The 83,132-nt window shown below is 74.4% G+C and carries 83 protein-coding genes and 1 pseudogene (1 of these 84 cut by a window edge); 40 read left to right on the top strand and 44 right to left on the bottom strand.

What is annotated here, in order from left to right; all coding sequences use genetic code 11:
* Window positions 1–573: hypothetical protein (locus ABT014_RS01525; RefSeq protein ID WP_350635605.1), on the top strand; the 573-nt coding region annotated here is incomplete at its 5' end.
* Between the two features lie 72 nt (window positions 574–645).
* Here ABT014_RS01525 and ABT014_RS01520 read toward each other — a convergent pair.
* Window positions 646–1,071: a nucleoside deaminase gene (locus ABT014_RS01520; RefSeq protein WP_350635989.1), complete on the bottom strand. Its 426-nt coding sequence runs from the start codon at window positions 1,069–1,071 to the stop codon at window positions 646–648.
* Between the two features lie 157 nt (window positions 1,072–1,228).
* Between ABT014_RS01520 and ABT014_RS01515 the strand changes: the two genes are divergently transcribed.
* From ABT014_RS01515 to ABT014_RS01505, 3 genes are all read left to right on the top strand, one after another.
* Window positions 1,229–2,047 (top strand): EI24 domain-containing protein, encoded by an 819-nt coding sequence (locus ABT014_RS01515; protein WP_350635603.1) that lies wholly within the window; start codon window positions 1,229–1,231, stop codon window positions 2,045–2,047.
* Between the two features lie 82 nt (window positions 2,048–2,129).
* Complete coding sequence (locus ABT014_RS01510) at window positions 2,130–3,377, top strand: cytochrome P450 (protein ID WP_350635601.1); 1,248 nt, start codon at window positions 2,130–2,132, stop codon at window positions 3,375–3,377.
* 113 nt (window positions 3,378–3,490) lie between these two features.
* Complete coding sequence (locus tag ABT014_RS01505; RefSeq protein WP_350635599.1) at window positions 3,491–4,777, top strand: ATP-binding protein; 1,287 nt, start codon at window positions 3,491–3,493, stop codon at window positions 4,775–4,777.
* A 19-nt stretch (window positions 4,778–4,796) separates the two neighbouring features.
* Here the strand turns inward: ABT014_RS01505 and ABT014_RS01500 are convergent, their stop codons facing one another.
* Window positions 4,797–5,057: a metallothionein gene (locus ABT014_RS01500; RefSeq protein ID WP_350635597.1), complete on the bottom strand. Its 261-nt coding sequence runs from the start codon at window positions 5,055–5,057 to the stop codon at window positions 4,797–4,799.
* 187 nt (window positions 5,058–5,244) lie between these two features.
* Here ABT014_RS01500 and ABT014_RS01495 point away from each other — a divergent pair, with 187 nt between their 5' ends.
* Window positions 5,245–5,547 carry an antibiotic biosynthesis monooxygenase family protein gene (locus ABT014_RS01495; RefSeq protein WP_350635596.1) on the top strand — a complete coding sequence of 101 codons (303 nt, stop codon included), beginning with the start codon at window positions 5,245–5,247 and terminating at the stop codon, window positions 5,545–5,547.
* A 22-nt stretch (window positions 5,548–5,569) separates the two neighbouring features.
* Here ABT014_RS01495 and ABT014_RS01490 read toward each other — a convergent pair whose 3' ends face one another.
* Entirely contained in the window at window positions 5,570–6,154 is a 585-nt protein-coding gene (locus ABT014_RS01490) for an HdeD family acid-resistance protein (protein WP_350635594.1), read from the bottom strand.
* Between the two features lie 188 nt (window positions 6,155–6,342).
* Between ABT014_RS01490 and ABT014_RS01485 the strand changes: the two genes are divergently transcribed.
* Window positions 6,343–8,136 (top strand): NAD-binding protein, encoded by a 1,794-nt coding sequence (locus ABT014_RS01485; protein ID WP_350635592.1) that lies wholly within the window; start codon window positions 6,343–6,345, stop codon window positions 8,134–8,136.
* Between the two features lie 39 nt (window positions 8,137–8,175).
* Here ABT014_RS01485 and ABT014_RS01480 read toward each other — a convergent pair whose 3' ends face one another.
* The 7 genes from ABT014_RS01480 to ABT014_RS01450 all read right to left on the bottom strand — a co-directional run bounded on the left by ABT014_RS01480 (window position 8,176) and on the right by ABT014_RS01450 (window position 16,158).
* Window positions 8,176–8,952 (bottom strand): enoyl-CoA hydratase, encoded by a 777-nt coding sequence (locus tag ABT014_RS01480; protein WP_350635590.1) that lies wholly within the window; start codon window positions 8,950–8,952, stop codon window positions 8,176–8,178.
* Window positions 8,953–9,055: 103 nt separating this feature from the next.
* Complete coding sequence (locus tag ABT014_RS01475; RefSeq protein ID WP_350635589.1) at window positions 9,056–10,084, bottom strand: enoyl-CoA hydratase/isomerase family protein; 1,029 nt, start codon at window positions 10,082–10,084, stop codon at window positions 9,056–9,058.
* A 113-nt stretch (window positions 10,085–10,197) separates the two neighbouring features.
* Window positions 10,198–11,415 (bottom strand): fumarylacetoacetase, encoded by a 1,218-nt coding sequence (fahA, locus tag ABT014_RS01470; protein WP_350635587.1) that lies wholly within the window; start codon window positions 11,413–11,415, stop codon window positions 10,198–10,200.
* Window positions 11,412–12,236, bottom strand: coding sequence for a hypothetical protein (locus tag ABT014_RS01465; protein WP_350635586.1), 825 nt, complete (start codon window positions 12,234–12,236; stop codon window positions 11,412–11,414). Before ABT014_RS01465 ends, fahA begins: the two co-directional genes overlap by 4 nt.
* Entirely contained in the window at window positions 12,233–13,432 is a 1,200-nt protein-coding gene (locus ABT014_RS01460; protein ID WP_350635584.1) for a homogentisate 1,2-dioxygenase, read from the bottom strand. The genes ABT014_RS01465 and ABT014_RS01460 overlap by 4 nt, the downstream gene beginning before the upstream one ends.
* Before the next feature lie 20 nt (window positions 13,433–13,452).
* Window positions 13,453–14,661, bottom strand: a complete 1,209-nt coding sequence (gene hppD / locus ABT014_RS01455; protein WP_350635582.1) for a 4-hydroxyphenylpyruvate dioxygenase — start codon at window positions 14,659–14,661, stop codon at window positions 13,453–13,455.
* A 207-nt stretch (window positions 14,662–14,868) separates the two neighbouring features.
* Window positions 14,869–16,158, bottom strand: coding sequence for a phosphoribosyltransferase family protein (locus tag ABT014_RS01450; RefSeq protein WP_350635580.1), 1,290 nt, complete (start codon window positions 16,156–16,158; stop codon window positions 14,869–14,871).
* Between the two features lie 129 nt (window positions 16,159–16,287).
* On the opposite strand from ABT014_RS01450, the gene ABT014_RS01445 reads away from it, so the two are divergent.
* Window positions 16,288–17,145, top strand: coding sequence for a sulfurtransferase (locus ABT014_RS01445; RefSeq protein ID WP_350635579.1), 858 nt, complete (start codon window positions 16,288–16,290; stop codon window positions 17,143–17,145).
* 19 nt (window positions 17,146–17,164) lie between these two features.
* On the opposite strand, the gene ABT014_RS01440 is transcribed toward ABT014_RS01445, so the two are convergent.
* From ABT014_RS01440 to ABT014_RS01430, 3 genes are all read right to left on the bottom strand, one after another.
* A complete protein-coding gene (locus ABT014_RS01440) occupies window positions 17,165–17,788 on the bottom strand; it encodes a hypothetical protein (protein ID WP_350635578.1) in 624 nt (207 codons plus the stop codon).
* Window positions 17,789–17,866: 78 nt separating this feature from the next.
* Complete coding sequence (locus ABT014_RS01435) at window positions 17,867–18,802, bottom strand: ornithine cyclodeaminase family protein (RefSeq protein WP_350635576.1); 936 nt, start codon at window positions 18,800–18,802, stop codon at window positions 17,867–17,869.
* Between the two features lie 65 nt (window positions 18,803–18,867).
* Window positions 18,868–19,632, bottom strand: a complete 765-nt coding sequence (locus tag ABT014_RS01430; RefSeq protein WP_350635574.1) for an IclR family transcriptional regulator — start codon at window positions 19,630–19,632, stop codon at window positions 18,868–18,870.
* A 113-nt stretch (window positions 19,633–19,745) separates the two neighbouring features.
* On the opposite strand from ABT014_RS01430, the gene ABT014_RS01425 reads away from it, so the two are divergent.
* Together ABT014_RS01425 and ABT014_RS01420 are read left to right on the top strand one after the other, a co-directional pair.
* Window positions 19,746–21,119 carry an amidohydrolase family protein gene (locus ABT014_RS01425; protein ID WP_350635572.1) on the top strand — a complete coding sequence of 458 codons (1,374 nt, stop codon included), beginning with the start codon at window positions 19,746–19,748 and terminating at the stop codon, window positions 21,117–21,119.
* On the top strand, window positions 21,116–22,189 hold the full coding sequence (locus ABT014_RS01420) for a dipeptidase (RefSeq protein WP_350635570.1): 1,074 nt from the start codon (window positions 21,116–21,118) through the stop codon (window positions 22,187–22,189). The genes ABT014_RS01425 and ABT014_RS01420 overlap by 4 nt, the downstream gene beginning before the upstream one ends.
* 66 nt (window positions 22,190–22,255) lie before the next feature.
* On the opposite strand, the gene ABT014_RS01415 is transcribed toward ABT014_RS01420, so the two are convergent.
* Entirely contained in the window at window positions 22,256–23,194 is a 939-nt protein-coding gene (locus ABT014_RS01415) for a hypothetical protein (protein ID WP_350635568.1), read from the bottom strand.
* A 278-nt stretch (window positions 23,195–23,472) separates the two neighbouring features.
* Between ABT014_RS01415 and ABT014_RS01410 the strand changes: the two genes are divergently transcribed.
* On the top strand, window positions 23,473–24,852 hold the full coding sequence (locus tag ABT014_RS01410; protein WP_350635566.1) for a M28 family metallopeptidase: 1,380 nt from the start codon (window positions 23,473–23,475) through the stop codon (window positions 24,850–24,852).
* 60 nt (window positions 24,853–24,912) lie between these two features.
* On the opposite strand, the gene ABT014_RS01405 is transcribed toward ABT014_RS01410, so the two are convergent.
* Window positions 24,913–26,628, bottom strand: coding sequence for an acyl-CoA dehydrogenase family protein (locus tag ABT014_RS01405; RefSeq protein ID WP_350635564.1), 1,716 nt, complete (start codon window positions 26,626–26,628; stop codon window positions 24,913–24,915).
* A gap of 57 nt (window positions 26,629–26,685) precedes the next feature.
* A complete protein-coding gene (locus ABT014_RS01400) occupies window positions 26,686–27,240 on the bottom strand; it encodes a PadR family transcriptional regulator (protein ID WP_350635562.1) in 555 nt (184 codons plus the stop codon).
* A gap of 127 nt (window positions 27,241–27,367) precedes the next feature.
* Between ABT014_RS01400 and ABT014_RS01395 the strand changes: the two genes are divergently transcribed.
* From ABT014_RS01395 to ABT014_RS01370, 6 genes are all read left to right on the top strand, one after another.
* Window positions 27,368–27,715: a PadR family transcriptional regulator gene (locus ABT014_RS01395; RefSeq protein ID WP_350635560.1), complete on the top strand. Its 348-nt coding sequence runs from the start codon at window positions 27,368–27,370 to the stop codon at window positions 27,713–27,715.
* A complete protein-coding gene (locus ABT014_RS01390) occupies window positions 27,712–28,668 on the top strand; it encodes a hypothetical protein (RefSeq protein ID WP_350635558.1) in 957 nt (318 codons plus the stop codon). Before ABT014_RS01395 ends, ABT014_RS01390 begins: the two co-directional genes overlap by 4 nt.
* 42 nt (window positions 28,669–28,710) lie before the next feature.
* Window positions 28,711–29,058, top strand: coding sequence for a PadR family transcriptional regulator (locus ABT014_RS01385; protein WP_350635556.1), 348 nt, complete (start codon window positions 28,711–28,713; stop codon window positions 29,056–29,058).
* Window positions 29,055–29,990 carry a hypothetical protein gene (locus tag ABT014_RS01380; protein ID WP_350635555.1) on the top strand — a complete coding sequence of 312 codons (936 nt, stop codon included), beginning with the start codon at window positions 29,055–29,057 and terminating at the stop codon, window positions 29,988–29,990. The genes ABT014_RS01385 and ABT014_RS01380 overlap by 4 nt, the downstream gene beginning before the upstream one ends.
* A gap of 35 nt (window positions 29,991–30,025) precedes the next feature.
* Complete coding sequence (locus ABT014_RS01375; RefSeq protein ID WP_350635553.1) at window positions 30,026–31,060, top strand: DNA glycosylase AlkZ-like family protein; 1,035 nt, start codon at window positions 30,026–30,028, stop codon at window positions 31,058–31,060.
* A 95-nt stretch (window positions 31,061–31,155) separates the two neighbouring features.
* Complete coding sequence (locus ABT014_RS01370) at window positions 31,156–31,602, top strand: SPW repeat protein (protein ID WP_350635551.1); 447 nt, start codon at window positions 31,156–31,158, stop codon at window positions 31,600–31,602.
* 73 nt (window positions 31,603–31,675) lie between these two features.
* On the opposite strand, the gene ABT014_RS01365 is transcribed toward ABT014_RS01370, so the two are convergent.
* Window positions 31,676–33,070, bottom strand: coding sequence for a class II fumarate hydratase (locus ABT014_RS01365; RefSeq protein WP_350635549.1), 1,395 nt, complete (start codon window positions 33,068–33,070; stop codon window positions 31,676–31,678).
* Between the two features lie 159 nt (window positions 33,071–33,229).
* Between ABT014_RS01365 and ABT014_RS01360 the strand changes: the two genes are divergently transcribed.
* The gene (locus ABT014_RS01360) at window positions 33,230–33,643 is read left to right on the top strand and encodes a hypothetical protein (protein ID WP_350635548.1); all 414 of its coding nucleotides are present in this window, start codon (window positions 33,230–33,232) and stop codon (window positions 33,641–33,643) included.
* Window positions 33,644–33,830: 187 nt separating this feature from the next.
* Window positions 33,831–35,630, top strand: coding sequence for a cholesterol oxidase substrate-binding domain-containing protein (locus ABT014_RS01355; RefSeq protein WP_350635546.1), 1,800 nt, complete (start codon window positions 33,831–33,833; stop codon window positions 35,628–35,630).
* A 28-nt stretch (window positions 35,631–35,658) separates the two neighbouring features.
* Here the strand turns inward: ABT014_RS01355 and ABT014_RS01350 are convergent, their stop codons facing one another.
* Window positions 35,659–37,116, bottom strand: coding sequence for an MFS transporter (locus tag ABT014_RS01350; protein WP_350635544.1), 1,458 nt, complete (start codon window positions 37,114–37,116; stop codon window positions 35,659–35,661).
* Between the two features lie 103 nt (window positions 37,117–37,219).
* Between ABT014_RS01350 and ABT014_RS01345 the strand changes: the two genes are divergently transcribed.
* Window positions 37,220–37,957 (top strand): TetR/AcrR family transcriptional regulator C-terminal domain-containing protein, encoded by a 738-nt coding sequence (locus tag ABT014_RS01345; RefSeq protein ID WP_350635542.1) that lies wholly within the window; start codon window positions 37,220–37,222, stop codon window positions 37,955–37,957.
* Window positions 37,950–38,282, top strand: coding sequence for a DUF6204 family protein (locus ABT014_RS01340; protein WP_350635541.1), 333 nt, complete (start codon window positions 37,950–37,952; stop codon window positions 38,280–38,282). The genes ABT014_RS01345 and ABT014_RS01340 overlap by 8 nt, the downstream gene beginning before the upstream one ends.
* A gap of 23 nt (window positions 38,283–38,305) precedes the next feature.
* Here the strand turns inward: ABT014_RS01340 and ABT014_RS01335 are convergent, their stop codons facing one another.
* Entirely contained in the window at window positions 38,306–38,890 is a 585-nt protein-coding gene (locus ABT014_RS01335; protein WP_350635539.1) for a GNAT family N-acetyltransferase, read from the bottom strand.
* 122 nt (window positions 38,891–39,012) lie between these two features.
* On the opposite strand from ABT014_RS01335, the gene ABT014_RS01330 reads away from it, so the two are divergent.
* A complete protein-coding gene (locus tag ABT014_RS01330; protein ID WP_350635537.1) occupies window positions 39,013–40,194 on the top strand; it encodes an acyl-CoA dehydrogenase family protein in 1,182 nt (393 codons plus the stop codon).
* A 142-nt stretch (window positions 40,195–40,336) separates the two neighbouring features.
* Window positions 40,337–41,629, top strand: coding sequence for a multidrug effflux MFS transporter (locus tag ABT014_RS01325; RefSeq protein ID WP_350635535.1), 1,293 nt, complete (start codon window positions 40,337–40,339; stop codon window positions 41,627–41,629).
* A gap of 57 nt (window positions 41,630–41,686) precedes the next feature.
* Here ABT014_RS01325 and ABT014_RS01320 read toward each other — a convergent pair whose 3' ends face one another.
* The 12 genes from ABT014_RS01320 to ABT014_RS01265 form a co-directional block, all read right to left on the bottom strand.
* Window positions 41,687–43,735 carry a glycosyl hydrolase family 18 protein gene (locus tag ABT014_RS01320; RefSeq protein ID WP_350635533.1) on the bottom strand — a complete coding sequence of 683 codons (2,049 nt, stop codon included), beginning with the start codon at window positions 43,733–43,735 and terminating at the stop codon, window positions 41,687–41,689.
* Window positions 43,736–44,077: 342 nt separating this feature from the next.
* On the bottom strand, window positions 44,078–44,995 hold the full coding sequence (locus tag ABT014_RS01315; protein ID WP_350635531.1) for an ABC transporter substrate-binding protein: 918 nt from the start codon (window positions 44,993–44,995) through the stop codon (window positions 44,078–44,080).
* Window positions 44,992–45,687 (bottom strand): ABC transporter permease, encoded by a 696-nt coding sequence (locus ABT014_RS01310; RefSeq protein WP_350635530.1) that lies wholly within the window; start codon window positions 45,685–45,687, stop codon window positions 44,992–44,994. Before ABT014_RS01310 ends, ABT014_RS01315 begins: the two co-directional genes overlap by 4 nt.
* Window positions 45,684–46,352: an ABC transporter permease gene (locus tag ABT014_RS01305; protein WP_350635528.1), complete on the bottom strand. Its 669-nt coding sequence runs from the start codon at window positions 46,350–46,352 to the stop codon at window positions 45,684–45,686. The genes ABT014_RS01310 and ABT014_RS01305 overlap by 4 nt, the downstream gene beginning before the upstream one ends.
* Entirely contained in the window at window positions 46,342–47,517 is a 1,176-nt protein-coding gene (locus tag ABT014_RS01300; protein ID WP_350635526.1) for an ABC transporter ATP-binding protein, read from the bottom strand. The genes ABT014_RS01305 and ABT014_RS01300 overlap by 11 nt, the downstream gene beginning before the upstream one ends.
* Before the next feature lie 133 nt (window positions 47,518–47,650).
* Window positions 47,651–48,046, bottom strand: coding sequence for a rhodanese-like domain-containing protein (locus ABT014_RS01295; RefSeq protein WP_350635524.1), 396 nt, complete (start codon window positions 48,044–48,046; stop codon window positions 47,651–47,653).
* Entirely contained in the window at window positions 48,043–48,540 is a 498-nt protein-coding gene (locus tag ABT014_RS01290; RefSeq protein ID WP_350635522.1) for a cysteine dioxygenase, read from the bottom strand. The genes ABT014_RS01295 and ABT014_RS01290 overlap by 4 nt, the downstream gene beginning before the upstream one ends.
* 247 nt (window positions 48,541–48,787) lie before the next feature.
* A complete protein-coding gene (locus ABT014_RS01285; RefSeq protein ID WP_350635520.1) occupies window positions 48,788–49,618 on the bottom strand; it encodes a glycosyltransferase family 2 protein in 831 nt (276 codons plus the stop codon).
* A gap of 183 nt (window positions 49,619–49,801) precedes the next feature.
* Entirely contained in the window at window positions 49,802–50,008 is a 207-nt protein-coding gene (locus tag ABT014_RS01280) for a hypothetical protein (RefSeq protein ID WP_350635518.1), read from the bottom strand.
* Window positions 50,005–50,385, bottom strand: coding sequence for a hypothetical protein (locus ABT014_RS01275; RefSeq protein ID WP_350635516.1), 381 nt, complete (start codon window positions 50,383–50,385; stop codon window positions 50,005–50,007). Before ABT014_RS01275 ends, ABT014_RS01280 begins: the two co-directional genes overlap by 4 nt.
* 145 nt (window positions 50,386–50,530) lie before the next feature.
* Window positions 50,531–52,015: a sensor histidine kinase gene (locus ABT014_RS01270; protein WP_350635514.1), complete on the bottom strand. Its 1,485-nt coding sequence runs from the start codon at window positions 52,013–52,015 to the stop codon at window positions 50,531–50,533.
* Window positions 52,012–52,833 (bottom strand): response regulator transcription factor, encoded by an 822-nt coding sequence (locus tag ABT014_RS01265; protein ID WP_350635512.1) that lies wholly within the window; start codon window positions 52,831–52,833, stop codon window positions 52,012–52,014. Before ABT014_RS01265 ends, ABT014_RS01270 begins: the two co-directional genes overlap by 4 nt.
* Window positions 52,834–53,077: 244 nt before the next feature.
* Between ABT014_RS01265 and ABT014_RS01260 the strand changes: the two genes are divergently transcribed.
* Window positions 53,078–53,344 carry a GlsB/YeaQ/YmgE family stress response membrane protein gene (locus ABT014_RS01260; RefSeq protein ID WP_350635510.1) on the top strand — a complete coding sequence of 89 codons (267 nt, stop codon included), beginning with the start codon at window positions 53,078–53,080 and terminating at the stop codon, window positions 53,342–53,344.
* A gap of 160 nt (window positions 53,345–53,504) precedes the next feature.
* Complete coding sequence (locus ABT014_RS01255; protein WP_350635508.1) at window positions 53,505–54,914, top strand: DUF4419 domain-containing protein; 1,410 nt, start codon at window positions 53,505–53,507, stop codon at window positions 54,912–54,914.
* Window positions 54,915–54,976: 62 nt separating this feature from the next.
* On the opposite strand, the gene ABT014_RS01250 is transcribed toward ABT014_RS01255, so the two are convergent.
* Window positions 54,977–55,564 carry a TetR/AcrR family transcriptional regulator gene (locus ABT014_RS01250; protein ID WP_350635506.1) on the bottom strand — a complete coding sequence of 196 codons (588 nt, stop codon included), beginning with the start codon at window positions 55,562–55,564 and terminating at the stop codon, window positions 54,977–54,979.
* 130 nt (window positions 55,565–55,694) lie between these two features.
* The gene (locus ABT014_RS01245; RefSeq protein WP_350635505.1) at window positions 55,695–56,729 is read right to left on the bottom strand and encodes an aldo/keto reductase; all 1,035 of its coding nucleotides are present in this window, start codon (window positions 56,727–56,729) and stop codon (window positions 55,695–55,697) included.
* A gap of 574 nt (window positions 56,730–57,303) precedes the next feature.
* On the opposite strand from ABT014_RS01245, the gene ABT014_RS01240 reads away from it, so the two are divergent.
* The 7 genes from ABT014_RS01240 (at window position 57,304) to ABT014_RS01210 (ending at window position 63,452) form a co-directional block, all read left to right on the top strand.
* A complete protein-coding gene (locus ABT014_RS01240; RefSeq protein WP_350635503.1) occupies window positions 57,304–58,800 on the top strand; it encodes a M20 family metallopeptidase in 1,497 nt (498 codons plus the stop codon).
* A gap of 218 nt (window positions 58,801–59,018) precedes the next feature.
* Window positions 59,019–59,990: a 1,2-phenylacetyl-CoA epoxidase subunit PaaA gene (gene paaA / locus ABT014_RS01235; protein ID WP_350635501.1), complete on the top strand. Its 972-nt coding sequence runs from the start codon at window positions 59,019–59,021 to the stop codon at window positions 59,988–59,990.
* Window positions 59,983–60,276 carry a 1,2-phenylacetyl-CoA epoxidase subunit PaaB gene (gene paaB / locus ABT014_RS01230; RefSeq protein ID WP_350635499.1) on the top strand — a complete coding sequence of 98 codons (294 nt, stop codon included), beginning with the start codon at window positions 59,983–59,985 and terminating at the stop codon, window positions 60,274–60,276. Before paaA ends, paaB begins: the two co-directional genes overlap by 8 nt.
* 16 nt (window positions 60,277–60,292) lie before the next feature.
* The gene (gene paaC / locus ABT014_RS01225) at window positions 60,293–61,174 is read left to right on the top strand and encodes a 1,2-phenylacetyl-CoA epoxidase subunit PaaC (RefSeq protein ID WP_350635496.1); all 882 of its coding nucleotides are present in this window, start codon (window positions 60,293–60,295) and stop codon (window positions 61,172–61,174) included.
* A complete protein-coding gene (gene paaD / locus ABT014_RS01220) occupies window positions 61,168–61,662 on the top strand; it encodes a 1,2-phenylacetyl-CoA epoxidase subunit PaaD (RefSeq protein ID WP_350635494.1) in 495 nt (164 codons plus the stop codon). The genes paaC and paaD overlap by 7 nt, the downstream gene beginning before the upstream one ends.
* A complete protein-coding gene (gene paaE / locus ABT014_RS01215; protein WP_350635492.1) occupies window positions 61,663–62,727 on the top strand; it encodes a 1,2-phenylacetyl-CoA epoxidase subunit PaaE in 1,065 nt (354 codons plus the stop codon).
* A 122-nt stretch (window positions 62,728–62,849) separates the two neighbouring features.
* On the top strand, window positions 62,850–63,452 hold the full coding sequence (locus ABT014_RS01210) for a hypothetical protein (protein ID WP_350635490.1): 603 nt from the start codon (window positions 62,850–62,852) through the stop codon (window positions 63,450–63,452).
* Here the strand turns inward: ABT014_RS01210 and ABT014_RS01205 are convergent.
* The 4 genes from ABT014_RS01205 to ABT014_RS01190 all read right to left on the bottom strand — a co-directional run bounded on the left by ABT014_RS01205 (window position 63,442) and on the right by ABT014_RS01190 (window position 67,014).
* The gene (locus ABT014_RS01205) at window positions 63,442–64,542 is read right to left on the bottom strand and encodes an FAD-dependent oxidoreductase (protein WP_350635488.1); all 1,101 of its coding nucleotides are present in this window, start codon (window positions 64,540–64,542) and stop codon (window positions 63,442–63,444) included. The two genes, ABT014_RS01210 and ABT014_RS01205, sit on opposite strands and share 11 nt — an antisense overlap.
* A 362-nt stretch (window positions 64,543–64,904) precedes the next feature.
* Complete coding sequence (locus ABT014_RS01200) at window positions 64,905–65,426, bottom strand: hypothetical protein (RefSeq protein WP_350635487.1); 522 nt, start codon at window positions 65,424–65,426, stop codon at window positions 64,905–64,907.
* 36 nt (window positions 65,427–65,462) lie between these two features.
* Complete coding sequence (locus tag ABT014_RS01195) at window positions 65,463–66,515, bottom strand: Scr1 family TA system antitoxin-like transcriptional regulator (RefSeq protein WP_350635485.1); 1,053 nt, start codon at window positions 66,513–66,515, stop codon at window positions 65,463–65,465.
* Between the two features lie 61 nt (window positions 66,516–66,576).
* Window positions 66,577–67,014, bottom strand: a complete 438-nt coding sequence (locus ABT014_RS01190; protein ID WP_350635483.1) for a hypothetical protein — start codon at window positions 67,012–67,014, stop codon at window positions 66,577–66,579.
* 60 nt (window positions 67,015–67,074) lie between these two features.
* Between ABT014_RS01190 and ABT014_RS01185 the strand changes: the two genes are divergently transcribed.
* The gene (locus tag ABT014_RS01185; RefSeq protein ID WP_350635481.1) at window positions 67,075–67,521 is read left to right on the top strand and encodes a MarR family winged helix-turn-helix transcriptional regulator; all 447 of its coding nucleotides are present in this window, start codon (window positions 67,075–67,077) and stop codon (window positions 67,519–67,521) included.
* Window positions 67,522–67,540: 19 nt separating this feature from the next.
* On the opposite strand, the gene ABT014_RS01180 is transcribed toward ABT014_RS01185, so the two are convergent.
* The 3 genes and pseudogenes from ABT014_RS01180 to ABT014_RS01170 form a co-directional block, all read right to left on the bottom strand.
* A complete protein-coding gene (locus ABT014_RS01180) occupies window positions 67,541–68,512 on the bottom strand; it encodes a YrhB domain-containing protein (RefSeq protein WP_350635480.1) in 972 nt (323 codons plus the stop codon).
* A gap of 180 nt (window positions 68,513–68,692) precedes the next feature.
* A pseudogene (locus tag ABT014_RS01175) lies at window positions 68,693–68,806 on the bottom strand (heavy metal-binding domain-containing protein); the annotation flags it as partial.
* Window positions 68,802–69,173 carry a YbjQ family protein gene (locus ABT014_RS01170; RefSeq protein WP_350635478.1) on the bottom strand — a complete coding sequence of 124 codons (372 nt, stop codon included), beginning with the start codon at window positions 69,171–69,173 and terminating at the stop codon, window positions 68,802–68,804. The pseudogene ABT014_RS01175 and the gene ABT014_RS01170, both read right to left, overlap by 5 nt.
* Window positions 69,174–69,311: 138 nt before the next feature.
* On the opposite strand from ABT014_RS01170, the gene ABT014_RS01165 reads away from it, so the two are divergent.
* Together ABT014_RS01165 and ABT014_RS01160 are read left to right on the top strand one after the other, a co-directional pair.
* Entirely contained in the window at window positions 69,312–70,232 is a 921-nt protein-coding gene (locus ABT014_RS01165; RefSeq protein ID WP_350635476.1) for a hypothetical protein, read from the top strand.
* A 28-nt stretch (window positions 70,233–70,260) separates the two neighbouring features.
* Window positions 70,261–70,980 carry an aminoacyl-tRNA hydrolase gene (locus ABT014_RS01160; protein ID WP_350635474.1) on the top strand — a complete coding sequence of 240 codons (720 nt, stop codon included), beginning with the start codon at window positions 70,261–70,263 and terminating at the stop codon, window positions 70,978–70,980.
* 51 nt (window positions 70,981–71,031) lie between these two features.
* Here ABT014_RS01160 and ABT014_RS01155 read toward each other — a convergent pair whose 3' ends face one another.
* Window positions 71,032–72,012, bottom strand: a complete 981-nt coding sequence (locus ABT014_RS01155) for a DMT family transporter (RefSeq protein WP_350635472.1) — start codon at window positions 72,010–72,012, stop codon at window positions 71,032–71,034.
* A 406-nt stretch (window positions 72,013–72,418) separates the two neighbouring features.
* On the opposite strand from ABT014_RS01155, the gene ABT014_RS01150 reads away from it, so the two are divergent.
* From ABT014_RS01150 to ABT014_RS01125, 6 genes are all read left to right on the top strand, one after another.
* A complete protein-coding gene (locus ABT014_RS01150; protein WP_350635471.1) occupies window positions 72,419–75,355 on the top strand; it encodes a LuxR C-terminal-related transcriptional regulator in 2,937 nt (978 codons plus the stop codon).
* Window positions 75,356–75,636: 281 nt separating this feature from the next.
* The gene (locus ABT014_RS01145) at window positions 75,637–76,110 is read left to right on the top strand and encodes a nuclear transport factor 2 family protein (protein WP_350635469.1); all 474 of its coding nucleotides are present in this window, start codon (window positions 75,637–75,639) and stop codon (window positions 76,108–76,110) included.
* 25 nt (window positions 76,111–76,135) lie between these two features.
* The gene (locus ABT014_RS01140; protein ID WP_350635468.1) at window positions 76,136–76,684 is read left to right on the top strand and encodes a TetR/AcrR family transcriptional regulator; all 549 of its coding nucleotides are present in this window, start codon (window positions 76,136–76,138) and stop codon (window positions 76,682–76,684) included.
* A 655-nt stretch (window positions 76,685–77,339) separates the two neighbouring features.
* Entirely contained in the window at window positions 77,340–77,933 is a 594-nt protein-coding gene (locus ABT014_RS01135) for a DUF6426 family protein (RefSeq protein ID WP_350635466.1), read from the top strand.
* Window positions 77,934–78,037: 104 nt separating this feature from the next.
* Window positions 78,038–79,024: a Fic family protein gene (locus ABT014_RS01130; RefSeq protein WP_350635464.1), complete on the top strand. Its 987-nt coding sequence runs from the start codon at window positions 78,038–78,040 to the stop codon at window positions 79,022–79,024.
* A gap of 138 nt (window positions 79,025–79,162) precedes the next feature.
* The gene (locus tag ABT014_RS01125; RefSeq protein ID WP_350635462.1) at window positions 79,163–80,305 is read left to right on the top strand and encodes a Fic family protein; all 1,143 of its coding nucleotides are present in this window, start codon (window positions 79,163–79,165) and stop codon (window positions 80,303–80,305) included.
* Window positions 80,306–80,407: 102 nt separating this feature from the next.
* Here ABT014_RS01125 and ABT014_RS01120 read toward each other — a convergent pair whose 3' ends face one another.
* The 3 genes from ABT014_RS01120 to modA form a co-directional block, all read right to left on the bottom strand.
* Complete coding sequence (locus tag ABT014_RS01120; protein WP_350635460.1) at window positions 80,408–81,472, bottom strand: ABC transporter ATP-binding protein; 1,065 nt, start codon at window positions 81,470–81,472, stop codon at window positions 80,408–80,410.
* Between the two features lie 88 nt (window positions 81,473–81,560).
* Window positions 81,561–82,397 carry an ABC transporter permease gene (locus ABT014_RS01115; protein WP_502894802.1) on the bottom strand — a complete coding sequence of 279 codons (837 nt, stop codon included), beginning with the start codon at window positions 82,395–82,397 and terminating at the stop codon, window positions 81,561–81,563.
* On the bottom strand, window positions 82,394–83,132 hold the 3' portion of the coding sequence (gene modA, locus ABT014_RS01110) for a molybdate ABC transporter substrate-binding protein (protein ID WP_350635458.1). Its footprint extends 77 nt past the window's final position; only the last 739 of its 816 coding nucleotides appear in the window; its start codon lies beyond the right edge, outside the window — the gene reads right to left on this strand; it ends in the stop codon at window positions 82,394–82,396. The genes ABT014_RS01115 and modA overlap by 4 nt, the downstream gene beginning before the upstream one ends.

Below are 83,132 nucleotides of genomic sequence, written 5' to 3'. Positions count from 1 at the left end.
CCCGAGGCGGAGCCGGTCGCTGAGGTCGAGCCGGTCGTTGAGGCCGAGCCCGAGGTTGAGCCCGTCGCCGAGGTCGAGCCGGTTGTCGAGGCCGTTGCCGAGGCTGAGCCCGAGGCAGAGCCGGTTGCTCAGGTCGACCCGGTCGTGGAGGCCGAGCCCGAGCCCGTCGCCGAGGTTGAGCCGGTTGTCGAGGCGGAGCCCGTCGCCGAGGTTGAGCCCGAGGTTGAGCCCGTCGCCGAGGTCGAGCCGGTTGCCGAGGTCGAGCCGGTTGCCGAGGTCGAGCCGGTCGTTGAGGCCGAGCCCGTCGCCGTCGCCGTCGCCGTCGTCGAGGCCGAGGTCGACGCGCCCAAGAAGGCCTGGCGGGCGAAGAAGCCCGAGCTGACGCCCGGGCGTCCGGTCACCGCGTACTCGGCCGCCGAGCTGACCGCGCTGGTCCGGTGGATCGACGGTGACGGGGTGGAGCGTTCCGAGGACGAGCTGCTCCGCGCCGCGATGAAGGAGCTGGGCTTCGGCCGGCTCGGTCCGCGGATCAAGGAGGCGCTGGGCGCCGCCGTCGCCGAGGCCCGTAGCTGACCCTGGCGGTACCCGACCGTGCCCGTCCGAGCGTTCCGCCCGGGCGGGCACGGTGCTGTCCGGGGACGGCCGCTACTCGCCGATGTCCTCGAACCAGAGCTCGGGGCGCGCCGCGACGAACCCCGTCATCAGCCGCACGCAGGCCGGGTCGTCCAGCACCGTGACGGCCACGCCGTGCTCGGCCAGCCACGCGTGGCCGCCGCTGAACGTCCGCGCCTCGCCGATCACCACCCGCCCGATCCCGAACTGCCGCACCAGCCCGGAGCAGTACCAGCACGGCGACAGCGTGGTCACCATGGTGGTCCGCCCGTAGCCGCGCAGCCGGCCGGCCGCCCGGAAGGCGGCGGTCTCGGCGTGCATCGACGGATCGCCGTCCTGGACCCGCCGGTTGTGGCCGCGCCCGAGCAGCTCCCCGTCCGCCCCGAACAGCGCGGCCCCGATCGGGATCCCGCCCTCGGCGAGCCCGGCCCTGGCCTCCTCGACCGCCACCGCCAGCATCCGTTCGACGTCCACCTTCGGCCACCGCCCTCTCCGCCCGGCCCCCGCAGCCCATCATCGGTCACCGGCCCGGATCCGTGACCCCCGCCGCACCGCCCGGTTCCCGCGCCCGGACCCGGGCCGGTCCGGCCGCGGCCGGCCCCCGTAGGCTGCCGGTATGCGAGATTTTGCGGCGGGGGTCGGCTATCTGTTCCAGGGACAGCGCTGGGTGGCGAGACACGGCCGGTGGTGGGGGTTCGGGATGATTCCCGCGCTGATCACCCTGGTCGGCTACCTGGCGGCGCTGGCCGCGCTGGTGGTGTGGTCGGACCAGGTCGCCGACTGGGCGACGCCGTTCGCCGACCACTGGAGCTCCCCGTGGCAGGGCCTGCTGCGCGGTCTGGTGGTGGCGGTGGTGCTGGCCGGTGGCGGGCTGCTCGCGCTGGTCACGTTCACCGCCGTCACGCTGCTGGTCGGTCAGCCGTTCTACGAGTCGCTGTGCGAGAAGGTGGACGACACCGAGGGCGGCGCCCCGCCCGCGCCGCACCTCGGGCTCTGGCGCGAGCTGCTGGTCTCGGCCCGGGACAGCCTGGCCGTGCTGGTCCGGGTGGTCGGGTTCGGGCTGCTGCTGTTCGTGGGCGGATTCATCCCGGTGATCGGCCAGACCGTGGTGCCGGTGCTGGGGGTCTGCGTCTCCGGCTACTACCTGACCGCGGAACTCTCGGCGGTGGCGCTCCAGCGCCGGGGGATCGCCCAGCGGGACCGGCTGCGGCTGCTGCGCGGCCGGCTGCCGCTGACGCTCGGCTTCGGGGTGGGCGTGACCCTGCTGTTCCTGGTGCCGTTCGTGACCGTCCTGGCGATGCCGGGGGCGGTGGCCGGGGCCACCCTGCTGGCCCGCGACCTCGCGCCGGTCACCGACGAGCCGGACGATGCCGAGGAGCAGCAGGAGCAGCAGGAGCGGGATTCGCAGAGCCCGATCGACCTTTTCAAGGAATAGCACGGAGCATTCGAAGGCATTCAAGTATTCGAATTCCCGGGCAATTTGACAGTGCGTCCGCCGGTGCCCCATAAATTCATCCATGAGTGCACCGGCGCGCGCCGACCTCCGGTCCGGGACCGATCCGGGCGACCCGGCCTTCTGGCGGCTGCCGGCCGCCGAGCGGGCCGCCGCCTTCGCCGAGCTGCGCGAGCTGGACCGGCCGGTGGTCCTCACCGACCGCGCCACCGGCCGCCCCTTCCACGCGCTGGTGCGGCACGCGGACGTGGTGGCGGCGAGCCGCACCCCGGAGGTGTTCCTCAGCGGTCCGGGCGTCACCACCCCGGAGCCGGCCCGCTGGGTGCGCACGCTGTTCGGCGACTCGATGGTGAACCTGGACGACCCGCACCACGCCGACCTGCGCCGGATCGTCTCCCGGGCCTTCACCCCCCGGCTGGTCTCCAAGGTCGAGGAGGACATCCGGGCGGTGGCCGCCCGGATCGTGGACGAGGTCCTGGAGCACCGCCCGGCGGACTTCGTCACGGCCGTCGCCGCCGAGCTGCCGTACCAGGTGATCTGCAACATGATGGGCATCCCCGGGCCGCAGCGCCGGGAGATCCTGGCGCAGATCAACCACGCCTCCGAGCACACCGGGGTGGCCCGCAGCCGGCTGCGGATCCCGGGGCGCGGGCTGCGCGCGCTGGCCCGGATGCAGGGCGTCATCGCCGCGCTCGGCCGTGAACGCCGCCGCCGGCCGGCCGACGACCTGATCTCCGCGCTGGTCACCGCCGACGTGGACGGCCGCCGCCTCAACTCCCGGGAGCTGGGCGCCTTCTTCTCGCTGCTGCTGGTGGCCGGGGTGGAGACCACCCGCAACGCGCTCGCCCACGGCCTGCACCTGCTGACCACGCACCCGGAGCAACGCGCGCTGCTGGCCGCCGACTTCGACGCCCGGATCGGCGGCGCGGTGGAGGAGATCGTCCGGTACAGCACGCCGATCATCCAGTTCCGCCGCACCCTGGCCACCGACCATGAGCTGAACGGCGCACCGCTGGCCCGCGGCGACAAGGTGGTGCTGTTCTTCGAATCGGCCAACCGGGACGGGGCCGTCTTCACCGACCCGGACGCCTTCGACATCACCCGCTCGCCCAATCCGCACCTCGGCTTCGGCGGCGGCGGCCCGCACTTCTGCCTGGGCGCCTACCTGGCCCGGCAGGAGATGAAGGTGCTCCTGGGGGAGCTGTTCACCCGGCTGCCCGACATCCGGTCGGCCGGCGCGCCCGACCTGATCCCCTCCAGCTTCGACCACCGGGTCAGGTCGCTGGCCTTCACCTTCACACCGCCCGCCTGAGCGGCCATCCCCGCTTCGTACGGTTCTGCCGCTCCGGTTGTCCGGACCGGCGCGCGCCGCCGCCCCGCGCGTCGCCCTACCGTTCCGGGACCACGTACGAGGAGGCGGTCCCGGTGTCCCGTTCCGTTCACGACTGGCTGGTCCACGACTACCGCGAGGAGGACCTCGCGGCCGTCGTCCATCTGATCGACACCACCGCCGGGCTCGGCCAGGAGTCGGTCTTCTCGCTGGCCGAGTGCATCACCGCGCTCACCTCCCGGCAGCCGGCCGTGGTCGCGGTCAGCCGGGGCGTGCCGATCGGTGCCGCGCTGGCCCACCTGGCCGGCGACCGGGCCTGGGTGATGCGGATCGCGATCGCCCCGGCCTGGCGCGGCCGGGGCCTGGCCAGCGCCCTGCTGCGCGAGCTGGAGCGGCGGCTGGTCGCGCAGCACGTCCGCCGGATCGCGTACGTGCTGCCGGAGGAGGAGCTGCTCGGCGAGGGGCTGCGCAACGCCGGCTACGGCCGCCGCCCGGCGGTGGCGTACTTCGAGAAGGCCGAGCCGGCGGCCGGCCCGGCCGCCGACCTGCTGGCGGAGCTCGGCGGGCGGCTGCTGCCGGGCGACCTCTGGGAGAAGGTCGCCGGGATGGAGGCGGAGAAGGACCTGATCGAGCGGCGGGTGGTGCTGCCGCTGGCCGAGCCCGAGCGGGCCGCCCGGCACGGGGTCCGGCCGCCGCGCGCGATCGCCCTGTTCGGGCCGCCGGGCACCGGCAAGACCACCTTCGCCCGCGCGGTCGCCTCCCGGCTCGGCTGGCCGTTCGTCGAGCTGCTGCCGTCCCGGCTGGCGGACGAGGGCAACCTCGCGGCGGCGCTGCGGGCGGCGTTCGCCCGGATCGCGCAGCTGGAGCGGGTGCTGGTCTTCATCGACGAGGTGGAGGAGATCGCCCCGGTCCGCGCCGAGGGCGCCGCGGGCGGCATGCACGGGGTGACCAACGAGCTGCTCAAGCTGATCCCGGGCTTCCGCGAGGGCGAGGAGCGGCTGCTGGTCTGCGCGACCAACTCGGTCCGCTCGCTCGACCCCGCCTTCCTGCGTCCCGGCCGGTTCGACTACCTGATCCCGATCGGCACCCCGGACGCCGCCGCCCGGTCCGCCATCTGGTCGCGCTACGCCACCGCCAGGGACGACGTCGACCTGCCGGTGCTGGTCGGGGCGAGCGAGCAGTTCACCCCGGCCGACATCGAGCACGCCGCCCGGATCGCGGCCCAGGCGGCCTTCGAGCGCGACCTCGGCGGTGCGGGCGGCGGACCGGCGGGCGCCGGCACCGAGGACTACCTGGCCGCCGTCGCCCAGTGCCGCCCGACGGTCACCCCCGCCATGATCGAGGAGTTCGCCGCCGACATCGGCTCGCACGCCAGGACCTGACCGGGGGCCGGTCGGGGGCCTACGCGCCCGGGTGGACCCCGACCGCGTCCCGGATCTGCTCGCCCAGCCCGCCGTCCCGCCGGGCGCAGTTGGCGCAGCAGAAGAACCGGCCGGAGACCTCGACACCGTGCCCGACGATCCGCACCTGGCAGTACTCGCAGCGCGGGGCGAGCTTCTCCATCGCGCACTCGAAGCTGTCGAAGGTGTAGGTGTCCCCGGTCACCGTCTTGATCTCGAAGGCCAGCCAGTAGTCGTTCTTGCACACCACACAGACCGCCATGCCGTGACTCCCTTTCGGTGCTCGGACCCGGCCGCGGCCGGCCGGCACGTCTCCGAGTCTTCGGCCGCCGGACGGACCCGGCAAATCGGACGCCGCGCCCGGCCGCACCACCCACACCGCACCGCCGCGCGGGGCCGCCGCCGAACGGATACTGGAGAGCGGGGGCGCCACGGCCGAGGAGGTCCTGATGATCGTCCGCATCTGGGAGGCGCACGTCGCGCCCCGACACGCCGCCGGGTTCCGCGCCCAGCTGGCCGAGGAGGTGCTGCCGCAGATCCTGCGGACCGACGGCTGCGTGGGCGGCGAGCTGATGACCGCCGTGGTCGAGGGCGACCACCGGGTGCTGATGATCACCCGGTGGACGGACGAGGAGTCGCTGCTCGCCTACGCCGGGCCGATGTGGCGGATCCGGCCGGTGTGGGCCGAAGGGGAGCTGAACTACCTGGAGCACCCGCCCAAGGTGGCGCACTACCAGCCGTTCGGCGCCTGAGCGCCGGCCCGCGGCCCGGGCCTCAGACGCCGGCCGGCAGGTCCTTGGCCGCCTGGCGGATCCGGAACGCGGTGACCACCTCGACCAGGCCCAGCACCACCAGGCCGCAGCCGGCCAGGATCGCCAGCGCGGTGACCGAGTGGACCGGCCACACCATCAGCAGCACACCGGCCAGGACGTTCAGCAGGCCGACGAAGACCTGCCAGCCGCGGGCCTGCATGGTCGGGTCCGAGCCGGCCGCGGCGACCAGGGTGATGCCGCGGAACAGCCAGCCGATCCCGATCCAGATCCCCAGCAGGGCGATCGACTGCACCGCGCTGCGGAAGCACAGCAGCCCGAGCAGCACGCACAGCGCGCCGCTGATGAAGGCCATCACCCGCAGGGCGGTCTGGGCGTGCGTGCCGAAGGCGGCCATCAGCTGGAAGACGCCGATCACCACCAGGTAGATCCCGAACAGCACGCCCACCACCCACAGGGTCTGCTTCGGCCAGACGAAGATGACCACCCCGAGGGCCAGCGAGGCCAGCCCGGCCGCCAGCACCACCTGCCAGGCGGCCCGGGCCAGCCGCTGGTACGGACCGTCGGTCGGGAACGAGGGATCGGCCATGGTTGCGACTCCTGACGGGCGGAGGTGGGGCCCTCCCACGCACCCGGCCCCTCCACTCTCCCGGGCCGCCCGGGGGCCCGCGCGGGCCGTTGCGCCGTTCGGATGATCCGTCAGGACCGCTGATGATGGTCCGTCAGTCACCCGCAGGACAGCCGTTGATCCGTTCGGGGGACATAGAATCGGACCTTATGACGGATGATGGGCAGGGGGACCCTCAGACCGGGCCGATCACGGGCCACTACATCGTCTGCGGCGGCAACGCGCTGGCGCACCGGCTGATCGTGGAGCTGACCGAGCACTACGAGGTGCCGGTGATCGCCCTGGTGCCGGACCGGACCAGGGATCACGGTCCGCGGATCGAACTCCTGGCCGGGGTCGCCGAGGTGCTGGAGTCCAGCACGGTCTCCGAGGAGGCGCTGCGCGCGGCCGGGGTGGACGGCGCCCGCGGGGTCGCCCTGATGGACGGCACCGACCAGGAGAACATCCACGCCGCGCTGGCCGCCCAGGGCCGCAACCCCGGGATCCGGATCGTGCTGCGGATGTTCAACCTGCGCCTCGGCGAGCACATCCGGCAGCTGCTGCCCAACTCCGCGGCCCTGTCCGGCTCGGCCACCGCCGCGCCGGCCTTCGCCAACGGCGCGCTCGGCCGGCCCGGCTCGGTCCAGGTCGGCGACCGCTTCCTGTACGTGGCGTACGGCGACGAGATCGAGGGCAACCAGATCTGCCTGGTGGCGGACCGGATCGACCGGCAGGACCTCACCCGGCTGCGGCTGCTGCCGGACACCGGCGGCCGGGCGGCCGAGTTCATCGCGCTGGCCCGGCGGCTCGGCTCCGAGGGGCCGATCGAGCTCGGCCGGACGCCCGGCACGGAGGTGGCCGGCCCCGACCGCGGCTCGATCGCCGTGCTCCAGACGCTGACCAGCGAGCCGCCCGTGCCGATCGCCTGGTGGAAGCGGGCCCGCTGGTGGCTCCAGGACGCGCTGCGCCACTTCACCAGCGTCCGGCTCCGGCTGGTGCTGACCACCGCCCTGATTGCGGTGCTCGTCGGCGGCTGGGTGATCTGGCACTACAACGGCAGCCTCGGCTGGGCGGCCTACCTGACGCTGCTCGACCTGGCGGGCGCCGCGCAGCCGGACCAGCCGGGCGTGGCGGTGCCGGGCGGGCCGTGGACCCGGCTGGCCCAGGTGGTGGTGACCTTCTGCGGGATCACCTTCGTGCCGGTGGCCACCGCGATCGTGGTGGACCTGCTGGCCACCGGGCGGCGCGGCCAGCCGAGGGCGCCGGGCTCCCGGACCAGGGACCACGTGGTGGTGGTCGGGCTCGGGAACGTCGGCACCCGGGTGGCCGCCCTGGTGCACTCCACCGGGGTCCCGGTGGTCTGCATCGAGCGCGACCCGCAGGCCCGCGGCATCGCGGCGGTACGGGCGCTCGGCCTGCCCGTCCTGGTCGGTGACGCCCCGCTGGAGAGCCAGCTGCGGCGGGCCCGGGTCCGCTACAGCCGGGCCCTGGTCGCCGTCACCACCGACGACGCGGCCAACCTGGAGGCGGCGCTGGAGGCCCGCGCGGTGCGCCCCGAGGTCCGCATCGTGGTCCGGCTGTTCGACGACGACTTCGCCCACCACGTGTACGCCACCATGGGCAACGTGGCCTCCCGCTCGGTGTCCTACCTGTCCGCGCCGGCGTTCGCGGCCGCCCTGATGGGCCGTGAGGTGCTGGGCACGCTCTCGGTCTACCGGCACGTCCTGCTGATCGCCGAGCTGGCGGCGGAGCCGGGCAGCGGCCTGCTCGGCCGGGACACCCACGAGATCGAGGGCGACGGCGGGGTCCGGGTGATCGCGGTCCGGCTGGCCCGGCGCCCGCAGGAGTACCAGTGGAACTTCGCCGACCGGGCCCGCCGCCTCGAACCGGGTGACCGGATCGTGGTGGCGGCCACCCGGAGCGGCCTGGCCCGGCTCAACACCCTCGATCCGGAAGGGAGTTGACCGGGCCGGGCGGTGGGTTCGGCCCGGCGGGCGGCCGGGTCAGCGGTGCTTGAAGTCGGCCGGCCGCTTCTCGGCGAAGGCGGCCATGCCCTCCTTCTGGTCCTCGGTGGCGAACGCGGCGTGGAAGAGCCGGCGTTCGAACCGGACGCCCTCGGCGAGCGTGGTCTCGAAGGCGCGGTTGACGCTCTCCTTCATCATCACGGCGGCCGGCGCGGACATCGCGGCGACCGTCTCCGCCACCGCCATCGCCTCCGCCAGCAGCCGGTCGGCCGGGACGATCCGGGAGACCAGGCCGGCCCGCTCGGCCTCCTCGGCGCCCATCATCCGGCCGGTCAGGCACAGCTCCATGGCCTTGGCCTTGCCGACCGCCCTGGTCAGCCGCTGCGAGCCGCCGATGCCGGGGATCACCCCGAGCTTGATCTCCGGCTGCCCGAACCTCGCGGTGTCGGCGGCCAGCAGGATGTCGCACAGCATCGCCAACTCGCAGCCCCCGCCCAGCGCGTAGCCCGCGACCGCGGCGATCACCGGCTTGCGCAGCCGGCCCAGCTCGTCCCACGGGCCCAGCCAGTCGTCCAGGTAGACGTCCGGGAAGTGGTTGTCCTGCATCTCCTTGATGTCGGCGCCGGCCGCGAAGGCCTTCTCCGAACCGGTGATCACCAGGGCGCCGATCTCCGGGTCCCGGTCGAACGCCCGGGCGGCGGCCACCACCTCGTTCATCAGCCGGCTGTTCAGCGCGTTGAGCGCCTTCGGCCGGTTGAGCGTGATCAGCCCGACCCGGCCCTTGCGGTCGACCAGGATCGTCTCGTAGTCGGTCATCGTCGTTGACTCCCTCTGCGCTGTGACGGTGGCTCCGCCGTGCCCGTCCATACCTTCGCGGACGCACCGGCCGGTGCGCCAGTCTCGACTGCTGAGACGGTGGTCACCCGATCCCGAGCGCGCCGGTGGGCGCCGGGGCGAAGAACCGGCGGACCTCCTCGGGGCCCACCTCGGCCGGCGTGGCCGGCCGCCAGTGCGGGTCGCGGTCCTTGTCGACCACCTGCGCCCGGATGCCCTCCACCAGGTCATGGCTGTCCAGCGCCGCGCAGGAGATCCGGTACTCCTGCTCCAGTGTCTCGGCCAGCGAGCGGTGGCCGCGGGCCAGCCGCAGCGCGGCCAGCGTCACCTTCAGCGCGGTCGGGGACTTGCCGAGGATCTCCTCGGCGGCCTGCTTGGCCTCCGGCACGCCGCTGTCCGCCAGCCGGGTCAGGATCTCCTCCACCTCGTCGGCGGCGTAGCAGGTGTCGATCCACCCCCGCTGCGCGGCCAGCTCCGAGGCGGGCGCCGCGGTCGCGTGGGCGGCGACGGCCTCCGCGGCCGGCCGGTGGGCCAGCTCGGCGAGCAGGCCGGGCAGCGCGGCGGCCGGCACGAAGTGGTCGGCGAAGCCGCAGAGCAGTGCGTCGGCGGCGGTCATCGAACCGGCCGTCAGTGCGAGGTGGGTGCCCAGCTCGCCGGGCGCGTGCGCGAGCAGGTGGCTGCCGCCGACGTCCGGCACCAGGCCGATCCTGGTCTCCGGCATCGCCACCGTGGACCGCTCGGTGACGATCCGCAGGCTGCCGTGCGCGGAGACGCCGACACCGCCGCCCATCGTGATGCCGTCCATCACCGCGACGTACGGCTTCGGGTAGCGCGCGATCAGCTCGTTCAGCAGGTACTCGTCCCGGAAGAACTCCCGGAAGCCCGCGCCGCCCGCCTTGGCGTCGTCGTGCATGGCCCGGATGTCGGCCCCGGCGCACAGCCCGCGCTCGCCGGCGCCGGTCAGCACCACGGTGGCCACCGAGTCGTCACCGGCCCAGGCGTCCAGCGCGGTCCGCAGCGCGCGCAGCATGTCGTGGGTGAGCGAGTTGAGCGCCTTCGGCCGGTTCAGCGTGAGGCGGCCGGCCAGGCCGTCCCGCTCGACGAGCACGTCCATCGCAGGTCCTCCGGATCATGGGGGTCGGTGCCCCCGACAGCCTAGGTGCTGCCCCCGAAGCCGCGGGGCCCGCCACCTCGGGAGGTGGCGGGCCCCGGCGGGGTGGGCGGGAGTTACGGGACGATCCGGCCGTAGACCTCGCCGAAGCCGATCCGGGTGCCGTCGGGGCCCGGGGCGGTGGCGGTGACGGTGACCTCGTCGCCGTCCTCCAGGAAGGTGCGGGTGGTGCCGTCGGGGAGCTTGACCGGGTTCTCGCCGTTCCAGGTGAGCTCGATCAGCGCGCCGCGGCTGTCCGCCTCGGGGCCGCTCACGGTGCCGGAGGCGTAGAGGTCGCCGGTGCGCAGCGAGGCGCCGTTGACCGTCAGGTGCGCCAGCTGCTGGGCGGCCGTCCAGTACATCGCCGCGAACGGCGGCCGGGAGATCGGATGGCCGTTGAGCTCGACCTCCATCGCCAGGTCCAGGCCCCACGGCTCGGCCGCCCGGTCGTCCAGGTACGCCAGCGGCTCCACGTCGCGGGCCGGCGGGGCGACCCGGGCGTGCTCCAGGGCGGCCAGTGGCACCACCCAGGGCGAGACCGAGGTGGCGAAGGACTTGCCGAGGAACGGGCCGAGCGGCACGTACTCCCAGGCCTGGATGTCGCGCGCGGACCAGTCGTTGAGCAGCAGCACGCCGAAGACGTGCTCGGCGAAGTCGGCGAGCGCGACCCGGCTGCCGAGCTCGGTCGGGGTGCCGACGACGAAGCCGACCTCGGCCTCGATGTCGAGCCGGCGGGAGGGCCCGAAGCCGGGCACCGGGTCGGTCGGCGCCTTGCGCTGGCCGTGCGGGCGGACCACCGGCGTGCCGGAGACCACCACCGTGCCGGCCCGGCCGTGGTAGCCGATCGGCAGGTGCTTCCAGTTCGGGGTGAGCGGCTCGGTGCCGGGGCGGAACAGCTTGCCCAGGTTGGTCGCGTGGTGCTCGGAGGCGTAGAAGTCGACGTAGTCGGCGACCTCGAACGGAAGGTGCAGCTCGGCGTCGGCCAGCTCCACCAGGTTGGGCGCCACCACGGGCCGGTACGCCTCGTCGGTCAGCCACTCGGTGATCGCCGCCCGGACCGCGGTCCAGGTGGAACGGCCCGCCGCCATCAGCGGGTTGAGGCTGTCCGCGTCCAGCAGCACGGACGGCGCCCCGGCCGCGCGGGCGGTCGCGCCGAGGTCGAGGACCTGCTCGCCGATCCGCACGCCGATCCGCCGCCGGCCCGGCCGGTCGGGGGCGGTGAAGACGCCGTACGGCAGGTTGTGGATGCCGAACGGGGACTCGGCCGGGACGGCGAGCCAGGTGGTGGCGGTCAACGGTCCTCCTGTGGTGCGGGTGCGGTGAGCAGGCCGAGCGCGGCCAGGTCCTCGAGCGGCTCGACGATGCTGCAGGTGCCGAACGCGGTGAAGCGCTCGCGCGCCTGCCGGACCTGATCATCCGTCAGATCGTGGGCGGCGGCGGCCAGCAGCGCGCCGGAGCGCTCGGCCAGCGCCTCGGCGGCGAGTTTCTCGTCCGGCCCGGCCACGGCGGCCAGCAGCACGTTCAGGAAGCCGTGGTGCTCGAACCCGGTGGCCGGATCGGTGTGCCGGACGGCGTGGTGCAGGCCGGCCGTGCACTTGTACGGCAGGGCGCGTTCGGCGCAGCCCGCCAGGAAGCCGGCCAGCTCCGTCTCGGTGGGGAAGGCCCCGGCGGCCAGGCCGCCGGTGCGGAACTTGGCCCGGTACGGCGTGCCGGCGAGCACGTCCAGCGCGGCCGGCAGGCCGTCGCCGCGGGGGAGTTCCACGGCCGCCTGCACGCCGGCCGGCAGCTGCCCGTCCAGCGCGGTGACCGCCGCCCGCACGTCCGGGTCGGCGAGTTCCACGCCGGCCACGGACAGCGCGCCGGCGTCCGCGAGCGCGGGCGCCAGCTGTCCGGCGCCGTCGGGCAGCACCAGGGCCACCCGCAGCGGCGCGCCCGCCAGGACGGCGGTCAGCTCGGCCAGCCGACCCGCGCCGACCAGGAACGGGCCGACCGCCTCGGCGTACCAGGCGGTGCGGTGCACGGCGTGGGCCGGCACCGCCTCGGGCAGCGGCAGGTCACCCGGCGGGAAGAGCGCGGCGTCGTCGAACAGCCCCCGGTAGAGGGCGGGGACGGTCACCGGTTCGGCCCGCGGCCGGACCACGTCCAGGCGTAGCCCGGGTCCTCGCTGGCCGTGCCGGCCTCGCCGAGCTCCAGCGGGCGGAAGGTGTCCACCATGACCGCCAGCTCGTCGAAGAACTCGGCGCCGATCGAGCGCTCGTAGGCGCCCGGCTGCGGCCCGTGGGTGTGGCCGCCGGGGTGCAGCGAGATCGAGCCCTGGGCGATGCCCGAGCCCTTGCGGGCCTCGTAGTCGCCGCCGCAGTAGAACATCACCTCGTCGCTGTCCACGTTGGCGTGGTAGTACGGCACCGGGATGGACAGCGGGTGGTAGTCCACCTTGCGCGGCACGAAGTTGCAGATCACGAAGTTGTGGCCCTCGAAGACCTGGTGGGCCGGCGGCGGCTGGTGGATCCGCCCGGTGATCGGCTCGAAGTCGGCGATGTTGAAGGCGTACGGGTACAGGCAGCCGTCCCAGCCGACCACGTCGAACGGGTGGTGCGGCACGGTGTAGCGGGTGCCCACCACGCCGTGGCTGCCGCGGTGCTTGACCAGCACGTCCACGTCCGTGCCCTCGACCACCAGCGGCCCGACCGGCCCGCGCAGGTCCCGCTCGCAGTACGGCGCGTGCTCCAGCAGCTGGCCGAACCGGGACAGGTACCGCTTGGGCGGGGTGATGTGGCTGTTGGCCTCGATGCAGTACGCGCGCAGCGGCGCGTCGGGCGCCGGCACCCAGCGGTGGGTGGTGGCCCGGGGGATGATCACGTAGTCCCCCTGGCCGACCTCCAGGGTGCCGAACACCGTCTCCAGGGTGGCCGAGCCGGACTCCACGTAGACGCACTCGTCGCCCAGCCCGTTGCGGTACAGCTCGCTGGGGGCGCCCGCCACCACGTAGCCGATCCGCACGTCGGCGTTGCCGAGCACCAGCCGGCGCCCGGTCACCGCGTCGGTGTCCTTCCACTCCTCGCCCTCGCTCAGCGTGTGCAGCTTGAGGTGGCGGGGGATCAGCGGGAGGTTCGGGGTGGTCGACTGGTCCGGCAGCTCCCAGGGCCGCGCGTCCACGATCGCCGAGGGGATGCCCCGGTGGTAGAGCAGCGAGGAGTCGGAGGTGAAGCCCTCCTCACCCATCAGCTCCTCGTAGTAGAGGCCGCCCTCGGGCGTGCGGTGCTGGGTGTGCCGCTTGGGCGGGATGCTGCCCAGCTGCCGGTAGTGCGCCATCGTGGAGTCTCCTCAGGGGCTCAGAGGTTGCCGCGCTTGTCCTGCTCGCGCTCGATGGACTCGAAGAGCGCCTTGAAGTTGCCCTTGCCGAAGCCCAGCGAACCATGCCGCTCGATGAACTCGAAGAAGACCGTCGGCCGGTCGCCCTGCGGCTTGGTGAAGATCTGCAGCAGGTAGCCGTCCTCGTCGCGGTCGACCAGGATGCCGCGCTTCTTGAGCTCCTCGACCGGCACCCGGACCTTGCCGATCCGCTCGCGCAGCTCCGGGTCGTCGTAGTACGAGTCCGGGGTGGACAGGAACTCCACGCCGCGCGAGCGCAGCACGTCCACGGTGGTCAGGATGTCGTTGGTGGCGAGCGCCAGGTGCTGGCAGCCGGGGCCGCCGTAGAACTCCAGGTACTCGTCGATCTGGGACTTCTTCTTGGCCACGGCCGGCTCGTTGAGCGGGAACTTCACCCGGTGGTTGCCGCTGGCGACCACCTTGCTCATCAGCGCGGAGTACTCGGTGGCGATGTCGTCGCCGACGAACTCCGCCATGTTCACGAAGCCCATGACCTTGTTGTAGAAGGTGACCCACTCGTTCATGTGGCCGAGCTCGACGTTGCCGACCGCGTGGTCGAGCGCCTGGAACAGCCGGCGCGGGGCGCCCTCGGGCCGCTCCACCTTGGTCTCGGCGACCACGTAGCCGGGCAGGTACGGGCCGGAGTAGCGGGAGCGGTCGACCAGGGTGTGCCGGGTCTCGCCGTAGGTGGCGATGGCGGCGCGGCGCACGGTGCCGTTCTCGTCCGAGACGTCGTTGGGCTCCTCCAGGATGCGGGCGCCCTGGGCGCGGGCGTGCGCGATGCACTTGTCCACGTCCGGGACCTCGATCGCCAGGTCGACCACACCGTCGCCGTGCCGGGCGTGGTGCGCCAGCAGCGGGCTGTCCGGGGCCACCCCGCCCTTGATCACGAACCGGCAGGAGCCGGAGCGCAGCACGTACGCCTTGCGGTCCCGGCGGCCGGTCTCGGGGCCGGAGTAGGCGACCAGGTCCATCCCGAAGACGACCTGGTACAGCTGGGCCGTCAGGGTGGCGTTGCCGACGACGAAGACCACCGCGTCCTGGGCGATCACCGGGAAGGGGTCGTCGGCCGGGTCGTGCTCGACCAGGCCCACCAGGCGGCGCAGCTGCTCGGCGTCGAGCCCGGCCTCCAGCTCCTCAGGGGTGAGTTCAACGGCGTTGGCGGTCATCGGTGCTTCCTCCACGTCGAGGGGTCCGCGGCGCAGGGGTCGGCGCCATCGGTTGCGCTGAGCTTGCTCCCGGAGGGCTGGTTGGGCAACAGGTCGGGTTTTCACTGATCAATGTGTACAAGGTGAGCAGCGCCGGACCGGTTCTTCTGCTCAGATTGACCAGTCCTGCGAGCCCCTGCTCGGCGGCCCCCGCGGTCAATCCTCGAATCAATCCTCGAACGTGAAGTGCCGGGTGAACCACTCGGCCGCCAGCCGGGCCACCGCGGCCAGCGCGCCCGGCTCCTCGAACAGGTGGCCCGCCGCGGGCACCACCAGCAGCGCGCTCTCGGCCCGCAGCTCGGCCCGGGCCAGCCGGTTGAGCTCCAGCACCCCGCTGTCCGCACCGCCGACGATCAGCAGGGTGGGCGCGGTGACCTCCGCCAGCCGGGGGCCGGCCAGGTCGGGCCGGCCGCCCCGGGAGACGATCGCGGCCGGTTCGGTGCCGGGCTCGGCCGCCGCCCAGAGCGCGGCGGCGGCGCCGGTACTGGCACCGAAGTAGCCGACCGGCAGCCCGGTGCAGGCCGGGTCCGCGCGCAGCCGCCTGGTCACCTCGGCCAGCCGGGCGCCGAGCAGCGGCGGGTCGAAGACCTTGCCCCGGTCCGGCTCCTCCGCGGTGGTCAGCAGGTCGAGCAGCAGCGTCCCGAGCCCGGCCCGGTTGAGCGAGGCGGCCACCGCCCGGTTGCGCGGGCTGTGCCGGCTGCTGCCGCTGCCGTGCGCGAACAGCACCACGCCGAGCGGGTGGTGAGGCACCAGCAGGTCGCCGACGAGCCGGGCGTCCGGCAGCGCGTAGACGATCTCCCGGACGGCCGGTTCGGCCCCGTGCCGCTCGCCGGCCTCGGCGAGGCAGGCCAGCACCTCGGCGTCCGTGGTCTGCTCGAAGTCCTGGTAGAACTGCCCGATCGCCCAGAACCGGGTCGGGGTGAACGGGCAGACCAGCTCGTCGGCGTCGTCGCCGAGCCGCTCCGCCCAGTCCTGCGGTGCGACCGGCACCGCCAGCACCACCCGGGCGGCGCCCCGGGCGCGGACGATCCGGCAGGCGGCCAGCGCGGTCGAGCCGGTGGCCACCCCGTCGTCCACCACCACCACGGTCCGCCCGCGCAGCTGCACGCCCGGCCGTCCGCGCCGGTAGCGCCGGGCCCGGCGGGCCAGCTCGGCCCGCTCCTGCTCCTCGACCTCGGCCAGCTGCGCCGGGGTGGCGCCCGCGTCGCGCATCACCCGCTCGTTCACCACCCGGGCGCCGTCCTCACCGATGGCGCCCATGCCCAGCTCCGGCTGCCCCGGCACGCCCAGCTTGCGGATCACGCAGATGTCCAGCGGGGCGCCCAGCGCCCGGGCCACCTCGGCGGCCACCGGCACCCCGCCGCGGGGCAGCGCCACCACCACCGGGTCGTCGGCGAGCAGGTGGGTCAGCTCGGCCGCCAGGCGGCGGCCGGCGTCCCTGCGGTCGGTGTAGTCCATGAGGCCGCCTCCACCTCCACGGTACGACCCCGCCCGCGGCGGGGACGGGTCCGCCGGTGGACCCGGCGGGGGTGGCCGGGGTGATCTTCGTCTGACAGGCTACGAACCCCTTGGAGCATCGGAGGAACCATGGCCGTACTGCCCGGGACCGGGCCCCTGATCGGCGTCGACCGGCTCGCCGGGCACCTGGACCACCCCGCCCTGGTGCTGCTGGACGCGAGCGTGGGCGCCGACGAGGGCGACGGCCGGCGGATCCCCGGCACCCGGCGGTTCGACCTGGACGGTCCGCTCTCCGACCCGTCGAGCCCGCTGCCGCACACCATGCCGGGGCCGGAGCGGTTCACCCGGGAGCTGCGGGCGCTCGGGGTCGGCACGGACAGCACCGTCGTGGTCTACGACCGGATCGGGATCTACTCGGCCGCCCGGGCCTGGTGGATGCTGCGGGTGATGGGCTTCGACCGGGTCGCCGTGCTCGACGGGGGCCTGCCGGCCTGGGCCGCCGCCGGGCTGCCGCTCGCCCCGGCCCCCGCCGGGCAGCCGCCCGCCGGGGACTTCACCGCGCGTCCGCGCCCCGGCCTGCTGGTCGACCGCGCAGAGGTGGTGCGGGCACTGGCCGAGGACGGTACGGCGGTGCTGGACGCCCGCACCCGGGAGCGGTTCGCCGGGCAGGTCGAGGAGGTGCGGCCGGGGCTGCGGCGCGGCCACATGCCCGGCGCGTCGAACCTCCCGTTCGGCGACCTCCAGGACGGCGGCCGGATGCGCCCGGCCACCGAGCTGCGGGCCCTGTTCGCGGCGGTCGCGGGCGACCGCGAGCGACTGGTGCTGAGCTGCGGATCCGGGGTGACCGCCTGCGTCCTGGCGCTCGGCGCCGACCTGGCCGGCTACCGGGACCTGGCGGTGTACGACGGCTCGTGGAGCGAGTGGGGCCTGCCCTCGGAGCTGCCGGTGGCGACCGGCCCGGCGGCCGGCGGTCCGGCCCCGGCGTAGCGCGGGCGGTGGCGGCCGGTCAGCGCGGGCCTTCGCCCGGCACGGCCCGGGGGCCCTCCATCAGCCGCGCGGGGACGTCACCGGCCGCCGCCCGGACCTGCCGGGCGAACTCCGGTGACCCGAGCGTCTCGGCCGTGGCGTGCACCAGGATCCCGGAGCCGTCCGCGGTCGGCGTGGCGCCCAGCACCTCCAGCCCGATCCGGCCGGCCGCCCCGGCGGCCATCACCCGCTCCGCGGCGGCGAGTTCCTGCCGGGCGGAGTAGGCGCAGACCGTGACGTCCACCGGTATCCGGGCGGTCTCCGGGTGGGCCAGCCGGGCGGCCGCGACCAGCTGCCGGGCCCGGTCGGCGTCGGTCGCGTACAGCAGCACCCGGTTGCGGGCACCGTCCAGCGAGAGCGCCGACCAGACGTCGGCGAACGCCCCGCGCCCCTGGTCGCCGAGCGCGGAGGCCGCGCCCCACAGGTCCGCCGGCGGGGCGGTGGTGGCCGTGGTGACGTTCGCCGCGGGCGGGACGGCGGTGACGGTGACGGGCCGGCGGTCGGGCGCGGCGCAGGCGGCCGTCAGGGCGGTCGCGGTCAGGGCGAGCGCGGTCAGGGCTGTCGCGGTCGGGGCGAGGACGAGGGCGGTGGCGCGACGCTGCACGGCGGTGTCCTTCCGGAGCTGACGGGGTTTCGGCGCTTGGACGGACGCCGGCCCGGACCGGTTCCGCCGCCCGGCTGTTCAGAGGTCGACCCGCACCCCGATGCCGAGCTCCCGCGCGTGGGCGTGCACCACCGCGGCGGCCGCCACGTCCAGCGCCGCGTGGCCGGTGGACTTGAAGACCGTCAGCTCGTCGCCGCGGCGGCGCCCGGGGTGCTCGCCGGCCAGCACCGCCCCGAGCAGGGTGACCCGCTCGACCGGCACCCCCTGGAGTTCGCCCGCCCCGGCCGGCGGCGGCGCGCCCGCGGCCCCCGGCCACTCGGCGAACAGCGTGCCGTCGGCGACCGTCCCCCCGTCCAGCTCGTGGCCGTGCGAGCCGCCGACCGAGCTGACGTGCGCGCCCGGGGCGAGCCAGTCGCGGCGCAGCACCGGCCGCACCGCGCCGGTGCAGCAGAACACCACCCCGGCGCCGCGCACCGCCTGCTCCACGGTGGCGGCCGAGGCGCCCGGATGCCCGGCCGCGGCCTCCCGGGTGCGCAGCGGATCCCGGCCGCCGACCACGACCGGGACGCCCGGCGCGTGCGCGGCCAGCATGGCGAGCTGCGCGCGGGCCTGCGCGCCGGTGCCGATCACCGCCACCCGCCGGACGCCGGGCCGGGCCAGCGCGCGCATGCTCAGGGTGGCGGCCGCGGCGGTGCGCACGGCGGAGACGGACTCGGCGTCCATCAGGGCGAGCGGCCGCCCGTCCGCCTCGTCGAACAGGGCGACCACGCCGCGGTGGGCGCTGCGCCCCGGCCGCTCGGGATCGGTGAACACGGTGACCAGCTTCGCGGCCAGCCCGAGCCCGGGGACGTGGCCGGGCATCGCGCCGAGCAGCCCGGCCGGTGCCAGGGCGGCGATCCGGGGCGGCACCGAGACCTGGCCCCGGGCGATCGCGACCAGCGCCCGCGCCACCGCCTCCGTGGTGCGCAGCGGGTCCAGCGCGGCCCGGGTCTGCGCGCGGTCGAGCACCAGCACGCCGCGCTCCGCACCCGCCCCGCCGACCATTTCCGCTGCCGCCCCGCCGCCTCTTCCCGGCGCGCTCACGCCGGGCCGCCGGGCGCCACCGGGGAGCGCAGCACCAGGCTCAACTCGTCCGCCGCGGCGGCGAGTCGGTGCTTGAGCCGGTCGAGCCGCGGTTCCTCGAACTCCGCGTCCGGGCCGACCAGGGTGAGGGCGCACAGCGGCGCGCCCCGGTCGGACAGCACCGCGCGGCTGATCGAGGCGACCAGCTTCTCGTGCCGGCCGCGCTCCAGGGCGAAGCCCGTCCGCTCGACCCGGGCCAGGTCGGCGAGCAGCCCGTCCGGACCGTCCAGCGGGTGGCCGGCGTCCACGGCCGGGCGCAGGTATGGCCCGCGCTCCTGCGGCGGCAGCGCGGCCACCAGGGCGAGCGGGCCGGCGAACCGGTGCACGGGCAGCGCCTCGTCGCGCAGGTGGGTGATCATCGCCAGCCGTTCGGGCCGGACCACGTCGACCACCCGGGCCCGGTCGCTCTCCGGCACCTGGAGGTTGACCATCAGGTCGGTGCTCCGGGCCAGCTCCTCCAGGACCGGCCGGGCGAGCGCGGCCAGCGAGTGCCGGGCGGCCGCGGCGGACAGCTGGAGCACCGCCGCGCCGGGCAGGTAGAGCTCGCCGACCCGCAGCACCCAGCCGCGCCGCACCAGGTCGAGCAGGATCCGGTAGGCGGTCGCGCGGTGCAGGTCGACCTGCTGGGCGAGGTCGGTGAGCCGGGCGGGCCGGTCGCAGGCGGCCACCGCCTCGATCAGGTCCAGCGCCTTGTCCACGGCGGACCGGGGGTCCTGCGGCAATCCGACCACTCCTTCTGGCGTCCCGGTGGGGCTGGGGCTACAGTGCCGTTGTTTCACCGAACGATACAGCTGTTACCTACCATGCAACACGCTCCTGCTGCGACGAGGTGACCATGCCCGACCGGCCCGATCCGTCCGACCGGACCCGCCCGACCGAGTGCCCCGGCCCGCCCGCCCGGACCCCCGGCGACGGCGCGCCGCCGTACGCCCCGCCCGCCGAGCACGAGTACGCGGTCTACCGCGGGGCGACGCTGTTCGACGGGACGGACCGCCCGGCCCGCGGCCCGGTCACGATCGTGCTCGAGGGCGGCCGGATCCTGGCGGTCGGCCCGGACGCCGAGGTCCGCCCGCACGTCCCGGACCACGCCGCGGTCTTCGACCTGGACGGCCGCTTCGTCGTCCCCGGCCTGATCGACTCCCACCAGCACCTGGCCACGCCCCCGGACCGGCCCGCCGCCGAGGCCGTGCTGCGCCGCCAGGTCTACGGCGGCATCACCGCCGTCCGCGACATGGCGGACGACCTGCGCCAGGTCGGCGACCTCGCCCGGGCCACCCGGGTCGGCGAGATCCCCGGCCCGGACATCCACTACGCGGCGCTGATGGCCGGCCCCGGTTTCTTCGACGACCCCCGCACCTGGCAGGTCTCCCAGGGCGAGATCCCGGGCACCGTGCCGTGGATGCAGGCGATCACCGACTCCACCGACCTGCGGCTTGCGGTCGCCCTGGCCCGCGGCACGCACGCCGCGGCCATCAAGGTGTACGCGGACCTGGACGCCGGCCTGGTCGCCGCCGTCACCGCGGAGGCGCGCCGCCAGTCCGTCCCGATCTGGGCGCACGCCGCCGTCTTCCCGGCCACGCCCCGCGAGGTGGTCGAGGCGGGCGTGCACTCCGTCTCGCACGTCACGCTGCTCGCCTTCGAGGGCGCCACCCGCCCGCTGACCAGCTACCGGGACAAGCCGCCGGTCGACCACGCCCGGTTCGCCGCGGGCGACGACCCGCGGATCGAGGCGCTGTTCGCGCTGATGCGCGAGCGCGGCACCGTGCTGGACGCGACCGCCGGCATGTGGGCGAGCGAGGCGCTGGCCTCCGACGAACCCGAACAGGCCCGGCGGGCCCGGGACTCCGCCCGGCTCGCCGCGGTGCTCACCGCCCAGGCCCACCGCGCCGGCGTGCCGATCTCCACCGGCACCGACTACGAGACCGCCCCGGGGCAGCCGTTCCCCGCCCTGTACGAGGAACTGGCCTTCCTGGTGCGGCAGTGCGGCCTCCCGGTCGAGCAGGTGCTCCGCTCCGCCACCCGGGTCGGCGCGCTGAGCACCGGCGCCCGCGGCGTCACCGGCACGGTGGTCGCCGGCCACCGGGCGGACTTCGCCGTGCTGGACGAGGACCCGCTGCGCGACATCGACCACCTGCGCAGCATCACGCTGACCGTCAAGCGCGGCCGCCGCTTCCCGCGCGCCGACTTCGCCTGCGAGGAGGACCGATGACCACCACCCGGATGCCACTGATCGTCAACGCGCTGGGCCAGCTGGACAACCCCAACGCACCGGTCTCCGCCGCGGCCGCGGGCGACCTCAACCCGAGCAGCTCCCAGCTGGCCGTGGACGCGCGCGCCCTGGCGGACGCCCGGGCCTCGGGGCTGACCGCGGTCACCGTCACGCTCGGCTACACCATGGGCGACCTGCCGCCGTACGAGCACACCCTGGAGGAGATCGCGGTCTGGGACGGCATCATCCGCGAGCGCCCCGCCGACCTGCTCAAGGTCCGCACGGTCGCGGACGTCCACCGGGCCCGGCGGGAGGGCCGGATCGGGATCGTCTACGGCTTCCAGAACGCGGTCGCGGTCGGCACCGACCCGGACCGGATCAGGACCTTCGCCGATCTGGGCGTCCGGGTCGTCCAGCTCACCTACAACCAGGCCAACCACCTCGGCGACGGCTCGGCGGCCCCGGGGAACCGCGGCCTGAGCCCGTTCGGGCGCGAGGTGGTGGCGGCCCTGAACGAGCACCGGGTGATCGTCGACCTCTCGCACAGCGGCGAGCGCACCTGCCTGGAGGCGGCCCGGATCTCCGCCCTGCCGGTCTCGATCAACCACACCGGCTGCCGGGCGCTGGCCGACCTGCCGCGCAACAAGACCGACGAGGAACTGCGCCTGGTCGCCTCGCGCGGCGGCTTCGTCGGGATCTACTTCATGCCGTTCCTCAACCCCTCCGGGCACGCCCGGGCGGCCGATGTGGTCGAGCACATCGTGCACGCGGTGAACGTCTGCGGCGAGGACCACGTCGGCATCGGGACGGACGGGCCGGTCACCTCGATCGACGACCTGGACGCCTACCGCCGCAAGCTCGCCGACCACGTCGAGCTGCGCCGCAGCAGCGGTGTGGCGGCGGCGGGGGAGCGGGCCGACACCCTGCCGTTCGTGCTCGACCTGCGCGGGGTGGACCAGTTCCGGGAGCTGGTCCGGCTGCTGGAGCGGCGCGGCTTCGGCTCCGGGCGGATCGAGAAGATCCTCGGGCGCAACTTCCTGGACCACGCCGCGCGGGTCTGGGCCGGCTGAACCCCGGCCGGCCCCGGCCGACCCCGGCGCCCCGCGCCCGGTTGCCCGTCCGCGCCGGCGGGCGGGTCACCCGTGCCGGGCGAAGTCCTCCAGTGAGACGGTGTAGGACCGGTCGTCCGTCCGGTGCCGCACGCAGTAGGTGCGCGGGTACCAGCCGGGCACCTGCCAGGCCGCGGGCTGCTTGATCGGTGCGCAGTCGCCCGCCTCGCCGGCCGTGGGCGCCTCGCGCAGCGCGGCGAGCGCGACCATCGGCTCCAGGAAGGTGATCCGGGCGTCGTAGGAGCCGTAGACGAAGGTCTTGGTGAACGGTGCGCCGTGCCACTCGGCCGCGTCCGGGTCGCTCAGGTGGTTGCCCATCGCCACCTCGGTGAGGTTGTGGTTCTGGTAGCCCTCCGGGAGGTACTCGGGCGGCACCGGGCGGGTGGCGGTGGCGGCGTCCGCGCAGTTGATCACGGCCCGGCAGGGGCCCGGGCGGATGGCGTCCCGCTCGGCCTTCGGCTGCAGGTAGAAGTGGTTGTCGAAGTGCGGCCGGTCGTAGACGCCGTACGGCGGGTGACCCATCGGGTTCCAGTTCAGCAGCGCCCACTTGAGCGGCATCCCGGGCAGGTCGAGCACCGCGTGCGGCAGCGGCAGCACGTACTCGTGGTTGGGCAGGCACTCGGTCGCCGGGTCCGTCCGCCCGTCGCCGTCGGCGTCGAAGCAGTGGTGGCCGTCGGTCATCGTGGTCGGCAGGCCGTCGAGCGCGCGCTCGGAGTAGCGGATCCCGACCGCCAGCGGGCGGTCGCCGTCCAGCTGCCCGTACGTCTGCACCAGGCCCTCGCCCAGCCGTTGCGGGGTGCCGAGGGCGAGGCAGGGGCGGGGCGCGGGGCGGCCGGCCCGGCAGCTGCCGAAGTCGCCGGGCGGTGCGGGCAGCACCGGTGAGGCGGCGGCCGGCAGTGCGGTGGCGGCCAGCGCGCCGGCCGCCAGGGCCAGGCGGGCGGCGGCCCGGGGGAGTCTCGATGCCATGGGTGGGTGCCTTTCGGGACGGTCCGGTCCGGTCTGCCGTCGAGGGATCCCCCGCGGGCGGGCGGCGGGTCGCGCGTGTCCCCAAGACTCACCCGGACGGCGGGGCGTGCGGCGGCGCCCAACGGGGTTGGCGGGCATGCCTCTTGACGAACGCTTTGCTTTCGCCCAATCATCATGGTCGCGTCAACTTTTCCCGGCCGCGCGCCCGCCCCCAACCGGAGCGCGGCGGCCCGGTGCCGTGCCCGTTCCGTTCTGCCCCACCAGAATCCGGAGTTCCCATGTCCGAGCCCGCTGTGCGGCGCGCGATACGGCGATCCCGTGTCCGCCGCGCCGCCGTGGCGGCCGTCGCCGTCACCGCCGTCGCCGTCACCACCTTCCTCCTCCCGGGCGGTGCCTCCGCCAGCTCGACGGCCGGCCGGCCGGCCCTCGCGGCGCCGGACGTCCCGGTCGCCAACGTCAAGGCGCACCTGGCCCAGCTGCAGTCCATCGCCACCGCCAACGGCGGCAACCGGGCGCACGGCCGGGCCGGGTACAAGGCCTCCGCCGACTATGTGAAGGGCAAGCTGGACGCGGCGGGCTTCACCACCGTGCTGCAGGCGTACACCTACAACGGCGCCACCAGCTGGAACGTGATCGCGGACTGGCCGGGCGGCGACACCGCGCACACCGTGATGGTCGGCGCCCACCTGGACTCGGTCACCGCCGGGCCCGGCATCAACGACGACGGCTCGGGCTCGGCGGGCATCCTGGAGACCGCGCTGGCCGTCTCCCGGGCGGGCCTGCAGCCCGCCAAGCACCTGCGCTTCGGCTGGTGGGGCACCGAGGAGGCCGGCATGGTCGGCTCCAAGAACTACGTCAACAGCCTGTCCTCCGCCGACCGTTCGAAGATCGAGGCGTACCTCAACTTCGACATGATCGGCTCGCCCAACCCCGGCTACTTCGTCTACGACGACAACGCCGCGCTGGACACGCTGTTCAAGAACTACTTCTCCGGCCTGGGCGTGGCCACCGAGCCGGAGACCGAGGGCGACGGCCGCTCGGACCACTCGCCGTTCAAGAACGCGGGCATCGCGGTCGGCGGGCTGTTCAGCGGGGCCGACTACATCAAGACCGCCGCGCAGGCGGCCAAGTGGGGCGGCACCTCGGGCCAGGCCTTCGACCGCTGCTACCACGCCTCCTGCGACACCTCGGCGAACATCGACGACACCGCGCTGGACCGGATGAGCGACGCCATCGCGTACGCGATCTGGACCCTGGCGGCCGGTGGCGGCGGCACGCCGTCCCCCTCGCCGTCGCCGAGCACGCCGGGCGGCAACGTCTTCGAGAACGCCGCGGACCTGGCGATCCCGGACGCGGGCGCTGCGGTCACCTCCTCGATCACCGTCTCCGGCCGGACCGGCAACGCCCCGGCGACGCTCCAGGTCGGCGTGGACATCAAGCACACCTGGCGCGGCGACCTGGTGATCGACCTGCTCGCGCCGGACGGCACCGCCTACCGGCTGAAGAACTCCAGCGGCAACGACTCCGCCGACAACGTCCTCACCACCTACACGGTGAACGCCTCCGCGAAGGCCGCCAACGGCACCTGGAAGCTGAAGGTCCAGGATGTCGCGGCGCAGGACACCGGCTACCTCGACAGCTGGAAGCTCACCTTCTGAGGCCCGGCACGCACGGGGGCGGGGCACCGGACCACTCCGGTGCCCCGCCCCGCGCCGTCGTTACGGCTGCATCTCGTAGGCGCCGGAGAGCGCCTCGACCCGGCCCCAGACCCGGGCCGCGCGCTCGGTGTCGGCCACCGGGCGGCGGACGTGGGCGAGCGCCCAGGCGGCCTGCTCCTCGCTGGTGGAGGCCTTGCCGTGCAGCTCGGTGGCGTGCGCGGAGAAGTCCCGCACCAGCGCGTCGAAGACCTGGTCCAGCACGTCCGCGCCGTCCTCGGAGCCGGTCAGGCCGGTCAGCTCGGCCTGCTCCAGCACCAGCTGGCCGTAGACGATCAGCGCGAACAGCTGGCCGATCTCCAGCAGGAAGTCCAGGTCCTGCTGCTGCTCGGCGGTCGGGGCGTGGGCCAGCAGCAGCGCGCAGAAGCCGTCCGCCTGCTCGCGGAACCGGGCCACGTTCGGGACGTGCGCGTGCGCGTCGTACGCGGTCCGCCAGTCGTGGAAGCGGATCGCGCCCAGGCCGCGGGCCGGGCCCTGGCGGAACAGGAACTCGTCGTCCGCGGCGTCCAGCCGGCTCGGCACCGGCGCGTACTCGGCCGGGGCGAACAGGTAGTTGCCCATGAACTTGAGGATCAGCGCCAGGTTGACGTGGACGGTGCCCTCCAGCTTCGGCAGGCCGCGGATGTCCTTGGCGGCCTTGTCGAAGTAGGTGTCCGCCTCGAAGCCCTTGGCCGCGATGACGTCCCACATCAGGTCGATGACCTTCTCGCCCTCCGTGGTGACCTTCATCTTGGTCATCGGGTTGAAGAGCAGGTAGCGGCGGTCCTCGGCGGAGGCGGTGCGGAAGTAGTCCACGGCCCGGTCGCTGAACAGCTTCATCGCCACCAGGCGGGCGTAGGCGTCGGTCAGCTCGCGGCGCACGTGCGGGAAGTCGGTGACCTTCTTGCCGTACAGCACCCGGTTGTGGGCGTGCGTCACAGCCTCGTACATGGCGTGCTCGCAGATGCCGACCGAGGCGGTGCACAGGTTGAACTTGCCGACGTTGACGGTGTTCAGCGCGGCGTCGAAGGCGGCCTTGCCGGTGTGCAGCACGTCCTCGGCGCGGACGGGGTACTCCTCCAGCCGGAACTCGCTGACGTACATCTGCGCGTTCACCACGTTCTTGACCAGGTGGTAGGCCTCGTGGCGGCTGTCGGCGGCGAAGAAGACGTAGCCCTCCGGGCCGTCCACGTCCGAGCGGCGGCCGAAGACCGAGACCAGGCCCGCGACGTTGCCGTTGCCGATGTAGTACTTGGAGCCGGTCGCGGTGAAGCCGCCCTCGCCGTCGGGGGTGAGGATCATGTCGGTCGAGTAGATGTCGGCGCCGTGGCTGCGCTCGGACAGGCCGAACGCCATCACGTGGCCCTCGGTCAGCAGCTTGGCGGCGCGGGCCCGCACGGCCTCGTTCTCGCTCTGCCAGACCGGGCCGAGACCCAGGATGGTGACCTGCCAGGTGTACCAGTAGCCGAGGCCGTAGAAGCCCAGGATCTCGTTCAGCTCCGCGTTGCGGGCGGTGTCCCAGCGCTTGCCGGAGTCGGCCGAGGACGGCGTCAGGAACTCCGCGAACAGGCCCTCCTTGGCGGCGAACTCCAGGAAGTCCGCGTACCAGGTGCGGTCGATGTAGCTGTCGATCAGCGACTTCTTGCCGCGCGACTCGAACCAGTCCACGGTGGCGCGGAGCAGCCGGCGGGTCGGCTCGTCGAACTGCACGGGGTCGTAGCTGCGCGGGTTGAAGAGCATGGTGTCGTCCCTGGGGGTCGAGGGTCGGTGGGCTTCGGGGCTCGGCCGGTTCCGGACTCAGTCGGTGCCGGACGCGGTGAGGCGGTGCAGGGTGGCGAGCACGTCGTCCAGCCAGGCGAGGGTCATCCGCTCGTACTCGATGCCGCCGCGCAGCACCACGTGCTGGAGCTCCTGGCGGGCGTCGAGCGCGGAGCCGGCCGGGAAGTCGCGCTGCTCGCCGGCCAGGTAGCGGGCCAGCAGGGCGGCGTGCGACTCCCGGTGCCGTTCGACCTCGGAGACCAGCGCGCCCGGGTCGTCGAAGGCGGCCGCCCGGATCTTCACCGCCAGCTCGTGCCGGACGGTCTCCGGCTCGACCGGCTCGCGCAGCCAGCCGGAGAGGGCGACCCGGCCGGGACCGGCGGCCGAGTAGACCTTCTTGTCCGGCCGGCCGTCCTGGGCGACCTCCTCGGCGGCGATCCAGCCGTCCGCCTCCATCCGCCGCAGCACCCGGTAGATCTGCTGGTGGGTGGCGGTCCAGAAGCGGCCGATCGACCGGTCGAACCGGCGCGCCAGCTCGTAGCCGGAGCCGGGCTGCTCCAGCAGCGAGACGAGGATCGCGTGCTCCAGTGCCATACCCGCATCCTGCTATGCAACGAGTTGCATAGGCAACGGGGCCCGCCCCAGGTGAGACGCAGCTCACCCGATTCGGTCGATAGGTAGATCATCGACATATGGCGATGGGAGGCCTATGCTCACCGTCATGACAGATCGTCAAGTACAGGAGCCGACGAGGCTCGTGCTCACGGCGTTGGCCGATGCTCCGCGGCACGGTTACGCGATCATCCAGGAGGTGCTGGCCATCTCCGAGGGCCGTACCCGGTTGCGGACCGGCACGCTCTACACGGCGTTGGACCGGTTGTTGCAGCAGGGTCTGGTGCGGGTCGACGGTGAGGAGGTGGTCGGGGGTCGGTTGCGCCGTACCTTCGCGCTCACCGAGCAGGGCAAGGATCTGTTGACCGAGGAGACCCGGCGGCTGCGGCTGGCGGTCCTGGAGGCCGAGCGGCGCCTGGGCGGTGCCCGGCTGCGTCCGAGTGGAGCGAGCGCGTGAACGAGCAACACACCGTCCCGCAGGCCGGCCGACGGCTGATCGGCCTCTACCCGGCCCGCTACCGCGAGCTGTACGGCGAGGACATCGCCGCCACCTTTGCGGAGGCCACCGAAGGGCTGGCCGGGCGTGCGCTGTTGCGCGAGCGCCTCGACCTCGCCTCGCACGCCCTGCGCCTGCGGCTCGGGATAGCGTCCACCGACCCCGCCGGCCGCATCCTCGCCGGCGCCGCCCCGATCGCCCTCGCCCTCCTGGCCGGATTCTGCCTGTGGATCCTGCTGCCGGAGGTGCGCCCGCTGATGCACCGGGTCCGCGACCCCGCTGCGAGCCACGGGCGCGGCTATGCCGTCGAGTCGGTGCTGTGGTTCCTGGCGACGTTCCTGCCGTGGGTCCTCGCCCTCGCCGGCTTCGCGGTCGGGCGCGTGCGGCTCGCCCGGGTGCTGGGCCTGGCGGGGACCCTGGTCTGGGCGGTGTGCTCGGTGGTGTTCGATCCGTGGATCCAGATCCTCTACGGCGGGGCCAGCCTCTGGGTGGCGCTCTGCGCCGTGGTGCTGCTCGCGCCGCCGGACCTGCTCGTCGGCTCGGCGTCGCGCCGCTGGGAAGCCACCGGGGTGGCCGTCACCTTCGCCGCCCTGATGATCCTCGCGCACCGGACCGAGCTCTACATGTACCTCGCCTCCTTCGACGTCTACGTGTTCTGGCCGCTGCTGTCCGCCGCCGCCGTGCTGCTCGGCCGCCTCGTGGTCAGGCATCCCGACCGGTACGGGGCGGCCGGCGCCGGCCTGCTCGGCCTGGTCTGGCTGCACCCCGCCATGTCGGGCGACGTGCTGCGGCTCTCCCGGCTGGTCGAGCTGCTGATGTCCTACCTGGTTCTGCTCGGCCTGATGGTCGCGCTGGCGGCCGGGGTCCGGATGGCCCGCCGGGCACGCAGGGCCGGCCCCGCCGACCCGGCCTGAATGCCGGGTGGACAAGTCGAACATCTGCGGATGGAAACGAATATGACGGATCGTCAAGTACAGGAGCCGACCAGGCTCGTGCTCACGGCGTTGGCCGATGCTCCGCGGCACGGTTACGCGATCATCCAGGAGGTGCTGGCCATCTCGGAGGGTCGTACCCGGTTGCGGACCGGGACGCTCTACACGGCGTTGGACCGGTTGTTGCAGCAGGGTCTGGTGCGGGTCGAGGGTGAGGAAGTGGTGGGTGGGCGGTTGCGTCGGACGTTCGCGTTGACCGAGCAGGGCAAGGATCTGTTGACCGAGGAGACCCGGCGGCTGCGGCTGGCGGTCCTGGAGGCCGAGCGGCGCCTGGGCGGTGCCCGGCTGCGTCCGAGTGGAGCGAGCGCGTGAACGAGCAGAACACCGTCCCGCAGGCGGGTCGACGGCTGATCGGCCTCTATCCGGCCCGCTACCGCGAGCTGTACGGCGAGGACATCGCCGCGACCTTCGCCGAGGTCACCGAAGGCCTCACCGGTCGTGCGCTGTTGCGCGAGCGCCTCGACCTCGCCTCGCACGCCCTGCGCCTGCGGCTCGGGATAGCGTCCACCGACCCCGCCGGCCGCATCCTCGCCGGCGCCGCCCCGATCGCCCTCGCCCTGGGAGCGGGCGTCTGCGTGTCGGACCTGCTGTGGATCATGCGGGACTTCGTCCCCGTCTTCACCCACGCACGCCCCGGTCAGGTCGTCCGCGGCACCCTGGTGTTCGTGCTGGCGTTCATCCCCTGGATCACGGCGCTGCTGTGCGCCGCCACGGGCCGGTGGCGACCCGCCCGGGCGGCGGCCGTCCTCGCGGTCGCGCTCGACCTGGTGTTCTCGGGTCTGATCCTCACGGTCGGGTACGGGACGCTCGGCGAGCTGTGCCGGGTGGGCGGCCTGGCCGCGCTGGTGCTGCTCGCCCCGCCCGACCTGGTGGACACCGCGCGGCGCGGGCGCCGGACGGTCGTCGCCGTCGCCGTGACGACCGCGCTGACGCTCACCTGGGTGTGGGCGATCCCGATCGCCGAGTGGCGGCCGTACATCGTTGCGTCGCTGGCCGATCTCTGGCTGTTCGTGGCGGTGGCGGCCCTGCTCGTGGTGCACCTCTCGGCCCGGCGGCCCGACCGGCTCCGGTGCGTGGGCATCGCGCTGGCGGCGGTGCCCTGGCTGCTGGAGTACTCGGCGGGCGGCAACGCCGAGCAGGCGGTGGTGGGCTTCACGGTCCTGATCGGGGGCGCCTTCGCCGTCGGCGGGGTGGTGCAGCTGATCCGCCGGATGCTGGGCACCGAGCCCGCCGAACCGGCCTGAGCCCTGCGGGCCGGCCCGCGCGGCAGGATGGCGGCATGACCGACGAAGCCGAGCTGCTCCGGTGGCGGATGCACCACCAGTTCACCGACGGGCCGTCAGCCGTCGCGGACATCGCCCGGCGCTGCGCCGGCGTCCAGGCCCAGGACGCCGGCGCGGTCCGGTTGGCGCTGCGGGCCCGGGGTGCGGCCGATCCGGCGGCGGCGCAGGCCGCGTACGCCGCCGGTGAGGTGGTCGCCACCTGGCTGATGCGCGGCACCCTGCACCTGGTGCCGGCCGAGGACGCGGCCGGACTCGTGGCGCTGTTCCGGGACCGGCTGCTGAGGGGCGGTGCGCGCCGCCGCCGGGAGCTCGGGCTGACCGAGGAGCTGTGCGCCCGGGCGCTGGCCGTGGTCGACGGCCTGCTGGAACCGTCGCCGAGCCGGGCGGAGCTGGTCACGCGGCTACGTGAGCACGGCGTCCCGGTGGAGCCCACCGGGCAGGCTCCCGCGCACCTGACCGCCTTCCTGGCGGCGCACGGCAGGCTCTGCCGGGGTGCGGAGGTCGCGCCGCGCGAACCCGGCTACCGGCCGCTGCCGGCGGGCCGCGAGCTCACCACGGGGGACCTGGCGCGCGGCTACCTGGGGGCGTTCGGCCCCGCCGATCCGACCGACTTCGCCGCCTGGTCCGGGCTCTCCCAGGCCGTGGCGCGGGCCGGGTTCGAGGCGGCCGGGGCGGTGGAGGCGCCGGCCGGGCGGTCCGTGCTGCCGGGCGCCGAGCCGCCGCCGGCCGGCCCGCCGCTGGTGCGGCTGCTCGGCCCGTACGACACGTACCTGCTCGGCCACCGCTCGCGGGACCTGATGCTGGACCCGGCGCGGGCGAAGCGGATCAATGCCGGCGGCGGGGTGATCCGGCCGGTGCTGGTGGCCGACGGGCGGGTGCTCGGGACGTGGCGCAGGGCGGGCGGCGCGCTGGTGGTGGAGCCGTTCGAGCCGCTGCCGGCGGCCGTCGGCCCGGGTGTCGAGGCCGAGGCGGAGGCGGTCGCGGCCTTCCTCGGCGAGCCGCCGGCGCTGCGGATCGAGGGTCCTGCATGAAAATTCGGACATAAAGGGCGAATAAGTGTTATATCCGGCCAGGATCGGGTAGCTACAGGGCGCCTGCCAAGTCCCCTAGCGAGGAGGTGGTCCCGGTGTCGACCCAGTTGCCCATGGGCATGGAGCACCACCCGGACATCCTGGAACTGCGTGAGCACTACGAGCGGGCCGCGGCCACGCCGCGAGCCCAGGGCGTCGAGGCACTGGCCCTGGTGACCGGCCTCTTCCTGGCGATCTCCCCGTGGGTGGTCGGATTCTCCGGCTTCACCGCGCTGACCATCAGCAACCTGGTTCTCGGGTTGGCCTTCACCGTCCTGATGGCGGGCTACGGTTCCGCCTACGAGCGGACCCACGCGCGGGCGTGGGCCTGCCTCGCGATCGGCGCGTGGACCTGCCTCGCGCCGTGGTGGACGGTGGGCAGTGAAGCCGTGTTCCGGACGATCCTGACCAACCTGGTGGTGGGCGGACTGATGATCTGCCTGTCGGTGGGAGCGATCTCCATGGCCGGATCCCCGATGCGCCGCAGCAGCGGCGGCAGCTGAGAGAGAGCACCCGGCCGGTGCGCGCCACGGGGCGTCGCACCGGCCGCGGTCATGTCCGGGGCGCCGGCCGCCGTCAGGGGCGGGTCATCCGCAGCACGTCCAGCGCCCGGTCCAGCTCCTCCTCGGTCAGCGTGCCGTCGGTGACGTGCCCGCGCTCCAGCACCACCTGCCGGATCGTCTTGCGTTCCGCCAGTGCCTGCTTGGCGATCCTGGCGGCCTCCTCGTAGCCGAGGTAGCGGTTGAGCGGGGTGACCACCGAGGGCGAGGACTCGGCGTACTCGCGGGCCCGCTCGGCGTTGGCGGTGATGCCGTCCACCGTGCGGTCGGCCAGCAGCCGTGCGCTGCTCGCCAGCAGCCGGACCGACTCCAGCAGGTTGCGGGCGATCACCGGCAGCATCACGTTGAGTTCGAAGTTGCCGCTCGCGCCGGCCACCGTGACGGTGGTGTCGTTGCCGATCACCTGGGCGGCCACCATCAGCACCACCTCGGGCAGCACCGGGTTGACCTTGCCCGGCATGATCGAGGAACCGGGCTGGAGGTCGGGCAGGTTGATCTCGCCGAGGCCGGTGCGCGGGCCGGAGCCCATCCAGCGCAGATCGTTCGCGATCTTGGTGAACCCGACCGCGACGGTGCGCAGCTGGCCGCTCAGCTCGACCAGGCCGTCCCGGGCGCCCTGCGCCTCGAAGTGGTTGCGGGCCTCGGTCAGCGGCAGCCCGGTGGTGCGGGCGAGTTCGGCGATCACGGCCGCGGAGAACCCCGGCGGGGTGTTGATCCCGGTGCCGACCGCGGTGCCGCCGAGCGGGAGTTCGGCGACCCGGGGGAGGGTCGCGGTCAGCCGCTCGACCCCGTACCGGACCTGTGCGGCGTAGCCGCCGAACTCCTGGCCGAGGGTGACCGGGGTGGCGTCCATCAGGTGCGTGCGGCCCGCCTTGACCACGTCGGCGAACTCGGCGGAGCGCCGTTCCAGTGCCGCGGCCAGGTGCTCCAGGGCCGGGACCAGCTCCCCGGTCACGGCCGCGGCGGCGGCGATGTGGATCGAGGACGGGAACACGTCGTTGGACGACTGGCTGGCGTTGACCTGGTCGTTGGGGTGCACCGGCCGGCCCAGGCGCTCGCCGGCCAGGGTGGCGATCACCTCGTTGGCGTTCATGTTGGACGAGGTGCCCGAGCCGGTCTGGAACACGTCCACCGGGAACTCCGCGTCCCAGTGCCCCTCCGCCACCTCGTACGCGGCCTGCTCGATCGCCCCCGCCGTCTCGGCGTCCAGCACGCCCAGTTCGGCGTTGACCCGGGCGGCGGCGGCCTTGATCCTGGCCAGCGCGGCGATGTGCGCGCGCTCCAGCCGGTGGCCGGAGACCGGGAAGTTCTCCACCGCCCGCTGGGTCTGCGCCTGCCACTTGGCGTCCGCCGGCACCCGTACCTCGCCCATCGAGTCGTGCTCGACCCTGAACCTGTCCTCTGCACCCATCGTGCGACACCTCCTGCTCTGCCGAGCCGCGCGGGCGGCCGCATTATTTCCGTTCCCGGGGGTGCTGTCCGCCACCGGACGCCACCGGCGGTGGCACGCCGGTCGTACCGGTCGGCGGGGCAACCCCCGGCCAGCGTCGCGGTGCGGGAGGATGGCGGGGTGACCGACACACCGGAACTGACCGACCTGCCGGAACCGGCCGACGGACCGGAACCGGCCCGCGCCCCCGATCCGGTCCCCGCCCCTGATCCGGCCCCGGCCCCTGATCCGGCGCTGCGCTACGACGAGATCGCGGCCGACCTCGCGCCCCACGGTGCCGTCCGCGCCCAGATGTTCGGCATGCCGTGCCTGAAGGACCCGGACGGCAAGGCCTTCCTCGGCCTGCACACCGGCGAGCTGGTCTGCCGGCTGGGCCGCGACACCCCGGCCTTCGCCGAGGCGATGCACCTGCCGGGCGCGCACCTCTTCGACCCGGCCGGCGGCCGGCCGATGAAGGACTGGATCTGCCTGCCGCCCGCCACGGCCGGCCACTGGGACAACTTCGCCGATGCAGCTTTCCGGGCCGCCCGCTGACCGTCCGTCGATTCTTCACTCGAACGGATGAAGATCTGTGCGCCTGCGGACGGCTCCGCCCCGCCGCTGCCTAACCTCGGCCCGGATCCGGCGCACCAGCCGGACACCGACGGCCCGGGTCGACCGGGACCACGCGGGACGAGCCGGACGCCGATCCGGACGACGAGCCGGGACGGGGCGGGCAACGGTGGCACGTGCACAGGACACAGGGCTGAGCAGGCGGGAACTGGTGGCGGGCGCCGCCGCCCTCGGGGTGGCCGGCTGGCTGTTCAACGGCGTCCTCGGGCCGGAGAGCGCGAGCGCCGAGGTCCCGCTCCCGCCCGACCTGCCCGCCGGGGTGGGCCCGTACCGGGCCGAGTACCGCAACTGGTCCGGTGAGATCCACGCCGACCAGCTGTGGACCTGCGCCCCCGACTCGCCCGAGCAGGTGGCCCGGCTCGCCGACTGGGCCCGCGCCCACGGCTGGCGGCTGCGCGCCCAGGGCCACCGGCACACCTGGGCACCGCTCACCGTCCCGCCCGGCCTCCCCGCCGCCGCCCAGGTCCTGCTGGTCGACACCACCCGGCACCTCACCGCGCTCACCCTGGTCGACGGCTCCACCGTCCGTGCCCAGACCGGCGCCGACATGGAGGCGCTGCTCGCCTTCCTCGCCGACCGCGGCCTCGGGGTGGCGGCCTGCCCGGCGCCCGGCGAGCTGACCGTCGGCGGCGTGCTCGCCATCGGCGGCCACGGCACCGCCGTCCCGCCGGCCGCCGGGCAGCCGCTGCCCGGGCACGGCTACGGCACCGTCAGCAACCAGGTCGTCCGGTTCACCGCCGTGGTCCTGGACCCGGGGAGCGACCGGTACGTGCTGCGCACCTTCGACCGGTCCGAGCCGGACGCGGCGGCCTTCCTGGTCCACCTCGGCCGGGCCTTCCTGACCGAGGTCGAACTGCGGGTCGGCCCGGACCAGCGGCTGCGCTGCCTCAGCCGCACGGACATCCCGGCCGCCGAACTGCTCGCCCCGCCCGGCGCCGGCGGCCGCAGCCTGGCGAGCCTGGTCGACGGCTCCGGCCGGGTCGAGGTGATCTGGTACGCCTTCACCGAGCAGCCCTGGGTGAAGGTGTGGAGCGCGGCCCCGGCCCGCCCGGTCGCCGCCCGCGAGGTGCGCGAACCGTACAACTACCCCTTCTCCGACCGGATCCCCGAGCCGGTCGCCCGGCTGGCCGGGGAGATCCTGGCCGGGGCGTGGGGCTCGGCGCCGCTGTTCGGGCAGCTCCAGTACCTGGTGACGAAGATCGGGCTGACCGGCGACCTCACCGACCTGCTGCTCGGCGGCGGACTGCTGCGCGACCTGCTGAGCGGGGACGCCCTGGTCCACCTGCTGGCCGACGGCCTGCGCTCCGACCTGTGGGGCCCCTCCCGCACGCTGCTGCAGTACGTCCGCCCGAGCACCCTGCGGGTCACCGCCAACGGGTACGCGGTGCTCGCCCGGCGGGCCGATCTCCAGTGGGTGGTCGGCGAGTTCGCCGCGTACTACCGCGCGCTGCTCGGGCGGTACCAGGCGCGCGGCGAGTTCCCGGTCAACGGCGGGGTGGAGATCCGGGTCACCGGCCTCGACGACCCGGCCCCGGTCGGGGTGGCCGGGGCGCGGGCGCCGCTGCTGTCCGCGCTGCGGCCGCGCACCGACCGGCCGGAGTGGGACACGGCGGTGTGGCTCGACGTCCTGACCCTGCCCGGCACGCCGGGGATGCAGCGGTTCTGCCGGGAGCTGGAGCAGTACCTGCTGCGCACCTTCGACGGCACCCGGGCCGGGCTGCGGGTGGAGTGGTCCAAGGGCTGGGGCTACACCGACACCGAGGCCTGGGCCGACCCGGACGTGCTGGGGCGCGCCGTGCCCGCCTCGCTCGGCGAGGCGGGCGGCTGGGCCGAGGCGGTCGCGGTGCTCGACCGGCACGACCCGGACCGGGTGTTCTCCAACGCCTTCCTGGACCGCCTGCTGCGCTGAGCCGGCGCCGCGCGGGCCGGCGGCGGCCTCACGGCACCCGGGCACCGACCGGCCGGGGTGCCGGAGCCGCCCCGCCCGCCGGCGACGGCACGCGGGGCCGGTGCGGGCGGAGCAGGACCGCGGCCACGACGGCGGTGGCGGCCAGCGCCGCGCTGCCGCAGCGCAGGGCGAGGTGCAGCCCGGCCACGAAGGCCGGGCCGTCGGCGCCGGGGCCGGTCGAGCCGTCGGGGAGCCGGGTGGCCAGGATCGCGCCCAGGACGACCACGCCGATCACCCCGCCCAGCTCGCGCAGCGTGTTGACGGTCGCGGACGCCATCCCGGCGCGGGCCGGTTCGACCTGCCGCATCACGGTGATCGACACCGGCGCGAAGGTCAGCCCCATGCCGAAGCCCATCACCAGCAGCACCCAGAAGTACTGCGGGTAGCGGGCGCCCTCGCCGTAGAGGGACAGGCCGGCGAGGGCGAGCGCGCACAGCGCCAGTCCGGTGACCAGGGGCGGGCGGGGGCCGTACCGGGCGGTGAGGGAGCCCGCCACCGGCGCGGCGGCCACGATCATGACGGTGCTCGGCAGCCCCGCGAGGCCGGCGTCGGCAGGGGCCCAGCCCATCACGTCCTGCATCAGCAGCGGTAGGAAGAACACCGCGCCGAACATCCCGAAGCTCACCATGAAGCCGCTCAGCACGGCGCCGGACAGCAGCCGGTCCCGGAACAGGCGCAGGTCGAACATGGGTGTCCTGGTGCGCCGTTCCACCAGCAGGAAGGCGGGCAGCAGGAGGGCGGCCGCCGCCAGGCAGCCGAGCACCGTACGGTCGGTCCAGCCGTGGCCGGGGCCTTCGATCAGCGCGTAGACCAGGGCGGCCAGGCCGAGCGCCGAGAGCAGCTGGCCGGGCAGGTCGAGCCGCGGCACGCCGTTGGAGAACTCCGGGAGCGTGCGGGCCGCGAGCAGCAGGCAGGCCAGGCCGATCGGGACGTTGATCCAGAACACGCCGGACCAGCCGAACGCCTCCACCACCGGGCCGCCGAGCACCGGTCCGACCGCGAGGCCGAGGCCCGAGACGGCGGACCACACGCCGACCGCCCGGGCGCGCTCGCGCTCGTCGGTGTAGACGTGCCGCAGGATCGACAGGCTGCCCGGGGTGAGCAGTGCGGCGCCGACGCCCTGCACCATCCGCGCACCGACCAGGGTCGCGGTCGACCAGGACAGCCCGGCCGCCGCCGAGCCCGCGGTGAACAGCGCCAGCCCGATCAGGAACACCCGCCGGCGGCCGTACCGGTCACCGAGCGTGCCGCCGGTGAGCAGCAGGGCGGCGTAGACCAGGCTGTAGCCCTCGGCCACCCACTGGAGCCCGTCAACCCCGGCGTGCAGGTCCCGGCCGATCCGGGGCAGGGCGTTGTTGACGATGACGTTGTCGAGCATCGCCATGAACATGGTGGCGCACAGGGTGGCGAGTACCAGCCTCTTGCGCCGGGAGGTCCACTCCTCCATCACTCTCCCTAACGGTGTTAGTGGTCGGTACGACGTGGTTAGATTGCCCCTAACAGCGTTAGATGGCAAGCGGGATTCTCCCGCCCGACCGAGGAGTGGCCCGGTGACCGAGGAAGCGACGGGGGCGGACGACCGCCGTGGCGGTGGCGCCCCGCAGCCGGGGCTGACCCGGGAGTCGATCGCGCTGGCCGCCCTGCGGGTGCTGGAGCGCGACGGCATCGACGGCCTCTCGATGCGCAAGGTCGCCGCCGACCTCGGCGTGAAGGCGGCCTCGCTGTACTGGCACGTGCGCAACAAGGAGGAGCTGCTCGATCTGCTCTCCGACGCGCAGATGGCGGACGCCGTACCGCCGCCCCGCGAGGGCCCCTGGCGCGAGCAGCTACGCAGCTTCGGCGAGCTCCACCGGCAGTACCTGCTCGGCAAGCGGGACGCGGCCAAGGTCGCGGCCGGCCGGCTGGCACCGGGCCCGCACATCCTGCGGCTGATGGAGGACCACCTCGGGCGCCTGCGCGCCGCCGGCTTCTCGCCCGCCGACGCCGCGCTGGCCAACCACCTGCTCGGCGTCTACGTCCAGGGCTTCGTGCTCCAGGAGCAGGCGCCGCTCTCGGCCGCCGAGGCGATGGGCGCCGGCCGGCTGGCCGCCGCCACGGCGGTGGGGGACCAGCTGCGCGCGCTGCCCCCGGCCCAGTTCCCGCACCTGGTCGCGCTCGCCGGGGAGATCACCGAACCGACCATGGACCAGCGCTTCAGCTTCGGGCTCGAACGCCTCCTGGACGGCCTGGCCGTCCTGCTGCCCCCGACCGGCACCACCACCGACGACAGGAACACCACCCATGAGTGAGCGCACCTACCGGGTCATCGTCCGCGGCGTCTTCGCCGACCTCGACGAGGAGCGCCGCGCCGCGCTGCTGGCCACCGCCGACCAGCACGACATCCTCACCGCCGCGTTCACCGAGGAGGGCACCCTCATCTACGACCGCGCGCTGCGCACCTTCACCTACCGCTGCGTGGTGCGGCAGGACGCCGACGCCGGTGAGGACGCGGCCGGCGCCACCGCCTGCGACCGGGCGGCCGCCACCCTGGCCGGCCGCGGGGTCGGCCACGGGCCGCTGCGCGCCGGCGCCACCAGCGTGGACGACATGAAGATCCGGCGGCCCCGGCGCTGACCGGCCCGGCCCTTTCGGCCGGCTCAGGCCAGGGACTTGTGGAAGAACGTGGTCGGGTGCAGCACCCCGGCCGGGTCGGCCGCGTAGTCCGGCACGCTGCCCAGCCGGGTCCAGCCCGCCGAGGCGTACAGCCGCTCGGCCGGGCTCCCGCTCTGCGTGTCCAGCAGCAGCAGGCCGACCCCGAGCGCGGGTGCCTCCTGTTCGGCGTGCCGGAGCAACTCCCGGCCCAGGCCCCGGCCGCGGGCGTCGCTGTGCACGATCAGCTTGGCCAGCTCGGCCCGGTGCCGGCTGTTCGGCATCGTGTTCAGCCGCAACTGGACGGTGCCGAGCAGCCGTTCGCCGTCCCGCGCGGCCCAGAGCACGATCGAACCGTCGTCGACCCCCGCCGCCAGGGACCGCCACCAGCCGGCCGCCGCATCCGGGTCGAGCGGGTCCAGGAAGCCCACCGAGGAGCCGTCCGCCACCGCGTCGACCAGCAACCCGCCGAGCTGCCCGGCGGCGGCCGCCAGCTCCGCGGCGCCGAGCCGGCCGATCACGGCACCGGGCGCGCCGGGGCCGGGCGCACCGGGCAGGTCGGGTGCGGAAGATGCGGCGGGCATCGCGGGCATGGCGGGCTCCGATCCTCGGGTCGACTGTGGGCATCATCTCGTACCGGCCGGTACCGGTGGCGCGGGATACTCGTCGCCGCGGCCCCACCCCCGCCGCGCCGTCACCGTCCGAGGAGACCGCCATGGCCACCACCCCCGACCGCCTCGACCCGGCCGACCTGCTCGCCGTCGGCGAGCTGCTCACCGACGAGGAGCGCCTGATCCGGGACACCGTGCGCCGGTTCACCGAGGACCGGATCCGCCCCGAGATCGGTGACTGGTTCGAGCGCGGCACCTTCCCGGTCCGCGAACTCGCACCGGAGATCGGCAAGTTGGGCGTACTGGGGATGCACCTGGACGGCTACGGCTGCGCCGGCTCCACCGCCACCGAGTACGGCGTGGCCTGCATGGAGCTGGAGGCGGCCGACTCCGGCCTGCGCAGCTTCGTCTCGGTGCAGGGCTCGCTCGCGATGCGCTCCATCCACGCCTTCGGCTCCGAGGAGCAGAAGCAGCAGTGGCTGCCCGAGCTGGCCGCCGGCCGGGCGATCGGCTGCTTCGGCCTGACCGAACCGGACTTCGGCTCCGACCCGGCCAACATGCGCACCCGGGCCCGCCGCCGGGGGAGCGACTGGGTGCTGTCCGGCACCAAGATGTGGATCACCAACGGCTCGGTCTCCGACGTCGCCGTGGTCTGGGCGCAGACCGAGGACGGCGTGCGCGGCTTCCTGGTCCCGCGCGGGGCCGCCGGCTTCACCGCGACCGACGTGCACGGCAAGCTCTCGCTGCGCGCCTCGGTCACCAGCGAGCTGTCCTTCGACGAGGTGGTGCTGCCCGCCGACGCCGTGCTGCCGGGCGTGCGAGGCCTGCGCGGCCCGCTCTCCTCGCTCAACGAGGCCCGCTACGGCATCCTCTGGGGCACCGTCGGCGCGGCCCGCGACTGCTACACCGCGGCGCTGGACTACGCCCGCACCAGGATCCAGTTCGACCGCCCGATCGCCGGCTTCCAGCTCACCCAGCAGAAGCTGGTCGAGATGATGCTGGAGGTCGAGAAGGCCTACCTGGTGGCCGTCCGGATCGGCCGGCTCAAGGACGCCGGGCGCAGCCTGCCCGCGCACGTCAGCTTCGGCAAGCTCAACAACGTCCGCACCGCGCTGGAGATCGCCCGCTCGGCCCGGACCGTCCTCGGCGCCAACGGGGTCACTACCGCGTACTCGCCGCTGCGGCACGCCAACAACCTGGAGTCGGTGCTGACCTACGAGGGCACCTCGGAGATCCACACCCTGGTCCTCGGCGAGGCGATCACCGGGGAGGCGGCCTACCGCTGACCCGGCCCGCCCCGGCGGGCCGCCCGGCGGGATGCGCTGCACCGCCGACTGACCCAGCGGTGCCCACGATCGAGGGGCCCGGCTTTCGCGGGATGCTCCGGGTGCGATAGGACGGTGCGTGACCGCCACGCGAAGGAGCCCCATGGCCGCCCCGTCCGTCGATGCCGACGGAGACCGCTCGACGACCGACCCCGCCGGCATACCGGCGACCAGCGCGCCGCCTAGGCCGACCACCGTGGTCGTCCTCGGCGGCCTGGTCGCGCTCGGGCCACTCACCCTCGACCTCTACATGCCGGCGCTGCCGGCCCTGCGGTCGGACCTGCACTCCACCGTCCCGGCCGCCCAGCTCACCCTCACCGCCTCGCTGATCGGGCTCTCGCTCGGCCAGCTGCTGTTCGGCCCGCTGAGCGACCGGCTCGGCCGGCTGCGCCCGCTGGTGGTCGGGCTGGCCGTGTACACCGCCGCCACCGTGCTCTGCGCGCTCGCACCGACCATGGAGGTGCTGATCGGCGCCCGGCTGGTCCAGGGCCTGGCCGGCTCGGCGGGGCTGGTGATCTCCCGGGCGATCGCCCGGGACCGCTACGAGGGCGTGGCGATGATCCGCTTCCTCGCCTCGCTCGGCGTGATCTCCGGCCTGGCCCCGATCCTCGCCCCGGTGCTCGGCGGCCAGCTGCTGCGGTTCACCTCCTGGCGCGGCACCTTCGTCGCGCTCTCGGTGCTCGGCGGCCTGCTCACCCTCGGCGCGCTGCTCGTGCTGCGCGAGACGCTGCCGCCCGAACGCCGCCACGCGGGCGGCGTGGCCTCCACCTTCCGCGCCATCGGCGGACTGCTGCGCGACCGGCCGTTCCTGGGCTACGTGCTCACCAGCACCTTCGGCTTCGGCGCGCTGTTCGCCTACGTCGGTGGCTCCTCGGTGGTGCTGCAGGGCGTCTACCACGTCTCCCCGCAGACCTACAGCCTGATCTTCGCCACCAACTCGGTCGGCGTGGTCGCCTTCACCCAGCTCAACGGCCGGGTGCTGGCCGGGCGGTTCACCCAGTCCGCGCTGATGCTCGTCGGCCTGGGCATGGCCGCGCTCGCCGGCGCGGCACTGATCGTCTTCACCGCCGTCCTGGACGTCGGCCTCGCCGGCGTGTGGCCCGCGCTGTTCCTGCTGATGGCCGGCCAGGGCCTGATCCTGCCGAACTCCTCGGCCGGCGCGCTCACCATGGCCCCGCACGCGGCCGGCTCCGCCTCGGCCCTGCTCGGCACCAGCACCTTCCTGTGCGGCGCGGTGGTCGCCCCCCTGAGCAGCGCCGGCGGGCAGCCCTCGGCGGTGGCGCTGGGCGTCGTCGTGCTCAGCTGCGCCCTGCTGGCCACGACCGCCTACCTGCTGCTCTGCCGCCCCTGGGCCCGGGTGCCGGACCCGGTCGAGGACCGCCTGGTCAAGGCGTAGCACGGGCCCGGCGGCCCGCACCCGGGGTTCGGGTGCGGGCCGCCGGGGTCGGACGGGTCAGGAGACGGTGAAGTCGTCCCCGTAGACGCTGCCCTGGCCGAACCAGCCGTGCAGGTACACGGTCACGGTGCCGGAGGCGCCGGTGGTGAAGGGCACGCTCAGCTTGGTCCAGCCGGTGCTGGAGGTCCAGGTGCTGGCGGTGGCGCCGCCGCTCACCCCGAGGAACGCGTAGCTGCCCTGCACCCAGGCGCTCAGCGTGTACTTGGTGTTCGGCGCCAGCGTGACGCTCTGGCCGCACTCGCCGGTCTGGCTCGCGGTGGCCGCCGCCTGGAGGGCCTTGCCGCCGGAGTGCACCGGGGTGCTGACCACGGAGCCGCCGCTCTGGCAGGTCCACGGGCTCAGCGAGCCGCTCTCCAGACCGCCGTTGACCAGCCCGGTGCCGCCGGTGGCGTTGACCGTGAGGGTGTAGGTGGCGGTGTGGGTGCCGCTGGGGGCGGTGGCGGTGACGGTGAGCGGGTAGCTGCCGGGGGTGGCGGCCGCGGTGGTGGTGATGTTCAGGGTGGCGCCGGTTCCGGTGGTGACGGTGGAGGCGCTCAGGCTCGCGGTGACGCCGGCGGGGGCGCCGGTGACGGCGAGGTTGAGGGTCTGGGCGGAGCCGGCGGTGACGGCGGTGCTGAGCGTCGCGGAGGCCGAGCCGCCGGGGTTCACCGCGCCGCTGGTGGGCGCCAGGCTCACCGAGAAGTCGTTCGCCACCTGCCCGTTGACCGTGAGGGTGTAGGTGGCGGTGTGGGTGCCGCTGGGGGCGGTGGCGGTGACGGTGAGCGGGTAGCTGCCGGGGGTGGCGGCCGCGGTGGTGGTGATGTTGAGGGTGGCGCCGGTTCCGGTGGTGACGGTGGAGGCGCTCAGGCTCGCGGTGACGCCGGCGGGGGCGCCGGTGACGGCGAGGTTGAGGGTCTGGGCGGAGCCGGCGGTGACGGCGGTGCTGAGCGTCGCGGAGGCCGAGCCGCCGGGGTTCACCGCGCCGCTGGTGGGCGCCAGGCCCACCGAGAAGTCGTTCGCCGTCTGACCGCCGCCGGTGAACGGCGCGAAGATGTGCGAGAAGTCCCAGGTGCCCTGGCTGATGCCGGAGCAGCTGTCGGAGCCCGCGGTGCCGACGCAGCCGCCGTTGTCACGCTGGAGCGCCCAGAACGACAGGGTGTTGACGCCCTTGGCGACGGCCCAGTTGTAGACGTTGGTGGCGTCCGCCAGGGTGAAGGTCTCGGCCGGGCCGAAGTCGTCGATCCCGATCATCTCGATGATGCCGATCGAGCCCCACAGCTGCGCCGGGGTCTTGGTCGGGTAGAGCTTCGCCAGCTGGTTGTAGAGCCCGGTGGTGGCGGTCTTGGTGTCCTCGCCCATGGTGTGCGAGGCGTTGTCGTAGTAGTCGAAGGTCATCTGGTTGACCACGTCGATCCGTGCGTTGTTCTGCACGGCGTTCTTCAGCACGGCCAGTCCGCTGGCGGCGAGCCCGCTGGTGGTGGTCGGCAGGGTGTAGGAGAACTGCACCGAGCGCCCGTTGGCCGCGGCCCAGTCCTGGACCAGCTTGATCGCCTTGTTGCGGCGGTCGATCCCGGCCGTGTTGGTCAGCGAGTTGTCCTCGATGTCGAGGTCGATCCGGCTGACGTCGTAGGTGGTGACGACCTTCTCGAAGGCGGCGGCGATCGCGTTGACATCGGTGCAGCTGTCGGCGAGCTCGGTGCCGGTGTTGTCGGCGGTGTAGCCGCCGAAGGACGGGATGACGTCCCCGCCGTTGGCCCGGATCGTGGCGATCTCGCTGCCGAACACGGACGAGGAGACCGGCATCCCGGTGTCGCCGTTCCACAGCGGGGTGCAGGAGCCCTTGCTGGCGGTCTGCAGGAAGGCCATGGTCAGGTGCTTGGCACCGGACTGGGCCGCCAGGGTGGCCGGGTTGTCGCCGGTCCAGGCCTCGAAGTACGGGGCGAAGACGTGCTGCGGCAGCGGGGTCGCCGCGTGTGCGGTGCCCCCGCCCAGGGCCAGCAGGCCGGCCGAGGCGGCCACGGTGGCACAGGTGGTCAGCAGGGCCTGGATCGATCTGTACAGGCGCATCGATGCTCCAACGGACAGGAGGGATGGCCCGCCGGCCCGGACCTGGGCGCGGCGGTGGTCCGCCGCGGCGGGCGGCGGTTCGCAGCAGGGGTGGTGCGGCGGTGCACGACAGCACAGCCGGCCGGTGGTCACACCCCCACGATGCGTCCCGGTCGGAAGACCAACGCCTATGTTTGGACTAGACCAGTCGTCTGTCAAGAGCCCTAACTGTTCGTCACCGTACCTTCCCTGGTGGGAACTCCCGGGTCGGAGAAGGCCGTTCGTGCCGACCGCCGCCGGGCACGGCAACGGGCCGGACACCGTGGGGTGTCCGGCCCGTCGCGTGGCCCGTCGCGGCCGGGCTCAGCCGAGGTTGTTGGCCTTCAGCCAGTCCTTGGCGACCGCGGCCGGGTCCTCCTTGTCGACCGACACCTTCGCCATCAGGGCGGTCAGCCCGGCGGTGTCCAGCTTGGCCGAGACGGCGTTCAGCGCCGCCGTGGTGGTGGCGTCCACGCCCGCCTTGTTGACCAGCGGGGTGACGTTCTGCGAGCTGAACACGTTCTTCGGGTCGGCCAGCGAGACCAGCTTGAACTGCACGATCCGCGGGTCGGTGGTGAACACGTTGCCGACCTGGATGCCGCTGTCCTTCAGGGCGTTGGCGGTGGTGTCACCGGTCGGCTTCCACTCCTTGAAGGTCAGCCCGTAGGCGTCCTTGAACTGCTGCTCGCGGCGCGACTTGAACTCCGGCGGGCCGCCGATGGTGAACTCGCCGGCCTTCGCCGTCAGGTCCGCGATGGTCTTCAGCTGGTACTTGTCGGCGCTCTCCTGGGTGACCGTGAGCGAGTCCTTGTCCTCGGCCGCGGCCGAGTCCAGCACGGCCAGCTCCGCGGGCAGCTTCTGCAGCAGGGCGGCGTTCACGTCCTGGGTGCCGGTGGCGGTGGCCTTCGGGTCCAGGTAGCCGAGCAGCGCGCCGTTGTACTCCGGCAGCACCGTCAGGTTGCCGCTCTGCAGCTGCCCGTAGAGCACCTCGCGGCTGCCGATGTTGAACTTCTCCTCGACCTTCACGCCCTTGGCCTTGAGGGCCTGCGAGTAGATCGAGGCGAGCAGCACGTTCTCCGGGAAGTTGGCCGAGCCGACCACCACGGTCTTCCCGCCACCGGCCGGGGCGGACGAGCCGCCGGAGGGGGCCGCCAGCGGGTCGCCGCCGCCCGAGGAGCTGCACGCGGCGGCGCCCAGCACGATCGCGGCGGCGGTGAGGGTGGTGAGCAGACGGGACGTCATAGTGCTTCCTTGGTGGTGGTGAGGGGCCGCCGGGCGCGGGCGCCGGGCGGCAGGGAGAGACGGATGAGCAGGGCGAACACCAGCTGGGTGACCACGGCCAGCAGCACCACGAGCAGGGCGCCGCCGAGGGTGGTCGGGAAGTTCCGGGTGGCCAGCCCGTCGATCACGTACCGGCCGAGGCCGCCGAGCCCGACGTACGCGGCCACCGTGGCGGTCGCGATCACCTGGACGGCCGCGGTGCGCAGCCCCGCCAGCACGGTCGGCAGCGCGGCCGGCACGCACACCCCGAACAGCACCTGGCGGTGGGTCAGCCCGATGCCCCGGGCGGCGTCGCGGACCTCCGGGTCGGTGCCCGCGATGCCCTCGGCGGTCGCCACCAGCAGCGGCGGCGCGGCCAGCGCGACCAGCGGCACCAGCACCGCCAGGTCGTTCACGCCGGCCAGCAGGACGGCCAGCGTCACCAGGCCCAGGGTGGGCAGCGCCCGGGCGACCCCGGTCAGCGCGGTGACCACGAAGGTGCCCCGGCCGGTGTAGCCGATCAGCAGGCCGACCGGGACGGCCAGCAGCGCGGCCAGCGCCAGCGCCTCGCCGGAGATCAGCAGGTGCTCGGCGATCCGGTGGGCGATCGCGTCCGCGCCGCTGCGGTGGTCGGGGTCGGTGAAGAAGGTGGAGAGCCAGTTCAGCCAGTTCATCGGCCGGCCCCCGTCCGCCGGGCCGCCCACGGGGCGAGCAGCCGCCGGGCCAGCACCAGCAGCAGGTCGGTGACCAGCGCCAGCAGGGCCACCAGCACGATCCCGGCCACGATCGGGGTCGGGAAGGTCCGCTGGAAGCCGTCGATGAACAGGTAGCCGAGGCCGCCCCGGCCGACCAGCGCGCCGACCGCGGCCAGCGAGATCGAGGCCACCGCCGCCACCCGCAGGCCGGCCGTCAGGAACGGCACCGCGGCGGGCAGCTCCACGGCCGTCAGCCGGTGCCACGGCCCGTACCCCATCGCGGTGGCCGCCTGCCGGACGGACTCGGGCACCGCGCGCAGCCCGTCCACCGTGGTCGGCAGCAGCACGGCCACCGCGTAGCAGGTGAGCGGGATCATCACGGTGGCCCGGGTGGCCAGCCCCGTGTAGGGGATCAGGACCACGAAGACCGCCAGCGAGGGCAGCGCGTAGACCACGTTGAACACGCCGGACAGCGGCTGGTACAGCTTGGGCCAGCGGGTGCAGGCCAGGCCCAGCGGGACGGCGATCAGGGCGCCGATCAGCACCGGGACCAGCGCGATCACGGCGTGGTCCAGGGTCAGGTCGGCCAGGTAGCGGAGGTGGTCGCCGATCCACTTCCACCGGATCAGCGGCTCACCGTCCACGGGGGGCCGCCTCGGGGTCGGTGACGGGGTCGGTGGCGGGGGCGGTCGCTCCGGTCGGGTGGACGGCGGGGCGAACGGTGGTGGTGGGGCGGACGGTGCCGGCGGTGGCGGTGGCGGTGGCGGTGGCGGTGGCCGTGGCGGTGACGGGGCCGCTGGCGGCCAGGATCGCCGCCCGGTCGGCGGTGCCGACCGCCCGGCCGGCGTCGTCCACCGCGACGGCCGCGCCCGCCGGCGAGAGCACCGCCGCGTCCAGCGCGCTGCGCAGGGTGTCGCGGCCCGGGTGGAAGACGGGTGCCGCGTGCAGGGCGTCGCCGCCCTCGGGCGACCGCCAGCCGAGCGGGCGCCCCGCCTCGTCCAGGACCAGCCGCCAGCCACCGGGCCGGCCGTCCGCCGGGTCGAGCGGCACCGCGTCCGCCGCGCGCAGGCCGAGCCCGCGCAGGCCGCGGTCGCGGCCCAGGAAGGCCGCCACGTCCTCGTCCGCGGGGGCCGTCAGCAGGGTGTGCGGATCCGCCAGTTGGGCGATCTCGCCGTGCCCGCGCAGCACCACCACCTGGTCGCCGAGGCGGACCGCCTCCTCGATGTCGTGGGTGACGAACAGCACCGTCTTGCCCAGCTCCGACTGGAGCCGCAGCAGCTCCTCCTGGAGCCCCGCGCGCACCACCGGGTCCACCGCGCTGAACGGCTCGTCCATCAGCAGCACCGGCGGGTCGGCCGCCAGCGCCCTCGCCACCCCGACCCGCTGCTGCTGACCGCCGGACAGCTGGTACGGGTAGCGGCCACCGGTCTCCGGCGGCAGCCCGACCAGCTCCAGCAGCTCGGCCGCCCGGGCCCGGGCCCGCTTGCGGTCCCAGCCCAGCAGGCGCGGCACGGTGGCGATGTTGTCCAGCACCCGGCGGTGCGGGAACAGGCCCGCCTGCTGGATCACGTACCCGATGCCGCGGCGCAGCTTCGCCGCGTCCTGCTCGGCGACGTCGACCCCGTCCAGCAGGACCCGGCCGGAGGTCGGCTCGACCATCCGGTTGACCATCCGCAGGATCGTGGTCTTCCCGCAGCCGGACGGGCCGACCAGCACGGTTATTCGCCCGGCGGGGACGTCGAGGTCAAGGCCTCCGACGGCGAGGGTGCCGTCGGGGTGGCGCTTGGCGGCGCCGTCGAATCTGATCACAGGGTCTGGTCCTTGCGGTGGCCGTACGGGTGGAACGGGGTGGTGCGGTACGGGGTGGTCGGGTGGGTCGATGGGGCGTTGTTATCGAACAGCTGTCGAATTTATCCCGCCAGCGTGGCTGCCCGCCCCCGGTTCAGCCCAAACCCTGATCCGAACGGCGGGTCGGCAGGCCGGCCGTCGCCCAGGCGACGAAGCCGCCGTCCAGGTCGGTGGCCCGGTGCAGGCCCAGCTCGCGCAGGCTCGCGGCGGCCAGGCTCGACGCGTACCCCTCCGAGCAGACCACGATCACCTCGACACCGCTGCCGGTGGCCTCGGGGATGCGGTCACTGCCCGTCGGATCGAGCCGCCATTCCAACACATTGCGCTCGATGATCAGTGCACCGGGAATCTCGCCCTCCCGGGCGCGCTGGGCCGCCGGCCGGATGTCCACCAGCAGCGCACCGCGCCCGGCCGCCTCCTGGGCCTCCACCGGCCCCGGCCGGTGCACGCCCTCCCGGGCGCGCTCCACCAGCCCGTCCACCGCGCTCACCACTGCTCCGGCCCTTCCACCGCGGTACGGACCAGGCCGCCGGCCCGCAGCTCGTAGCGGGACATCTCGCTCAGCGGCGGCGAGTAGGCGTGGATCGTCACCGCCGGTCCACCACCGGTGTTGCGTACGTCGTGCAGGTACTCCGCGCCGAACGAGCGTTCCGTGCCCGGACCCAGGCGGCGGATCAGCAGCCCGTCCTGCGGCCCGGCCAGCGACAGCTCCTCCAGCTCGCCGAGCGCCACGGTGAACGCGCCGCGCGAGCCGCCGTGGTCGTGGAAACCGGTCGACTGCCCCGGCAGCCAGCTGATCAGCCAGACCTCGTGCTCCGGCCCGGCCGCCAGCCGTTCGTACCAGCGGTCGCCGCTGGCCAGCCGGACCCGGTGGATCCACTCATCGGGGCGCTGCGCCAGGTCGCGGACGATCGCCCGCAGGTCGTCGGGGGACAGCGGTCGCGGCGCGGGCGCCGGCGGCGCTTCAGGACTCACAACACTCATCGGATGTCCTCGGGGAGGCCGAAGGGAACGGCGGCGCCCCGGCGCGCGGAACGAGCGCGCGGGCACCGACCGGAAGGACAGGAGGCGAATCAGCGGAACAGGACCCCGGACGACGACACGGGGTGGGAACCAACCGTCAGCGGGCACACATGTCGCTCGCCTGACGTCGCAGGTCGACGTGCAGGCGGCAGACCAGAACGGTGCCGGGCTTCATGCGCCGAATCGTTCACGACAACCCCCCACCGAGTCAAGCCACGTCCACCCCCTGACCCCCGACGTACCCCCACCCGGCCGACCCGGACCGCTCCGCGGCGTGCCAGCGCAGCGCGGCCACCCGCTGCCGGACCAGCGCCACCTGACCGGCCAGCCGGCCGCGTCCGTGGTCGACCCGGGCCGAGAGCTGCCCGTCGTGCAGGCGGTAGCGGAGGGTGTCCCGGGCGAGGTAGACCCCCGGCCGCACCGCCGAGACGGCCATCAGCAGCGCCGTGTCGTCCATCCCCCACAGCGCGGGCCAGCCGCCGAACTCCAGCAGTGCCGCGCGCCGCCACATCACCCCGGCCGGGTGCAGCGGCACCGAGTAGCCGGCGGGATCGGTACGCCAGTGCCGGTACACCTCACCGGGGGCGAGCAGGCCTGGCTGCAGCGGCAACGGCACGGACCGCAGCGAACCGTCGGGCAGCAGGTCCCGGGCGTCCCCCGCCGCGAAGGCCGCCCGGGGGTGGTCCAGCAGCGCGCCGGCGAGTACGGACAGCGCCGCGGGCTCCAACTCGTCGTCGGCGTCCAGGTTCTGCACCAGGGCGCCGCGGCAGCGGGCGAGTCCGCGGTTGCGGGCCTCGGCGGGCCCGTAGCCGCTTGCCCGGTCCGACCCGGCGACGCTGAGCCGGCCGGCGGCCCGGGCGCGTTGCAGCGGGGCGGGCAGGGCCGGCACCGGCCCGTCGAACTGGAGCACCCACTCCCAGTCGGTACGTGACTGAGCCGCCAGCGAGGTGTACGCGGCGGTCAGGGTGCCGGTCCGGCCGCTGTGGCAGGCGGTGAGGACGGAGATCGAAGGGCCCGTCCCGGCCCGCTGCTCGCGCATGATCCCCACTGGCGCGTGATCCTCCCGGTCGGCGGTCGGCCCGGGGGAGTCTACGGTCGAACACACGATCGGGGAACGGTGCCCGGACGCGGTGCCGGTGGGCGGCGAACCTGCCCCGGACGACCGTAGACCTGCCCCCGGGGAAGGGCAGGTCTACGGTGGTTCGAGGGTGGGGCCGGGGGTTCAGTTGTCCTCGGTGGCGTTCTGGTCGGCGGCTGCCGCGGCGCTCTCGGCGGCGTCCACCTTCTGCTGGAGGGCGTCCAGTTGGGCCTGGTCGAGGGTGCTGGGGCCGGTCGCCGGGGTGGCGGCGGGGTGCGGGCCGCAGGCGGTGAGGAGCAGGGCGGCCGCGGCGGCGAGGGCCGCCAGGGCCGGGGCGGTGCGCCGGGTCACTTGCCGGCGGCGGGGGACTGGGCGGCGCACCAGGTGGCGACCGACTTGAGGTCGTTCTGCCGGGTCTGCAGCGTGGTCAGCAGGCTCTTGCGGTAGGTCAGCCGGTCGTTCAGGTAGGTCTGGATCTCGGTGTGGCCGGCGGTCCTGGCGTTGGTGACCCGCTGGTCGAGCCGGGCGACCGAGCCGAGCACGCCCGCGTCGCCGTTGAGGCGCTCCAGCGCCTTGCCGACCCGCTCCTGGGTCTTCGGCAGGCGCTTGCAGATCGCCTTGGACCCGTCGCCGGTGGGCGTCGGCGCGGCGTCGGCGGGGGCGGCGGCCAGCAGGATGCCCGCGAGGGCGAGCGTGGCGGCCGCGGCGGCCTTGCGGTTCACGGGCACGGCGGTCTCCTCCGGTTCGCGGCGGCGTCTGTGCCGACCGATGAGGAGCGTAGGCGTCGTTCTTGTGGAATCCCTGTGGAAGCTCCGCACCCGGCCGGAGTCGGAGCCGGCCCCGGTCCCGACCCCGGCCCCGGGGCCTCGGCCGTCAGCCGGAGAGCCAGTCCCGCCGCGCCGGCAGCCCCGCCGCCGTCCCCTGCGTCCCGCCCGGCCCGGCCAGCGGCAGCCGTACGGTGAAGCGGCAGCCGCGCCCGCCGGGCCCGTCGCCGATGGTGACGGTGCCCCGGTGCAGGGCGGCCTGCTGGGCGACCAGGGTGAGGCCGAGGCCGGAGCCGGGGCTGTCCTGGCGGCGCTGGAAGCGGTGGAAGACGGTGGCGCGGTCGGCGGCCGGGATGCCGGGGCCGGTGTCGTCCACGGTGAGTTCGGCCCAGCCGCCGGCGGCGCGCAGCCGTACCGTGACGGTGGCGGTGCCGTCCTCGCCGCGACCGTGCAGGGCGGCGTTGGCGAGCAGGTTGGCGAGCATGATCCGTAGTCCGGCCTCCCAGCCGAACACCCGGATGCGGGCCGGCAGTTCGGTGCGGATCACGGCGTGCGCGCGGCGCCGGCCGGCGTCCGCGACCTCCGCGTCGACCAGTTCGGCCAGGTCGGTGGAGCTGAACGCCGACACGTCGACCAGGTCGCCGCGGGCCAGCGTGTGCAGGGCGGTGAGCAGTTCGAGCAGCCGGGCGTGGTCCTGCTGGAGCTCCTGCACCACCTCGGCCTGTTCGGCGTGCGGGAGTTCGGGGTGCGCGGCGAGCACGTCCAGGTTGGTGCGCATGCTCATCAGCGGGGTGCGCAGCTCGTGCGAGGCGGCCGAGGAGAACGACCGCGCGGTGTCCAGGGCCTGCGCGGTGCGGTTCGCCTGGTCGTCGTAGCGGGACAGCACCAGGCCGATGGCGGCGGCGAGTTCGTCCACCTCGGCGGTGCCGGTGCGGCCGTGCGCGAAGGCCGCGGCGCCCGCTCCCGGGTCGAGCGCGGCCGCCCGGCGGCTGAGCCGGCGCAGCGAGGCCGTGCCGCGCTCGGCGACGGCCAGCGCGATCGCCCCGGAGACCGGCGCGGAGACCAGCGCGATCAGCAGCACCCGCCGCCGCACCGCGGTCAGTTGCGGATCGTCGCTGTTGGAGGGCACGACCAGCCAGAGCGTGCCGGGGGCGGCGCCGTCGATCCGGACGGTGAGGACCCGCCAGACCCGGCCGCCGCCGCGCACCGTGACCGGCCCGCCGGCCCGGGTGGGCAGGCGGACGGCGTCGCCGGGCTGCGGCCCCATCGCCACCAGCACCTCGCCGTCCTGGCCGGCGACCCGCACGCCGGAGTCGAGCGCGTCGTTGATGACCTTGCGCTGCTGGTTCTGCTCGGACTTCGGTTTGCCCTTGCGGTCGGCGGCGAGCAGGGTCCGCACGCTGGGCAGGACGGCGGCGGCGCGGTCGGTGAGGGCGGAGTCCTCCTGGTGGTGCAGGTCCCGGTTGACCAGGGGGAGCAGCAGCAGGCCGAACGCCGTCACCAGCAGGGGTACCAGGACGGTGACCCAGAGCGCGATCCGGGTGGACAGCCGGATGCCCCGGAGGCGGCCCGGTGGCTCGGGCCGCCGGATCACGTCCGGTCCCGGTCGTCGTCGCCGGGGCGGTCGGCGCCGGTGCGGTCGGCGCCCGGTCGGCCGGCGGCGCTGGGCGGACCGCCGTTGGGCGGACCGTCGGCGGGCGGGCTGTCGGGCCGGGTGTCCGGTGGCAGCCGCAGGACGAAGCCGACGCCGCGGACGGTGTGCACGATCCTGGGACGGCCGCCCTCCTCCAGCTTGCGGCGCAGGTAGCTGATGAAGGTGTCGACGGCGTCGGTGCGCACCTCGAAGTCGTAGCCCCAGACCCGGTCCAGCAGCTGGTCCCGGCTGAGCACGATGCCGGCGTTCCGGGCGAGCTGGGTGAGCAGCTCGAACTCGCGCCGGGTGAGCCGGAGTTCGGTGTCCTCCCAGTGGACCTGCCGGGTCGCGGGCTCGATGGTGAGCGGGCCGACCCGGAGCCGGTCGGCGGGCGGGGCGGGCCGGCGTCGCAGCAGCGCGTGCAGCCGCAGCACCAGTTCCTCCAGGGCGAACGGCTTGACCAGGTAGTCGTCCGCGCCCGCCTGGAGGCCGGACACCCGGTCGGCCAGTTCGTCGAGGGCGGAGAGCATCAGCACCGGGGTGTCGTCGCGGGCGGCGCGCAGCGTGCGGCAGACCTCGGTGCCGCTCAGGCCGGGCATGGAGACGTCCAGCACCAGCACGTCGGGCCGTCGTTCGCCGAGTTCGCGCAGGGCGCTGCGGCCGTCCGCGGCGAGCAGCACGGTGAAGCCGCTCAGCCGCAGGCCGCGCTCGAGCGAACGCCGGATGGCGGCGTCGTCGTCCACCACCAGGACCCGGCCGGCCGTCGCGTTCCCGTCCATCGGGCCTCCTCCCGTCCGGGCCAGACCCTCTCACGCCGGGCAGTCGGGCCGCCCGCCGGGTGGGCGGTCCCGGGTGCGTCGGGGGAGCGCGGGGCGGGGCCGGGCCGGGGCGGCGTCGGGGGTGGGGCCGGGGCGGGCTCGGGGCGGGGCCGGGGTGTGGGTGCAACCGGGCGGTCCGTCAGGGCGTCCTGGCCGGTGAGGCGGACGAGGTTCGCTCCGTCCGACGAAGGGCAGGACAGTAGGTATGGGCATACTCAGCTGGATCATCCTCGGCCTGGTCGCCGGGGCCATCGCCAAGTTCCTGCTGCCCGGCAAGGACCCGGGCGGCATCATCGTGACCACGCTGATCGGCATCGCAGGTTCGTTCGTGGGCGGCTGGCTGTCGTCCAAGATCCTGGACAAGCCGATCTCCAAGGACTTCTTCGACCTGCCGACCTGGGGCTCGGCGATCGTCGGCGCGCTGGTGCTGCTGATCGCCTACCGGATCGTCTTCGGCCGCTCGCGCGACTGAACCGGTCCGCACCGGTCGCGCGACGCGGACACCAGGAGGCCGGGCCCACGGCGGACAGCCACGGGCCCGGCCTCCTGCCGTCCTCGGGGCTCGGTAACCGGTGGCGGGGCGCCGCTCCCGCGCCGTAGGGTCGGGGCCGATCACCGACCCGGGAGTGCCTGTGCCGTTCGAGCTGGACCTGCCCCTCGGAACCGATGCCGAAGGGGACGCCAGGGCCGCCGAGTTCGCGGCCGGCCTCGCCGAGCTGGGCAACGAGCGCTTCCTGCGGGCCGTGGTGGGAGCCCCCGTGCGGCTGCACCACCGCAGCACCGACCGGCTGACCGGCCGGCCCAGCACCCGACCGGAGGTCACCGAACCGACCTCCAGCCTGCTGCTGCGCGCGCTGCACCTGTCCTTCGCGGGACACCTCCCGCTCAGCCTGGCGCCCGACGTGCTGTGGTACGCCGTCGTGCACGAGATCGCCGTCCACGTGCGCCTCAACAGCGCCGTGTACGCGGGGCTGTTCACCGCCACCCCGGACGAGCGCCAGATCGTCGAGGTGCGCGACGACCGGGCGCCCGAGGACTGGGAGCGTTCGATCAACCTGGTCCGGGAGCCGCTCCGGGCGCTGATCGGGGAGCGGACGGCCGACCTGTTCCTGCCCGCGTTCTCGACCACCACGCCCGCCGACGCCACCGCCGCGCTGGTGGCGTTGATGGACGTGGTGTCCCCGTACTACCAGTTCCGATGGCGGACGCTCTGCGGGATCCCCCGGATCCGGCTGGAGGGCACGGCCGCGGACTGGCAGCTGCTGGCCGACCGGGCGCGCGGGCTGGCCGCACACTTCCCGGCGCTGGCGCCCTGGTTCACCGCCCTGCTGCCGGTGCTGGACACCATCGCCTCGACCGCCGCCGGGCACGGGGTCGACCAGGAGTTCTGGAGCTCGCTGTACAAGTACCGGGCGTTCTCCGGTGGCAGCCAGGTCACCGGGTGGATCAACGCCTTCTTCGCCCACCGGTACACCGACGAAGGGCCTTCGCCCAGGACGGAGTTCGGGCCGGGGAGCGCCGGCGGTGGGCAGTTCCCGTCGCACGTCTCGCGGGTCCCGTTCGTCTGGACGAACCCCGTGGGGACGTTCGGCATGGCCTTCCTCGGCGGTGTCCTCGGGATCGAACGGGACGGCGAGTGGATCCGACCCCGGCTCGGCCACGCCGTCGTCGAACTCCTCCCGGCCGCCGCGGACCACGACCCGCGCCTGCCCGAGGGCTGGCAACTGGCCGACGTCCAGCGCCTCACCGGCTGCGCCGAAGCCCGGCTGGTGGACGAGTTCGGCACCGTGACCCACGAGGGCGTGCGCCTGGAGGTCCGGTGCGTGATCGACGTCGGAGGGCTGTGCGTCGTCGGAACGGTCGACGGCGAGTGGTACCTCGGCGACGGGGTGCCCGGTGATACGGCGCCTGGTGATACGGCGCCCGGTGATGCGGCGTCCGGTGGTGACCTGGCGGAGGGCGCGGTCGGGGGCGGGCCCTACGACGTGGTGTGCTGGGCGCACAGCGGGCCGGACCTCAGGGCGGCCCTGGAGTTCTTCTGATCGGTCCCGTCCCGTCCCTCGGCGGGGCTTGCGGTCGGGGCGCGCGGTCAGGGCTCGCGGGGTCAGGTGCCCTTGAGGCCGTTCAGCAGGAGGGTCCAGAGCGCCTCGAAGTCGGCCTCGGCCTGCGGCCGGCTCCACTCGGCGGCGTGCGCCGGGTCGTGGAAGTGGGCGGTGGCCTGGAACACCGCCCGGGCGGCGGTCCGCACGTGGGTGGGGCGGAACGAGCCCTGGTGGATGCCGTCCTGGATGATCTCGGCGAGCTGGCCGATCAGCGTCTCGATGTGCGCCTCGACGGTGTCGCTCAGCTCGCCGACCAGCGTCATGTAGGTGGCGAACAGCTCCGGGTCCTCCAGCGCCTTGGCCCGCTTGGCCGCGAACAGCGTGGCCAGCCAGCGGTGCAGCCGCTCCGTGGCCGGGCCGCGCTCGGCGGTGATCGCCGCCAGGCTGTGGTGCGCGCGGTCCAGCCAGCGCTGGGTGACGGCCTCGCGCAGCGCGGCCTTGCTGGGGAAGTGCCGGTAGACGCTGCCGTGGCTGACCCCGAGGGCGCGGGCGATGTCCACCACGGTCGCCTTGGCCGGGCCGAACCGCCGCAGCACGTCCTCCGCCGCGCCCAGGATCTGCTCGGGGGTGAGGGTGCTGTCGGTGGTCACGGCGGTACGTCCTAACGTGCGGTCCAGCGGGTGGGCCGGTGTGTGGGCCGGCGTGCGGACCGTGGTGCGGTCCGGCCCGGGCGGTCGGCGGGTGCGGCGGGTGCCGGTGCGGCGGGTACGGCGCGTCCGGTCAGCGCTCGCTGTCCAGGTGTGCCATCTGTGCCGCAGCGTACCGGTCGCCGGCGGCGGACCCGGCGGGGACGGCGGACTCGATCGCCGCCAGGTCGGCCGCGGACAGCTCGACCCGCAGCGACCCGAGCGCCTCCGCCAGCCTGTCCCGGCGGCGGGCACCGACCAGCGGCACCACGTCCGCGCCGCGCGAGGCGACCCAGGCGATCGCGACCTGGGCGACCGTGGCGCCCTTCGCGTCGGCGATCTCGCGCAGCGCCTCGACCAGCGCGAGGTTGTGGGTGAGGTTGTCGCCCTGGAAGCGGGGGCTGTGGCTGCGGAAGTCGGTCCGGTCGACCGCGCGGTCGCCCTGCCAGTGGCCGCTGAGCAGGCCGCGGGAGAGCACCCCGTACGCCGTGATGCCGATGCCCAGCTCGCGGGCGGTGGGCAGGACCTCGACCTCCAGGCCGCGGGAGATCAGCGAGTACTCGATCTGCAGGTCGCTGATCGGGTGCACGGCGGCGGCGCGGCGCAGGGTCTCGGCGCCGACCTCGGAGAGGCCGATGTGGCGGACGTAGCCGGCCTTCACCAGCTCGGCGATGGCGCCGACGGTCTCCTCGATCGGGACGTTCGGGTCGAGCCGCGCGGGGCGGTAGATGTCGATGTGGTCGGTGCGCAGGCGGCGCAGGGTGTAGGCGAGCGCGGACTTGGTGGCGGCCGGGCTCGCGTCGTAGCCGAGCCAGGTGCCGTCCGGGCCGCGCTGGGCGCCGAACTTGACGCTGATCTCGACGCTCGCGCGGTCGCGGCCGCGCAGGGCCTCGTGCAGCAGCAGCTCGTTGTGGCCCATGCCGTAGAAGTCGCCGGTGTCGAGCAGGGTGACGCCCGCGTCGAGGGCGGCGTGGACGGTGGCGATCGACTCGGTCTCGTCGGCCGGGCCGTACAGGTCCGACATGCCCATCAGGCCGAGACCGAGGGCGGAGGTGGTGGGGCCGGTGCGGCCGAGGGTGGTGCGGGTGGGGGTGGGGGTGGGGGTGCTGGGAGTGGCGGGGGTGGTCATGAGGGGCTCCAGGTCTGCCGGGGATGGGCGTGAGGCTGACTGATGACAACTATGGCATGTGGGATGACAGATTTCAATATCTGTCAGTCGATACCCGGGCCCTGACATCGCCCACCTGCTCCCCGGCGCTCCCCGTGCGCCCCCCGGCCGGTACGGACAGCCGACCCCTCCTCACCCATCAGGCGTGGAGTGAGGCCCCGTGCAGGCGCTTCGCGATGCCGCCGGGCCGGGGCGGGGGGAAGGTGGAAGCGGGGCTCGGTGCCCCCGCCACCGGCCGTTCCGGGCGTGCGGAGTGCCGGGCCACCTCGCAGGGAGCCGAACGAATCTTCTAGGCTCGCTTCTCGGCCTCCTGCGCCGGTGCCCGCCGCACCGGCCCGGCGGGGCCGACGTCCACGGGCCCCGGGCCGAGCCGGGGTGCCGGACCGAGCGAGGAGGTCGCTGTGTTGCCCAGCCCGAGGTCGCACCGCCTGACGTTGCCAAGCCGGCTGCCATGCCGCCGCACCCGCCCCGCCCGCCGCACGGCTGCGGACTTCCGCACCCTGCCGCTGAGTACCGTCGGCACGGGAGGTGCCCGATGAGCGCGCATACCGTCGCGCCGGCCGCCGGCGGATCCGCCCCCGCGTCCGGCCCCCGCCCCGCGTCCGGCCCCCGCCCCGCCACCGCCGCCGGCGGAGCGCCGGAGGGCGACGGTACGGACGGCGCCCGCAGCCCCGGCGAAGCCCGTACGGCCACCGCGGCCCGGTCCGCCGCCGCGCGCACGGCCACCACGGCCCGTACCGCGACCAGATCCGCCACCCGCGCCACCGCGGCGCCCACCGCCGCCGCCGGGCAGACCGCCGCCACCGCGCCGAGCGCCCCGACGGCCACCCCCGCGCCGAGCGCCCCCGAGACCCCTGCGATGGCCGCCCTCCCCGGCCTCCCGCAGGCGCTCAGCAGCCGGGCCCGCACGCTGGCCGGCGGGGTCCGCCGCCGCTGCGCCGACCTGGCCCGGATGGAGTCCCCGTCCGGCGACGCCCCGCGGCTGGACGCGCTCGCCGAGGAGCTGAGCGCCGGTTTCAAGGCGACCGGTGCCGAGGTCGCCCGGGAGTCCGGCGAGGCCGGCGACCACCTGGTGGTGGAGTGGCCGGGCCGTCGCGCCGACCTCCCCCACCTGCTGGTGGTCGGCCACCACGACACCGTCTGGCCGGCCGGCACGCTCGCCGACTGGCCGGTGGAGGAGAACGAGGGTCGGCTCAGCGGCCCGGGCGTGCTGGACATGAAGGCCGGCCTGGCGCTGATCGAGGGCGCCTTCGCCCTGCTCGCCGACCTCGGCCAGCGCCCGCACCGCACCGTCCGCCTGGTGGTGGTCTCCGACGAGGAGATCGGCAGCCCGAGCGGCCGGATCCTGGTCGAACGCCACCTGCGCGGGGCCGCCGCCGTGCTCGGTCTGGAGCCCTCGCACCCGGACGGCCGGCTGAAGACCGCCCGCCGCGGCTCCTCCCGGGTCCGGCTGACGGTCACCGGCCGCGAGGCGCACGCCGGCAATGACGCCGCGCTCGGCGTCTCCGCCGTGGACGAGCTGGTCGACCAGCTGGTGGCCGTCCGCGGGCTGGCCCGCCAGCCCGGCACCGAGCTCAACGCGGGCCGGATCACCGGCGGCACCCGCGCCAACGTGGTGGCGGGCCGGGCCGAGGCCGAGCTCGGGCTGCGGTTCGCGACCGCGGAGGCCCAGCGCTCCACCCTCGACACCCTCGCCCACCTGACCGCGCTGCGCCCCGGCGCCCGGGTCCGGGCCGAGGTGATCTCCAGCCGGCCGGCCTGGCCCGAGCGTTCCGGCAACCTGCTGCTGCGGCACGTCCGTTCGCTCGCCGCCGCGCTCGGCCAGCAGCTCGACGGCGCCCCGGCCGGCGGCGCGGGCGACACCAACGCGGCCGGCGCCCGCGGCCTGCCCACCCTGGACGGCCTCGGCGCCGTCGGGGCCGGCCCGCACGCGCGCCACGAGCACATCAGGGTCGACCAGCTCGCGCCGCGGATCGCGCTGCTGGCCACCCTGCTCGCCGTCCCGCTGCCCCGCCTGCGCGACCGGACCTGACCCGGCGGTCCCCTCCGGACCGCCCGCCCGCCCGGCGCTGCCCGACCCCGCACCACCGGCGTCGGGCGGCACCGGTCCACCTCCGGTCCCGCCCGGAACCGCCCCGCCCCGGTGCCGATCCCACCCCGCCGGCCGACTCCCACCCCCGGTGCCTTGTCAAGGCACGGCACCGCCGTCCACAATGGAACCGACCGAACGGTCAGTCGGGAGGCGGTGCAATGACGGCGACAGAGGCGACGGGCCTGGCCGAGCCGGGTCTGGAAGCACACTTCGACGAGGTGATCGCCGCCGAGCAGCGGATCGAGCCCCGGGACTGGATGCCGGACGCCTACCGGGCGACGCTCATCCGGCAGATCGCGCAGCACGCCCACTCCGAGATCATCGGCATGCAGCCCGAGGGCAACTGGCTCACCCGGGCCCCCTCGCTGCGCCGCAAGGCGATCCTGCTCGCCAAGGCCCAGGACGAGGCCGGCCACGGCCTCTACCTGTACGCGGCCGCCGAGACCCTCGGCATCGACCGCTCCGAGCTCACCGAGAAGCTGATCTCCGGCCGGCAGAAGTACTCCTCGATCTTCAACTACCCCACCCTGACCTTCGCCGACGTCGGCGTCATCGGGTGGCTGGTGGACGGCGCGGCGATCTGCAACCAGGTCCCGCTCTGCCGCTGCTCCTACGGGCCGTACGCCCGCGCGATGGTGCGGATCTGCAAGGAGGAGTCCTTCCACCAGCGGCAGGGCTACGAACTGCTGATCACGCTGATGCGCGGCACCGACGCCCAGCGCCGGATGGTCCAGGACGCGGTCGACCGCTGGTGGTGGCCGTCGCTGATGATGTTCGGCCCCTCCGACGGCGACTCGCCGAACACCGCGCAGTCGATGGCCTGGCGGATCAAGCGGCACACCAACGACGAGCTGCGCCAGCGGTTCGTCGACATGACCGTCCCGCAGGCCGACCACCTCGGCGTGACCCTCCCCGACCCGGCGCTCGGCTGGAACGAGGAGCGCGGCAGCTGGGACTTCGGCGAGCCGGACTGGTCCGAGCTCAAGCAGGTGATCAAGGGGCAGGGCCCGTGCAACGAGCAGCGCGTCGAGCGCCGCCGGGCCGCCCACGAGGACGGCGCCTGGGTCCGCGAGGCGGCCCTGGCGTACGCACAGAAGCGGAGATCCGAGGGTGGAGCCGAACGTGACTGAGACCAAGGCCGGCTGGCCGCTCTACGAGGTGTTCGTGCGCCCCCGGCGCGGCCTCAACCACGTGCACGTCGGTTCGCTGCACGCCGCCGACGACCGGATGGCGCTGCTCAACGCCCGCGACCTCTACACCCGGCGCAACGAGGGCGTGAGCCTCTGGGTGGTCCGCTCCAGCGCGATCACCGCCTCCACCCCGGACGAGCAGGACCCGTTCTTCGCGCCCAGCGGCGACAAGGTCTACCGCCACCCGACCTTCTACGACATCCCCGAGGATGTCCCGCACATCTGACGGGGGACCGCAGACCATGACCGACGACCACGTCTACCTCCACCTCTCCGAGGCCGCCGCAGGCCCCGAGGGCGAGGCCCGCTGGGCGTACGGCACCGGGTTCGCCGACCCGCTGCTCGGCGTCGACACCAGCGTCCCGCCCGGCGTCGACGGCGCGGACCTCGCCGCCTACTGCCTGATGCTCGGCGACGACGCGCTGGTGCTCGCCCAGCGGCTGATCGAATGGTGCACCCGCGCCCCCGAGCTGGAGGAGGAGGTCGCGCTCGCCAACCTCGGCCTCGACCTCCTCGGCCAGGCCCGCCACCTGCTCACCCGGGCCGGCCAGGCGGACGGCAGCGACCGCACCGAGGACGACCTCGCCTACTGGCGCGAGGAGCACGAGTTCCGCAACGTCCGGCTGGTCGAGGCCCCGAACGGCGACTTCGCCTTCTCGATCGCCCGCCTGCTGCTGTTCTCCACCGCCCGGCACGCCCTCTACCTGCGGCTGGCCGACCACGCCGACCCGGTGCTGGCCGCCGTCGCCGCCCGCGGCGCCAAGGAACTCGCCTACCACCAGGAGTACGCCGCCTCCTGGACGCTCCGGCTCGGCGACGGCACCGCGTACTCCGCCGCCCGGATGCAGGCCGGCCTGGACGCCGTCTGGCCGCTGCTGGACGAGCTGTTCACCCCGCACGCCGTCGAACTGCGGCTCGGCGTCGACCCGTCCTGCCTACGCGACGGCGTCCTGACGAGCCTGGCCGCCGTGATCGGCGAGGCCTGCCTCACCGTGCCCACCATCCCGCCGCTCGCCAGGGTCGGCGGCCGGGCCGGCCGCGACGGCGTCCACACCGAGGCACTCGGCCCCCTGCTGGCCGAGTTCCAGGTGCTGGCCCGCGCCCACCCGGGGGCGACATGGTGACCACCGCCACCCGCGCCTGGGAGGTCGCCGCCGCCGTCCCCGACCCCGAACTCCCCATGCTCACCCTCGCCGACCTGGGCATCCTCGCCGAGGTCGAGCAGGCCGGCGACACCGTCACCGCCTGGATCACCCCGACCTACTCGGGCTGCCCGGCCGTCGCCGAGATGGCCGCCGACGTCGACGGGCGGCTGCGCGCCGCCGGGTTCACCGACGTCCGGGTCCGGCTGCGGCTCGACCCGCCGTGGTCCACCGACCTGATCACCGAGGACGGCCGCCGCAAGCTCGCCGACGCGGGCATCGCCCCGCCGCACACCACGGGGTCCGGCCCCGGACTGCTCAGCCTCGGGCCCACTCGGCGCCTGGTGACCTGCCCGCAGTGCGGCAGCGCCGACACCGAGGAGCTGTCCCGCTTCGGCTCCACCGCCTGCAAGGCACTCTGGCGCTGCCGTGCCTGCCGGGAGCCCTTCGACCGGATCAAGGAGATCTGAATGGCCGTCCGCCGACCGACGTTCCACGAGCTGCGGATCGCCGCCCTGGAGCCGCTCTGCGAGGACGCGGTCGCGGTCACCTTCACGGTGCCGGACGCCCTCGCCGAGGACTTCGCCTTCCGCCCCGGCCAGACCCTCACCCTGCGCCGGCTGGTCGACGGCGCCGACGAGCGCCGCTCGTACTCGCTCTGCGCACCGGCCGGCGGCCCGCTGCGGATCGCCGTGCGCGAGGTGCCCGGCGGGCTGTTCTCCGAGTGGCTGGTGCGCCGTGCCCGCGCCGGCGAACCGGTCGAAGTCCTGCCCCCCACCGGCCTGTTCACCCCCGACCTGGGCGAGCCCGCCGAACACGTCCTGATCGCCGCCGGCTCCGGCATCACCCCGATGCTGTCCATCGCCGGCTCGGTGCTCGACGCCCACCCCGACTCCCGGGTCACCCTGCTCTACGGCAACCGCCGCAGCGACACCGTGATGTTCGCCGACGAGCTGGCCGACCTCAAGGACCGCCACCTCGGCCGCTTCCAACTCCTGCACGTGCTCTCCCGGGAGACCCGGGACGCCGAACTGCTCAGCGGCCGGCTCGACGCCGAGCGCGTCCGGGCGCTGCTCACCGCCCTGGTCGACCTGCCCGCCGTCGGCCACTTCTGGCTCTGCGGCCCGTACGGCATGGTGGTCGGCACCAAGGCACTGCTCACCGAACTCGGCGTGCCCGCCGAGCGGGTGCACCAGGAGCTGTTCCACGCCGAGGACGAACCCGTCGCCGAGCGCGTCGAAGCCACCCCCGACGGCGAGGCCAGCGAGGTCACCCTCGTGCTGGACGGCCGCGCCTCCACCCTCGCCCTGCCCCGCGACCGTTCGCTGCTGGACGGCGCCCAACGCTCCCGCCCCGACCTGCCGTTCGCCTGCAAGGGCGGGGTCTGCGGCACCTGCCGGGCGCTGGTGGTCGACGGCGAGGTCGAGATGCGGCGCAACTTCGCGCTGGAGGAGAAGGAGGTCGCGGCCGGCTACGTCCTGACCTGCCAGGCCCGCCCCGTCTCCGAACGGGTCACGGTCGACTACGACCGCTGAACCCGCCGCCCGCACCGGGGGTCGTCCCGGAGTCGTCCCGAAGGATCGGAACAAACGCCAACTCGTTGTCGTACGAGTGTGGTTGAGTGGGCGCGCCCTGTTCCGATCCGGAGGGAGACCGGATGCGCCACCACCTGGCCCGACTCGGGCCGGTCCTGCTCGCGACCCTGCTGGCGGCCGGCTGCGGCTCCGACCCGGCCCCGGAGAAGGACGGACCGGGCGACTACCACGCCACCGACGACATCTGCACGGTGCTGCCGTACCGGCTGCTGACCGACCCGCTCGGCGACCACTTCGGCACCGACGAGCCGTCCACCCGTGACTCGGGTGGCGCACCGGCGTCCAAGTGCGTCGCCTCCTTCGACCCGCAGAGCGCCTCGCCCTACCAGCACACCGTCACCACGGTCGACGTCGTCTTCCTCCCCGACACCGCGCTCGCCCGCAAGCTGCACACCTTCGACCGCACCGAGAACCAGCCCAAGTACGCCATCGGCGGCAAGGTGACGGAGGTCAAGGGGGTCGGCCGGGAGGCCTTCCGGTTCCGCAACACGGCCGGCTCCGACACCGGGCCGATGTTCGAACTGGTCACCCGGGACAGCAACGTGGAGATGACCGTCACCTTCCTGGTCGACTTCCGCGAACCGCCGGACGACAAGGCCGCCGACGTCGTGCTCCGCAAGATGGAGGAGTTCGCCAAGGCCTCCTTCACGGCGCTCAAGGGCTGAGCACGGGGGCCTGCGCCGCCTCCGGCTCGCCGATCAGATTCACGATCCCGTTGACGGCCGCCCGCCCCGCCCGGTTGGCCCCGATCGTGCTCGCGGACGGGCCGTACCCGACCAGGTGGACCCGCGGGTCGGCGGTCGCCCGGGTGCCGTCCAGCTGGATCCCGCCGCCGGGGGAGCGCAGGCCGAGCGGGGCTAGGTGGGTCACCTCCGGCCGGAAGCCGGTCGCCCACACGATCGCGTCCACCCGCTCCTCGTGCTCGCCCCACGCCACCCCGTGCTCGGTCAGCCGGTCGAACATCGGCCGCCGCTCCAACGCGCCCAGCTCCTGCGCCCGCCGGTACGCCACCGACGGACCGAGCCCCGTCACGCTCACCACACTGCGCACCGGCAGCCCCAGCCGCACCCGCTCCTCCACCTGCGCCACCACGGCCCGCCCGAACTCCGGGGTGAACGGCCCCTCGTGGAACACCGGCGGCCGCCGGGTCACCCACACCGTCTCGCCGACCTCGGCCAGCTCCGACAGCACCTGGATCGCGGACGCGCCGCCGCCGACCACCACCACCCGCTGCCCGGCGAAGCCCTCCGGGCCGGCGTAGTCCGCGTAGTGCAGCTGCCGGCCGGCGAAATGGCCCGGGTAGTGCGGCAGGAACGGCCGGCTCCACGTCCCCGTCGCATTGATCAGCGCCCGCGCCGACCACCGCCCGGCATCGCTCTCCACCAGCAGCCGCTCGTCCGGGAGCGAACGCACCGCCCGCACCTTCACCGGCCGCACCACCGGCAGCGCGTGCTTCGCCTCGTACGCCGCGAAGTACCCCGGCACGACCTCCCGCGCGGGAGCGGCCGGGTCGGGCACCGGCAACTCGAAGTCCGGCAGATCGTGGAACCCGTGCACGGTCGCCATCCGCAACGACGGCGCCCGATGCGCCCACGCCCCACCCGGCCCCGCATCCGCATCCAGCACCACGAACCCCCGGTACGGCACGAACCCGCGCCGCCGCAGGTGGTACGCCGCCGACAGCCCCGCCTGCCCGGCGCCGATCACCACCACATCGACCTCGACCGGCTCATTCGTTGCACCGTAAACAGTCACGCACGTGAAACATCGGGGGGCGTTGCCGTGTTCCCGGGCCCGCGCGGGCTCGCTTGGATGGGGAGGGGCCATCCCCGCGGGTGCGGGGAGCAGACTGGTCCCACCCGTCCTCAGCGCACGAAGCCGGGACCATCCCCGCACCCGCGGGGATGGTCCCTTCGGCGCCAAGTACTCCGCCTAAACCGGCAACTGCTCCCCGCGGCCGCGGGGATGCTCCCTGTTCGGGCCTTTCAGTGACCGGCCGGGGGTGCTGTTTCCCGCGCACTGTGGGACAGCCCGGGGCGCAGCTGTGCCAGTTGCTTGCCGGGTTCCGTGTTCGATCGTCCAATTGAAGACAAGTCGACACCCTCGGCGCGTAGCCGCTAGCCCGTGGCCGCCTGGAGGTGGACGAGGCCGGCGACGCTGAAGATGAGGATGGTGTCCACGGCGGCGGTGGGGGAGGCCGGGGGCGCGGTCTGGCCGGCGGGCGGGAAGGTGATGCGGGGGCCGGACCCGCCGAAGGTGGCGCTCTCGCCCGGGTTGATCAGGACGCCCGCCGAGGAGAGCGCGTTCTGCGGCCCTGTGCTGCCCTGGAGGGTGGCTCGGCCGTACTCGGTGGTGCTCACCACGCTCAGGTGCTCGGGGACGGTGCCCTCGTTGCGGACGGTGAGGGTCAACTCGGCGCCGCCCGAGGCCGCGTCGCGGTGCAGTACCGCGTCGGTCAGCTCCAGGTGGGCGCGCGGGCCCCGGACGGAGAGCGAACCGATCGGTGTCGAGGAGGCCTCGGCGGGACCGGCCGGCGCGGTGCTGCCGGAGCTGCACGCCGTCAGCAGCGTGAGAAGTGCGGCGGCCAGGGCGAGAGCGCCGGCTCGGGTTGTCCTGGGGCGGACGGGATTGCGATCCATGCCCGCATTATCGGCAGTCCTTACACCGCCGGTCGCTCAGACCTCGCCGAACCGGCCGTCCGCGGCGGCACGGACGAACCGCTCCCAGGTGGTGGCGGGGAAGTGGAGTTGGGGCCCGTCGGGGTTCTTGGAGTCACGGACAGGGATGGTGTCACCGAGGTTGTAGGCCGTTTCGATGCAGTCGCCCCCGTTTCCGTCGCTGTAGCTGCTCTTCATCCAGTGGGCGGCGGTGCGGTGATCGGGGTCCATGTTGAGCAGTCCCTCCATGACGCGACGGATCAGCCGAGCCGAGTCGCTGACGGACAGTGCATCGGCTGTGAGTCGATCATAGGCCCGGGTGCGTCGCGCCAACTGGTCGGGATCGCAGGTGAAATGGCCGCCCGCAATGCTCTCGGAGTACACCCATCGAGCTCCCTCCGGCAGGGTGACGATGGTGAAGGTCGTTCCGGATCGGGTGCGTTCGCCTAGGTCGAAGGGCGCCACCTGCAAGGTGATGTTGGGACGTTGCCCGACGTTCAGGAGGTGGGCCAGCTGGGCCCGCATCACCCGCGGCCCGCCGACCACGCGTCGGATCGCTGCTTCGTCGAGCACTACCGCGAGGGCGGGCGCGTCCACCCCGGAGAGAAAGCGATGCTGGCGACTCAGTCGGGCGGCGACGTACTCGGCGATCTGGTCCTCGTCCGCGTCCTCATTCTGCGCTCGGAAGAGCGCAGCGGCGTAGTCCGATGTCTGCAGCAGTCCTGAGATCAGGCTGACCTGATATTGGCGCAGGTGAACCGCCTCCGCCTCCATCGCCGCGTACCGGCGGAACCAGTCCGGGTGTTCCACCTCCGCGTACCAGGCCACCTCGTCCCAGGCGCGGGCGAGTCGGCCGCCGGTGGCGAGGATGGCGTCGCAGCGTTCGGCGAGGTCGCGTTGCGGGACCCGGTCCATGCTCTCGATCCGGGAGATCAGCGACGGGTGGCACGGGATCCGGCGTGCGACCGAGGTGGCCGTCTCGCCGGCGTCGGCGATCAGGTCGCGCAGGAGCCAGGCGAAGCTCTCCGGGCGCAGCGTGCCCTGGACCCGTGCGTGCTGGCGGTTTCTCATGGTTCGACCCCCTGGCGGGCGGGCGTGGCGCCCGGCAACTCCCTGTCCGGGCGCCACGCTACTACTCCACGTGAACGGTTCGTGGCGGAACGCTACGAATCACTCCGCTCCGCTCCGCACGGCCGAGCCGCCGGGCGCCGGCGAGGTGGAGGGCGGTGCCGACCGTGGCGCCGATGGTCATGCCGGGGTTGCCGTGCGTGATCCCGAGCAGGGCGTCGCCGAGCTGGGCGACGGCGGAGACGGCGAGCAGCGGGAGCAGGCCGCGCCGTCGGCCGGTGGCCACCAGGAGCAGGATCGCTGCGCTGAGCGGGAGTTGGCGTGCGGCGTACGCCTCGGCGTAGAAGTCCGCTCCGGCCCCGGCGTCGGGGAGCAGCAGGGCGGGTGAGGCGACCGCGAGCAGGCAGGCGAGGGCCGAGACGGCGGCGAAGGCGGCGTTGGCGATGAGCAGGGTGCGGGTGCGGCGGTCGCCGGTGAGCGGGCGGGCAATGGCGGCAGACATTCCGGTCTCTCCAAGAATCATTCGAGCTGTGAACGATTCTGGAAGAGTAGCGTTGCCGCCATGGACGATGTCAATGCCAATGCGCTGACCGGGACGTTGGCGTTCCGGCTCGGCACCCTCGGTTCGCTGGTCTCGGCGCGGTTCGCGGCGGCCGTGGCACCGCTGGGGGTCAAGCCGAAGCACGTCGGGTTGCTGGCCGTGCTCAGCACGGGCGCTCCCGCCTCCCAGCAGGAGTTGGCGCGGGTCATGAAGGTGGTGCCGAGCCTGGTGGTGTCGCTGGCCGACCAGTTGGAGGAGCTCGACGCGATCGAGCGGGTACGGGATCCGGAGGACCGTCGCCGTCATCGGCTCTCGCTGACGGACGGCGGCCGCGACCTGCTGGCCGCCTGCCTGGCGGCGGCGGCCGAGCTCGACGCCGAACTCACCGCCTCGCTCGGCGCGGCGGACGGTGAGGCGCTGATGCGACTGCTCGGTGTGCTGGCCAGTGAGGCGGGGTTGCCCGGCTGAGGAGCGTCCCGCTCCCTCGTCAGAGGCCCGGGACCTCGGACTCCGGAGCGTCAGGGGCAGCCGCTCCGCAGCGTCCCGGGTCGGCCTGCGACGGCGGCACCCACCCGTTGCTGCGCGCATGGTGGACGAAAGCGGGCGGAAGCCGCAGGTGGTGCTGCTCGACGTAGTGGGCCAGGTCGCTCGGCCAGTCCCACGTACCGTCGGTCAGCACGGCCGTGCTGCCCAGCGGCGGGCCTCCGGGTTCGAGGTGGCAGCTGGCCAGGGATGTCGTGGCGGCCAGCAGGGTGCCCGCCCTCAGGTAGCCGAGGAGAGCCTTGTCGTCCTCGCCGGGGTCGGCGTACAGGAACGGCAGCATGCTCGGAGCCTGCTGCTCACCGCCGGCCAGTTCCCGGTAGTACCCCAGCTGCCGGGCCCGGTCGCCGCCGGTGAGCAGCGGTGGGGCGGTCTCGGGGAGGCGGCGCACGGTGATGATGGGCAGGGGCGGGCGGACCACCTCCGGTGGCCGGGTGAGGTCCGCCAGTTCGGCGCGGGGCGGTTCGTGCCGGGCAACGGCGGCGACGTACTCGCGGGCCTGGGCGATGCTCATCCCCGGTGCGTGGCGGCGCAGTTCGCGCAGTGCTGCCACGGTGCCCCGATCCTCCAGCCTCGCGCCGACCAGGCGGGCGACCGGGTCCGGTCGCGGCAGGCCGCGCACGTCGTGCCGGTAGAGGTCCTCCCATGCGCCGGTCAGGTACGTCGGGGCCGGGATCAGGTGCAGGCTGCCGTCGGCCGCGTCGACCAGGAACGGGCCGAGGCCCGACAGTCGATGCCTCCGGTGGCGGGTGCGGAGGTACTCGGCCGACTGGCAGAAGACCAGCCATCCCGGTGGATGCTCCTCGGTGCCGGAGACCAGCACCTCCGGTGCCCACCGGTGGGTGTCGAGCGCCAAGGTGCGCTCGTATGCGAGCCAGGCCCGGACCAGGCCGATCGCCGACTCCCGTGGTGTCCTCACAGCGGAGATCATCCCGATCGCTGGGCGGTCCGGCCAGCGAGATTCGTGCGAGGGGGCTCGGCGCCGCAGCGGCTCCGGGGCGCGGAACGGGCCGGGCGCCCCGGGGTTCGCCCCGTACGCCCGGCCCGCGCGCCCGGGTCGTGCGCCCGTGCGTGGCTGCACGGGCCCGCGTGCGCCCGCTCAGTCGAGTGGGGAGATCACCGCCGCCGTGCCGTACGCGCAGATCTCAGTGCCCAGGTCCGCCGCCTCGGTGACGTCGAACCGCATCATCAGCACCGCGTGCGCCCGCTCAGCCGAGCGGGGAGATCACCGCCGCCGTGCCGTACGCGCAGATCTCGGTGCCCAGGTCCGCCGCCTCGGTGACGTCGAACCGCATCATCAGCACCGCGTTGGCGCCCCGGGCCCCGGCCTGCTCGACCAGGCGTTCCATCGCCTGGTTGCGGCTCTCCACCAGGGTCTTGGTGAGGCCCTTCAGCTCGCCGCCGACCAGCGACTTCAGCCCTGCGCCGATCTGCGAGCCGAGGTGGCGGCTGCGCACGGTCAGCCCGAACACCTCCCCGATGATCCGCTCCACCCGGTAGCCCGGCACATCGTTGGTGGTGACCACCAGCACGCTGTCGGACGGGCGCTGCCCGCCGCCGAAGTCGTCAAGGTTGCTCATCCCACCACCCTTGCCGATGAACTCCACGGTGCCCGGCTGACGCGCCGGGGGTCCGCCCGTGCCACGGCGGCCCGCAGCGGTGCGACGAACCCGGCCCGCACCGGTGATCCCGGGCCCCGGGGGCCGTACTGTAGGCGCATGGGCGAGCGAAGCGATCATCCGCAGGGGCCGGGCGCGGCGGAGGAGTCCAACGCACAGGAGATCGAGGCCACCGTGGTCCTCGGCATCCGGATCACCGACTGGCCGGCCCTGCGCGCCGCCGCGCAGGCCGCGGTCGCGGAGCTGGACTTCGCCGGCATCGATCCCGCCAAGCAGCGGGCCGACCTGCTGCGCGAGGTGTCGGAGGACCCGAACGCGGCGCTCGGTGCCCTGCTGCACCCGGACCGGCTGGTCGCGGCCATCCCCGGCATCGAGGCGCTCGGCGGCACGCTGGAGATCAGCGTCACGGACGACTTCGCCCCCGACTTCGCCGAGCTGTTCCCGCTGGACTCCGAGGACGGCGACAGCGGCGACTGGACGCTCACCCCGCGCACCGCCTGCCTGCTGCACACCCAGCTGATCGGCCTCGCGGACGCGGGGTACGACGACCTGGACGAGCACCTGGACGAGCCGGTGACCGACGGGGACGAGGGGGACTGGACGGTCTTCTCCCGTCTGCCGCAGCGCACTTGGGGCCTGCACCGGGCCTGGCGGCGCAGCCTGGCGCGGACCTTCGACGACCTGGCGGACGACCTGGCGCTCGGCGAGTGGCCGCTGCCGCGCAGTCTGGCGGAGGAGCTGGCGCTGCGGATGGCGCTGTCCGACGCGCGGGCGCTGCTCGGGGCGCAGCCGGAGTCGGTCGCGGACATGATGGGCGACCTGCCGGCGGATCTGTACGACTACGACTGGGACGGCTGCGCGGACGAGCTGTTCGGGGTGTTCGGTCCGGACGACGGTGATCCGGAGCTGGATTCGTCGCAGCGCACCGAGCACCTGCTGGGGGCGACCCATCCGGAGGGCTGGTTCCTGACGTACGAGGACGCGGAGGAGCGGGACCCGGGCCGGGGCCACCGGCGCTGAGCCCGTCCGCGGCTGGCATCCTGGTGGGGTGAGTTCACCTTTCGACGCCCCCAGCACCCCCGAAGAGCCGGCCGACCGGGACAGCCTCGAGCAGTTCGTGCTGCCGCTGGTGGTCCGCCTGGAGCGGGCCGACCCGCCGGGCCGGACGGACGCGTTGGAGACCTCGGCGCGGGCGGTGCTGACGCTGCTGGCGGATCCGCGGGTGACCGGGGTCGAGGGCGAGTGGGCGGAGCGGGTCGCGGCCTGGGAGGACGCCCGGATCCGCAAGGTGGTCCGGCGGGCCCGGGGCGGGGAGTGGCGCAAGGCCGGCGAGCTGCCGGGGATCACCGTGACGGGGGCGGGCGGCGCCGAGGTGCGGGTGTTCCCGCCGGTGCCGTTGGACGGCTGGCCGAAGGAGCTGGCGAAGCTGCAGGTCTCCGGTACGGAGTTGGACGACGCCGAGCCGCCGGCGCCGCCCGCGGCCGGGGTGCCGGTGCTCTGGCTGAACCCGGGGCTGGAGATGAGCGCGGGCAAGACGATGGCGCAGACCGGGCACGCCGCCCAGCTCGCCTGGTGGCGGCTGGACGGCGCGCAGCGCAAGGAGTGGGCGGAGTCGGGTTTCGCGCTGGCGGTGCGGACGGCCTCGCCCGAGGCGTGGGCCGGGCTGACGTCGGGCGGGCTGCCGCTGGTCCGCGACGCGGGTTTCACCGAGATCGCTCCCGGTAGCTGCACGGTGGTCGCGGACCACCCGGCGCTGCGGGAGGCCTAGACCGGCCCGCCGGGGTACCCGTGGGCGCCCCGGCGGGCCGGTCGGGCCCGGTCAGGCCGGGCGGGTGCGGACCGCGAGCCGGGCCTCCGCCAGTGCCAGGCCGGTGACCGAGAGCAGCAGGACGCAGGTGCCGGCGGCGGTGGCCGTGGTGAGCTGCTCGCCGAGCAGCAGGACGGCGATGACGGTGGCGCTGACGGGTTCGATCAGGGCCACCACGGAGGCGGTGGTGGCTCGGACCACGGCCGCTCCGGCGAAGTACATCCCGTAGGCGAGCGCGGTGGGCACGGCGGCCAGGTAGGCGAGCAGGCCGAGGGTGCGGCCGAGGGCGGCCGGGTCGGGCCACAGGCCCTCGGCGGCCGCGAACGGAAGCAGGCACACCGCGCACACCGTGAAGGACCACAGGGTGGTGGCGTACGGGCTGTCGCCGCCGCCGTCGCGGCCGAGCCGCCGGGTGTAGAGGGTGATGCAGGCGTAGCCGCCGGCGGACAGCAGGGCCCAGGCGATGCCGGCGGGGCGGACCTGGCCGCTGCCGCCGTCGCCGAGGACGAGGACGGCGAGCCCGGCGAGGGCGCCGGTGACCGCGAGGGTGCCGGCCGCGCCGAGCTGCTCGCCCATGGTGAGGCGGGCGCCGAGGGCGATCAGGACGGGGGCGGCGCCGAGCGTGACGACGGTGGCGACGGCGAGGCCGGTCTGCTGGACGGCAAGGAAGTAGGCGGCCTGGAACAGGGTGAGTCCGAGGCCGTTGACCAGGATCCGGCGCAGCCGGGCGGTGCGGGGCAGCGGCCGGGCGGCGGTGCCACCGGTACGGGCGCTGGTGCTCCGGGTACGGGCGCGGTGTGCGGCGCCGAGCGGTCGGGCGATCAGGAGCAGCAGGACTCCGCCCGCCGAGCGCCAGAAGGTGAGGGCCATCGGGCCGAGTCCGCTGCGGCCGTAGAGCAGGGCGGCGGCTGCGCCGGCGGTGCCCCAGGCGGTCGCGGAGAGCACGAGGTAGAGCAGGGCCCGCCCGACGGGCAGGGCACGGGGGTGCGACATGGGTGTGGTTCTCCCACCGAAGACATGAGGTGTCGGTCGTGTGATCCCGTACGCGGGCAGCACCGACCGGCCCGGGGGTGGTGATCACCCGGGAGTGGTCCTCAGTGGCCTGGCCGCCCGCTCAAGCGGCGGGAGGTGGCAGAACGGTCTGCGGCATGTCCGCCACCCTATCGCGCCGGGCGCCTGCCGGGGCGGCGCGGCCACCTGCGGTGATGGGGGCGCGCCCGGGGGCGTACGGGAGGCCGAGGGGGCGGCCGGCGGCGGGCGTGCCCGGACCGTCATGCGGCATGTCGGCCCGGTGCCGGGCGAGTTCGGGCAGGACCGGCGGGCGAGCCTTGTCAAGCTCTTGTGAAGATCGCTAGTCTCCCAGCTCAGGCGGTCCCGAGGCGACTGAGAGGGGACGGCCGTGTCGGCGGCTTCGGCATTACCCGGACGGCAGGACGAACTCGGCGCGCTCGCACGGGCGGTGGAGCAGTTCGGTGCGGGCCGCGGCGCGGTGCTGGAGATCGTCGGCGATCCCGGCATCGGCAAGACCGCGCTGCTGAACCGGCTCGCCGCGCTGGCGGCCGATCGCGGCGCCGCCGTGCTGCGGGCCCGGGCCCGGCCCGAGGACGCGAAGCCGTACCAGCTGTTCCGCGACGCCTGGGACAGCGCCGAACCGCCCTGCCCCGGCGGGCCGTCCTGGGACACCGCCGCCGAACGCGACCTGGTGCGGGCGCTGCGCACGCTGCCCGAGCGGTACGGGCCCGGCGGACCGGAGGACGGCGGTGCGAGGGGTGGCGGTGCGAGGGGCGATGGTACGGACGGGGGCGGGCCCGGCGCGGTCCTGATCCTGGACGACCTCCACCACGGCGACCCCGCCTCGATCCGACTGGCCGAACGGCTGGTCGGCGGCCGGCCGCCGTACCTGCTGGCGCTCGCGCACCGGCCCCGGCAGACCCCGCCCGCGCTGCTCGCCGCGCTCGACGAGGCCCAGCAGGCGGGCACCCTGCACCGGATCGAGCCGGCGCCGCTGGACGCCGCCGCGGTCGCCGCCGTGCTCGCCGGGGCCGCCGCCGACGGGCGCGCGGTCCGCGGTGCCGAGCAGGCCGAACGGCTGCGCGCCGCCGCCGGGGGCAACCCGCGGATCCTGCGCGTCCTGCTGGCCGCCGGGGCCGATCCGCAGCTGTGGCCCGAACGCGCGGCCGGGGCCGCGGGGCCGCTGCTGCGGGCCGCCGCACCGCTGATCGCCGAGTTCGACGCGCTCTCGGTGGCGGCGACGGAGGTGTTGGCGGCGGCCGCCGTCCTCGGCGAAACGTTTCTCCTGGGGGAGCTCGCCCAGGTGGCCGGGCACCATCCGGACCACACCGCCGAGGCGGTCGCCGAACTCACCCGCGCGGACCTGTTCAGGCCCGGCGGCCCGGCGGGCGACCTGACCTTCCGCCACCCCGTCCTCGGCCACCTGGTGCACCACCGGATCGCCCCCGGCCTGCGGCTGCGCGCCCACCGCCGGGCCCTCGCCCTGCTGGAGGCCCGGCACGCCGGCGCCGCCGCCCGGGCCCGGCACGCCGAGCACGCCCTGCTCGGCGGCGACCGGCCCGACCTGGTCGCCGTGCTCGCCGAAGGCGCCGCCGAGGTCTACGCCTCGGCCCCTGCCGCCGCCGCCCGCTGGCTCGGCGCCGCACTGGCGGCCCTGCCGGCCACCGGGCCCGGCGCCGAGCACCGGGTGGCGCTGGGCCTGGACCGCTGCCGGGCGCTCACCGCCGCCGGCCGCCTGGAGGAGGCCCGAACCCTCGCGCACGACCTCCTGCGCACCCCCGGCGGTCTGCCCGAACAGCGCCGCACCGCGGCCCTCGCCGCCTGCGTCGAGGTGGAGCGCCTGCTCGGACGCTACGCCGAGGCCGACGCGATGGCCCGGACCGTCATCGACACCCTGCCCCGGCCGCTGCCGGCCCCGCTGGCCCCCGAAACCGTCCAACTGGTCTTCGACCACGGCCTGGTGCACGCCCTGCGCGGCACCGCGGCCGAGGTCCGCACCCTCGCCCACGAGGCCGCAGCCGCAGCCGGGGCCGCAGAGGTCACGGCGGCCACGGCCGCCGCCGGTTCCGGTCCCGACGACCGGACGGCGCTGCGCGTGCTGGCCGCCTTCTGCGACAGCTACGCCGGCGACCTCACCCGGGTCGGGCCCGAAGTGGCCCGGTGCGGACGGCTGGTCGACGCCCGGCCCGACACGGTGGCGGGCCGGGCCCCCGAGGTGCTGGCCCTGCTCGGCTGCGCGGAGCTCTACCTGGAGCGCTTCGCCGACGCCCACCGCCACCTCAGCCGCGGCCTCGCCGTCGCGGGCGGCGGCGCGCACAAGCACGTCGCGGTCAACCACCTCATCGGCCTGTCCACCCTGGAGAACTGGGCCGGCCGGCTCGACCTGGCGCAACGGCACGCCCGGGAGGCCGAGCGGCTCGGTACCGAGCTCGGCGCGCCCGACGCCGTCGGGATGGCGATGGCGATGCGCGCCTCGGCGCTGCTCTGGACGCTGCCCGCGCGCCGCACCCCGGAGGCCGTCGCACTGGCCGAACGGGGCCTGCGGCACACCGTGCCCGGCACCGGCTGGTGGGGCGGCTCCGCGCTCGGGCTGCTGGCGCTGGCCCGGCTGGTCGGCGGCGACCCGCAGGACTGCCTGCGGACCCTCCTGGAGGGCGGCGGCGAGGACCTCGAACCGCTCCAACCGGCCTCCCGCCCTTCGCTGTTCGCCCTGATGACCACGGCGGCGGTGCACAGCGGTGACCTCGACCTCGCCCGGCGCAGCGCCCGCGCCGCCGACGCCGCCGCCGGCGGGCTCGGCCGGCCGTCGTTCCAGCAGGCCCAGGCCGACCGCGCGGGTTCCGCGCTCGCCGCGGCCGAGGGTGACCACGGGCGCTCGGCGGAGCTGGCGGCGAAGGCGGCGGAGGCGTTCCGCGCGCTGCGGATGCCGGTCCTGCACGCCTGGACGGTGCTGGCCGTCACCGTGGCGGTGGCCCGGGCGCACGGCCCGGCGGCGGCGATCGGGCCGCTCGACGAGGCGATCGAGGGGGCGCGGCGGTGCGGGGCGCTGCGGCTGTGCGAGGACGGGGCCCGGATGCGCGCCGCGCTGGTCGCGGCCGGGCCGCCCGGCTCGTCCGACCCGAGCCCGGTGGCAGGGCTGAGCGCCCGCGAACGCGAGGTGGCCGAACTCGCGGCGGCCGGGCTCCCCACCCGGGTGATCGCCGAGCGGCTGGTCCTCAGCCCCCGGACGGTCGACACCCACCTCGGCAGCGCCTACCGCAAGCTCGGCGTCGGCTCGCGGCTCGCCCTGGCCCGCCTTCTGCACCGCCCGCCCGGCGCGGACTGACCCCCCCTGGACCGATGAGTGGTGTGCATCGTGAAGCGGCAGGTCGCGGGCCTGGTGCGATTCCGCGCCCGGATGCTCCTGCTGGTCGCGCGCGGCAGTCCGTCCGCCGACGTGTGACGGGCACCGACGGCACCGGGCTGCCGCCCGCCGCCGAGGGGCGTCTCTCCAGGGCGCCGTCGGGTACGTGAACGGCCGGGATCCCCTGGCGCCACCTCGGTTCGGCTCCGGCAACGGCTGCCGCCATGGTAGGTTATAGGTCGACCACTAACGTAGGAGTGAAGATGGCAGTCAAGGAAGACAGCGCGAACCGCCTCACCGCTGCGCAGCGCGCCGTGGCCGAGCACCTGCGCCTGACCGCCGCGGGACGCACCGACGAGTGGGTGAAGCTGTTCTCCCCGGACGCGGTGCTCGAGTTCCCGTACGCGCCGGCCGGTGTGCCGCGTCGGGTGGCCGGCCACGACGCCCTGGTCGCGCACATGAGCAACTTCCCCGAGACCTTCGACGTGGAGTTCGTCGGCCTGGTGTTCCACGACACCGTCGATCCGAGTCTCGCGATCGCCGAGTTCCGCTCGAAGGGCACCGCACTGCCGACCGGCAAGCCGTACGAGCAGGAGTGCATCTCGGTCGTGCGCACCGATGAAGACGGGCTCATCACCCATTACCTGGACTACTGGAACCCGCTGGTGGCGATCGAGGCGCTCACGCCCGACGACGCACCGTCCGAGCCCGACCGCGGCGTCACTTTTGGCAGCTGACCGCGGCCGTGTTTGACTGACGCCCATGCCTGCTCCCGGTACCAGGACGAAGAGCGACGAACGACGTCGTGCCATCACGGCCGCCGCGATCGACTGCTTCGCGCAGAAGGGTTTCTACGGCACGACGACGCACGAGTTGGCCGCGAGCGCCGGCGTCTCCCAGCCGTATCTCTACCGCCTGTACCCGAACAAGGAAGCACTGTTCGCCGCGGCGGTCGACCACGTGTCCGTGGTGATGACCGAAACCCTGCTCGCACACTCGCCGGCGGCAGGCGGAGCCGAACCGGCACCCGCGGCGGCCTTGGCAGCGGCGCGTGACGGCTACGCCGCGCTCGTCGCTGACCGCACCATCCTGCGTTTCCTCATGCACGCCAACTGTGCCGTCGGCGAGCCGCTGGTAGCAGAGGCCGTGCGGCGGTGCTACGCCAAACAGGTTGACACCGTTCGGCAACTGCTGGGCGACGACGAGGCCGTGCGGCGCTGGTTCGGTGCCGGAATGCTCGACAACGTGGTCGCCGTGCTGGGTCTGGCCGACATCGATGAGCCGTGGGCGCACGTCCTCGCCGCTCGATGACCCGGCACCGGCAGTTCGGCCACGACAGCCCCGAGCGTTCCTCGTAGGCCGGCTCGGCCGGTGGGACTCGGCTTCTTCGCCCAGCCGCGGGCAGGCTTCTTCCGGGCCTGCCTGCGACTGGGCGGGCGTCGGGGCGAGGGCCCGCGGAGGTCTCCGCCGCGGCCCGGTCCTGCTCGGCCACCCGGTTCAGGGCCCGCCCGGCGATGACGAGCTCCTCCCGCTCTGCCTGGACCTCCTGCGGCTGCTCGGCCAACTCCTCGGCAAGCGCGTCCAGTTCACTCCGGAGAGCCGTGATCCGCTCCAGCGCTCGCACCGCCTTCCCTGCGCCTTCACTGCGGTCGGCGCGGCGGAACCCAAGGACGATCCCGACCGGCATGTCGGACGATCTTCACCGTGGACACCCGCCGACGGCCGGCGTGAGCGTCCCGCCAGCCCCTCGCACCACACGCGCGACCTGCAACTTCACGATGCACACCGCTCGATGAGGTGGAGGACGGTCAGGTCGGCAGGTGGACGCCGGAGTTCGGTAGTCCGGTTGCGTAGGTCTACGGATGTCCGGGAGTGCGGGGCCGGGCGAGACTCGTCCGCGGCGGGGCGGCCCCAGGGCCGCGACCGCGCACCCCCGCACCCTCGCACCTCTACCGTGGAGTCACCCATGCAGCTCAGGAAGGCCTTCGGCGCCGTCGCCCTCGGGGTCACCGTACTCACCGCCGTCCCGGCGATCGCCCTGCCGCAGGCGGCCTTCGCCAGCGACTGCTACACCTCCTGCGACCCGTGGGACGTGAACGACCCGATCGAGATCATCGGTCACCCGGTGCCGGACGGCCCCGGGCCCGGCTACGGCGGCTTCTTCGGCGGCGGCGGCACCGGCGTCGGGTCCTCCACGGCCGTCCTCTACAGCAAGGGCCAGACCTGGGAGGAGCAGGAGTACTGCCGCCGCAACGGGAACACCATCCCCGAGAAGCTGACCACGACGGTGCAGTACAACACCTCGTTCAAGATCACGGCCAGCATCTCCTCCGAGGCGCTCACGGCCCTGAAGGCCTCGCTCGGCGCCGAGGTCAACACCTCGGAGACCCGGACCCACACCGTGGACGCCACCCTCAACCCGGGACAGAGCCTCGGGGTGTTCGTCGAGATCCAGACCAACGTGTACCAGATCACCACGTACGACGGGCTCGGCCAGCAGCACGTCGACTACGTCAACGTGACCGCGCCGACCGGTGCGGTCACCGACCACGCGTGCTGACGAGCTCCGCACAGTCCGGGGCGGCACGACGGGTGCGGCCCGTCGTGCCGCCCCCGGGCGCCGAGGCCGTGCCCGCCGGGGCGCGTGAGCAGGCGCTTGCCGCGTTGGCCGAGCTGAGGGCCGCCGCCGGGTACCTCGGTGACCCGGACCTGTTCCACCGCCCGCGGGCGCGGGCCCGGCTGCACCACGCGCTGGTCGCCGCCACCGACCCGGCCCGGCTGGCCGAACAGCTCGCCTCGGCCGCCGAACAGCGCGTCGCGGCAGGCCTGTTGGCGGTCGGCTCGGTCCGCGCGGAGCTGCTGGAGCGGCCCGGCCGCCGTCCGTGCTTCACCCCGGACGCGCTCGCCGAGCTGCACCGGCTGCTGGTGGCGGCCGACCCGGACATCCCCGGGCCGGGCGGGTTCCGGCGCACCACCGCCCGGGTCACCTGGCCGGACGGGAGCCGGTTCGTGATCGCGGTGGCCCCCGGCCGGGCGCTGCACGGCCAGCTGGAACGCTGGTACCGGTGGGCGGTCGCCGGTGGCTCCCCGGCGCTGGACGCAGCCGCGTTCGGGATGCTGCGACTGTTCACCGTCCACCCGTTCCCCGACGGCAACGGCCGGATCGCCCGGCTGCTCGCCCAGTGCGACCTGGTGGGCAGCGGCCTGCTGCCCGGCCTGCTGCTCGACCTGGACGGCTGGGCGCAGGCCCACCACGCGGCGCAGGACGAGGCGATCGTCGCGGCGGCGGACGGTGACTGGGCCCGCTGGGGTGAGCTGTTCGCCCGCGCCGTGACGGAGACCGCCCGGTACCGGACCGCGACCATCGCCACCTACCGGCACCTCCTCGGCGCGGCCGAGGAGCAGATGGCCGGCGACCCGGCGGCCCTCGCCGTACTCGGCCAACTGCGGTACGCCCCCGCGCTGTCGGCCGACTGGCTGCGCACCCGGATCCCGTACGACCCCGCGCCCGCCCTGGCCGCACTGCGGGCCGCCCGGATCCTCACCCCGCACCCCCGCCTCCCGGCCGCCCTGGTCCACCCGGGCCTGCTTGCGGTCCTGGACACCCCGTACCCGGCGGACCCGGCCGAAGGGCCATCCCGGCGCAGGTGATCGGACGCGCCGGGCATCCTGCGGCTCCTGGGGCTTGGTCCATCGCCGCCAGCCGCAGTCGGCCGGCGCGTGGTTTCGCGTGACCAGGTCCGGACGGACTAGATTGATTGAATGATAGGAGCTGGGTATCATTGATTCATGCTGTACAAGATGCCCCGCCTCGAGTCCGTCGATCATCAGGTCCTGGAGCAGATCAACTCCATGCGTGACCGGCTGCGGCACGCGGTTCAGCAGGCCCCGATGAAGTGGACGCTCGACCTGCGCAAGGCCCTCACCGCCAGTGCCATCGCGGCCTCGAACACCATCGAGGGCTACCGGGTCGACGCGAGGGACGTCGCCGACCTGATGGATGGCGAGCGCGAGGTCGACGCCAGCGACGAGAACAAGGCGGAGACCCTGGCCTATCAGCAGGCCATGACCTACATCCAGTCCCTCCACGACGTGGCTGACTTCCGGTACAGCAAAGAATTGCTCAACGCCCTGCACTGGATGCTCCAGAGCCACCACCACCCACTCAAGACCGCCGGGCAGTGGCGCAGGACAGCCGTCCGGATCACGGCCCCCGGCGACGAGCTCGCCACGGACTACGAGGGGCCGGATCATGAGCTGCTGCCCGGTCTGATGAGCGAGCTCGTCGACTGGCTCAACGAAGGCGACCTCGAGAGCCACGTCCTCGTGCGGGCCGCCATGGCGCACCTCAACCTGGTGAAGATCCACCCCTGGTCGGACGGCAACGGCCGGATGTCCCGTTCCCTGCAGACCCTCCTGATCGCCCGGGGCGGAGTCCTCGCCCCCGAGTTCTCCTCGATCGAGGAGTGGCTGGGGATGCCCGGCAACACCTGGGAGTACTACAAGGTGCTGCGCGAGGTCGGCGGTCCCATCTGGTCCCCCCAACGGGACACCCTGCCCTGGATCAAGTTCAATCTCCTCGCCTACCACCAGCAGACGCAACGGGTCCAGCGCCGCGTCGACCGGTCCAACGACTGCTGGACACAGCTCATCGAAGAGGCTGATCGGTACGGGATCACCGAGCGGCAGACGACCGCCCTGCACGAAGTGGCAATGGTGGGGCGGGTGCGCCGCTCGCGCTACGAGAAGGCGGAAGCGATCAACACCCAACAGGCGACGAGGGACCTGCAGGCCCTGACCAAGGCGGAACTGCTGACAGCGGTGGGGCAGACGAAGGGCCGCCACTACATCGCCGGGCCCCGATTCCCGCAGAAAGTCCTGGAAATCGCCCAACAGCACCACACCATCGTCAACCCGTACGCCGCCACTTAGCGGGCGAGTTCGCGCCGCCCGGATCCTCGGCGTGGACCTGGTCGACGAGCGGGTGGCGCTCTCCCTCGATGCGTGGGAGCGCGCGAAGTCGACCCTCGGCGGTCAGGCCGGGTAGGCGTGGGTCTGGGCGGCCTTGACGGTGGCCCAGACCGTGGCGCCCGGGGCGAGGTCGAGGTCGGCGACGGCGGCCGGGGTGAGGTCGGCGGCGAGCGGGAGCGGGCCGGTGAGGTCGACCCGGACCTGGTCGCCGTGCAGGTCGAGGCCGGCGACGGTGAGCCGGAGGACGTTGCGGGCGCTGGACGCGGGCTCGGTGCGGTGCAGGGTGACGGCCGATGGCGGGAAGGCCACGAAGGCGTCCCCGGTGAGGTCCTCGGTGGTGGCCAGCACCGGGCCGCCGTCCGGCAGTTCGACCTGGTGGCCGCGGGCGGTGCCGCGGTAGAGGTTCAGGCCGACCAGCCGGGCGATGTAGTCGGTGCGCGGGCGCCGCGAGATCTCGGCCGGGGTGCCGGCCTGGACCTGGTGGCCGTCCTCGATCACCACCAGCCGGTCCGCGAGCACCATGGCGTCCAGCGGGTCGTGCGTGACCAGCACCGCGACCGCCTCGAACTCGGCCAGGTGCCGCCGTAGTTGGGCGCGGACGTCCAGCCGGGTCCGGGCGTCCAGCGCGGCGAGCGGCTCGTCGAGCAGCAGCAGCCGGGGGCGGACGGCGAGCGCGCGGGCCAGGGCGACCCGCTGGGCCTGCCCGCCGGAGAGTTTGCCGGGCTTGGCCGCGAGGTGGTCGGTCAGGCCCATCCGCTCCAGCCAGGGCTGTGCCTCGGCGCGTGCGGCGGCCTTGCGCCGGCCGTGGCAGCGCAGCCCGAAGGCGACGTTGTCCAGGGCGCTGAGGTGCGGGAAGAGCAGGTAGTCCTGGAAGACCACGCCGACCGGCCGTTCCTCGGCGGGGGTGTGCAGGCCGGCGGCCGGGTCCTCCAGGGTGGCGCCGTCCAGCCGCAGGTGGCCGGCCGTCAGCGGGAGCAGTCCGGCCAGTGCGCGCAGCGCGGTGGACTTGCCGGCGCCGTTCGGCCCGAGCAGGGCGAGCACCTCGCCGGGGGCGGCGCTCAGGGCGAGGTCGAGGCGGAACCCGGTGCGGTCCACCCGCAGGTGGGCGTCGAGGGCGGGGGTGGTCATCGGGCCGGCTCCTGGCGGGACGGGGGCCGGTGGCCCGGCGGACGGGGCGCCGCCCCGCGGGAGGGGCGGCGGAGGGCGGGCGGTCGCGTCACGTGGTGGACAGCCAGCGTTCGCGCAGCCCGGCGAGCACGGCGACCGAGACCGCGAGCAGCACCAGGCTGAGCGCGATCGCCGCCTCCGGGTCGCGCTCCATGGCGAGGTACACGGCGAGCGGCATGGTCTGGGTACGGCCGGGGAAGTTGCCGGCGAAGGTGATGGTGGCGCCGAACTCGCCGAGCGCGCGGGCCCAGGCGAGCACCGCACCGGCCCCGATGCCCGGGGCGATCAGCGGCAGCGTGACCCGGCGGAAGGCGGTCAGCCGGGACGCCCCGAGGGTGGCGGCGGCCTCCTCGTACCGGGGGTCGGCGGCGCGCAGTGCGCCCTCCACGCTGATCACCAGGAACGGCATCGCCACGAAGGCCTCGGCGATCACCACGCCGGTGGTGGTGAACGGCAGGGTGAGGCCGAAGGCGGAGTCCAGCCACCGCCCGACGATGCCGTTGCGGCCGAGCACCAGCAGCAGGGCCACACCGCCGACCACCGGCGGCAGCACCAGTGGCAGGGTGACCAGGGCGCGCACCACCCGCCGGCCGGGGATCTCGGTGCGGGCCAGCAGCCAGGCCAGCGGCACCCCGAGCACCATCGAGACCGCGGTGGCGGAGGTGGCGCAGATCAGCGAGAGCCGCAGCGCCTGCCACACCTCGGGGCTGGACAGCTGCTCGGGCAGCGAGCTCCACGGGGCCCGCACCAGGAGGCCGACCAGGGGCAGCACCAGGAAGGCCAGGCCGATCAGCGCGGGCACCAGCAGCGGGTACGGGATGCGCCGGGCGCGCCGGCGGCGGGGGGCCGCCGGCGCGCCGGTGGTGCGCGGTGCGGGTGCGGTCACGGGGCCTGGAAGCCCGCCGCGGTCAGCAGCTGCTTGGCCTCGTCCGACTGGATGTAGGCGACGAAGGCCGCCGCGCCGGTGGCGTTCGGCGCCTTGGTCAGCGCGGCGATCGGGTAGTCGTTGACGGCCTTGTCGGCCTCGGGGAAGTCCACGCCGTCGATCTTCGCAGCATCGGCCTTCACATCGGTCTTGTACACCAGCGAGGCGTCCACCTCGCCGAGCTCGACCTTGGTGAGGGCGCCCTTGACGTCCTGCTCCAGGGTGACCGGGGTCAGCGCGACGGCGCCGGCCGCGAGTGCGGTGACGGCGGCCGAGCCGCAGGGCACCTCCTTGGCGCACAGGGCGACCTTCACGCCGCTGAGGTCCTTGAGGCCGGTGATGTGCTTGGGGTTGCCCTTGGGCACCGCGATGGCGAGGGTGTTGCGGACGAAGACCTTGGAGCTGTCGGCGCCCTTGGCGTCGGTGACGGTCTTCATGGTGGCCGGGCTGGCGGCGGCGAAGACGTCGGCGGGCGCGCCGGAGTTGATGCTCTGGGCCAGTGCGGAGCTGCCGCCGAAGTTGAAGGTCACCTTGGCGCCGGGGTTGGCGGCCTCGAACTTCTTGCCGAGTTCGGTGAAGGTCTCCTTGAGCGAGGCGGCGGCGAACACCGTGACGGCGCCGGTGGCCTTGGGGGCCGCGGCGGAGGAGCCGGCGGCCGACGGCGCGGAGGAGGCGGCCGGGGTGGCGGCGTCGCTG

The sequence above is a fragment of the Kitasatospora sp. NPDC094015 genome (genome assembly GCF_040304075.1).
Taxonomy (GTDB): Bacteria; Actinomycetota; Actinomycetes; order Streptomycetales; family Streptomycetaceae; genus Kitasatospora.
The sequence above is the reverse complement of the archived record's forward strand: the minus strand, read 5'-3'. Positions and strand labels throughout refer to the sequence as shown.

Excerpts from the sequence above, each read along its gene's own strand:
- ABT014_RS01520 (WP_350635989.1), bottom strand. The coding sequence starts at position 1,071 with ATGCTGGCGGTGGCGGTCGAGGAGGCCAGGGCCGGGCTCGCCGAGGGC.
- ABT014_RS01515 (WP_350635603.1), top strand. The coding sequence starts at position 1,229 with ATGCGAGATTTTGCGGCGGGGGTCGGCTATCTGTTCCAGGGACAGCGC.
- ABT014_RS01510 (WP_350635601.1), top strand. The coding sequence starts at position 2,130 with ATGAGTGCACCGGCGCGCGCCGACCTCCGGTCCGGGACCGATCCGGGC.
- ABT014_RS01500 (WP_350635597.1), bottom strand. The coding sequence starts at position 5,057 with ATGGCGGTCTGTGTGGTGTGCAAGAACGACTACTGGCTGGCCTTCGAG.
- ABT014_RS01495 (WP_350635596.1), top strand. The coding sequence starts at position 5,245 with ATGATCGTCCGCATCTGGGAGGCGCACGTCGCGCCCCGACACGCCGCC.
- ABT014_RS01490 (WP_350635594.1), bottom strand. The coding sequence starts at position 6,154 with ATGGCCGATCCCTCGTTCCCGACCGACGGTCCGTACCAGCGGCTGGCC.
- ABT014_RS01485 (WP_350635592.1), top strand. The coding sequence starts at position 6,343 with ATGACGGATGATGGGCAGGGGGACCCTCAGACCGGGCCGATCACGGGC.
- ABT014_RS01480 (WP_350635590.1), bottom strand. The coding sequence starts at position 8,952 with ATGACCGACTACGAGACGATCCTGGTCGACCGCAAGGGCCGGGTCGGG.
- ABT014_RS01475 (WP_350635589.1), bottom strand. The coding sequence starts at position 10,084 with ATGGACGTGCTCGTCGAGCGGGACGGCCTGGCCGGCCGCCTCACGCTG.
- ABT014_RS01460 (WP_350635584.1), bottom strand. The coding sequence starts at position 13,432 with ATGGCGCACTACCGGCAGCTGGGCAGCATCCCGCCCAAGCGGCACACC.
- hppD (WP_350635582.1), bottom strand. The coding sequence starts at position 14,661 with ATGACCGCCAACGCCGTTGAACTCACCCCTGAGGAGCTGGAGGCCGGG.
- ABT014_RS01450 (WP_350635580.1), bottom strand. The coding sequence starts at position 16,158 with ATGGACTACACCGACCGCAGGGACGCCGGCCGCCGCCTGGCGGCCGAG.
- ABT014_RS01445 (WP_350635579.1), top strand. The coding sequence starts at position 16,288 with ATGGCCGTACTGCCCGGGACCGGGCCCCTGATCGGCGTCGACCGGCTC.
- ABT014_RS01425 (WP_350635572.1), top strand. The coding sequence starts at position 19,746 with ATGCCCGACCGGCCCGATCCGTCCGACCGGACCCGCCCGACCGAGTGC.
- ABT014_RS01420 (WP_350635570.1), top strand. The coding sequence starts at position 21,116 with ATGACCACCACCCGGATGCCACTGATCGTCAACGCGCTGGGCCAGCTG.
- ABT014_RS01415 (WP_350635568.1), bottom strand. The coding sequence starts at position 23,194 with ATGGCATCGAGACTCCCCCGGGCCGCCGCCCGCCTGGCCCTGGCGGCC.
- ABT014_RS01410 (WP_350635566.1), top strand. The coding sequence starts at position 23,473 with ATGTCCGAGCCCGCTGTGCGGCGCGCGATACGGCGATCCCGTGTCCGC.
- ABT014_RS01405 (WP_350635564.1), bottom strand. The coding sequence starts at position 26,628 with ATGCTCTTCAACCCGCGCAGCTACGACCCCGTGCAGTTCGACGAGCCG.
- ABT014_RS01400 (WP_350635562.1), bottom strand. The coding sequence starts at position 27,240 with ATGGCACTGGAGCACGCGATCCTCGTCTCGCTGCTGGAGCAGCCCGGC.
- ABT014_RS01395 (WP_350635560.1), top strand. The coding sequence starts at position 27,368 with ATGACAGATCGTCAAGTACAGGAGCCGACGAGGCTCGTGCTCACGGCG.
- ABT014_RS01385 (WP_350635556.1), top strand. The coding sequence starts at position 28,711 with ATGACGGATCGTCAAGTACAGGAGCCGACCAGGCTCGTGCTCACGGCG.
- ABT014_RS01375 (WP_350635553.1), top strand. The coding sequence starts at position 30,026 with ATGACCGACGAAGCCGAGCTGCTCCGGTGGCGGATGCACCACCAGTTC.
- ABT014_RS01365 (WP_350635549.1), bottom strand. The coding sequence starts at position 33,070 with ATGGGTGCAGAGGACAGGTTCAGGGTCGAGCACGACTCGATGGGCGAG.
- ABT014_RS01350 (WP_350635544.1), bottom strand. The coding sequence starts at position 37,116 with ATGGAGGAGTGGACCTCCCGGCGCAAGAGGCTGGTACTCGCCACCCTG.
- ABT014_RS01340 (WP_350635541.1), top strand. The coding sequence starts at position 37,950 with ATGAGTGAGCGCACCTACCGGGTCATCGTCCGCGGCGTCTTCGCCGAC.
- ABT014_RS01335 (WP_350635539.1), bottom strand. The coding sequence starts at position 38,890 with ATGCCCGCGATGCCCGCCGCATCTTCCGCACCCGACCTGCCCGGTGCG.
- ABT014_RS01330 (WP_350635537.1), top strand. The coding sequence starts at position 39,013 with ATGGCCACCACCCCCGACCGCCTCGACCCGGCCGACCTGCTCGCCGTC.
- ABT014_RS01325 (WP_350635535.1), top strand. The coding sequence starts at position 40,337 with ATGGCCGCCCCGTCCGTCGATGCCGACGGAGACCGCTCGACGACCGAC.
- ABT014_RS01320 (WP_350635533.1), bottom strand. The coding sequence starts at position 43,735 with ATGCGCCTGTACAGATCGATCCAGGCCCTGCTGACCACCTGTGCCACC.
- ABT014_RS01315 (WP_350635531.1), bottom strand. The coding sequence starts at position 44,995 with ATGACGTCCCGTCTGCTCACCACCCTCACCGCCGCCGCGATCGTGCTG.
- ABT014_RS01310 (WP_350635530.1), bottom strand. The coding sequence starts at position 45,687 with ATGAACTGGCTGAACTGGCTCTCCACCTTCTTCACCGACCCCGACCAC.
- ABT014_RS01290 (WP_350635522.1), bottom strand. The coding sequence starts at position 48,540 with ATGAGTGTTGTGAGTCCTGAAGCGCCGCCGGCGCCCGCGCCGCGACCG.
- ABT014_RS01285 (WP_350635520.1), bottom strand. The coding sequence starts at position 49,618 with ATGCGCGAGCAGCGGGCCGGGACGGGCCCTTCGATCTCCGTCCTCACC.
- ABT014_RS01265 (WP_350635512.1), bottom strand. The coding sequence starts at position 52,833 with ATGGACGGGAACGCGACGGCCGGCCGGGTCCTGGTGGTGGACGACGAC.
- ABT014_RS01260 (WP_350635510.1), top strand. The coding sequence starts at position 53,078 with ATGGGCATACTCAGCTGGATCATCCTCGGCCTGGTCGCCGGGGCCATC.
- ABT014_RS01245 (WP_350635505.1), bottom strand. The coding sequence starts at position 56,729 with ATGACCACCCCCGCCACTCCCAGCACCCCCACCCCCACCCCCACCCGC.
- ABT014_RS01240 (WP_350635503.1), top strand. The coding sequence starts at position 57,304 with ATGAGCGCGCATACCGTCGCGCCGGCCGCCGGCGGATCCGCCCCCGCG.
- paaA (WP_350635501.1), top strand. The coding sequence starts at position 59,019 with ATGACGGCGACAGAGGCGACGGGCCTGGCCGAGCCGGGTCTGGAAGCA.
- paaC (WP_350635496.1), top strand. The coding sequence starts at position 60,293 with ATGACCGACGACCACGTCTACCTCCACCTCTCCGAGGCCGCCGCAGGC.
- paaD (WP_350635494.1), top strand. The coding sequence starts at position 61,168 with ATGGTGACCACCGCCACCCGCGCCTGGGAGGTCGCCGCCGCCGTCCCC.
- paaE (WP_350635492.1), top strand. The coding sequence starts at position 61,663 with ATGGCCGTCCGCCGACCGACGTTCCACGAGCTGCGGATCGCCGCCCTG.
- ABT014_RS01210 (WP_350635490.1), top strand. The coding sequence starts at position 62,850 with ATGCGCCACCACCTGGCCCGACTCGGGCCGGTCCTGCTCGCGACCCTG.
- ABT014_RS01200 (WP_350635487.1), bottom strand. The coding sequence starts at position 65,426 with ATGGATCGCAATCCCGTCCGCCCCAGGACAACCCGAGCCGGCGCTCTC.
- ABT014_RS01195 (WP_350635485.1), bottom strand. The coding sequence starts at position 66,515 with ATGAGAAACCGCCAGCACGCACGGGTCCAGGGCACGCTGCGCCCGGAG.
- ABT014_RS01190 (WP_350635483.1), bottom strand. The coding sequence starts at position 67,014 with ATGTCTGCCGCCATTGCCCGCCCGCTCACCGGCGACCGCCGCACCCGC.
- ABT014_RS01185 (WP_350635481.1), top strand. The coding sequence starts at position 67,075 with ATGGACGATGTCAATGCCAATGCGCTGACCGGGACGTTGGCGTTCCGG.
- ABT014_RS01170 (WP_350635478.1), bottom strand. The coding sequence starts at position 69,173 with ATGAGCAACCTTGACGACTTCGGCGGCGGGCAGCGCCCGTCCGACAGC.
- ABT014_RS01165 (WP_350635476.1), top strand. The coding sequence starts at position 69,312 with ATGGGCGAGCGAAGCGATCATCCGCAGGGGCCGGGCGCGGCGGAGGAG.
- ABT014_RS01155 (WP_350635472.1), bottom strand. The coding sequence starts at position 72,012 with ATGTCGCACCCCCGTGCCCTGCCCGTCGGGCGGGCCCTGCTCTACCTC.
- ABT014_RS01145 (WP_350635469.1), top strand. The coding sequence starts at position 75,637 with ATGGCAGTCAAGGAAGACAGCGCGAACCGCCTCACCGCTGCGCAGCGC.
- ABT014_RS01140 (WP_350635468.1), top strand. The coding sequence starts at position 76,136 with ATGCCTGCTCCCGGTACCAGGACGAAGAGCGACGAACGACGTCGTGCC.
- ABT014_RS01135 (WP_350635466.1), top strand. The coding sequence starts at position 77,340 with ATGCAGCTCAGGAAGGCCTTCGGCGCCGTCGCCCTCGGGGTCACCGTA.
- ABT014_RS01125 (WP_350635462.1), top strand. The coding sequence starts at position 79,163 with ATGCTGTACAAGATGCCCCGCCTCGAGTCCGTCGATCATCAGGTCCTG.
- ABT014_RS01120 (WP_350635460.1), bottom strand. The coding sequence starts at position 81,472 with ATGACCACCCCCGCCCTCGACGCCCACCTGCGGGTGGACCGCACCGGG.